Raw genomic sequence first — 114,461 nt, forward strand, 5'->3', positions numbered from 1 at the left:
GATGATGACGTCACGGACGAAGCGTCACGAACCGGTCCGGGTATCGGCCCCCGCGCCCACGCGCGCGGTCGCTGCCCGGGCCGGCTCGTTTCCGGCGGGCGGAGCGGCGGCCGGAACGACGGTCGGAGCGAGGGGCGGGGTGGCGGGCGCGGCGGTCTTGACGGCGCTCGTCCGCACCGGCATCGTCACCGCCACGAGCAGTCCGAGCAGCAGTCCGGCGAGGCTGATCACCGTGATGCCCAGCGTGGTCGTCGTGCGGGAGAGCAACAGCAGGGCGACGGTCGCGAGGACGACGGTGGCCGAACCGTAGGTGAGCTGCGCGGCGTTCGGACGCTGCATGACACGTACCGCCCTCTCAGGACAACGGTTCGACCCTACGACGGGTGGATGCCCGAGCGGAACCGAAGTAAGCGTCACCTCACCCGGAGCGCGGGTGCACGGGGGGCGCACGGAGTCACGGGCGACGTGATCTTCGTCTTAAGGCGCCCGTCAGCTGTCCGATAATCGGAATTCACCTCCCACATAGTGCAGTTGGTATGTGCAAGTCAAGATCTGTCTTTTCTTGTCTCACTCCGGTCGAATGTCGTCACTTGTGACGCGCGACCCCGCCGGACGGACACCCCACCTTCGGTCCCAGGGCGCGGGCGCCGGGGAGGACAACTTCAAGTGACCAACAGACGACGGGCGATCAGAGCGTCCGCAGTGGTTGTGGCGCTCGCGGCTACCGCCGCCACCGCCTCGACCTTCACCACCGCCTGGGCCGACAATCACGGCAGCGTGACGCCGGCCGGCATCCAGACCGTCGACAAGACTTCGGTCGACCACGACCTCGACGGGCCGTTCAGCAAGCAGCAGGAGCAGCAGCGCAAGGCTGCCCTGGAGCAGGTGCTGAACGGCGACGCCAAGGTCGAGAACCGTGGCGGCTCGAAGGTGGTCAAGCTCGACAGCAAGAAGTACGTCGAGCTCGGCCGCGAGAAGACCGACAAGATCTTCACGATCCTCGTCGAGTTCGGCGACCAGGTGGACAACACCACCCTGATCGACCGCAAGGACGACGACACCCCGGACCTGAAGCCCAAGTTCGGTGGTACCCCTGGTCCGCTGCACAACTCCATAGCCGAGCCCGACCGTGCGAACGACAACTCCACGGCCTGGCAGGCGGACTACAACCAGCAGCACTTCCAGGACCTGTACTTCGGCACCGGCAAGGACGCCAAGGGGCAGCCCAAGCAGTCGCTGAAGACCTACTACGAGAAGACCTCGTCCGGCCGCTACTCGGTCGACGGCGCCGTCTCCGACTGGGTCAAGGTCCCGTACAACGAGGCCCGGTACGGCTCGAACTACTGCGGCCAGACCAACTGCGCCAACGTCTGGGACACCGTCCGCGACGGCCTCGTCGCCTGGACCGCCGACCAGAAGGCCAAGGGCAAGACCGACGCCCAGATCAAGTCCGAGCTGGCCCAGTACGACCAGTGGGACCGCTACGACTTCGACGCCGACGGCAACTTCAACGAGCCCGACGGCTACATCGACCACTTCCAGATCGTCCACGCGGGCGAGGACGAGTCGGCCGGTGGCGGTGCCGAGGGCACCAACGCGCTGTGGGCCCACCGCTGGTACGCCTACGGCACCAACGCGGGCAAGACCGGCCCGGCCAACAACAAGGCCGGCGGCACCCCGATCGGTGACACCGGCATCTGGGTCGGCGACTACACGATGCAGCCGGAGAACGGCGGCCTCGGTGTCTTCGCGCACGAGTACGGCCACGACCTCGGTCTGCCGGACCACTACGACACCTCGGGCAACCGCGGCGCCGAGAACTCGACCGGGTTCTGGACCCTCATGTCCTCCGGCTCGTGGCTCGGCCAGGGCAAGGACGCCATCGGCGACCTGCCCGGCGACATGACCGCCTGGGACAAGCTCCAGCTCGGCTGGCTGAACTACGCCAAGGTCAGCGACTGGCAGCGCTCCACCAAGACCACCCACAAGCTGGGCGTCTCGGAGTACAACACCAAGAACCCGCAGGCGCTCCTCGTCGAGCTGCCGAAGAAGGTCGTCCCCACCGATGTCGTGGCCCCCGCCGAGGGTGCCAGCCAGTGGTGGAGCAACATGGGTGACGACCTCAAGAACACCCTCACCCGTCCGGTCGACCTGACCGGCAAGACGTCCGCCTCCCTGGAGCTCCAGGGCTGGTACGACATCGAGGCCGAGTACGACTACCTCTACACCGAGGTGTCGACCGACGGCGGCGCCAACTGGACGGCCGTCGACGGCACCGCCGACGGTGTCGCGCTCCCGCGTGACGCGGCCGGCGCCCCGGCGCTGACCGACGTCTCCGGCGCGCACAAGAAGCTCGTCTACAACCTCGGTGCCTACGCGGGCAAGAAGTTCGACCTCCGCTTCCGGTACCAGACGGACGGCGGCGCGGGCGGCAAGGGCTTCACGGCCGACGCCATCACCCTGACCGCCGACGGTGGCACCGTCTTCTCGGACAACGCCGAGAACGGTGACAACGGCTGGACCGCGAAGGGCTTCTCGCGGATCGGCAAGGGCTTCTCGAAGGACTACGAGCAGTACTACATCGCGGAGAACCGCCAGTACGTCTCGTACGACGCGACCCTCAAGGTCGGCCCGTACAACTTCGGTTTCACGGGTGACAAGTCCGGCTGGGTCGAGCACTACCCGTACCAGAACGGTCTGCTCATCTGGAAGTGGGACCTGTCCCAGAAGGACAACAACACCTCGACGCACCCGGGCGTGGGCCGGATCCTCCCGATCGACGCGCACCCGAGCCCGCTGAAGTGGTCCGACGGCACGCTGATGCGCAACCGCGTCCAGGCGTACGACTCGCCGTTCAGCCTCTCCCGCACGGACGGCTTCCAGCTGCACAACAAGGGCGTGGGCACCTGGGTTCCCTCCCAGGCCGGCAACCCGACCTTCGACGACCGCAAGGGCGTCTACTGGTTCGCCGAGACCGAGCGCGCCGGTGTCCAGGTAACTGACACCAACACCAAGATCCAGGTCGTCCAGGAGCCGAAGAACGGCCAGACGATCACGGTCCAGGTGGGTCCGTCCACCAAGTAATTCGGTAAAATCGCAGGTCAAAGCATGATCGGCCGTCGCCCCCTAGCGGGCGGCGGCCGATCGTGTTTAGGTGCGTCTGACAGTTCGCACAGTAATTCTTATTGACAGTCGATCCACGGGGGAGTGGTTCCGCATGCCCAACGGAGGGTTCTGCAAACTGCCGGGAGGCAGCGTCGTCGTCGCGATAGGGCTGCCCAGCCCGGCCCGCGACGGGGCCACCGTCCGCTTCCTCGTCCATGCCGCGAACCGCGCCCGCGCCCTGACCAGGCTGCGCAACCTCGGGCTGCGGGCGGTCTACCTCCGGGGCAACAGCGAGCCGCCCACGCCCGACGAGATCACGGCCGTCCTGCACCACCCGGACGGCCTGCTGTGGAGATCCACCCCGGGCGCCGCCCAGGAGCTCTGGCACCCCGTGCGGTCCCTCCCCAGGGAGCCGGTGGCGTAGGGAGGCCCTACGCCACGGCGGGCTTCCCGGTCAGCTCCACGCCCGCCGTCCGCAGCTCCTCCAGGGCCCGGTCCGTCGTCTCCTTCGCGACGCCCGCCGTCAGATCGAGCAGCACATGGGTCCGGAAACCCTCCCGGGCCGCGTCCAGGGCCGTGGCCCGGACACAGTGGTCGGTCGCGATGCCCACCACGTCGACCTCGGTGACGTCCCGCTCGCGCAGCCACTCCGCGAGGGTCCGCCCGTTCTCGTCGCGCCCCTCGAAACCGCTGTACGCGGCGTCGTAGGCGCCCTTGTCGAAGACGGCGTCGATCGCCCCGCTGGCGACCGCCGGCGCGAAGTTCGGGTGGAAGCCGACCCCCTCCGTCCCGGCCACGCAGTGCACCGGCCAGGAGGAGACGTAGTCCGGCTCCTGGCCGGCCGGGGCGAAGTGCGCCCCCGGATCGACGTGGTGGTCCCGGGTGGCGACCACGTGCCGGTACGAACTGCCCGCCGTCTGGCCGACCAGGTCGGTGATGGCGGCGGCGACGTCCGCGCCGCCGGTCACCGCGAGGCTGCCGCCCTCGCAGAAGTCGTTCTGAACGTCCACAACGATCAATGCGCGGTGCATGGCGGGTGTCCTTAGCGCGTGGGGAAGGGGAGGGGCGGGTTCGAGCCTAGAGACTTCCCCCTCCCACGGGGAGGGGGCGTCGGCCGGTGTCTCACACGTACTCCGTCGGCAGCACCGGCTCGCCGCGCGAGAGCTGGATCGCCGACATCGGCAGCCCGGCGCGGGCCGCGATGTGCCGGGCCCTGGCCGCGTCGAGGGGCTCCCTGGCCACCACGTCGCCGCCCTTCACCAGCTCGACCAGGAGCTGGTGGCCGGCGAGCTCCGGCGGCACCGGCCCGGTGCCGACCACCTCCGCCTCGGCGATGCCGGCCGCGTCGGGACGGCGCGCCGCCCACTTGCGCCCGCCGACCGAGGCCTTGCCGCCGAGCGACTTCTTGGCCACCGGGGTGAGCGGCGCCCTGGGATCGGCCGAGGTGGCCCGTGCGACCAGCTTGTAGACCATCGAGCAGGTCGGGTGGCCGCTGCCGGTGACCAGCTGGGTCCCCACCCCGTACGCGTCGACCGGGGCCGCCGCCAGCGAGGCGATGGCGTACTCGTCGAGGTCCGAGGTGACCACGATCCGGGTGTCCCGGGCGCCCAGCTCGTCGAGCTGCGCCCGCACCCGGTGCGCGACGAGCAGCAGGTCGCCGGAGTCGATCCGGACGGCCCCCAGCTCGGGACCGGCCACCTCGACGGCGGTGCGGACGGCCTCGGCCACGTCGTAGGTGTCGACGAGCAGGGTCGTCCCGCGTCCGAGGGTCTCGACCTGCGCCTGGAAGGCGTCCCGCTCGCTGTCGTGGAGGAGGGTGAAGGCGTGGGCGGAGGTGCCGACGGTCGGGATGCCGTACCGGAAGCCGGCCGCGAGGTCCGAGGTGGCCTCGAAACCGCCGACGTACGCGGCACGGGAGGCGGCCACGGCCGCCAGCTCGTGGGTGCGCCGGGCGCCCATCTCGATCAGCCGGCGCCCGCCGGCCGCCGCCGACATGCGGGAGGCCGCGGCGGCGATGGCCGAGTCGTGGTTGAGGATCGAGAGGATCACCGTCTCCAGGAGCACGCACTCCGCGAAGGAGCCCTCGACGCGCAGCACGGGCGAGCCGGGGAAGTACACCTCGCCCTCCGGGTAGCCCCAGATGTCGCCCGAGAAGCGGTAGCGCGCCAGCCACTCCAGGGTCGGCTCGTCGACGATGCCCCGCTCGCGCAGGAAGCCGAGGACGGCGGGGTCGAAACGGAAGTTCTCGACGGCGTCCAGGACCCGGCCGACACCTGCGAGGACGCCGTAGCGCCTGCCCTCGGGCAGCCGTCGGGTGAAGACCTCGAAGACGGAGTGCCGGTCGGCGGTGCCGGCCCTGAGGGCCGCCTGGAGCATGGTCAGCTCGTACTGGTCGGTGAAGAGCGCGGTCGACGGCACGTCCACCGGAAGCCCAAGGTCCGCAGCGTTCATGGCAGCGATGCTAGCGCAGAAATCGTCAGAGTGACGATTTCTCTTGCCGTCCGTGTTCCGCCGCGGGCGCGCCCCGTTTGTGCGACGGGCGCCCAGGGGTGACAACATGGGGTGAGTGAGCGTCGCGCCTATTGAGATCGAACGTACGGAATCGGCCGAGGAGGTCTCCGCGGTCGTCGAACCGGATGTGCCCTGGGTGACCCTCGTGCACAACGATCCGGTCAACCTGATGAGCTACGTGGAGTACGTCTTCCAGTCGTACTTCGGATACTCCAAGGACAAGGCGCACAAGCTGATGCTCGACGTGCACAACAAGGGCCGCGCGGTGGTCTCCAGCGGCACCCGCGAGGAGATGGAGCGCGACGTGCAGGCGATGCACGGCTACGGCCTGTGGGCCACCCTCTCCCAGGACCGCTTCTGATGGCCGGCCACTTCGAGACGCTGCCCGGCGGCGGTGCGGCCGTCGCCCTCGACGAGGTCGAGATCTCCATCCTGCGCTCCCTGTCCGTCCAGCTCATGGAGCTGATCGGGCCCGGCGACGAACCCGCGCCGGACGCCGACCCGCTGGCCGCGCTGTTCGCCGAGGGGCCGAGCGAGCCGCCGTCCGACCCGGCGCTCAAGCGGCTCTTCCCCGACGCGTACGGGAACGACAGCGAGGAGCTGCGGGCCGCCGCCTCCGACTTCCGCCGCTACACCGAGAACGACCTGCGGGCCCGCAAGCGCGAGGACGCCCTCGTCGTGGTGCGCGCCCTGGACTCCCTCTCCGCGGACGCGGCGGGCGAGGGCGGCGCGGTCCTGAAGCTGTCCGCCGACGAGTCCCGGGCCTGGCTCGGCGCGCTCAACGACCTCCGGCTGACCATCGGCACCCGTCTGGAGGTCACGGACGACGAGGAGAGCGAGCAGCTCTACCGGCTGCCCGACTCCGACCCCCGCAAGCCGATGGTGATGGCGTACCTCTGGCTGGGTGCGCTCCAGGAGTCCCTCGTCGCGACCCTGATGCCGTAGCGGCACCCCCGCGAACCTCTTTGTTCGCTCAGCGGACGCTCAAATCCGGATAACGAATGCGTTATCAGAGCGTCCGCTTTGTCGTCTTGCACCCCTTTTTCCGTTCACTTTTCGTGACGTGCGCCACACGCAACTCCGTCGATCACGCCCCACCCCGTGATAAATCTTCACGACCGCTCGGGGACGCCACCCCTGTTCCCGAGGGCGCTTTGGCCGGCTGACCGCCGGTAGCACTCCATCCACATCCGGGGGGATCAGGAACTGGTCCGCGGCAGACGCACTCGCAGTCGCGCGGATCGGCATGGAGAAAGGCGCACCACCATGACCTCTGTGCAGGTCGACAAGCAGCACGACGGCAACGAGGCCGCGGACTCCGCACCGGGCGAGGGTTACCACCGGGCACTCGGTGCCCGCCAGATCCAGATGATCGCGATCGGCGGCGCCATCGGCACCGGTCTCTTCCTCGGCGCCGGCAAGGGCATCTCCATCGCGGGACCGAGCCTGATTCTCGCGTACGCGGTCGCGGGCCTGGTCATCTTCTTCATCATGCGGGCGCTCGGCGAGCTCCTCATGTACCGCCCGGTCTCGGGCTCCTTCTCCGAGTACGCGCGTGAGTTCATCGGCCCCTTCGCGGGCTTCGTGACCGGCTGGACGTACTGGCTCTTCTGGGTCGTCACCGGCATCACCGAGGTCACCGCCGCGGCCACCTACATGACGTACTGGTGGGACATCCCCCAGTGGCTCTCCGCCCTGGTCTTCACCGTGATCCTCTACGGCGCCAACCTGATCTCCGTGAAGCTCTTCGGCGAGCTGGAGTTCTGGTTCTCCATGGTCAAGGTCACCGCGATCGTCGGCATGATCCTGATCTGCGCCGGCATCCTCACCCTCGGCTTCTCCGACGCCGGTGACACCGCGTCCGTGACCCACCTGTGGGACCTCGGCGGCTTCTTCGCCGGCAAGGACGGCATCGGCTCGACCCTGATGACCCTCCAGATGGTCATGTTCGCCTTCCTCGCCGTCGAACTGGTCGGCGTCACCGCGGGCGAGTCCAAGGACCCGAAGACGGTCCTGCCGAAGGCGATCAACACCGTGCCGTGGCGCATCGCCGTCTTCTACGTCGGCGCGCTGATCATGATCCTGTCGGTGGTGCCGTGGACCGAGTTCCAGCCGGGCGTCTCCCCGTTCGTCGCCGCCTTCGAGAAGATGGGCCTCGGCATCGGCGCCGCGATCGTCAACTTCGTCGTGCTGACCGCCGCGCTCTCCTCCTGCAACTCCGGCATGTACTCCACCGGCCGCATGCTGCGCGACCTCGCGCTCAACGGCCAGGGCCCCAAGGCCTTCACCCGGCTGACGAAGAGCGGCACCCCGCTGATCGGCACGACGGTCTCCGCCGCGCTCATGATGGCCGGCGTCTGGGTCAACTACCAGTGGCCCGGCGAGGCGTTCAACTACGTCGTCTCCTTCGCCACCATCTCCGGCATGTGGGCCTGGATCGTCATCCTGATCTGCCAGATCCGCTACCGCCTCAAGGCCGACCGCGGCGAGCTGCCCCACTCCTCCTTCAAGGCACCCGGCGGCATCTGGTTCAGCGTCTTCTCGCTCGCCTTCATCGGCATGGTCGTCGTGACGATGGGCATGGACAAGGACAACCGCGTGGCGCTCTACGGCGCACCGGTCTGGGGCCTGCTCCTCGCCGTCGCCTACCTGGTCCTCAAGGCCCGCAACCCCGAGGGCGCCGCCTTCGCCAAGCGCTCCTGACCGACCCCTGTCCAGCATCCGGGCCGCCCCGTACCACTTCTCGGTACGGAGCGGCCCGTCTGCTTATCCTGTCGGCATGCTGACCATCACCCGGGCCCTGTACGACCAGATCGTGGAACACTCCCGCGCGGACCACCCCGACGAGGCCTGCGGCGTGGTCGCGGGCCCGGTCGGCAGCGGCCGCCCCGAGCGGTTCATCCCGATGCTGAACGCCGCCCGTTCGCCCACCTTCTACGAGTTCGACTCCGCGGACCTGCTCAAGCTCTACCGCGACATGGACGACCGGGACGAGGAGCCCGTCATCGTCTACCACTCGCACACCGCGACCGAGGCCTACCCGTCCCGTACGGACATCTCCTACGCGAACGAGCCGGGCGCCCACTACGTCCTCGTCTCCACCGCCGACGCAGACGGCGCCGGCCCCTTCCAGTTCCGCTCCTTCGGCATCGTCGAGGGCGTCGTGACCGAGGAGGACGTGAAGGTCGTCGAGGAGTACGACGCCTGAGAGACTGACCGGGACCAACGGGCGGCAGGACCCAGGAAGCCGGTGCGAATCCGGCACGGTCCCGCCACTGTGACCGCCTCCTCGGGGAGGCGGAAGCCAGGAACTGGCCTGCCGCCTTCTCAGCACCGATCGGGGACGTGGAAATCCCCGGAGGAGGCACGTTCCGTCATGCCCAGGCCCCGTCGCGCCCGGCTCCGCACCCCCTGGTCCCGCCGCACCCTGCTGCCCGCCGCGGCCCTGCTCCCGCTCCTCGCCGCCTGCTCGGCCCCCGCGGCGCAGAGCCCCGCCGCGAAGCCCGCCCCGGGGTTCCCGTACACCGTCACCAACTGCGGTGTGAAGACGACCTACCAGGCCCCGCCCAGGCGCGCGGTCACCATGAACCAGCACGTCACCGAGATCATGCTCGCCCTCGGCCTGGAGAAGTCGCTCGTCGGCACCGCCTACCTCGACGACGCGATCCTCCCCGCGTACAAGAAGGCCTACGACACGGTCCCGGTCCTCGCGAAGGAGTACCCCTCCAAGGAGGCCCTGCTCGCTGCGAACCCCGACTTCGTGTACGGCGGTTACTCCTCCGCCTTCGCCGCCAAGGACGGCCGGAGCCGGGACGACCTGAAGCGCTCCGGCATCGACACCCGGCTCGACACCGAGTACTGCCCCTCCGGTTCGACCTCCGTCGACGACCTCTACCGCGAAGTCCGCGAGACCGGCCGGACCTTCGGCGTCCCCGACCGGGCCGAGGCCTGGATCCGCGGGGCCCGCGCGACCCTCGACGCCACCGCGAAGCGGCTCGCGGGCGTCGAGCCGGTCTCCGTCCTCGTCTACGACAGCGGCGACAAGACCGCGTTCACCGCGGGCGGCAAGGGCATCGGCAACGAACTCATCACCCGCGCCGGCGGCCGGAACGTCTTCGCCGACCTCGACAAGCCCTTCGGCGACGCCACCTGGGAACAGGTCGTGGCCCGCGCGCCCGAGGTCGTCGTCATCTACGACTACGGCTCCACCACCGTCGAACAGAAGAAGAAGCGGCTCCTGGACGACCCGGCCCTGAAGGACGTCCCCGCGATCAGGAACCGCCGCTTCGCCGTCATGCCGCTCTCGGACACGGTCCTCGGCGTCCGCGTCCCCGCGGCCGTCGGCAAGCTGGCCGCCCAGCTCCACCCCGCACGATGAGCACCGCCGTCCGCGCGCCCGTGACCCCGGCGCCCGTCCTGCCCCCCGCCCCCGCCCGCCCCCTCCGGTACGCCCTCGTCGTCACCGGCCTCCTCCTCGCCCTGGCCGCCGCCGCGCTCGCCTCGCTGGCCCTCGGCTCCGTCCGCGTCCCGCCCGGCCAGGTGCTCGACGCCCTCACCGGGCGCGCCGGGCCCTCCCCGTACCGGACGATCGTCCTCGACGTACGGCTGCCCCGGGTCCTGCTCGGCGCGGTCGTCGGCGCCGGGCTCGCCGTCGTCGGCGCCGTCCTCCAGGCCCTCGTCCGCAACCGGCTCGCCGACCCCTTCCTCCTCGGGATCTCCTCCGGCGCCTCCGCCGGCGCCGTCCTCGTCCTGGTCCTGGGCGGGGGAGCGGGCCTCGTCGGCGGGGTGACCACCACCGTCGCCCTGCCCGCCGGGGCCTTCGCCGGCGCCCTGCTCGCCCTCGTCCTGGTCTACGGGCTCGCCCGCCGCGGCGGCACCATGACCGGCGCCCGGCTCGTCCTCGCCGGGGTCGCCGTCTCCTACATCCTGTCCGCGCTCGCCACCCTGCTCCTGGTCGTCGCCGGACGCCCCGAACAGTTCCAGGAGGCCATGTTCTGGTCCCTCGGCGGCCTCGGCAGCGCCCGCTGGGACACCCTCGCCCTGCCCGCCGCCGTCCTCGCCCTCGGCGTCGGCGTCCTCCTCACCCTCGCCCGCCCGCTCGACCTGCTCCTCGTCGGCGAGGAGGGCGCCACCGTCCTCGGCCTGGACACCGCCCGCTTCCGCGCCGCCGTCTTCGTCCTCGCCTCCCTCGTCACCGCCGTCATGGTCGCCGCGAGCGGCGCCGTCGGCTTCGTCGGCCTGATGGCCCCGCACGCCGCCCGGCTCGCGGTCGGCGCCCCGCACCGCCGCCTCCTCCCGGTCGCCGCGCTCGGCGGCGCCCTCGCCCTGGTCCTCGCCGACCTCGCCGCCCGGACCGTCGCCGCACCCCAGGACATCCCCGTCGGCGTCCTCACCGCGCTCACCGGCGGCCCGTTCTTCCTCTGGCTGATGCGCCGCCGCCCGGACGGAGCCGCCCCGTGACCGAACTGCGCCTGCACGGGCTCTCGTACGAGGACCGGCTCCGCGGCGCCGACCTCACCGTCCGCCCCGGCGAGACCGTCGGCCTCATCGGCCCCAACGGCAGCGGCAAGACCACCCTCCTGCGCTGCGTCTACGGCACCCTCGTCCCCACCTCCGGACGCGCCCTCCTCGACGGCGACGACCTCCACGCCCTCGGGCCGAAGGCCCGCGCCCGCCGTGTCGCCACCGTCCCGCAGGACAGCGCCACCGAGTTCGAGCTCACCGTCCGCGAGCTGGTCGCCCTCGGCCGCTCCCCGCACAAACGGTTCTGGGAGGGGGACACCGGCGCCGACCGCGGGCGCGCCGGGGCCGCCCTCGCCCGGGTGGGCCTCGCGGAGCTGGCCGACCGCCCGTACCCCACCCTCTCCGGCGGCGAACGCCAGCGCGCCCTGGTCGCCCGCGCCCTCGTCCAGGACCCGGACCTGCTCGTCCTCGACGAGCCGACCAACCACCTGGACATCCGGCACCAGCTCGACGTCCTCGCCCTCGTCAGGGAGCTGGGCACCACCAACCTGCTCGCGCTGCACGACCTCAACCTCGCGGGGGCGTACTGCGACCGCCTCTACGTCCTGGAGCGCGGCCGGGTGGTCACCGGCGGCACCCCCGACGAGGTCCTCACCCCCGCCCTCCTGGAGGCCGTCTACGGGGTGGACGCCGAGGTCATCCCGCACCCCAGGACCGGCCGCCCGACCGTCCTCTACCAGCACCGTCCGGCAGGCGGGCAGGAATCATCCACCATGTGAGATCACATTCCGGAACCCGGACCGGGAATCGATACGATGAGCCCATGGTTTCCCACGACGTGAGCGAAGAGACCCCGGGCACGGTCATGCTCGTCGGCCGCCTGCACGTCGACCTGTGCCGTCTCGCCAGCGCGATCTGTCCCGCCCGCGCTGCGCTCTGAGCAACCGGCCGAGCGCACTTCCGCACGACCCCCCTCCGCGCGGGGGCCCCAGCCGCGCGCCCATCACGCCACTTCCGACAGGAGCCCACGCCATGGCCATCGAGGTCCGCATCCCGACCATCCTCCGCACCTACACCGACGGCGCCAAGGCCGTCGAGGGCAGCGGCGAGACCCTCGCCAAGCTCTTCACCGACCTGGAGACGCGCCACCCCGGGATCGAGGCCCGCATCGTCGACGACGGCAAGCTCCGCCGCTTCGTCAACGTCTACCTGAACGACGAGGACGTCCGCTTCCTCGACGGCATCGACACCCAGCTCACCGACGGCGACAACGTCACGATCCTGCCGGCCGTCGCCGGCGGCATGGTCTGATCCACATGCGCTACGACTCCTCGCTGGCCGCGGTCGGCAACACGCCGCTGGTCCGCCTCCCCCGGCTCTCGCCCTCGGACGACGTCCGCATCTGGGCGAAGCTGGAGGACCGCAACCCGACCGGCTCGGTCAAGGACCGCCCCGCGCTCCACATGATCGAGCAGGCGGAGAAGGACGGCCGCCTCACCCCCGGCTGCACCATCCTGGAGCCGACCAGCGGCAACACCGGCATCTCCCTCGCCATGGCCGCCAAGCTCAAGGGCTACCGCATCGTCTGCGTCATGCCCGAGAACACCAGCGAGGAGCGGCGGCAACTGCTCGCCATGTGGGGCGCGGAGATCATCTCGTCCCCCGCGGCGGGCGGCTCCAACACGGCGGTGCGCGTCGCCAAGGAGCTCGCCGCCGAGAACCCGTCGTGGGTGATGCTCTACCAGTACGGCAACCCGCACAACGCCGGCGCCCACTACGCCACCACGGGCCCGGAGATCCTCGCCGACCTGCCCTCCATCACCCACTTCGTGGCGGGCCTCGGCACCACCGGCACCCTGATGGGCGTCGGCCGCTACCTGCGCGAGCAGAAGCCCGACGTCAAGATCGTCGCCGCCGAGCCGCGCTACGACGACCTCGTCTACGGGCTGCGGAACCTCGACGAGGGCTTCGTACCGGAGCTGTACGACGCCTCCGTCCTCACCACCCGCTTCTCCGTCGGCTCCGCCGACGCCGTCACCCGCACCCGCGAACTCCTCCAGCAGGAGGGCATCTTCGCGGGCGTCTCCACGGGCGCGGCCCTGCACGCGGCCATCGGCATGGGCAACAAGGCCCTGAAGGCGGGCGAGAGCGCGGACATCGCGTTCGTCGTCGCCGACGGCGGCTGGAAGTACCTGTCGACCGGCCTCTACACGGCGGCGACGACGGAAGAGGCCATCGCCGCGGTCCAGGGCCAGCTCTGGGCGTAAGGCCACCTCACGGCTTCACGGCTCTAGCGCGCCAGATGGCGGACCTGGTCCCACACGACCGGGTCCGCCGTTCCCACTCTGCGGCGGAAGTCCGTCACCGGGACCTCCCGCAGCTCGTCCGTCTCCAGGAAGCTCGGCCGCCCCTGCGCGTCGCCCACCGCCCCCGGCGGCAGCGCGATCACCCCGGGCCGCTCGTCGTGGTACTTGCTGGTGATCTTGGCGACCAGCGCCCGGTCACCCCGCAGCGACAGCACCAGACACGGCCGGTCCTTCGAACCGGGCCCGTCCTCGAACGGCACCTCGGCCCACCAGATCTCCGTCGGCCTCGGCAGCCGCGCCGGAGCCTTCCGCGGCCCCGAAGGCGCGCGCGGGGGACGGCCCGGCGGCCGCGTCCGCCCCGAGGGGCGCCGCCCCTCCGGCCGGCGCGACGAACGCTTCCGTCCGTCGGCGAGCGCCACGACCAGCGCGATCACCACGACCGCGACCAGCGCGGGCCACCATGACGTGTCCATACCTCAAGACGGTACCGGCGAGCCGCCGACTCCGCCGACGCGCCCCGCCATCCATCCGAACCGGTGACAGAGCCCGTGAGTTCGCCCACAACGGGCCACCACGAAGGAGCGACAGACCCAGGTGCGCCTTACGCTCGACTGACCGCACAGCCCCCCTTCCCCAGCGCGCTTTCCGTATCCGTCCACGGAGGTTCACGCTCCATGAAGCTCACCGTCGTCGGCTGCTCCGGGTCGTTCCCGTCCGCGGATTCGGCCTGTTCGAGCTACCTCGTCGAGGCCGACGGCTTCCGGCTGCTCCTCGACATGGGCAACGGCGCCCTCGGCGAGCTGCAGCGACACATCGGTCTGTACGACCTCGACGCGATCTTCCTCAGCCATCTGCACGCCGACCACTGCATCGACATGTGCGGGTACTTCGTCGCCCGCTACTACCGGCACGAGGGCGGGCGCTGCGACGCGATCCCCGTCTACGCGCCGGAGGGTGCCGAGCAGCGGCTGACCACGGCGTACGCGGACACCCCGTCGCCCACGTCGATGAGCGAGGTCTTCGACTTCCACACCCTGAAGTCGGGCGTCTTCGAGATCGGCCCGTTCTCCGTGCGGACGGAGAAGGTGTGCCATCCGGTCGAGGCGTACGGCATCCGGGTCGAGCACGGGGGCCGCTCGCTCACGTATTCAGGGGACACCGGGACCTGCGAGGCGCTGCACGAGCTGGCCGAGGGCACCGACCTCTTCCTCTGCGAGGCCTCCTTCACCCACGGCAAGGAGGACGTTCCGGCCCTCCACCTCAACGGCCGCGAGGCGGGGGCGGAGGCGGCCCGCTCCTCGGTGGGCCGGCTCGTCCTCACCCACATTCCGCCGTGGACCGACGGCGAACGGAACCTGGCGGACGCGCGCGCGGTGTACTCGGGCCCTTCGGAGCTGGCGCGGCCGGGCGCGGTCTACGAGATCTGAGCTTCCGTACGCACATGGGGAAGGCCCCGGAACCTGGACGGTTCCGGGGCCTTTCCTTCGTGCGGGCGGGGCTCACGCCTTGGTGAGGTCCTCGAGCTCCTCGTCGGACTCGCGGCCCGGCGTCGGGAGGTTGAACTTGGTGATCGCGAAGCGGAAGACCACGTAGTAGATCGCCGCGAAGACGAGACCGATCGGGATGATCAGCCAGGGCTTGGTCGCGAGGTTCCAGTTCAGGCCGTAGTCGATCAGGCCGGCGGAGAACGTGAAGCCCGTGTGGACACCGAACGCCCAGGTGACGGCCATCGAGATGGCGGTCAGGACCGCGTGGATCGCGTACAGGACCGGCGCGATGAACATGAACGTGAACTCGATCGGCTCCGTGATGCCGGTGACGAAGGAGGTCAGCGCGAGGGAGACCATCATGCCCATCACGGCCTTGCGGCGCTCGGGGCGAGCGGCGTGGGCGATGGCGATGGCGGCGGCCGGGAGGCCGAACATCATGATCGGGAAGAAGCCCGACATGAACTGACCGGCGGTCGGGTCGTTCGCGAAGAAGCGGGACAGGTCGCCGTGGACGACGTCGCCGGCGGCGTTCGTGAAGTCGCCGATCTGGAACCAGGCGACCGAGTTCACGAACTGGTGCATGCCGACCGGGATCAGCGCGCGGTTGATGAGGCCGAAGAGGCCGGCGCCACCGGCGCCGAGGCCGGTCATCCACTCGCCGAAGCTGGAGATGCCCTCACCGATGGGCTCCCAGACCAGACCGAAGATCACACCGACGGCGGTGCCGACGAAGGCCATGATGATCGGGACGAGACGGCGGCCGTTGAAGAAGCCGAGCCACTCGACCAGCTGCTTGCGGTGGTAGCGCTGCCACAGGACGGCGGCGAGCAGGCCCATGATGATGCCGCCGAGGACGCCGGGGTTGTTGTACGTCGCGGCGACGTCGACGCCCTTGTTGGCGGTCGTGTTGACGACGGCGTCGGTGATCGGGAAGGCCTTCAGCACGTTGCTGTAGACCAGGAAGCCGACGAGCGCGGCCAGGGCGGTGGAGCCGTCCGCCTTCTTGGCGAAGCCGATGGCGACACCGATGCAGAAGAGCAGGGGCAGGTTGTCGAAGACCGCGCCGCCGGCCGTGGCGAACACGGAGGCGACCTTGTCCCATCCGAGCCCGTCGGCGCCGAAGACGTCGGGCTGGCCGAGACGGAGCAAGATACCCGCGGCCGGCAGAACGGCGATCGGCAGCTGCAGGCTGCGACCGACCTTCTGCAGGCCCTGGAACAGGCCGGATCCGCGCTTCTTCGCGGGAGCGGCGGCCTGGGCGGTGGCCGTACTCATCAACTTCCTCCAGAAAGGCAAGGCGCCGCCAGAGGACAGTGAAAGTGGGGACGGCGACGTCTCGTGGAACGCGGTGGTCTGGACCGCGTGGTCTACACCAATGAGTGGTGTAGACCAGTTGTAGCACGTGAGACTTAGATAAGGAACCTGCGAATTTTGTGTGCTCAGCCATAGGCGGAAATGCACGACAAAAGACCCCGGGACCGTCAGGTCCAGGGGCCTTGAGCGGGCCTTACGGGTGGGACGAAAGCCCCGTACCGGTCAGGCCTCGGAGGGTGCTCGCGGGGTCACTTGACGTTGTCCCGCTCCATCTCCTCCTCGATCTCCTCCGGCTCGCGGCCGGGGGTCGGGAGGTTGAACTTGATGATCGCGAACCTGAAGATCGCGTAGTAGACGACGGCGAAGGCGAGGCCGATCGGAATGATCAGCCAGGGCTTCGTCGCGAGGTTCCAGTTGATGACGTAGTCGATCAGGCCGGCCGAGAAGCTGAAGCCGTCCTTCACGCCGAGCGCCCAGGTCACCGCCATCGAGACACCCGTGAGCACGGCGTGGATCGCGTACAGCAGCGGGGCGATGAAGAGGAACGAGTACTCCAGCGGCTCCGTGATGCCCGTGACGAACGAGGTCAGCGCCACCGACAGCATCAGACCGCCGACCGCCTTGCGGCGGTGCGGCTTCGCGCAGTGGGTGATCGCGAGCGCCGCCGCCGGCAGCGCGAACATCATGATCGGGAAGAAGCCGGTCAGGAACTGGCCGGCGTTCGGGTCGCCCGCCAGGAACATGGGGATGTCGCCGTGGACGACCGAGCCGTCCGGCTTCTCGTAGGTGCCGAACTGGAACCAGATCGGCACGTTGAGGAACTGGTGCAGTCCGATGACGAGCAGCGCCCGGTTCGCCACGCCGAAGATGCCCGAGCCCCAGGCGTCGAGGCCGACCAGCCAGTCGCTGAAGTTCTCCAGGGCGTCGCCGATCGGCGGCCAGATCCACAGGCAGATCGCGGCGAACGCGATGGCCACGAAGGTCATGATGATCGGGACGAGACGGCGGCCGTTGAAGAAGCCCAGCCAGTCGACCAGCTTCGTCCGGTGGTAGCGCTGCCACAGGTACGCGGTGAGCAGGCCCATCACGATGCCGCCGAAGACACCGGGGTTCTGGTACGTGTAGCCCGCGAAGGAGTCGTCGACGCCGAGGCAGCCGCCGCCGATGTCCTTGGTGCCGGTCGGGCAGTCCTTCGGGAACTGACGCAGCACCGTGTAGTAGACGAGGAAGCCGACGACGGCCGCGAGCGCGGTCGAGCCGTCCGACTTCTTCGCCATGCCGATCGCGACGCCGATGCAGAAGAGGATCGGCAGGCCGAGGCTGCCGTCGAGGAGGGCGCCGCCCGCGCCCGCCATCACCTTGGCGACGTTGTCCCAGCCGAGACCCTCAGCGCCGAACACGTCCGGCTGGCCGAGCCGGTTGATGATGCCCGCGGCCGGCAGGACGGCGATGGGGAGCTGGAGACTGCGGCCCATCTTCTGCAGGCCCTGGAAGAGTCCGCCCCACATCGACTTCCTCGGCCGCGCCGCGGCGGCGCTGTCCGTACTCATCGGCGTCCTCCCTGCCCGGAACAAGCCGGGTCCGCGTCTCGTTGCAGACTGGTGTAGACCAGTTGCGATAGGCTCCGGGAGCCCGCTGAGGACAGGCCGCCGGTGATCGTCATCATTCGGCAGAACGGCGGCACTCGCTCGCGAAGTTGGGCCAACCGTGGGTTACCGTGACAAAGCGGACCGCAGGTGCGCCGAGATTCGCGTTCTCGCGAACGGAACGGACAGGGAGAAACACATGGCCACCAAGGCTGAGAAGATCGTCGCCGGGCTCGGCGGCATCAAGAACATCGAAGAGGTCGAGGGCTGCATCACCCGCCTGCGCACCGAGGTCGTGGACCCCGCCCTGGTCGACGAAGCCGCCCTGAAGGCCGCCGGCGCCCACGGCGTCGTCAAGATGGGCACCGCGATCCAGGTCGTCATCGGCACCGACGCCGACCCGATCGCCGCCGACATCGAAGACATGATGTGAGCGACTGACCCGCGTCGGTCGACTCGCGTCGGCCAAGGGCCCGTTCCGGCAGGGGAACGGGCCCTTCGTCATGCCCGGCACCCGGCCCCCTCGGGGACGGGAACGGCCCTTCGCCGGGTCCCGCACCAGGGCCACTTCGCCGGGTCCGGCGACGGGGACGGCCCCCTCCCCGTATCCCGCTAGGCTCGTCCCATGTCTCGTATCGACGGCCGTACCCCCGAACAGCTCCGCCCCGTGACCATCGAGCGCGGATGGAGCAAGCACGCCGAGGGCTCCGTCCTCGTCTCCTTCGGCGACACCAAGGTCTTCTGCACCGCCTCCGTCACCGAAGGCGTCCCGCGCTGGCGCAAGGGCAGCGGCGAGGGCTGGGTCACCGGCGAGTACTCCATGCTCCCGCGCGCCACCAACACCCGCGGCGACCGCGAGTCCGTCCGCGGCAAGATCGGCGGCCGCACCCACGAGATCTCCCGCCTCATCGGCCGCTCGCTGCGCGCGGTCATCGACTACAAGGCGCTCGGCGAGAACACCATCGTCCTCGACTGCGACGTCCTCCAGGCCGACGGCGGCACCCGCACCGCCGCCATCACCGGCGCGTACGTCGCCCTCGCCGACGCCGTCACCTGGGCCCAGGGCAAGAAGCTCGTCAAGGCCGGCCGCAAGCCGCTCACCGGCACCGTCGCCGCCGTCTCCGTCGGCATCGTCGACGGCGTCCCGCTCCTCGACCTCTGCTACGAGGAGGACGTGCGCGCCGACACCGACATGAACGTCGTCTGCACCGGCGACGGCCGTTTCGTCGAGGTCCAGGGCACCGCCGAGGCCGAGCCCTTCGACCGCAAGGAGCTCAACGCCCTCCTCGACCTCGCGTCCGGCGGCTGCGCCGAACTCGCCGAGATCCAGCGCAAGGCGCTCGAAGGAACCCTCTGACGGACGGCTGCGTCATGACGGGCGGGTACCCGGTACGATCCGGGCGCCCGCCCGTTCGCATGTCCGTACGTATTGGGGGAGGACCCGCCTTGAAGCGCCGTCTCGCACTCGCCATGGCCACGGCCGCCGCGCTCACCACCGTCCTGAGCGGCTGCGGAGCCCTCGACACCGCGATGGACTGCGTCAAGACCGCCGACGCGATAGCCACCTCGGTGAGCAACCTCCAGCAGGCGGTCTCCAACGCCTCGAACGACGTGACGCAGATCGAGGAGTCCCTGAACTCGATCTCCACGGAGCTGGGCAACCTCAAGAACACCACGGACAACGCCGACCTCTCCAAGGCGGTCGACGACCTCACCAAGGGCGTCGACTCGGTCCGCACGGCGGTCAAGAACGGCGACACCACCCCGGACATCACCCCGATCACCGACGCGGCCGGCGAGGTCGCCAAGGTCTGCACCCCGGGCTGATCCGGGGCGGGCTCGCCGGACCGGATAATCGAGGGCATGACCCGTCTGATCCTCGCCACCCGCAACGCGGGCAAGATCACCGAACTGCACGCGATCCTCGCCGACGCAGGTCTCGACCTGGAACTCGTCGGCGCGGACGCGTACCCCGAGATCCCCGACGTCAAGGAAACCGGCGTCACCTTCGCCGAGAACGCCCTCCTCAAGGCGCACGCGCTGGCCCGGGCCACCGGCCTGCCCGCCGTCGCCGACGACTCCGGCCTCTGCGTCGACGTCCTGGGCGGCGCCCCCGGCATCTTCTCCGCCCGCTGGGCCGGCACCCACGGCGACGACCGCGCCAACCTGGACCTGCTGCTCGCCCAGCTCTCCGACATCGCGGACGAACACCGGGCCGCCCACTTCGCCTGCGCGGCCGCCCTGGCCCTGCCGGACGGCACGGAGCGCGTGGTCGAGGGCCGCATGCCGGGCACCCTCCGCCACGCCCCGAAGGGCACGAACGGCTTCGGCTACGACCCGATCCTCCAGCCCGAAGGCCACGACGTGACCTGCGCGGAACTGACCCCGGCGGAGAAGAACGCGATCAGCCACCGCGGCAAGGCCTTCCGGGCCCTGGCGCCGGTGGTGCGGGAACTGCTGGGCTGAACACGCGAGAAGGGCCGCTCCGTCGGAGCGGCCCTTCCGCCGACGTGCGGCCGGTGGGACTCGAACCCACACGGGCTTTCGCCCACTGGGACCTAAACCCAGCTCGGCTGCCAGTTACGACACGGCCGCGTGCTCGCCCATCGTAGTGGCCGCCCGCCCGGCCGGGGCGAGCACGTCAGAACTTCGGTTCGGGCGCCTGGGCCGTCACCAGTTCCACCGCCTCCTCCGGGGTCTCCACCGACGGCGGCGAACCCTCCAGGGGCCGGCGGGCCGTCTCCTTCATGCACGCCACCGCGACCACGCCGACGAGGGCCGCGCCCATCGCGTAGTACGCCGGCATCAGGCTGTTGCCGGTCGCGCCGATCAGGGCCGTGATGACCAGCGGGGTCGTACCGCCGAAGAGCGAGGCGGAGAGGTTGTAGCCCACCGACAGCGAGCCGTACCGCACGTCGGTCGGGAAGAGGGCCGGGAGCGCCGCCGACATGGTGCCGAGCATGCAGACCAGCGACAGGCCGAGCATCAGCATGCCCGCCGTGATCGCCGGGATGCCGCCCTGGCCGATCAGCAGGAACGCCGGCAGGGACAGGAAGAGGAAGCCCAGCATCCCCGCCATCAGCACCGGCTTGCGCCCGAACCGGTCGTTCAGCCGGCCGACCCGGGTGATGAGCAGCATCAGCAGCACCATGACGAGCAGCAGGACCAGCAGCCCGTGGGTCTCGCTGTAGCCGAGCTCGTCGGAGAGGTACGTGGGCATGTACGAGAGCAGCATGTAGTCGGTGATGTTGTACGCGCCGACCAGGGCGACGCACAGGATCAGCGCCGGCCACTGCTGCCGGAAGATCTTCGCCAGGTCGCCCTTGGCGGAGGTCTCCACCGTGTCCGCCGCCTCCGAGGCGCGCGCGGTGTCGTTCTCCAGCTTCCGGAAGGCCGGCGTCTCGTCCAGCCGCAGGCGCAGATAGAGGCCGACCAGCCCCAGCGGGCCCGCCACCAGGAAGGGGACGCGCCAGCCCCAGGCCTCCATCGCGTCCGAGCCGAGCCACGTGGAGAGCGCCGTCACCAGGCCGGCCGCGCCGACGTAACCGGCGAGCGTGCCGAACTCCAGGAAGCTGCCGAAGTAGCCGCGGCGGCGGTCGGGCGCGTACTCGGCGATGAAGGTCGAGGCCCCGCCGTACTCCCCGCCGGTCGAGAAGCCCTGGAGCATCCGGAAGAGGATCAGGAGCACCGGTGCCCAGAAGCCGATGGAGGCGTACGAGGGGATCAGGCCGATCGCGAAGGTGCCGACGGCCATGAGGATCATCGTCAGCGCGAGGACCTTCTTGCGGCCGAGCCGGTCACCCATCGGGCCGAACACCATGCCGCCGAGCGGGCGGACCAGGAACGCGACGGCGAAGGTCGCGAACGAGGAGAGCAGCTGGACCGTGTCGTTGCCGGCGGGGAAGAAGACATGGCCGAGGGTCACGGCGAGGTAGGCGTAGATGCCGAAGTCGAACCACTCCATGGCATTGCCCAGCGACGCCGCCGTCACCGCCCGCTTGACGGCCGTCTCGTCGGTCACCGTGATGTCGGTCCGCCGCAGCCGGGGCTGCCGGCTCCGGGCGACGGCCCTGAAGAGGCGGGGATGGCGTCTCAGGGCATCGGGATCGGCGGGGGCGGACTCGCGGTCTGTGGCCGGCATGGCCGTACGTCCTCTCTCCGGGGAAACTCCAGAGGACCTTCTGCACGGTCATGCCGTTCACAAACGGAAGTCGTCCGGAATTGCGACCTCCGTCACGCCGGGACGGGCTCAGCCCTCGATGGCGAGATCCCGGATGATCTTGGCCACGTGGCCGGTCGCCTTCACGTTGTAGAAGGCGTGCTCGACCTTGCCGTCCTCGTCGACGACGACCGTCGAGCGGATCACGCCCGTCACCGTCTTGCCGTACAGCTTCTTCTCGCCGAAGGCGCCGTACGCCTCCAGGGTCTCCTTCGACGGGTCGCCGACCAGCGTGACCTTCAGGTTCTCCTTCTCGCGGAACTTCGCCAGCTTCTCCGGCTTGTCGGGCGAGACGCCGATGACGTCGTAGCCCGCCGCCGCGAGGACGTCGAGGTTGTCCGTGAAGTCGCAGGCCTGCTTCGTGCAGCCGGGGGTGAGCGCGGCCGGGTAGAAGTAGACGATGACCTTGCGGCCCTTGTGGTCCGCGAGGGAGACCTCGTTGCCGTCCGCGTCGGGCAGGGTGAAGGCGGGGGCGGTGTCGCCGGGCTGCAGTCGCTCGCTCATGGCTCTCCTCGGGATGGTTCGCGTACGCATTCAGAGCCTAATGGGGGTCGGGGACAGCCCCGCGGCGACGGAGCTGACAGACTGTCCACAACGACCGGATCACGACTACGGAGGCAGCGCGGTGTCGGAGGCCAGGACCCCTGCGCAGATCGAGGCGGACATCGTCCGCCGGCGCGAGCAGCTCGCCGTCACTCTCGACGAGATCGGCATTCGGATGCACCCGAAGACGATCATCGGGGACGCGAAGGCCAAGGTCGCCTCGACGGTCGACCAGACCGCCGGACGCGCCTTCGTCGCCGTCAACAGGGTGGTCTCGGATGTGAAGGCACGTTTCACCCATGAGGACGGCGCCCCCCGCCTGGAGCGCGTGGTGCCGGCGGCCGTCCTCGCCGTGGCGGTCGTCGGGCTCCTCGCCGCGTCCTCCCGCAGGAAGAAGGGATGACCCCTCCCCGCCCCGGGCCTCCCGCCCGGGCAGGTAGGTTCACCCCGTGAGCGAGAACACGCACGACAAGCTGCCCATCCGGATGCTCCACGACCGGGTCCTGGTCCGCACCGACTCCCCGGAGGGGGAGCGGCGTTCCGGCGGCGGCATCCTGATCCCGGCGACCGCGGCCGTCGGCCGCCGGCTCGCCTGGGCCGAGGTGGTCGCGGTCGGTCAGAACGTCCGCACGGTCGAGATCGGCGACCGGGTCCTGTACGACCCCGAGGACCGCGCCGAGGTCGAGGTGCGGGGCACCGCGTACGTCCTGATGCGCGAGCGCGACCTGCACGCGGTGGCCGCCGACCGGTTCCAGGGCACCTCGGACTCCACCGGGCTGTACCTCTGACCCCACGGGCACATACCGCGAGGGCCCTTGGTGACCATGGTCACCAAGGGCCCTCCGCCGTTCTTTGCTAGCCTGGAGACACCCGACGAGACGCGCCGTACCGGGATTCCGACAAGACGACGCACCCCTGTTGTTCCGTCTCGCGGAGGTTTCGTCGTCATGGCCTGGGTCCTTCTCATCATCGCCGGTCTGCTCGAGGTCGGCTGGTCGATCGGCATGAAGTACACCGAGGGCTTCACCCGTCTCTGGCCCAGCGTGTTCACCGGCATCGGGATCGTCGCGTCCATGGTGCTGCTGTCGCAGGCCGCCAAGACCCTGCCCATCGGCACGGCGTACGGCGTCTGGGTCGGCATCGGCGCGGCCGGTGCGGCGGTGTTCGGCATGGTGGTGCTCGGGGAGCCCGCGACCGCCGCCCGGATCTTCTTCGTCTGCCTGCTGCTGGTCGCGGTCGTGGGCCTGAAGGCGACCTCGGGGCACTGACCCCGGGCGGCCGCGGGCCGTATCGGGGCCGTCCGGGGCGGGTCGATGCCCCGGACGGGCGTACGCGGGCCGGTCAGCGGTCACTGACCCCGAACGGGCGTACGTGAGGGCCGGGGGCCGCGTGGCGCCGCGCCCGGGCCCGCCTCGCCCGTCAGGTTCGACTCCGCCGAACCGCCCGGGTTCTCCGGCCCGTCCGGCATCGGCGGCACCGCGGGCATCGCCTCCGCCCCCGGCATCAGCTGCAGCTCGAAGTCCCGCGGCGCCGTCCCCGCCAGCGCCTCCCGGGTGAACCGGCCCCAGATCTCGGCCGGCGCCCCGCCCCCGTTGATCCGGGGCAGCCCCAGCGCCCCGTACAGCGACTCCTGCCGCCCCGACTCCGGGTCCTGCCCCATCAGCGCGACCACCGTCGCCAGCTCCGGGGTGTAGCCCGCGAACCAGGCGGCCCTGTCGTCCTCCGCCGTGCCCGTCTTGCCCGCCGCGGGCCGCCCGGCGGCCTGCGCGGCCGTCCCGGTGCCCGCCTCGACGACGCTCCGCAGGATCGACGTGGTCGTGTCCGCGGCCTCCCGGCTGACCACCTGCCGCCCCGCGGCGGCCGGCACCGCCAGCTCCTGGCCGTCCCGGCTGATCCGTCCGACCAGGGTGTACGAGCCGTGCCGGCCGTGCGCGGCGAGCGTCGCGTACGCCGTCGCCATGTCGAGGACGCTGGCCGTGGCCGGCCCGAGCGCGATGGACGGGGAGGCGGTGAGGTCGGGGGTGGAGGCCGGCAGCCCGAGGGCGACGGCGGTGCGCCGCACGTGCCCGGGGCCGACGTCGACCGCCATCTGGGCGTACACCGCGTTCACCGACAGATCGGTGGCCGCGCCGACGGCGATCTCGCCGTAACTCGCGTCGTCCTCGTTGGCGGGGTCGTACGGGCTCCCGCTCCAGCCCTCCACGGGACGCCGGTTGCTGCCGTCGTACACCGTGTACGGGGTGATCGGCTCGCCGCGCTGGTTCTGCGCCCCGCTCTGCACGGCCGCCGTGAAGACGAAGGGCTTGAAGGTGGAGCCGACCTGGTAGTCGCGGCGGGTGGCGTTGTTGACGTACTGCCGGGTGTAGTCGATGCCCCCGTACATCGCGAGGACCTCGCCGTCCGCCGGGTCGACGGCGGCCGCGCCGACCCGCACGTTCCGGTCGGCGGGGGAGCGTCCCGGGTCGAGCCGGGACATGACCTGCTCCTCGACGGCCCGGACGAGCGCCTCCTGCTTCCCGGGTTCCAGGGTGGTGGTGATCCGGAACCCGCCGCCGGCGAGGGTCTTCTCGTCGACGATCCCGCGCCCGGTGAGGTACTCCTCGACGGCCTGGACGAGATAGCCGCGCTGCCCGGACAGGCCGGTCGCGGGGCGCGCGGTCTGCGGGGCGGGGAAGTGGACGGCGGCGCGGTCGGCGGGTGCGAGCCAGCCCTCGCCGACCATGCCGTCGAGCACGTAGTTCCAGCGGGCGACGGCCGTGGCGAGGTTCTCGGGGTGGGTGGTGACGTCGTAGGAGCTGGGGGCCTTGAGGAGGGTGGCGAGGTACGCGCCCTCGGCGGTGTCGAGCTGCTCGACGTCCTTGCCGTAGTAGGCGCGGGCGGCGGCCTGGACACCGTACGCGTTCCGCCCGAAGTAGCTGGTGTTCAGATAGCCCTGGAGGATCTCCTCCTTGCTCTTCTCGCGGCCCAGCTTGATCGCGATGAAGAACTCCTTCGCCTTCCGGCTGAGGGTCTGCTCCTGCCCCAGGTAGTAGTTCTTGACGTACTGCTGGGTGATGGTCGAACCCGACTGGCGGCCCTTGCCGGTGACGGTGTTCCAGGCGGCGCGGAGCATCGCCTTGGGGTCGACGGCGCGCGAGGTGTGGAAGTCGCGGTCCTCGGCGGCCAGGACGGCCTGCCGGAGGGAGAGCGGGACGCGGTCGAGCCGTACGTTCTCGCGGTTGACCTCGCCGTCCCGGGCGAGGGTGGAGCCGTCGCGGTAGAGGTAGACGTTGGACTGGGCGACGGCGGCGGTGTTGGCGGGCGGGATCTCCACGAGGAGGTACCCGGCGGCGAAGGCACCGACGAGCAGGAGCGAGCCGAACAGGAAGAGGCCGAGGAGGGCCCGGAGGAAGCGCCGGGGGCGGGAGCGCTTCGGGGGCTTCGGGGACTTCGGGGCACGCCTGGGGTCGGGGAGGGAAGGGTCCCTCGGCTCCCAGCCCGGCGTTCGGGATGGCCGGGGGGCGTCGGGTTCGCTCGTACCGGAGGAAGGGGGCATGGCACCTCATCTTGCCCGGAATGTGATGAAACTCCCGGACACGACCCGAAACCGACGCGAACGTGACGGGAAATCCCCTCGCGGGGCACAGGGACCCGCCGCTAGGGTCATGCGCTTCGGCGGACGGGGGAGCGGAATGCTGCGGCTGTACGCGACGGTCGCGGCGGGCGGCTTCCGGCGCCACGCCACCTATCGGGTGGCGACCGCGGCGGGCGTCTTCACCAACAGCGTCTTCGGACTGATCCTCTCCTCCACCTACATCGCCCTCTGGGACGAACGCCCCGCGCTCGGCGGCTACTCGGTCGACGACGCCATCGCCTACGTCTGGATCGGACAGGCGCTCATCACCGTCTGCGGACTGATGGGCGGCGGCTTCGAGGAGGAGCTGATCGAGCGCGTCAGGACCGGCGACATCGCCGTCGACCTCTACCGCCCGGCCGACCTCCAGGCCTGGTGGTACTCGGCCAACGCGGGCCGGTCCGCGTACCAGTTGATCGGCCGCGGCATCCTCCCGATGGTGATCGGGTGGCTCGTCTTCCGCTTCACCCTGCCCCCGGGCCCCGGCACCTGGGCCGCCTTCCTGGCGGCCGTGGCGCTGGGCTCCACCGTCAGCTTCGCGATCTGGTACCTGGTGGCGATGAGCGCGTTCTGGCTGCTCGACGGCCAGGGGGTGGTGCAGGTGGCCTGGCTCGGCGGCCTGTTCTTCTCCGGGATGCTGCTCCCGCTGAACGTCTTCCCCGGCGCGCTCGGCGAGCTCGCCCGGACCCTGCCGTGGGCGTCGCTGCTCCAGGTCCCGGCGGACGTCTACCTCGGGAAGTACCGGGGCTGGGAACTGGCGGGGGCGTACGGCTTCCAGGCCGCGTGGGCGGTCGTCCTGCTCGGCGCGGGCCGGGTGGCGCAGCGGGCGGCGACGCGGAAGGTGGTGGTGCAGGGTGGATGACCCGCGGGGCCCGGCCCCCGAGCCGCCGCCCGGCCCCTGGGGCACGTACCGGATGGTGGCGGGCATGTGGATCCGCTCCACGATGGCCTACCGTTCCTCCTTCGCGCTGACCCTGGTCGCCGGTTTCTGCGTCACCTTCTTCGACTTCGTCGCGATCCTCCTGATGTTCGGCCAGGTGAAGGGCCTCGGCGGCTTCACCTTCGCCGAGGTCGCGCTGCTCTACGGGACCGCCGGCACGTCCTTCGGGATCGCGGACCTGGTGATGGGCTCGGTGCAGCGGATGGGGAGGCGGGTCAGGGACGGCTCGCTCGACGTCTTCCTGATGCGCCCGGCGCCGCTGATCGCCCAGGTCGCGGCGGACAAGTTCGCGCTGCGCCGCTTCGGCCGGGTCCTCCAGGGGCTGGTCGTCCTGGTCTGGGGCCTGCTGCTGCTCGACGTGGCGTGGACGCCGGTGAAGGTGCTCCTCCTGCCGGTGACGGTGGTCTGCGGGGCGGTGATCTTCTCGGCGCTGATGGTGCTGGGCGCGTCGGCGCAGTTCTGGATGCAGGACGCCGCGGAGGTGACGAACTCGTTCACGTACGGCGGGAACACCCTGCTCGGGTACCCGCCGACGGTCTTCGCGCAGGACCTGGTGAGGGGCGTCGTGTACGTCGTACCGCTGGCGTTCGTGAACTGGCTGCCCGCGCTGTACGTGCTCGGCCGGCCCGCACCGGCGGGGGTGCCGGAGGGGGCGGCGTTCGCCGCGCCGCTCGTGGCGGCGGTCTGCTGCGGGATCGCGGGGATCGCCTGGCGGGCCGGAGTCCGTTCGTACCGATCGACAGGGAGCTGACGTCCGCGATGCCGTTCATCGAGCTGGAGTCACTGGAGAAGGTCTTCACGGTCCGCCGGCGGACCGGCCCGTTCCGCCGGGAGAAGCGCGAGGTCAGGGCGGTCGACGGGATCAGCTTCGGGGTCGGGCGCGGGGAGATGGTCGGCTACATCGGCCCGAACGGCGCGGGGAAGTCGACCACGATCAAGATGCTGACCGGCATCCTCACCCCCAGCGGCGGCCGGCTGCGGGTCGCGGGCATCGACCCGGCGCGGGAGCGCACCCGGCTGGCGCAGCGGATCGGGGTGGTCTTCGGCCAGCGGACGACCCTGTGGTGGGACCTGCCGCTGAAGGACTCGTACCGGCTGATGCACCGCATGTACCGGATCCCCGACGCCCGCTACGAGGAGAACCTGGACCGCTGTGTGGAGCTCCTGGAGCTGGGGGAACTCCTCGACGTGCCGGTCCGCCAGCTCTCCCTGGGACAGCGGATGCGCGGCGACATCGCGGCGGCGCTGCTGCACGACCCGGAGGTGCTGTACCTCGACGAGCCGACGATCGGCCTGGACGTGGTGTCGAAGGCGCGGGTGCGGGAGTTCCTGCGCGACCTGAACGCCACACGGGGCACGACGGTGCTCCTGACCACCCACGACCTCACGGACATCGAGCAGCTCTGCTCGCGGGTGATGGTGATCGACCACGGGCGGCTGATGTACGACGGGCAGCTGGACGGGCTGCACGCGATGGGGGAGAGCGAACGGCTCCTGGTGGTGGACCTGGAGCGCGAGACGCCCCCGATCGAGGTGCCGGGAGCCCGCTTCGTACGGGCGGAGGGAACCCGGCAGTGGCTCGCGTTCCCGGCCACGGCCTCGGCGGCGCCGCTGGTCGCGGCGGTGGCGGCGACGCATCCGCTGCTCGACCTCTCGGTGCGGGAACCCGACATCGAGGCCGTGATCGCGAAGATGTACGGGGGAACTCGGGAGGACCGCCGGGAGTCTCTGACGTAGGAGGTCGAGTCGATGGTGAGTTTCTCGTACACGGCGGCGGACGAGGAGAAGAGCAGGGGCGTCCGCCGGATGAAGACGCTGGCGACGGCGCTGCTGCTGGTCGTGGCAGTGATCTACGCCCTGGCGACGTGGGCGAGGAACGCCGGCTGGGGCGCCTGGACGGGCTATGTCGCGGCGGCGGCCGAGGCGGGCATGGTCGGCGCGCTCGCGGACTGGTTCGCGGTCACGGCGCTCTTCCGGCGGCCGCTCGGTCTGCCGATCCCGCACACCGCGATCATCCCGACGAAGAAGGACCAGCTGGGAGCGTCGCTGGGCCAGTTCGTCGGCGAGAACTTCCTCTCCGCGGACGTGGTGAGGGGCCGGCTGCACGCCTTCGGGATCGGCGCCCGGCTGGGCGCCTGGCTGGAGGACCCGGCGCACGCGGACCGGGTCACGGCGGAACTGTCGACGGCGCTACGGGGTGCGCTGACGGTCCTGCGGGACTCGGACGTCCAGGCGGTGGTCGGGGAGGCGATCACCCGGCGGGCGGAGGCGGCGGAGATCGCGCCGGGCCTCGGCAAGACCCTGGAGAAGATCGTCGGGGACGGGGCCCACCACCGGGCCGTGGACCTGGTCTGCACACGGGCCCACGACTGGCTGGTCACCCACGGCGAGTCGGTGATGGACGCGGTGCAGGGCGGGGCGCCGGGCTGGACCCCGCGGTTCGTGGACCGCCGGATCGGCGAGCGGGTCTACAAGGAGCTGCTCCGCTTCGTGACGGAGATGCGGGACATGCCGGCGCACCCGGCTCGCGGGGCGATCGACCGCTTCCTGACGGACTTCGCGGCCGACCTGCAGGCGGACACGGACACACGGGCGCGCGTGGAGCGCCTCAAGTCGGACCTGCTCGCCCGCCCGGAGGTCCAGGACATCATCGCCTCGGCGTGGTCCTCGGTCCGCAACCTGATCATCGCGGCGGCCGAGGACGACCGCAGCCAGCTCCGCCTCCGCGCCCGCGCCTCCCTGATCTCCCTGGGCAACCGCCTGTCGACGGACACCCGCCTCCAGTCGAAGGTCGAGGGCTGGGCGGAGGACGCGGCGACGTACGTCGTCACGACCTACCGCCACGAGATCACGTCCCTGATCACGGACACGGTGGCGGGCTGGGACGCCGACCAGACGTCGAAGAAGATCGAGGCGAACATCGGCAGGGACCTGCAGTTCATCAGGATCAACGGCACGGTGGTGGGGGCGCTGGCGGGGCTGGCGATCTATGCGGTGAGCAGGGGGGTGGGGGGCTGAGGAGTGGCGCGGGGGCGGCAGCGCGGAGTCGGCGCTCCGGGCGGGTGCCGACGCGGAGGGGTTATGCCTTCCCGCGGGTGACGGCCCAGGAGGCGGCGGCCATGCCACCGGCGACGGAGAACACGGCGGGCCAGGCGCCGATCTTCTTGGCGAGCGGGTGGGACCCGGCGAAGGCGGCGACGTAGGCGGTCGTCAGCCCCACGGAAGCCCTGGCCCCACCGACCTGCTGCCACTCCCGCGCGGCCACCCCACCGGCGACGGCGAGCACGACCCCACCGAGCGGCCGCTTCTTGGTCCACCGGGCAACGGCATAACCACCGACGAGCCCGACGGCGGCTATGGCGGGGGAGGGGATGCGGGGCATGACGGGGCCTTTCGGTTGGCGGGGCGTGCTTCGAGCGTACGAGGTTGGGGGCGCGGTGCCGATGCGAGGGCTGCCTCGGAGGGGAATCAGCTACGAGAGAGAGGCGCACTCGGGGCAATGCGTCTCGCCGCCGAGCGGGCGGAACAGCATGGGCTGGGTGTGGTCACCGGCACACTCCCGAGCGCCTTCGAGTCGCGGCGAGAGGCGGTTGCCGGACGAGGGTGAGGACTGCGGCGGCAGGGACCGGGGCGGTACGTCACGCAGGAGGTACCGGACGAGCCCACCGGGCCGGTGTACAGGAGTCGCGGTCCCGGGCAGGCCGCGCAGGATGTGTTCGTGGACATCGGTGGAGGAGTGGCCGGTGTCGAGCCAGCGAGCGGCGAGCCGGGCGAGTTCGTCGCGCATGCCGGGCGGGATGCTGCGGAGGGTGGCGGAGAGGAGCGGCAGGGCGCCGATGAGGGCGCGGGCTTCTTCCAGCCGGGGCGACTCGTCGTCGGGGTCCGCGACTTCGGGTGCCTCGGCGGGGTCCGGGGGAAGGTGGGAGGTGTTTTCTCCCCGGTCTTTCTTTGGATGACCGCCGGTCGACGGGGGCGTCGGCTCACCGACGGTCAGGGCACCGACGGCCGGATTACGGGGACTCGGTGTGACCTGGGAAGACGCGACGGGACCCCGCGCGAGGAGCTTGACGGCCTGGTCGGTCGTCAACGGGGTGCTGGACACGAGCTGTTGGGTCACCCAGAGGCCCCCGGCACCCTGCACCCGTCGCTCGTGCACGAAGCCCTCCTCCTTGAGCTGCCGCTTGGCGCGCGCGAAGGCGCATGCCCCGATCCGGGCACGTTCGGCGGTACGGGAGAGCGACTCGCGGGCGTCCCGGGGAAGGGAGAGCTGCCAGGTCAGAAGGCGAACGGCGTCGGAGGACAGCCGCGGATGCCGAATGAGCTCGTGCGAGAACTGACTGAAGGCACGTGCGGGCGCGTTAAAGTGCCGGTAGATCACTGTGGGTCTCTTCCACTGGTGGTTCAGGCCCTCGCCGATGGGTGCGAACCGTTGGCGGGGGCCGTTTTGTGTGACCGTACTGCACTTAGTGCGACTGATTAACCACGATGAGTGAAGAGCGCTCATGTGGGTGAAGGGAAGGCTCGGCGGGCCGAGGAGCTGGTCTACCTCGGGTGCGGTGGGCGGAGCGGGTGAAGTCGCTCTGTCGCCTCAGCGCTCGGACGCGTCTCTCCAGTAGTCCGCGAGCATTTCGCCCGGCCACGTCGGCTGAGTGACGGCGCCACGGGGCAGCATCTCCTCGAACACCGCCACGAGATCGACGACTTGCGTGCCGTCGTCGGCGTCGAGGTCCACGACGTGGAGGTCGCGTCCGTCGACCTTGAGCAGCCTCGGGAAGGACGTGGCCAGCCGGGCGGGACGCCGGTGGTTGTGGTGAACGAAGGTGCCGGTCGCCGGCCACGCGGGGTTGTCGCGGGGACTGCGCGCGTGAAGCGCGACATCGCCCGGGGAGCCGAGGTTGAAGAACCAGGTGACCTGGAGGTGGGAGAACTGCTCGATGCCCCGCAGCGTCTCCACGGGGAATTCGGGCCGCAGACGGATGACCGACTCCACGCCCCCCTTGAAGTCGTCGAGCCGTTCGGCATGGCCTCCGACCACGTCAGCGATGACGGGCACCTCGATGAACTCAGCAGGCACGAATTGCCCTTCTTCCTTCTCTGCGGCATCACTTGTGGGGTACGACGGCTTCGGCGGCGTCAGATTACTCGCTGGAGTACGACCCGGGCTCGATCGTTCACTTCCGTAGCGGACGGGATTCCACGGTTGCGAAAAGGGGACAGGACCGTGCGCATGGTCGCGGCTGCTTCTCGCGCCCTGCCGGACTGAACGCCGTCCATGGCGTCTAGCGCTTGAGCCCAAGTCCGGCAGGCTGCATCGATGTTGCCTTGTTCGGCCTGGACGGTGCCCATGTATCCGAGCGTGACGGCGTGGGTTCTGCTGAAGGAATCGGCCCTGCGGTGTCGCACGCTGGCACGGAAGTGGCGCAGGGCGCCGTTGAGATCGCCCAGGGCCCACAGCGTGCGGGCGGTCTCATGGGCGAGGGACGCTTCTTGGAAGAACCAGACGCGCTGAGGTTCGTCGTCTCCCGCTGTGGCCTGGCCGAGGTCGGATTCGGCCTGGTGGATCGCGGCGATGGCCTTGTCCTTCTGGCCGTCCACGGCCAGCGCCCGCGCACGCACGATGCCGATCAGGGCCTGTTCGCGTGGGGTGGCGTGGTCGTATCGCTTGCGCTCGATGGAGGCGGTGGCGAGGTCCAAGGCGGCCCGGGTGTGTCCGAGGTCTATGGCCTGATGGGCCATCGCTCGAAGGATGTGTCCGGCGAGAGGATCGTCGTCTGCTTCGGCGGCGAGCTTGAGCGCGAGGGTGAAGTAACGTCGCGCGGGCTCATGTCGGGAGGCGTCGAAACTCATCCAGCCGGCCACGTACACGGCCTCGGCTGCCGCCGAGTACAGCGCGCGACGGGAGTCCTCGCTGCTGAAGACTCCGCTGACGTACCGGGCGACGTCGTCGACGATGTACTGGTAGAGGGCCGTTCGGCCGTCGACGCCGCCGTGCCGTTGATCGCGGCGGGCGAAGAACTCGGTCATCTCACGAACGGCCCGTACCTCGCTCTCGCCGACTCGGCGGTTCGGTCCACCGGCTCGGGAGCGCGCCCGCTGTGGAGCTTCGTCCCACCATGGACCCCGGGGTAGGGCCAGTCCGCCGACGGAGTAGACGGCGGCGCCGGTGAGGAGTCGACGGCGTTCGCGGTCCATGCTGTTTCTCCCCAGGTCGACCAGAGTCGTCAGCGTGTCGGTGTCCCACTCGGACCCGGTGACCGTATCCGAGGCGTTCCCCGCGAGGCCGATCTCCGCGAGCGAGAGGGGACGACCCAACCGCCGCGACAGAGTCTCCCGCAGAACATCGGCCGCCCGGCCCCGAGGCCGGGTTCCGGCGACCCACATGGCGATGTGCGAGCGCGTGACGGTGAGGAGTTCGTCGACCCCTGCCTCCGCCGCGACCCGAACCACTGCGGCTGCCACCACGGGCTGCGACCAGCCCGTTTCCGCGATCACCGCAGCCAGTTCGTCGTTTCTGCGCGCCATGCTGCGCCCCTGTTCACCAGAGAACAATCTTTGACGGGTTTGACGGCATCGCGGCCTCAGCGGGGATATCCGTCCGTCGCGAATCACGTTTCGCTGAGGGAACACGAAACCACCAACTGGCGACGACAGGGGGACAACTGGTGACTTTCAGCCACGTGGGTGACGAGGAAGGCCGAGCGGCCTCGACCCACGAGCGGCTCGCGCCCTCGGCTGAGGCTCCGGCGACTTTGGCCGTGACGTCTCGGTCCACGGGGCGTCCCGCCTACTCCCAGACGCTTCCACGCGAGCCGGAGAGCGCGGCTGTCGCTCGGAGGCTGGTCCGGACGGCGCTGACCCTCTGGGGTCTGGAATCGCTGATCGAAGACGCGACGCTGGTCGTCACGGAGTTGGTTTCCAACTCGGTCGATCACGGCCGGCTCCCTTCGATCCGGGTGCTGGTGTCCAGGCCCGTGGCGAACGGGGTCCGCCTGGGGGTCGTCGACCGCTCCAGGACAGTCCCGATGCTGAGGCTGGATTCCGACGCTGACCAACTGCGGGGGCGGGGGCTGCTTCTCGTCGACGCACTCGCGGAGCAATGGGGCACTGAGCTGTACCGATGGGGCAAGCAGGTCTGGGTCGAGTTGCGGGAGGGAGTGGCGGCGTGAGGTTTCGCCGGCGGGTGAGGCCCTCCGAAGCCCCGGCCCGGAGGGGCGGCCCGGCTGCACCGCTGCCGGGCCGCCCACCGACTACCGGCGACGTCCTTTCCGAAGGCGAGCATCAGGTCTGCGTGGGCGAGAAGAACCCGAGTCCGGGGTCCTCCGGCGTGCCGATCAGCAGGGCGCGGTCGAGCAGGATGTTGTTGTACTCGCAGCTGGTCTCGGGCAGCATCGCGCAGGCATGGCATGCCGCGAGGTTGGCGCCGCCTGCGCCGGAGGAACGGGACTCGATGCACAACGGGTCCGCAGAACACCAGTGGGACCGCCGCAACGCCGAGTGGAGGGCCACGGCGAGCCGCGAGGGCTCCCCCTGGGCCACCACACCTCCCAGACTGCCTGCGGAGTCGCTCGTGGCCGTGTAGACGAGGATGCCGGCCATGTGGGGGTCGGCGTAGAGGCGCTCACGCAGCGCCCCGGCCGGGTAGCCGGCTTCCAGACTCCACTCGTTGATCAGCACGTGGGCCAGGGTGTGCAGCAGGACCAACCTGGGCGTGGCGGGCGAGGTGGGAACCTCGGCGGGATCGGTGGCCCGCTCTCTCAGCAGCCGGTCGTGGTTGTCACGCATGCGCTTCACCCGGCGAGCCACCGTGTGCAGCTCGGCCCACTCGTCCAGGCGGTGCTCTTCGAGGCGTACGAAGACACCTTCGCCATGCACCTCCATCGCGGGGAGCCAGTCGGTCGGTGTCAGCGACAGGGCGGCTTCATGGCCGTCGGCACCCGTCTCCGGGTCCGCGATGCGAGTGAAGGCCTTGAGCGCCCGGACCTCGCGCAGACGCTTCACCAACATCGTCCGTTCGACACCGAAAGGGGAGAGGACCGACGTGTCGGAGACGGGCGGCTCGCAGATGAACTGCTCCTCACGTCCCTTGTCCCGCAGGGCATTGCCGGCCGACAGCTGTTCGTACTCCTGCCGCCGCAACGCCTGATGGCTGTCGGTGGCGACGTTCTCCGGAGTCGGGTCCCCCTCCTGCTCGGCAGCCAGCAGGTCCATGACGACATCGACCGAGACCGAATCGTCCCCGGGGAACGCCCCCTTGAGGTAGATCTCGATCTCCCCGCGCGAGGAGTAGCCACGCAGGTTCTCCCAGTGCTTCGTGAGCCTGTCGGCGAGGCCGTCGCTCCACGGAGGGATGGACAGGGCGGACTTCAACACGGGCTGCCAGACCGCCGACGAACCGCGCTGGAGCGTACGAGGCGCCTGCGAACAGAATTCGGCGGGAGCTCCTTCGAGCCAGGGACGTCTGCCCTCGCAACGGACCTTGAGGTCCTGCAGGGCGGAGCGACGGAAGGCACCTTCCATGGAGACTTCGGGCACACCACAGGTGCACGATACGACGATGGAGCGCAGCGAGGCGCTTCGACCGGCGAAACGCAGACTCATCTGCCCACCGCAGTGCCCGGTCGTGCCTTCCTCGCGATTGCCGCGATGCAACCACTTCCAGTAGGGGAAGTCGTCGAGGTGCCCGTCCTCGCACGCCACGACGAATCGGGACGGCACGAGCGGTTCCTCGTCGCAGTCCTTCCCCGTGCAGATGTTCTTGCCCGGAGGGGGATTGAAGCCCCGGATGTGCTGCAGGGACTTGCACTGGGGACACGAGTGCCACAGGGGGAAGCGACGGACGCGCACCCCGTCCCTGCTCCCCTCCCCGGAGGCCGGTGGCAGCCGGAAGTGGCGCACCCCGAGGACCCGGGCGAGCCGGTGCTCGTGGATGATCGGCGCCTCGTCCAGCTGCCAGCTGTGGTGGGCCTTGTCGATGCCGGAGACGACGAAGGACTCGTTGTCGACGGCGATCAGCGATCCGACGCCGTACGTGGTGATCATCTGGGCGCGGCGGACCGACCCGCGGCGCGGCAGGTCGAGACGGGGGGCGGCCGGGCCGCCGTCGGTGCCGCGGCGGCGGCGCTCGCGGGGCGGGGTCATCGGGATGCCTCCATGAAGAGAGCGGACTCGGCGTCGACGTCGCGCAGGCTCCACAGGGTGGACCAGGCGTCGGCACCCTCTGATTCGTCGTCGAACGGTCGGAGCAGGGCGGGGGTGGGATTGCCACGACGAGGCTCGTACAGCAGTCCGCCGTGAGCCTCGGCCTTCGACTGCCACCAATCGATGAACTCGTCGAACGCCTCCGAGGTGTCCTGCAGTTCCTCGGGAGCGACCTTGTGGACCCGGCTCGTCAGCAACGGCTTGATCTCGTGACGCAGACGGTCCACGTACGTACCGATACGGCCGGCGTCGGTGTTCTCGCGGGCCTCGGGGATGAGGATGCGGGCCAGGGCCACGACCACGGCATGCAGGCCGCGATCGCGTGCCCGTGCGGAGAACGGTGTGACCGATGTCGACTCGACCTCGCGGTAGAGCGCCGAGTGGAAGTGGAGGAAGTTCTCGTAGTGGGAGCGATCACGGGAACGGACCGCATTCAGCATCACGGCCACCAGGCCGGGGTGGGCTCGGCCCACGCGGCTGGTCGCCTGGATGTACTCGGCCGTGGTCTGGGGCTGGCCCATCACCGCCATCAGACCGAGGCGGTTGACGTCGACACCGACGGCGATCATGTTGGTCGCGAGGAGGACGTCACGAACGTCGGGATCGGGGTGGCGCTTCTCGATCTCCTTGAGGCGGGCGGGAATCAGACTCGCGTCGACACGGCTCGTCAGCTCCGAGTACCTGTTGGAGACCCGTACGTCGGTTCCGTCGCGGTCGGCGAGGAGCCGCAGGTAGTCCTCGACGTCGTCGTTCACCTGAAGTTCGGCGGCGGACAGCAGCCGAAGGCTGTTGAAGTAGCCGACCAGGGTCCAGTAGGCGTCCCGGACCTCGTCGCTCGTCTCCGCGCGCGCAGCCTGGTGGAGGAGCGCCGCATAGGTGCGGATGAGGAGGGTCGACTGGCTGGTGCCGGGGGCGAGCAGACCGACGTAGCGGCGGCTGGCCTTGCTCCTGCGGTCGGTCTCGACGGCGAACCAGGAGTCCCGGGCGTCCAGACCGGCAGGGGGGAACTGGTGCACGTCCCGATCGAAGAGGTTACGTCCCTGGTCCGCCGCGCGACGGATGGTCGCCGTGGAGGCGATCACCTTCGGCTCGTCGGCGAGTGCGTCGACGGCCGTCTCGTACAAGCCGGTGAGGGTCCCGAGAGGGCCCGAGATGAGGTGGAGCTCGTCCTGGACGATCAGCTCGGGGGGCGGTGTCGCCTCGTCGGGGCGGTCCCGGTTGAACAACGCCGCCGTCTTTTCACGCCACGGCATGGAGGCGAACTTGTCGACCGTGGCGATGACGAGGGTGGGACGGGCCCCGTAGACCGTCTCGTCCACCAGGTGGACCGGCAGCCCGGAGGCGAAGTCGCAGCCGGCGCCGGGGCAGCGTACGTCCATGCGTACGTCCTCCACGTCCACCGAGTAGTGGTGGGCATCCAGCGCGGTCCCGCACCACGGGCAGGCGTGAAGCTGCACCGGGTTCTCCTTCTGGAGACTCTGTCCTCCCCGGAGCTTGTCCAGCTGCTTGTCGGCCGTGGCGAGGTCGTTCGGCGTGGCCGACTTCCCGACCCACATGCCGATCGAGATGGTCTCGTGGCCCAGCCGGTCCGGGGCCGCCCCGCGCATCCGCTCCATCGCGCAGATGAGGATCGTGGCGCGCTCGAACTGCTGGAGGGTGAGCAGGCGCAGGGTGTACCGCATCAGTACGGTGACGCCTCCGCCGTTCTCCTTGAGGCGCAGCCGGCGCAGGAAGGTGGTGAACGCGATCAGACCGAGATAGGCCTCGGTCTTGCCGCCACCTGTGGGGAACCACAGCAGATCGGAGACCCGGCGGTCGGGGTGGTTGGGATCGTCGATGCCTCGCAGGCACAGCAGCATGAACGCGATCTGGAACGGGTACCAGCGCTGCGTCGACAGATCGGGCTCGCCCTGCCGGCCGTCCTTCACCCAGGCGCTCCGGGCGCGCTGCTCGGCCATGGCCCGATTGGCGAGCCGGAACGCCTCCATGACGTCCGACTTGGCACCCAGGAGCCCGATCCCCTCACGGATCCGCCGCAGGGCCTCGCGACAGGCTTCCAGTCTTTCCTGGGCGGCGTCCTCGTGCGAGGTTGCGGCAAGGGCGGCGGCCTCCGAAGCCTTGGCCTCGATCCACTGCTCGTAACCGTCGGCCAGTTCCTGCAGTGCTTCGATCACCTTGTCGTCGGGGCGTTCGGCGAGGCCGAGCATGTCGAGTGCCGAGCTGTCGATCTCCGGGTTGGAGTCGGTCAGCAGGACTTCGTGCGTGGGCACGAACTCGGATCGGATCTCGTCGATCGCAGCAGGCAGTACCTCGGTCAGACCGATCGCCGGCGGCGTCCAGTCCCAATCGGCGGAGCATCCGTGCCCCATGGCGAAGGTCGGGGCATGACGGTGCAGCAGGCGGCTGGTGGCCGTCTCCGAATCGACGGCGGACAGTGCGGCTGGGCGCTCGACGAAGGCGGACGTCCCGCCGGCGGCCCGCACCCGCAGGCTCGGCTGGAAGAGGGCAAAGGCGTCCTGAAGTTCCTTCTCGCCCACGACATGGGCGTTGATCAGGGTGACGGTGACAGTGACGCTGCCCGAACTGCTCGGCCGGACGAGGGCGTGCAGCTGCACCTCGTCGGGGACGAGATCCTCCTTCACGGTCCCCGGGCGCGTGATGTCGATCGTCTTCTCCGGCAACTCCAGCTCTCGGCGACGCCAGTGCTCACGCTGGTCGCTCGTGGTCCTGGCCTCCGCCCGCCGAGCCGACAGCGGCCGCCCCTCCGCGTCGACGGGGTCGTAGACGGCGGCTCGTGCGTGGATCACGATCTCGGAGGCGATCCCGGGCGCGACGGCGAAGGTGAGGCCCATCGTCGAGGGGCGACGGTCGCCCGAGGTGGGAGGGTCGGCGGAGGTGTCTGTGTCGTCGGGGCGGTTGAGGCCGAGCAGAGGGGCCTCGTCCAGCCCTTCCTCCTCGGCGATGTCCTCCAGCTGTTCCTCCCGGGCCTCGCGGTCGGCGGCCCGGGGGAACAGCACCCCGATCGGGTAGCGGGTGATCGGGGCGTCCTGCGTGAGGGTCTCGTCCGGGTCGTCCCCGGCGTCGGCGTCCGGCCCGAGGAGCTCTCGGCGCAGTCCGGCCACCAGTTCCTCGCGGACCCGGTAGTGCTCGGTGTGCCGACTGGTCCCGTGCGTCATCCCTGCTCCTCCCCGGCGCGTTCATTGCGCCGATGCCTTCCGATCCCGGTGATCCGAGGGGCGATCCACACCCCGTTCCCGCCGAGCCCTGCATTGGTGCCGGCGGCCGTGCTGCCCGCGACCGTCTCCAGAACGTCCACCCGCAGGCCGACGATCTCGCTCGGCCAGTTGATTTCCCAGGACCGCGAGACCTTCTCGACGGCGTACAGGTCTCGGCGGAAGCGCTCCGAGGCCTCGCCGACGACCCGGTCCTGGTGGAACAGGTCGTACGGCGGGCTCTGCTCGGGCCCCGCAGGTACGGGGTGACGCATCCGAAGAGTCACCGCGGCCCCGGCGCGGACGTGTTCCAGCAGGTAGGTCTGTGTCGTGGCCGCGTCCATGCCGGCCGAGCAGGGGGGCGTGTCCCGATGAATGTCCCCCGCCACCACCTGGATGCCGAGCCGCTTGTACTTCTCCCAGGAGCCCAGGTACCAGCGCCCGGTGGGACGGTGACGCCTTGTACGGAAGGTGTCGGGGCCGGTGACGTGGTAGAGGTCCTCGCGGGCCCGGGTCATGGCGACGTAGAGGGCCCTCGCCTCCGCGGGCACGTCGAGGTCCTCGTGGGCCTTGCGCAGCTCGTCGAGGGGCGGGGGTGTCAGCAGTAGTACCCGGTCGTACTCAAGGCCTTTGGCCCGGTGCACCGTCGAGACGAACAGCCGGGACGTCTCCGGATCCGACAGATCGTCGGGGAACCGACCCTCGGCCACCAGGCGTCCCAGGGCGGCGACATCGACCTGGCCACGACCGGTGCGACGGGTCGCCGCCCGCGAGAGCCGCCAGCAGCGTTCGGGATCAACCCCGATGGGGAGCGGTATCCCCGTGAGCAGGTCCAGGAAGCGCGACTCGGCGAGTGTCAGGGACTCCGCGCGGCGCAGCAGCTCGGCCACCCAGTACGGCACGGGACGGTCCTGCAACGACCGCTTCAGCGCGTGCTCCACTCCGTGTCCGTGCAGCAGCTCCGACACGGCGAGTGCCTGCCGGTTGTCGCGGGTCAGGATCGCGCACCGGCCGGGGAACGTCTTCAACGTCCCTTGTGCGAAGTCGCCGGCCAGGTCCCCGAGACTCGGCAGGCCGAGAAGGCGCTCGCGGAGTTCTGCGTGAAGTGTGGAGGCGGTGGTCTCCGCGCCGTCCGGTGAAGCGGCCAGGTTCTGCAGGCGGGGCCCGAGGGCCAGCGCCGTGCGGGCCTCGGGAGTCGTCGCCCGGAAGTTCTCGGTCAGGTGGAGCTCGACGAGGTCGTCGTACGAGGATCGCAGCCAGGTGAAGAAGAGGTCGGTCTCCTTGGCGCGTTCCACCGGGTCCTCGATCTGGAAGCCGTAGATGCCCTGTGCGGAGTCGCCGACCACGGTGAATCCGCACGAACGCTGGAAGCGGTCGAGCAAGGCCTCCACAAGGTCGCGACGGTCGCCCACCAGGTCCTGTGCCTCGTCGATCACCACATGTGAGGGCGCTCCGAGTTGGCCGGCCTCCACCGCGCCCTTCTCGATCGCCGCGGTGGCCGCGCGGATGCGCTCGTCGAAGCTGCGGGCCCTCCAGTCGTCGTCCGGGTACGCACCGGCGAGCAGCTGGTACGCCCACGAGTCGAAGGTCTGGACACGGACCCGTTCGGCCCGGTCGCCGTGCCGGGCGTTCCGGTCCCGCAGTTCTCGGACGGCGGCTCGGGAGAAGCTCAGGACGAGGATCTCCCCGGCCTCAAGGGCTTCGTCCGGATCGACGTGTCCGACGAGGGAATCGAGACGCCGCACGACGGTGTGGGTCTTGCCCGAGCCGGCACCCGCGGTGACCAGGAGACGCGTGTCCCAGGGGAGATCGACGACGGCCTGCTGCTCGGCGGTGAGCGGAGGACCGGCATCGTACGGATCGGTCACTTGCTGCTCCACAGGTGCTCGAACTGGGTGAACGCGAGAGCGGTGTCGAAGTTGTCGACGGTGTCGCGGACGTTGAGGATCAGGCAGGTCTCCTCGCCGCCGTTGAGCGGTCCGCGCAGGCCGCGCCCGATCATCTGCTGGTACACGTTGGGGCTGTACACCGGCCGGGCGACGATGACGGCCCGGGTCGCGGGGGCGTCGAACCCCTGGGTGAGAACGCCGTAGTTGGTGAGGACCTGTGTGCGCCGCTCACGGAAGTCGTCGATGCGCCGGCGACGGTCGCCGGGCGAGGTGGACGAGTCGACGGAGGATGCGGTGATGCCCCGGTCCCGGAGTCTGGCCGCCAGGTACTTGGCATGGTCGACCGAGGTGGCGAACACGAGTACCGGCCAGTCGTCCGGCATGTCCGAGATCTCGTCCAGGATGCGGGCGTTCCGGTCGTGGTCGTCGGCGAGCCTCTGCTCGGCCGTCCGGGACAGGACGCTCATCTGCTCGGCATGCTGCTTCTCGTCACGGTCCAGGGTGATCGTGCCGCCCCGGAGAAGACGATGCTCGACCTGGGCCAGCACACCGAGCTCCTGAAGCTCGCCGTAGGCGTCGTCGTTCGCGAAGACGTCTTCGTCCAGTCGGCGGCCACCGAATCGGTTGATCAGGCGACGGGTCTCCTCCTGGTTGGTGTTGCGGAACGGCGTCGCCGTGAGCCCCAGGAGGTGACGGTCGGTGCGGGAGGCCGTCAGACCCAGCTGCGTGAAGATCTTGGTGTATCGGGGGGTGATGGCGGTGTGCGCCTCGTCGACGATGACGAGGGCGGCGTTCCGCAGCCATGCGTAGGAGTCGGCTTCGAGGCAGCTCGGCTGCTGGAGCTTGGCGTCCATGGCGACCACCAGCTGCGGCCGATCCGTGACCGGTCCTGCCTCGTGCGACGACCACAGCCTGTTGATGACGAGCGGCCTGTCCGCGCCGACCTTTCCCCAGACGAACTTCCAGCTCTGCACGGCCTGCTCGCACAGCTCCTCGGTCTGGGCGATCCACAGGATCGGCCCGTCGAGTTCGCCCGCCTGCTTCACCCAGCGGATCACCGCCTCCGCCGTCACCCGGGTCTTGCCCGCTCCGGTCGGCAGAGACAGCATGCCGCGCTGCGGGACGATCCGGTCCAGCATGGTGAAGACGTGCGCGGCGAGCCGCTCCTGGTAGTCGTGCAGGCGCGGGAAGTGGCGTGGGCCGTCCACTTCGATCCGGGGGTCCAGAGTGGGCGTCCGGAATCCGGCGAACGAACCGGGGAAGCCGAGCTCCGCCACGAAGGACACCGCGGTGGAGGCACCGGTGAAGGATGACGGGGCGTGGCTCGGGTAGACGTTCTGCAGGTCGCGGGCGTGGACATGGAGGACGCGGTCCTCGTGGGCGTTGAACGCCATCCGCGCGACGCGGTGGCCGTCGGGCTCCGTTCCGCCGTTCTCCGCCCGTTCGCTGTCCATGAGACCGGGGGGAAGCCGATCCCTCAGGGCTGCGGCGCCCAGGAGGAGCAGCAACTTCGTCTCCACGTCGGCGGCCTCGCGCACGGCCTTCAAGGTGTCCTTGACCTTCTGGTCCTCCTCCTGACGCCGCTGTTCGTCCAGGACCTGACGGCAGCCGGATTCGCCCATGTTCCAGCGCAGTTCGCGGTCCACGGCCATCAGGGTCGTAATCGCGTCGGAGGGTTCCAGTACGAGGATCGTGGACCCCCGCAGGCTGCTGTTCAGGGTCCGAGGGCGCATGCCGTTGGGCGTGCGGGTCACTTCCTCCAGGACCTTGCAACGCTGCAGCACATAGGGGTCCACCTGCGAGCCCCGCATCTGGCGCAGGGTGGGGTACACCTCCTTGAGCGGGACCGGATCACCGATGTCCTCGCTCCGCGTCTCGAGGCTGATCACATCGGCGTACGGCAGCATTCCCCACTGCTTGACGAGCAGCGCGGCGTCCTCGACCGAGGCGGTCAGCAGTGCGGGCAGTCGTTCGGCCCGCAGAGCCTGGTACTCGCCTTGCGAGGAGGCCACGGCGATCTCGCCGTCGGGGCGCGTTCCCCAGTCGTCGCCGATGCGGCAGCGGGTGAGGGTGTCCTCGGAGAAGGCCACCTCCAGACGGGTCAGCAGTACGTACGTGTTGCCGACGAAGGCGTCGTCCTCGCTCTGCTGGAGCTTCTCCTGGAGCTGGTCCCAGAAGGAGCCGGGCACGTCCTGGACACTGGTGGGAAGCCGCAGTTTGCGAGCCTTCTCGGAGCTGATGTCCGCCACCGGCAGGACATCGCCGTACGCGGCGAGCTGGGGGCCGACAGCTTCGGTGACACGGCGGAGGCCGTGGGAGGTCGGGACGAGACCGTACCGCAGGAGCATCCATCGGATCGGTGAGGCCACGGCCCTTCGGGTGCTGACCTGGGCCCCGACCTGAAGGGTCCAGTTGTCGACGAGGGCGTCCTCGGGCAATGCCTTCAGGAATCGGGCGCGGGCTTCTTCGGAGAGTGTGGGCAGCAGGTGCAGGGGGCCGCCGACCGTCGCGCCCTCCAGCCTGATCCTGGCGAGAGTCGGGCGGGCGGCCTGGTTGGGCAGGGACGCGCAGTACGCCTTGTGCAAGGCCTCCCGGTACTGCTCGAACCAAGCCTCCTCCTCGGGGCGGTGTCCCCCCGTGGGCCGGTCACGCAGTCCTACCTCGCGGAAGAACGCCATGTCGTCGGAGTGGAAGCGGGCGTCCACGGCGACGACGGGGTCCGAATCCGGGGTCACGACCGGACCGGGAAGCAGACAGTTCCGCATCGGTCGGTAGTGCCCGTCCGACGCGCGTACGTGCAGCATGGAGCGCGGATCGGACACCCGCTGGATCACCTCGTGCGACAGATGCCCGCTGCCGGCCTGGTGGAACAGCTCCCAGAACCGGGTCCACTCCTGTGGCCCGTACGTGCTGAAACCCTGCTCCAGGACGCTGACGAAGCGCCCGCGGACGTCGGCCTCGCGGATACCGAGAGCGGTGAGGGCGTTCGTGAGCGACAGGTCCTCGGACAGAGCACTGTCGACGTAGACGAGGGACTCGCGCAGCCCGTCCTGGTCGGTGCGGCGGAACACCTTGCCGACGACCGGAGCGACCATGCCGTGCTCCTCGGTCAGTACGATCCGCGCCTCCCGGGCCTCGTCCGCGTACGGCGAGGACGCCTGGATCATGCTCGCGACGATGCGGACGGCGGTGGCGGACGCCGCGGCGGTGCCGTCGGAGACCAGAGCCTCCAGCCATTCCCGCACCGAGGCACGCTCACGCCTGGAGGCCTTGAGGATGTGGTCCGTCTTGCCGGCGCGGAGGGTGTCGACCTCCGCCGACGGGTGCAGCCAGTTCGTGGGCCGGCCGGGGTAGGAGTTCCACAGGGTCAACCAGCCGGCCACCGTCTTGTTGTCCTTGCCCAGGGACGGGTGGACATTCAGGTCGCGCGGAACCTGCAGTCGGCCGTCCTGGTCCGGCAGGGAGGGGCGGTGGGCGGTGGCCTCCCAGATCTGCTCGGTGAGGTGGCGGTCCGCCCAGCTGACCGTTTCGGACTCCCTGGGCCGACCCGGGAGGAGCGGAAGGTACGCGGCGGGATCCTCGGCGGGAGCCAGCTCCGGCAGCGAATCGACCACCAGCCCGGCCGCCACACGGATCATCTCCTTGTTGAACGGCGAGGAGTCCAGCAGGTTCTGTCGGTCCTCGTTGGTCTTCCAGGCACCGTTGAGGATGCCGCTCAGCGTCATCTCGTACTTGGTGGGGAAGAAGGACCAGAAGCGCCCCCGGCCCTTGGGAGAGGAAAGGAGTCCGGAGGACTCCTTCTCGTACTCGCGCACGGCCCAGGAGATGTCGAGGGTGACCCGATCGTGCAGCTCGCCCGCGCTGGAACGGGCGGCCGCGGTGGGCTCGTGGGTGAGCGTGAACACCCGCCATCTGTTGTCCGAGGGGCGTTGGCCGGGGCGCTCCTCCCGGACGGCGTGCAGTTCTCGGTCATGTTCGACGATGAGGGTCCGGCGCACGACGGGTCGCGGACGGCGGTCCTCGAGAACGACCTTGGCGACGTGCGGGGAGAAGAGCTGGAAGCCGATGGGGAACTCTTCCCGGCCTCCGACCGAGGAGCCTCCATGCATGTCCTGGCCGAGCCGCTCGGCGGCTCCGTCGAGCAGCGGCAGGCGCACGACGGTGGTGGCCCAGCCGAGGAGTTCGTCGAGCACGGGATCGGCGGCGCGCTCGGCGGCATCGTCCAACGGGCGGGCCATCCGGAGCACAGGAGCTTCGAAGTCCTCGCCCAGGCGGGCCGTGACTCCGGCGACGGCACGGATCTGTGCGGAGGCCCACTCGCGGTCGAAACCGAAGGACCCCGTGCTGCTGAAGAACTGAGGGGCGTCGGTCACCACGAGTACGGATTTCACTCCCACGCCGAAGCGGCCGATCTGACCTCCGCGCTTGCGCGACATGCTCATCCGGAGAATGGTCTCGGCACCTTCGGGGGTGACGGGGGTTCCCTCGTTCGCGCAATACAGATGGGTGTCAGTCAGTACGACATGGACGGATCCACCGGGATCGGCGGCGATTTCGTCCGCCGCGTTCTGCACCAGCTCGAAGAGTTGCCGGTCGCCGTACCCGCCCTGAGTGATGCGTCTTTCCCCGTTGGCGTGCTCCGGAATGAGACCGGGGTCGACGGCGTACGTCTGGAGGACGCGAGAGGACTGCGCAATCACGGTTTCGAGTACAGGGGTCGGTTCGGGGGACACGGGACTCCGATCCTGGAGTGGCGGCCTGACAGGAGGAAGAACCTACTGTGATCAAGCGTCAGAAGTGCTGCGTTGTGCGGATGGTGGCGTAGACGGTGAGCCGACGAGGGCGGTTCCGGCCGCTGGCCGAGTGTCTTCGGGGGCATCGGCGATCACGAAGAGGGGCGAAAATCCGGTGCCGCACGGAACGTTCCTGGGCGGGCGTCATCACATGTGTTGCCGCCGAAGGAGATGCAGGAAGACGGCACACTTCTACCAGGGCTTCGGAAATACGTTTCTTCCGAGGCGGGTGGGGCCGCTGAGGGGAATGTACTCGCCTGTGTCGAGAGTGCGCAAGGAGGTCGACGGGGCCCTTTGGTCGCTTCGATATGGCGCGAAACATGGCGAATTGCGTGAAACGAGGCAGATGGCTCCCTCGACCTCAGGTCTCGACCTCCAGGCGCTGTCAAAGGTTGTTTGACATCGGGTGGCCTGTCAAAGGACCGGGTAGGGTGAGGGGTGCTGTAGGAGACAGGTGGAGTCGGATCCGAAGGAGGTGACCGTGGAAGCCGGCGAGGACTTCGGACCATGGTTGGCGCGGCAGTTGAAGCTCGCCGACATGACCCAGACCGAGTTGGCCCTGGCCGTCGATGTGACGCGCGCGGCGGTCTCGGCCTGGATCACGGGCAGGGCGACCCCGCGTCCCGAGGCGATCGAGCGCATCGCCCGAGCCTTGAACACCGATCTGGCCACGGTTCACACCCGCACGGCGGACACCCAGGCCGGCCTTCCCGTGGGGTGGTACCACCGTCCCGGACATGCCGACGGCGGGCGGGAGTTGGGCAATGCGGCGGCGTTCGCCTTCGATGCCGACGTCTCCGTCCTGGCTCGTGAGACCTGTCAGAACAGCCTCGACGAACGGATCGCCGTCAACGGTCAGCCGGTGAGGGTGCGTTACACGCTGCACGAGTTGACCGGAGAGGGCCTCGCCCGTTTTCGCGAGGTCATCCAGTGGGACGACCTCTACCCGCACTACGAGGTGGTGCGGGAGCAGAAGCAGAAGGTCGGCAGGGTCGTCGACGCAGGACTGCGCGACATGTACGAGCGAGACCGCCTCGTGCTGTTGAGAGTGGATGACTACAACGCGGCGGGCCTCACGGGCGACGACTACGACGACGGTCGGTTCGCGGCGGTCGTGAGGCGCCAACTCGACAGCCACAAGTCCGGCAGCACGGCCGGTGGTTCGTACGGTCTGGGGAAGGCGACCCTCTGGGCGACCAGCCGACTCGGACTCGTCCTCATCAACTCCACGCTCTCCGAACCGCACGAGGGGCGGAGTGAACGCCGCCTCGTCGGGCGCCTCGATCTGCCCTGGCGCCGGGTGAACGGTCAGGCATGCGCGGGACCGGCATGGTTGGGACGCCCCGACCCCGACTCGCCCGGTGCGAGTGTGGCGCGCTCGTGGTGGGCGGACGAGGAGACGGTCGAATCCCTGCACCTGACGCGCGAGAGCGGTGAGCCGGGAACGTCGTTCCTGATCGTGGGTGCCCATGACGTCGCGAGTCTCGCGGACGACACCGCCGTAACGGACGGTGAGGAAGGGGAGGACGACGACAGCATCCAGCGGATGCACCACAGACTCGTACGCGCCCTCGGCAAGAACTTCTGGGCGGCGATGACGGGGGGCGGAGATCGACTTCCGCTTCTGGAGGCATCCGTGCGCACCCTGCGCAATGGTGCCGTGGTCGTCCCGGAGGAGCGTGTGGATCCGACCCTCGCCCAGCCTTCCCGCACGCGCGCGCTGAAGGCGTTCCTCGACGGAACGACCGTGGAGCGGCTCACCGAGACCGGACAGGTCGCCGCCGTCACTGTGCCCCTCAGCCTGCCCGGCCAGGACGGTGGGCGCGCGTCTTCCGGAGAGCACCGTGCCGTGCTCCTGGTGACGGACGCCGAGGATGCGGACGGAAGGCCCAATCGGGTCGTGACGATGCGCGGCAACCGCATGACGGTGCGCGACACGGCGGTTCCCGGCCTGCCGTTGTCCGTGAATCCTTTCCAGGCCGTGCTGCTCGCGGGTACGGCCGCCGGCCCGCAGGCTCCGTTCGCCGCAGAGGCCGAGGAGTTCCTGCGTGCCGCCGAACCTCCTGAGCACAACAAGTGGGGGCAGACCGAGGAGCTGACGCTCACCTACTCGACCTCGGCGTACAGGAGGATCAACGGGCTCACCCGGGAGACCAACGCGGCGATCAGGACCTTGGTGGTCCGTCCCAAGCAGGGGACCAAGCAGGGCGGCGGGCGACTGGCGCCGAAGCTGACCATCGGCTCGGGGAAGAGGCGCCGACTGTCGGCGGTGAGCATGCCGGTTCTCGAGGAACTCGACGCCCAGGTGCTCGAAGGCGGGGCCTGGCAGGTGATCGGCGAGATCAGGATTCCTCCCGGAGGCCAGGAGTGGCGGCTTGTTCCGGTCGCCAAGTTCGATGTGCGATCCGGCCCTCGCCCCACCATCGAATGGGCCGAGGTCGCGGGCGTGAACAATTGCCAGGTGGTGGACGGCACACTGCGCTTCGCCGACGGCGCGCGTTCGGCGACGTTCCGCGGGGTGACTGATCCCACCACACATGCCGTCAGAACGAGCCTGAGTGGTCTCGTCGTCGAACTGCGCACCGGAGAAGGGGAGTCGTCGTGAAGGTGTTCCCCTACCCGCGCCTTCGGGGCGCGGTCTCCCTGCGTGTCGACTCGGCACGTGTGAAGGCGCCCGGTCAGCCTCGTGAGCAGCTCGACTCGCGCTCGCGATCCGTGGTCGAGCGGGTTGTGGCGCTCGGCGTCGCGGAGACCGAGGACTGGGAGGCCGCTGCACTGACAGTCTCGGCGACGATCCCCTCGAAGGCCACCGCCCCGGAAGGGCCGTGGTCCGAGGTCGTGGTGGTGGCGGTGCTGACGGACCGGACGACCAATACCCGTGTCACGTCCGTGCTGGCCCGGGAGACGGAGGACGGCCGGGACTGGCACGGCGAGCTCCAGGTGCTGCGCTCCGATGTCTTCGACCGTGCCGTGTTGACGGTGCAGGTGATCGCGACGGTCGACGGGGTTCCCGGTCGTATCGTGGGGGAAGCCGCCGAGGACTGGGTCGTCGACGTGCGTGGCGATGTCCCGACCCGGGAGCAGAGCTTCGACATCAAGGAAGTCGGGTTTGCCAAGGGGCCGCGCTGGCTGCAGAGCTTCAGCGAGGCTCCGTGGATCGTGAACGCCTCAGGGGCGGTGCCCACGGTGCACATCAACACCGACTTCGAAGGCATGGCCGATGTCCTCGGAGCCGAGGGCAGGGGCCCCGAAGGCCTGGTCAACGCCATGTTGATCTCCCAGATGGCGGCCGAGGTGTGGACCGCCGTGTTCCATTCGGCCATCGGCGACCTGGAGATCGAGGACGACGGAACCCCACTCTTCCCGCACGGCTGGCAGGGCGAGGTGCTCCGCGAGATGCTGCCGGACGTGGTGCCCGAACGGACGCTCGAGGACGCGCTGCGAGAGGTGCACCGTCGGCGGGTGGGAGCCACGGGGTGGACCGAGTTGCAACCGCGGATCCAGTACGCGGCGATGCGGAGGGCCGAGGTGCCGAGGGTGTTCTCGGAGACCGTGCGCGGCCTGGAAAAGCTCAAGCGTGAGGATGAGGCATGACGGAGAAGCCTGATCACCTGCCGGAGTATCTCGGTCGGCTCGCCGACGAGGAGGCGGTCCGGTTCATCACGGACGGTCTGCTCTCCGGGAAGGACGACGTCCCTTCCATCGCTCTCAACCAGGCGACCGAGCCACTGCCCGAGAGCCCGCGCCGCCGTCTCCGTGCGATCCGGGACCTGATCGACGACGCGATGTACATCCACCGGGACGAGCGTCCGACGCAGGCGGACGCCTGGCTCGCCCCGCGTCTGCACGCGATCCTTCGTCTGACGCGTGCCGAGGCTGCGGACCCCGCGCTGTGGAACTACCTGGCTCTGGGCGTCGCCCCCGACTTCGTGGTCTGGCGCCACCTGTCCGAGGCGACCAAGGCCGTCAACGCCCAGTACTTCAAGGGCCCTCACTACAAGCAGGCGTTCGCCCGGCTCTGGTGGTCCGCCGAACTCTTCCGGAACGGGCCTGACTACGAACCGGTCGTCATCGCATGCGGAAACCAGGACATGCTCAACACAGGGTTGAGGTTGGATGTCATCGATCACCGCCCCACGGCTCAGGCCATGGTCCGCCTGCTGCAGAGGGGGGTCATACGGACGGGGCGGGACACGAACGCCCTGGCCAAGGTCGTCAACACGGCGGCCGCGACCCTGATGTACGACGTGATCGCGCAGGACGTGGCACGAGACGGCAGCGCTGTGCGGATGTGGATCGACGAGGGGGAGGGGGGATTCACCGTCCACCATCGCCCTCTTCCCGCCGGTCCCGCCGAAGAGCCTGCTCCCGAGAGCTCGGTGGAGCTCCTGGCGAACAGCTTCGCGGAGCTGTTCGCCGATGCTCCGGTTCGAGGCAGGAGAGCGGACGAGGAGGAGGCCGGCTGATCGCCCTCCCTACGGGAGGCGAGGGGGAACCCAGGCTTTCAGTGCTTCGATGGCCCGCTGCTTCCGGGACTCGTCCAGCTCCAGTGCCGTGCACAGGATGTGGACGGCCAGGCGGGGAGGGATCGCATTGCCGATCTGCTGCGCGATGTCGGTGCCTTGCCAGGGATATGCAGCAGGGAACGTCTGCAGCAGGCCGGCTTCCTGCGGGGTGAAGCGTTCCTGCTCCGGGCCCAGTTCGACATCACCGTTCTCGTGGGTCCGCTTGAGCTCGAACACCTTGTTCCGGCGCACCTTGCCGGTGACGGTGGCGGACGGCATGTCGGAGGTGCGGATTCCCCGCTTCGCGGGGTCGCCGCCCGATCCGTAGTTGGAGCGGACGACGAAGGCGGTGGGACGGGTTTCCTCGAGCACGTCGTGCATGGAGACCCACCCCCACGGCTGCGTCGATCGCTTCCGTCCGTCGACCTCGAAGAGAGACTTCTGCGAGCCCTCGTGGTTCGACCCCTCGGAACTCTGCACGGGGAGGCGTTCTGCTCCCTTGCGGTAGCGCTGGTGGGTCGGGCCCGGGAGGTCGAGGCCCTGTCCAGTGCCGCCTCGGTGGCGGGCGATCAGTACCGCTCTGCGACGTGTCTGCGGGACGCCGTACTCCTCGGTGTGCAGGATGCGGCACTCCGCGTCGTATCCGAGCTCGCGAAGGATGTCGCGGTACTTCTGCCAGACGGGCAGGACCGTCGGCACCTGTTCCAGCACCACCACGTCGTAAGGGTCGCTCTTGAGTCGCTTCTCGACGATCCACCGGAGCGGCTGCAGCACGAGTCCTGTGCGTTCGTCGGTCCACTCCAGGACCTGTGCCCGCTCCTCGACCATCGCCCAGGCCTTCTCCAGCTCTCCGACGGTCTTGCTCAGCCCGACGAGCTCGGCGAGGTCCTGCACCTCGTCGAGGGCCTTGTGCCCCTCGCGGCTGCCGGCCACGGAGTAGGTCTGGCACGGAGGCCCTCCCGTGAGGACACGGGCCGAGGCCACCTCGGGGTCGAGCGGATTCACCTTGGCCACGTCACGGATCGTCGTGGTGCGGAGGCCGGCGGCCCGCCGGGTCTCGCGGGTCGACTTCTCCCACTCCACCCCGATCGTGGGCAGATCAAGCATTTCGGCTGCGATGTCCAGGCCGCCCGGACCTGCGAAAAGATCGACAATAAGTGGCGGTTTGTCGTGATTTTCGCTCGAATGAGGTGCTGAGGTCATGATAAGGGGCAGTGTAGCCGGCGCCGGAGATGGTCACCGTCCCGGCGATGCGGAAGGCGGCCCGTCGCGGTCTTCAGGAACGGAGCGCCTGGGCGACAGCTCGGCCGATGGCCTCTCCCACCGGTGGCGGCGAAGCGTGGCCGACCTGTCGATAGCGGGCCGTCTTTCTGCCGGTGATGTCCCAATCCTCTGGGAAACCCTGGAGCAGGGCCGCCTGTGCCACGGTGATCTTCACCAGGCCTTCTTTGCCGAGTTCAGGCGCCCAGGAGAAGTCCGCCCCCGGGGTCTCGTCGCCCAGTGAGTGGGCGTTCACCCCCAGCTTCTCCCATTTCCGCTTGGACCCGGTGGGCCCGAGGTCCGCTCCGCCGCGGTTCTTCGAACCACCCACCAAAGTGGGGGCCACCGTGATTGCTTGTGCTGCCCAACGGTCGGCGTCCTTCCATCCTCGTGCACGCATGGACGGTGCGAGCGCCTCGCCGACGGGCACGTGATCCGTCACGGTCGGGGGAGGTGGGCGGAACGCCTGGAACCACTGCTTCTTGATCGCCACGAGGACCCCTTGCTTACGGTCCTGTGGCACCCCGAAGTCGGCGGCATTGAGGAGGAACCAGCTGAGCTCGTAACCGAGATGCTCAAGCTCCGCGCGGGCGAACTCGTGGAAGTCGCGGAATCCGGCCGGGTCGACCAGTGTCGGCACGTTCTCGATGACCAAGGCCCGAGGTCGTACCGCGTGGGCGAGATAGACGGCCGCCCTCAGAAGTTCCTCTTCTTTGCCCGACCCGGCTCGGGTGGTCGTGGCGCTGGATTTCACCCGCGGCAGCCCTGCGGACAGCAGGTCCACGTCGTAGCTCTCCGGGTGCTCGCTGGGGTCGAGGTCCAGAAGGTCCTGCTGAAGCACGTTCCAGTGAGGTCGGTTGGTCCGCAGGGTCCGACAGGCGTCCGTGTCCTCGTCGAGCAGCAGGGTCGGCTCGAAGCCGGCCCGCTCCAGCCCCAGGGCGAGCCCGCCCGCTCCGGCGCAGACATCGACGAAGGTCAGGCTCTTCATCGGTCCCCTCCCCTTCGTGCCGATGCTCTCCGACGTTCCACCGCCGCAGTGATGCGTAGGGCCACATCCTCCGGCAGCTCATGCTCCCAGAAGCGGAGTACTTCCCATCCGGCAGCCGTAAGGTGTTCGGTCGTCTCCTTGTCGCGGGCCATGTTGCGATCGAGCTTCTGTCGCCACCACTCGGCGTTCGCCTTCGGCTGCGTGGCGTGCACGGGGCAGCCGTGCCAGAAGCAGCCGTCGATCAGAACGGCCACCTTGACGGAGGTGAAGGCGACGTCGATCCGTCGTCGGGCCATGCCCGGCACCGGGAACTCGACGCGGTAGCGCAGCCCGGCCGCGTGGAGCAGACGGCGGACCGCGAGCTCGGCGGCGGTGTCTTTGCTCGCCTGCCTGCTCATGCGGGCCGAGACGGCGGGGGAGGACGGAACGGCTTCGGACACACCTGCATTCTGCCGGAGATCCGGTGTGTCACTCCCCTCCGTGGCACTCCCCATAACTCCGCCCCGCCCCGCACCAGCACTCCGCCCCCCACCCCGGCGGCCACGCCGTCGCTCGGCCCCTGGCCGCCAGTGTTGTCGCGTACTGGGGGAGGAGGTCCGGGTGGGACGGGTGGGTGGATTCTGAGGCTGCGAAGGCTTCGTAGGAGGGGACCGTGGCTCGGACGATGCCCAGGTTCGGGGTGCCCGCCTGGGCGAGTTCCCGGAGGGAGGCCTCCAGGTCCGTGAGGTGGGCCGTGTACGTGGGGTATTCGGCTTCCAGTTCCGGGTACGCCGCCAGCAGCTCGTCCAGTTCCCGTTCCGGCCAGTGGAGGACCGCCACCGGGAACGGGCGGGAGAGTGCCGTGCGGTACGTGCCCAGTTCCGAGCGGAGGCGGGCGATCTCCGCCCGGAGTTCCGCCGGGTCCGAGGAGCCCAGGGACCACAGGCGCTTCGGGTCGTGGAGTTCGTCCAGGGGCACCGCCGCCGTGTGCAGCCGGTCCGCCAGCTCGTCCCAGTCGTCGTGCGGGAGCGCCAGCATCCTGCGCACCCGGTGCCGGGTCATCAGGAGCGACTGCGTCGCGTGCGGGAGCTCCGCCGAGCCGGCCAGCAGCGTCGCCGCCTCCGTCAGCGTCGACTCCGCCGCCTCCAGCTCGTCGTGGGCCTCCAGCGTCTCCGCCGTGATCTCCCACGGCGCTGCGTCCGTCGGCCTGGCCCGCCGTACCCCGTCGATGATCGCCCGGGCCTCGGCCTCGTGGCCGTACTCCCACAGGTTCGCCGCCTTCAGCGCCCTGATCAGGAGCGGGTTCGCCGGCGTGCCGGACAGCAGGGCGTCGTAGAGGGCCGTCGCCGCGGGGCGGTCGCCCGCCAGTTCCAGGTGGGCCGCGGCCCGCAGGGACAGGGCTTCCCTGTCCCCGGGGTACTGCCCGGCGGTGCGCAGCAGGCGCTCGGCTTCGGTGGTGTGGGCGGCAGGCGTGTCGGGGCGCATGCTCTCCACCGTACTGCTGTACGGGCCTGGAGAGTTGGCGCCCCAGCGCTTATCGTGCCCCGCGTGCGGGCCAGGGTGGGGCAGCGGGTACCGGTCGTCGTCCAGTCGCGAGGGCGGCGCCGCAGGGGTGCCCGCGTGCTGTTCGTGTGCGCCGAGACCGTCGTCACCTGTGGGGTTCTCGTCCTCCTCCTCGTCGTCCACCAGCTCTGGTGGACCAATCTGGAGGCCCGCGCCGAGGCCCTCGACCAGGTCCGCGCCCTGGAGCAGGAGTGGGGCGTGGCGCAGGAAGGGGCCGTTCCGCTGCCCGGGCGGACCCTGGGAGACCAGAGGCCCGAAGAGGAGACCCCTGGTGGGGAGGCACCGGCGGACGGGGACTCCGTCGTCGGCGATCCACCGGCCGGCAGTCCCGTCGGCTCCTCCGGCGCGCCCGCGCCTCCCGGCTCCGGCACCTCCCGCCCCTCCGGCTCCGACGCCTTCGCCGTCCTCCGTATCCCCCGGCTCGGCCTCACCGCCCCCGTCGCCCACGGCGTCTCCAAGCGGTCCGTCCTCGACAAGGGGTACGTCGGGCACTACCCCGGCACCGCCGACCCCGGGCGTGTCGGGAACTTCGCGCTCGCCGGGCACCGGAACACCCACGGCGAGCCCTTCCGGTACATCAACCGGCTCCAGCCCGGCGACGAGATCTCCGTACGCACGCGTGCGCGTACGTACGTCTACCGCGTCGATCAGATCCTGCGGCAGACCGCCCCCCGCGACGTGGGCGTCATCCGGCCCGTGCCCCGTTCCCTCGTCAAGCCCTCGTACGGGTACGACGCCCCCGGCACCTTCCTCACCCTCACCACCTGCACGCCCGAGTTCAGCAGCACCTACCGGCTCGTCGTCTGGGCGAAGCTCGTCCGGTAGCCGGGCCCGTGGCCGGAGCCCCGGCAGGCCCTAGTCTCGACCGGGTGATCAGACGCCGGCCCCACCTGTGGTGGCTCCTCGTTCCGTACCTCCTGTTCGTCATCGCGCTGCCGTTCGTGAACCGGGTGCCGCTGTTCGTCCTCTGGCTGTTCGGGGCGACCCTCCTCACCCCCGTCGCCGTCGGCCTCGCGCGGCGGGGGGACCGGTCGTGAGCTCCGCCGCCGTCGCCGTCTCCGTCTTCGCGGTCTTCATGGTGCTGACCGTCGCCCTCGGGCTCCTGGCCGTCCGCCGGCACCAGACTGGCGGGCTCGACGCCTGGTCGGTCGGCGGGCGTTCGCTCGGACCCGTCTTCATCTGGGTGCTGATGGCGGGGGAGGGGTACACGAGTTTCAGCTACCTCGGCGCCGCCGGGTGGGGCTACAACTACGGCGCCCCGGTGCTCTACGTCGTCGCCTACATGTCCTGCGGCTACGCCGTGGGGTACGTCGTCGGGCCCATGCTCTGGGGGTACGCCCGCAAGCACGGCCTCGTCGCCCTCAGTGACATGGCCGCCCACCGCTACCGCCGGCCCTGGCTCGGCGCCGCCGTCGCCGTCCTCGCGACCGTCTTCCTCCTGCCGTACATCCAGCTCCAGATCACCGGCATGGGCGTGGTCGTGTCCACGATCTCGTACGGGACGATCGGCCTGAACCCCGCCTACTTCCTCGCCTTCGCCGTCACCACCGGCTTCGTCGTGGTGAGCGGGCTGCGCGGCAGCGCCTGGGTGTCCGTGCTCAAGGACGCGCTGGTCATCCTCACCCTGGGCTTCCTCTTCGTGTATGTGCCGCTGCACTACTTCGGCGGGTTCGGGGAGTTCTTCGGGCGGCTCGTCGACGAGAAGAGCGAGTGGCTGAAACTGCCCGGACACGGGGGCGAGGAGAGCGGGTACGGCGTCGGCTGGTTCGCCTCCACCACCGTCCTCAACTCCCTCACCGTCGTCATCTTCCCCACCACCGTCGCCGGCTACCTCGGCGCCCGCGACGCCGACACCCTGCGCCGCAACGCCGTCTGGCTGCCCGCGTACAACGTCCTGCTCTTCGTCCCCATGCTGCTCGGCACGGCCGCCCTCTTCGTCGTCCCCGGGCTCGTCGGCGCCGAGTCGAACCTCGCGCTGTTCGAGCTGGTCACGGACTCGCTGCCCGCCTGGGCCGTCGGGCTCGTCGGGGTCGCGGCGGCGCTCTCCTCGATCGTGCCGATGGCGGTGTTCATGCTGGTCATCGGCACCATGTGGGGGCGGAGCGTGCTCAGCCTCGTGCCACGGCTGCGCGCCCGCGAGAAGGGGCTCTCGCAGCTGGTGGTGGTGGTCGCGGGGGCGCTCGCGCTCCTCATGACGTACACCGCCCCCAACACCCTCGTACGCCTCTCCCTCATCTCCTACGAGGGGATGGCGCAACTGCTTCCGCTGGTGCTGCTGGGGCTGGTGTGGCGGCGGATGACCCTGGTGGGCGGGGTGTCCGGGCTCGCGGTGGGCGTCGCGCTCGTCTGCGCGCTGGTCTTCTCCGGGAACGATCCGCTCTGGGGCGTCAACGCGGGGCTGCTCGCCCTCGTCGCCAACCTCGCCGTCGCCGTTCCCGTCAGCCTGTACGGGCCTCCGGACCGGGGCGACGAACGCCCGGACGAGGAGGTGCTGGCGCGGGAGGAGTTCACGGAGGCGGCGGTGGGGGGTGTGCGGGGGTGATCCCGGGCGGCCGGGCGGCCGGACGGACGGACGGTCGGACGGTCGGACGGACGGTCGGACGGACGGACGGGGCGGTTGCGGGTTGCGGATGTCTCTCCCCGGATGCCCCCGACCCCCGCGCCGCTCACCGCTCGCGTCGCCGTCCGCCCAGTACCAGGGTGAGCGCCGCGCCGGTGACCGCAAGCCCCGCCGACACCAGGAGCGCCGTGTCCGGGCCCGCCGGTACCAGGGCCAGCGTCAGGGCCACTCCCGCCGACGAGCCGATGTAGCGGGCGGTGTTGTTCGCGCCCGAGCCCATCGCCGCGCGCTCCGGCGGTACGGAGTCGACCGCGAGCCGGGGGAGGGCGGCGTTCAGGAGGCCGCTGCCCACGCCCGCCACCACGAGGCCCGGGAGCAGGCGCGGCCAGGGGCCTTCGAGCCCGCCGAGGAGGGCGAGGACGCCCACCGCCGACAGGGCGAAGCCCAGGGCCAGCTGGTACGGGGCGGAGAGCCGGCCCGCGAGCCGGCGGGCCTGCAGCGCCGCCACGAACGCGGTGCCCGACCAGAGCAGGAACAGCCCCGCCGCGCCGAGCGGTGACATCCCCGCCCCGCCCTGGAGCAGCGCGGGCACCACGCTGAACAGGCCGATCACCGCCAGGCCCGTGAACAGCGCCCCCAGCGTCGACGCCAGGAACGCGGGCCTCCGCAGCAGGGCGAGGTCGACCATCGGCGCCCGGCTCCGGCGCTCGACCAGGACGAAGAGCGCCGTCAGAGCGGCCGATCCCAGGAGCAGGAGCCCGACCGGGGCCCGCAACCAGCCGTCCCTGCCGAGGGTGAGCGCGGTGAGCAGGGCGGCCAGGGCGAGGCCGAGGGCGACCGCTCCGGCGATGTCGGGGCGGGAGCGCTCGGGTGCCGGTCCGGGGGCCCTCGGCGTCCGTGCTTCCACCGCCTCCGCGTCGGTCGGCGGCGTCCGGGCCCCCGCTTCGTCGGTCGTCGGCGTCCGGGCCCCCGTCGCCTCCGCGTCGGCCGTCAGCGTTCGCGCCCCCACCGCCGCCGTCGCCAGTGCCGCCGCGCCCAGTACCCCGTACGCCAGGCGCCAGTCCGCCAGGCTCAGCGCGCCCGCGAGCAGGGGGCCGAGGGCGATGCCGCCGCTGACCGACGCCCCCCAGATCCCCGTCGCCCTGATCCTGTCCCGGCCCGCCGGGTACGCGTGGGCGAGCAGGCCCAGGCTGCCCGCGAGGACCGCCGCGCTCGCCGCGCCCTGGGCGATCCGGGCCGCGGTGAAGGTGAGCGTGGAGCCCGCGAACGCGCCGAGGGCGGTGGTGAGGCCGAGGGTGAGGGTGCCGAGGAGGAAGACCCGGCGGCGCCCGTGCGCGTCGGCGAGGCTGCCGGCCACGAGGAGGAGTACGGCGAGGCCGAGCGGGGTGCCGTTGAGCAGCCAGGCCTGCGCCGAGGCCGGGGTCGCGAAGGCGGCGGCCATGTCGGGGAGCGTGAGCATCGGGGCCGTGTAGTTCATCAGCGCGACGGCGGTGGCGACGGCCGTGACGGCGAGGGCGGCCCCGGGCCGGCCGGCGCGGCCGGTCGACCGGGAGGCGGCCCCGAGGGCGGCGAGCTGGGGCATGACAGGGACCTCCACCCCCTCGGTCAGTTCGGTGAACGAACTCACTGTACCAGCTGGGTTCGTTCAATGAACCTTGATTGGGTACGATGGATCCCATGGCTCTCGGCAAGGACTACGCCCACCAGCAGTGCTCCATCGCCCGTGCCCTCGAGGTCGTCGGGGAGCGCTGGACCCTGCTCGTCGTGCGCGACGCCTTCTACGGCGTCCGGCGCTACAGCGACTTCCTCGTCCACCTCGGCGCCCCCCGCGCCGTCCTCGCCGCCCGCCTCCAGGCCCTCGTCGAGGCCGGCGTCCTCGACCGGCGGCGCTACCAGGACTCGCCCCCGCGCGACGAGTACCTGCTCACCGAACGCGGCCTGGCCCTCTGGCCGGTCCTCCGCTCCCTCGGCGCCTGGGGCAGGGCCGAGGTGCCCGGGGCCCTACCCGTACGCCACTTCCACCACGCCGACTGCGGCACCGAACTCGGCCCGTACGGCGAATGCCCCGTCTGCCGCGTCGCCGTGCCGCCCGCCGACGTCGAGATGCGGCCGGGCTCCGGGCTCGACCGGGACCCCGCCGACCCCGTCAGCCGCGCCCTGCTCCACCCCCGCCGCCTCCTGGTTCCGCTGGAGCATGCCTGACATCCGCTGGAGCGGGCCTGACGTCAGTGGGTGCGGGGACTCCTGAGGGGGGGTGAGCGAACTCCTGCGGGTCGCGGGAACTCCCGGGCCGCCCCGCGCGTCTTCACCGTGAGACCGAAGTCGACCAAGGCCGCACGGCCGAAGACGGAAAGACGCGAGGGGGTGACGGGATGACCATCAGGACCCTGATCCTGCGCGTCGTCGCGCCGCTGTTCTTCCTCCTCGCCCTCGCCGACCTCCTCCTCTCCGACGGCGCCAGTGTCTCCGCCGCCGTCGCCCTCGCCGCGACCGGCGTCGTGTGCGCCCTCTTCGGAGCGCGTACGGCCCCGGCGGTGCGGCCCACCGCCGTCCGCACCGCCATACGCGACCGCGAGCGCCGCACCGCCTTCCTGCCCCAGCGCGATCCCGACGCCGCCGGGCGGCGCAGACCCCGTGCTCCCGGCCGTCCCCTCCCGACGGCCGCGTAGGGAGCTCCCGCACCACCCCCTCACCCCGGACACCCCTCACGCGGATCCGTCATGCCGAGACCCGAATCTCCCCGGCACGACGAGACCCCACGGAGGGCTCCCCCTTGTCCGTCTTCGCTTCCCTGGTCGAGCGGCTCGCCGACCTGCTCCAGCCGCTCTTCGCCGACACCGCCACGGCCGCCGCGATCGTCCTCTTCACCCTGCTCGTACGGCTCGCGATCCACCCGCTCTCCCGGGCCGCCGCCCGGGGCCAGAAGGCACGCACCCGGCTCGCCCCGCAGCTCGCCGCGCTCCGCAAGAAGCACGCCAAGAACCCCGACCGCCTGCAGAAGGCGATCATGGAACTGCACGCGAAGGAGAAGGTCTCACCGCTCGCCGGCTGTCTGCCGAGCCTGCTCCAGGCGCCCGCGTTCTTCCTGATGTTCCACCTGTTCTCCAGCGGGCGGATGGCCGGGCACAGCCTCTTCGCCGCCCCGCTCGGCGACCACTACGCCGACGCCCTCTCCCACGGCGGGGTCTTCGGTCCGGCCGGCCTGGTCTACGTCGTGCTCTTCGCGATCGTCGCCACCGTCGCCACGTACAACTACCTCCGGGCCAAGCGGCAGCCGGTGGCGGTCGCGGTGGAGCCCGGCCAGCCGGGCGCCGGGGTGGCCGCGGGCATGGCCAAGTTCCTGCCGCTGCTCTCCTTCGCGACCCTGCTCTCGGTCGCGGCCGTCCCGCTGGCCGCCGCGCTCTACATCGTCACCAGCACCACCTGGACCGCCGTCGAGCGGGCCTTCCTCTACCGGGACATGCCGCAGGCGGCCCTGGTTACTCCCGCGTAAGGGTCCAGTGCGTGAACGGGGTCTTGCAGAGTGACCCGTTCTCTTGGAGGATCGACCAATCCTTCCGATGGCCGCACTCCATCGGCCGGGGTACCTCAGGGCCTTTCCCGGGCCCGCCTCGACCACAGGGAGAAGTCCATGAAGCTGCTGCGTGTCGGCCCGCCCGGCGCCGAGCGTCCCGCCCTGCTCGACCAGGACGGAACACTCCGCGACCTGTCCGCGCTGGTCGACGACATCGACGGCAGTCTGCTCGCCGACGCCTCCGCGCTGGACCGCGTCCGGGCCGCCGCCGGCGCCGGAGTGCTGCCCGCGCTCGACGCCACGGGGCTGCGCGTCGGCCCGCCGGTGGGCCGGATCGGCAAGGTCGTGTGCATCGGGCTGAACTACCACGGGCACGCCGCCGAGACCGGTCAGGCCACCCCCGCCGAGCCCGTCGTCTTCCTCAAGGCCGCCGACACGGTCGTCGGCCCCGACGACACCGTGCTCGTACCGCGCGGCTCGGTGAAGACGGACTGGGAGGTGGAGCTCGCGATCGTCATCGGCCGCACCGCCCGGTACCTGGAGACCGACGAGGAGGCCCTCGCGCACGTCGCCGGATACGCCGTCGCGCACGACGTGTCCGAGCGCGAGTTCCAGATCGAGCGCGGCGGCACCTGGGACAAGGGCAAGAACTGCGAGACCTTCAACCCGCTCGGCCCCTGGCTGGTCACCGCCGACGAGGTGCCGGACCCGCAGGCGCTCGGCCTGCGGCTCTGGGTCAACGGCGAGCTCAAGCAGGACGGGCACACCTCGGACCAGATCTTCCCGGTCGCCGAGGTCGTGCGGTACGTCAGCCGGTTCATGACCCTCCACCCCGGCGACATCATCAACACCGGCACGCCCGCCGGTGTCGCGATGGGGCAGCCGGAGCCCAAGCCGTACCTGCGCCCCGGCGACGTGGTCGAGCTGGAGGTCGACGGCCTCGGCCGCCAGCGCCAGGAACTCAAGGGCGCCTGATCCGCGGGCGTCCCGTCCCGGGCGCCCGATCCCCGGCTCTGATCCCCGGCTCCGATCCCCGATCGCAGGCCCGATCGCAGGCCCGATCGCGGTGATCTGACGGCGAATACGGCGGCGTCCCGCGTGGGGCGTCGCCTTTTTCGTACCGGTTTTTGCATATTGCCGGATATGGAACGAAACACGCATGATCGCCGCCGTGACCGACGCCGTCTCGCCGTCATCGCCGCTTCCACGGTCGGAGCCACCGCTCTGGTCGGCGCTCTGGCCGTGAGCGGCTGGGCCGAGCCGCTGCCGGGCGGCCTCGGCCCCTGCAAGCCCGGCAACTGCCCCACCGGTCCCTACCCCGACATCGGCAGCGGCGACGTCGTGTACCGCGACAACAACATCAACGTCTTCGTCGGCGGCGACTTCCTCGTCCGCGAGTCGGCGGCCGAGGCCGAGGGCAAGATCGTCGTCCTCGGCGGCTTCGACCAGAACAAGAAGGCCGGGGTGTCGGCCGTCTACAACGTCGGCGTCGCGGGCGTCGGCTCCCGCGTCCCCCCGGACAACGGCACCGACTTCCTCACCGTCGGCAAGGACCTGACCGTCGCCCCCGAGCAGCGGCTGCTCGCCGAGGAGGGCTCGGTCAGCGGCGTCGTACGGTACGGGGGCGCGCTCTCCGGCACGGTGGCGCCCACCCCGGTGCACCAGGCCGACGCGGCCGCCCCGTACGCGGCGCTCCGCGACCAGCTCACCGACGCGAGCCAGTGCTACGCGTACGTGAACGGGGTCTCCCGTACGACCACCGGAACCGCCGTCAACAACGGCTACGAGACCCTCTTCACGGGCGACGGGACCTCCTCGCTCCAGGTCTTCACCGTCGACTTCGACATGGAGTCGGCGAGCGGCGGCCAGCAGGGCATCACCTTCGCGGGCATCCCGGCCGACGCGACCGTCCTCGTCAACGTCCTCGGCGGCGAACGCGTCGTCGACTCGTACAACGCCGGGCTGCCGGACGGGCTGCGCGACCGCGTGCTGTGGAACTTCCCGGACGCGAGCCGGGTGAAGTTCGAGGGCACGGCCCAGTTCGCGGGCAGCGTCCTGGTCGGCAACCAGGCCAGCACGACGACGGTCACCATGCCGGGCATGAACGGCCGCTTCTTCACCACCGGAAACCTGACGCACTCCTCGGAGACCACCGGCGGCGGTGGCCAGGAGATCCACGCGTACCCGTTCAACGGCGACCTGCCCGACTGCACGGACCCCACGCCGACCCCGACCCCGACGGATCCGACTCCGACGCCGACGGATCCCACTCCGACTCCCACGGATCCGACTCCGACGCCGACGGATCCCACTCCGACTCCCACGGATCCGACTCCGACGCCGACGGATCCCACTCCGACCCCGACGGACCCGACCCCGACTCCCACGGATCCGACCCCGACGCCGACGGATCCGACCCCGACTCCCACAGACCCGACTCCGACTCCCACGGAGCCCACCCCGACCCCCACCGAGCCGACCCCCACCCCCACCGACGACACGACCGGCGGCTGGACGACCGGCGGGAGTGACGGCGGCAGCGACGGTGGTTACGGAGACAACGGCGGATACGGCAACTCCGGCGGCGGCAACCACGGCCCGCACGGCCAGCTCCCCGAGACCGGCGCGGGCACCGGGAAGATCGTCATGGGTGCCACGGCACTCGGTCTCGCCCTCGGCGGCGGCGCGCTCGTGGCCTTCACCCGGCGCCGGAGGCGCATGAGCTGACCGAGCGCTCCACCCCGGCCGGGACCGCGCCGCCCCGCGAGGTCCCGGCCGGGCTGGCGGTCGGCCAGGCCCCACGCGGTCCTTCGGGTCCCCACGCGGTCCTTCGGGTCCCCACGCGGTCCTTCGGATCCGCACGCGGGTCCGTCAGAGCTTCACCGTCACGCCCTCGCGGGCGGACCTCCTGGCCGCTTCCAGGACGTCGAGCGCGGCGGCGGCCTCGTGGGCCGTGACCGGGTTCTCGCCCGTACCGCGCAGGGCGGCGGCGACGGCCGCGTAGTACGCCGGGTAGTCGCCCGGCAGCGACTCGACCGGGGCTCCGCCGCCGGTCAGCGGGGACTCACCGGCGCCGAGCCGGCCCCACAGGGCCTCCGCCTCCACGCCCCACGCGGCCCCCGGGACCGGCCGCAGCCCCTCGCGGAGGTCGGCCTCCTGCGGGTCGAGCCCGTACTTCACGAAGCCCGCTCGCTGCCCGAGGACCCGGAAGCGGGGGCCGAGCTGGGCGGTGGTGGCGCTCACGTACAGATGGGAACGGACGCCGCCGGCGTGGGTGAGCGCCAGGAAGGTGTCGTCGTCGGCCTCGGCGCCCGGCCTGCGGACGTCCGACTCCGCGTACACCGAGACCACAGGACCGAAGAGGACGAGCGCCTGGTCGACGACATGGCTGCCCAGGTCGTACAGGAGGCCGCCGATCTCCTCGGGCGCCCCGGACTCGCGCCAGCCGCCCTTGGGGCGCGGGCGCCACCGCTCGAAGCGGGACTCGAAGCGCTGGACCTCGCCGAGCGCGTCCTCGTCGAGGAGCCGGCGGAGCGTGAGGAAGTCGTTGTCCCAGCGGCGGTTCTGGAAGACGGAGAGCAGCAGGCCCCGTTCCTCGGCGAGGGCGGCGAGACCGCGCGCCTCGGCGGCGCTCCCGGCGAGGGGCTTGTCGACGACGACGGGGAGACCGGCCTCCAGGGCGGCCGTGGCGACGGCCACGTGCGTCTTGTTGGGGGAGGCGACGACGATCAGGTCGAGCGCGGGCGCGCCCTCCGCCCAGAGCTCCCCGGGGTCGGCGACGACGCGGACGCCCGGGTGGGCGGCGCGGGCCTCGGCGGCCCGCTCGGGGTTGCCGGTGGTGACGGCCGCGAGGGTCAGGTCCCCGGACGCGGCGATCAGTGGGGCGTGGAAGACGGAACCCGCGAGGCCGTAGCCGACGAGCCCGACGCGCAGGGGGGTGCGGGGGGTGGTGCCGTCCGTGCCGGTCGTATCCGTGCCAGTCATGCGTCTCACTTAAGCAACGGTGTTGCCGAAGTGCAAGCGGCAGCGACAATGGGCGGGTGAAGACGGACCTGGGTGGAGTCAACGTGCCGGCACTGCGCAGCCACAATGCGGCGCTCGTCCTCGACCTGCTGCGGACGGCGGGCGCGGCGGGCATCAGTCGTCTGGAGCTGGCCGAGCGCACCGGCCTCACCCCGCAGGCCGTCAGCAAGATCACGGCGCGGCTGCGCGCCGAGGGCCTCGCCGAGGAGGCCGGCCACCGGGCCTCGACCGGCGGCAAACCCCGTACCGTCCTGCGGCTCGTCCCCTCCGCCGGGTACGCCGTCGGCGTCCACCTCGACCGCGACGAGCTGACCACCCTCCTCGCCGACCTCGCGGGCGCCGTCGTCACCCTCCGCCGGCGCCCCCTGGGCCTGGGGGAGGGCACGGGGTCCGTCCTCGACGCGGTGACGGAGGACGTCCGGCGGGTCCTGGCCGAGGCCCCCGGGCCCGTTCTCGGGGCGGGCGTGGCCATGCCCGGCCCCCTGGACCACCGCGCGGGCGTGCCCGGCCGGGTGACGGGCTTCCCGCAGTGGGCCGGGCACCCCGTCCGCGAGGAACTGGCCCGCCGCCTCGCCCTGCCGGTCGTCCTCGACAAGGACACCAACGCCGCCGCGCTCGGCCTCGCCGTCCGTCCGGGCGCCCCCGGCTCGTTCGCGTACGTCCACCTCGGTACGGGTCTGGGCGCGGGCCTCGTCCTCGGCGGGGCGCCGCTGCGCGGGGACAGGACGGGGGCCGGCGAGCTCGGCCATCAGACCGTGCTGCTCGACGGGCCCCCGTGCGACTGCGGCGGGCGCGGCTGCCTGGAGGTCCTCTGCCTGGCGGCGGTCGGGCGCGGGGAACCGGCCGAGGCCGCGCGGATCCTCGGCGCGGGCGCGGCGAACCTCGTACGGCTCCTCGACATCGACCAGGTGCTCCTGGGCGGGCGGGTGGTGCTCGCCGCGCCGGAGGTGTTCGCGGCCGGGGTGCGGGAGGTGCTGGCGGGCCTCGGCCTGACGACCCCGGTGACGGTCGCGGCGGAGCGGGACGCGGTGGCCCGGGGGGCGGCCTGGCTGACGCTCGCCCCGGTCTTCGGGAAGTAGGAAGCCCTGGAGATCTGGGGTCCTGGAGTCCTGGGTCCCGGAGGTGCCCGGAGTCCCGGAGTCCTGGAGCCCCGGAGACCCCAAGACCCGCACCCCCGACGCCCCGCACCCCCAAACGTCGGAACATCAGACCGTCCGAACATACGCCGATCGGGCGGATCCACCCCGCCGTCCGAGCGCGCCCCCGGGTGTCGCTGCCCCTCCCGCCCCCTCCCGCGTGGCAGCGTCGCGGCCGACCCGTTCGTCCGCGAGCAGCAAAGGTCCGGCCCATGGCATCCGCCCCCCTGCGACCGCGCGGCGCCCGCGCACTGACCGCGGCGGCCGCGCTGGCGGCCACCGCGACGGCCCACCTGGCCGTGGCGTCCCCCGCCTCGGCGACCCCGGTCGCGGCCACTCCCGCCCCCACCCCGGCCCCGGCCGTCCCCGCCCCCGCCATCCCCGCCCCCGATCCCCCCGCCCCCACCTGCGGCACCCCGGCCACCTCCGGTTTCCCGCTCGACACCAAGATCCACGGCGGGCCCGTCGACTACCCCGCGGGCGGGGCCCCTCAGGAGTGGCGGCTCGACCTCACCAACACCACCGACGCGTCCTGCTCCGGCATCCACCCGGTGCTCGTCCTCACCGACCGCGACCGGGTGCTGAAGCCCGAGCAGATCCGGTTCGAGTTCTACGACGAAGGGTCCGCGCGCTGGCACCCGGTGGCCTTCGAGGCGACCGAAGAGGCGGAGAACGTGGGCGCGTTCGCCGGTTTCGGCGGCTTCGCCGTGCCCGCCGGACGTACCCTCACGGTCCCCGTACGGCTCGCCTTCCGCGCGGAGACCGCCCCCGACGAGGTCGTCGTGAACGCGGCGATCGTGCAGCGCCGGGGCGCCGACGGCGACTGGGTCGGCGAGTCCGGCGACTACCGGCTGACCGTGGGGCCCGCCGATCCGGCCGACTCCGGCGATCCCACCGCCCCCCGGGAGCCCGTACCTGACACATCCGCCGCCCCCCGGCCCCCCGGAGCCACCCCGCGCCCGCCCGCCGCGACCGCCCCCGGTGACCGGGGCCGGGCAGAGGCGGACGGCCGGACCGATCCCGAGGCGGACGCCGACCGCCCCGAACTCGCCCGTACCGGCGGCGAGTCGGAGGAGCGGACCCGGCTCCTCGTCCGCCGCCTCGCACCGCTCGCCGCCGCGCTCGTCCTGCTCGGCGCCGTCCTCGTCCGGACCGGGCGCCGCGCCCGGCACCGCTGAGTCACGTCGCGTACACCTTCCCGTTCATCCCCGTCTGCGACCATCCCCCGGTGAACTACCAGAACGCTCCCGGCGCCCCCGTGAACTCCGGCATCCCGGAGCACGGCCGCGTGCCCAAGTACTACGCCGTCAAGGCGAAACTCGCCCTGATGGTCGACGAGTTGGGAGAGGGCGGGCTGCTGCCCACCGAGCGGGACCTCGCCGTGCGGTACGAGGTGTCGCGGGAGACCGTCCGGCAGGCGCTGCGCGAACTCCTCCTGGAGGGAAGGCTGCGCCGCCAGGGCCGGGGCACCGTCGTCGCGGGCCCGAAGCTCGAACAGCCCCTCTCGCTCGCCAGCTACACGGAGGGCGTCCGCCGCGCGGGCCGCCGCCCCGGCCGCAGTCTCATCTCGCTCGACCGCTTCCCCTGCCCGGAGGCGCTCGCCCCCGAGGTCGGCGCCGAACGCGGCGAGCCCGTCTGGCACATGGAGCGGGTGCTGCTCGCGGACGACGAGCGGGTCGGCCTGGAGAGCACGTACGTCTCCGAGGCCCGCGCCCCGCACCTGGACACCGAGTTCGACCCGGACTCCTCCTTCTACTCCTACCTCCACGACCGCCTCGGCATCTCCTTCGGCGACGCCGACGAGCGGATCGAGACGGTCCTCGCCACCCCCCGCGAGGCCCTGCTGATCGGCACTCCGCCCGCGCTGCCGATGCTGCTGCTCCACCGCGTCTCCCGGGACACCGCCGGGCGGCCCCTGGAGCGGGTCCGCACCCTCTACCGGGGTGACCGCTTCAGCTTCACCGCCCACCTGGGGCAGCAGGGCTGACCGTCCGGGCGCCGGCCCCCACCTCCGTAAAATCACGGAACGGTAACGGGTCTGGTCCAAGCTTGTCGGGCCGTTCACCGTCCCGTCGCCCACCGGCCCCGTCCGGGTCACCCACCCCCGCGACCGTCGACGGCATGAAGGTGATCGTCGTAGGAGCCGGCGTGGTGGGAACCATGCACGCCTGGCACGCAGTGGAACGCGGCCATGAGGTCGTACACATCGAGCGCGAGGCCGAGGCGCGCGGGGCGTCCCTCCGCAACTTCGGCCAGATCTGGGTGAGCGGACGGGCGGGCGGAGAGGAGCTGGACACCGCCCTGCGCGCCCGCGAACTCTGGGAGGGCATCGGGGCCCGCGTCCCCGGACTCGGCTTCCGGGCCATCGGCTCCCTCACCCCCGTGCGGAACGAGCTCGAACTCGCCGTCGCCGAGGCCGCCGTGGCCCGCCCCGACGCCGCCGCACGCGGCTACGAGCTGCTCACGGCCGACGAGGCCCGCGCGGTCAACCCGGCCCTGCGCGGCACGTTCGAGGCCGCGCTCCGGTGCGAGCGGGACGCCGCCGTCGAGCCGCGCCTCGCGCAGCTCGCCCTCCGCGAGGCCCTCCTCGCCACCGGGAAGTACACCTTCCTGCCGAACCGAGAGGTCCGGGACGTCGTCGGTGCCAACGGGAATGGAACCAGCTCCGTCCGCGACGACCACGGGGACGTCCACACCGGCGACGCCGTCGTCCTGTGCACCGGCGCCGCGCTCTCCGGCCTCGTCCGCGAGATCGCCGGCGAGATACCCGTCCGCCGCGTCCGGCTCCAGATGATGCAGACCGAACCCCTGGGCGAGCGGCTCACCACCTCCGTCGCGGACGCCGACTCCTTCCGCTACTACCCGGCGTACGCGTCCCCCGCCCTGGACGCCCTCAACGAGGGCCAGGCGCAGGACCCCACCGCCGCCGCCCACAAGATGCAGCTGCTCATGGTGCAGCGCCTCGACGGCGGACTGACCATCGGCGACACCCACGAGTACGAGCACCCCTTCGCCTTCGACACCCTCGAAGACCCCTACGAGCACCTCACCCGCGTCGTCGAGTCCTTCCTCGGCCGCCCGCTGCCGAAGATCCGGCGCCGCTGGGCCGGGGTGTACGCGCAGTGCGTCGACACCAGCCGGGTCGTGCACCGCCAGCAGGTCCGCGACGGCGTGTGGCTGGTGACCGGGCCCGGCGGGCGCGGCATGACCTGCTCGCCCGCCATCGCCGAGACGACCGCGAACGAACTGGGCTGGTGAACACCGTGACCGAGAACCCCACGCACGACCTCGTGGTCCTGGACATGGCCGGGACCACCGTCGCCGACGGCGGGCTCGTCGAGCGGGCCTTCACGGCCGCCGCCGAGCGCCTCGGCGAAGACCCCGCCACGATGATCGACTACGTCCGCGCCACCATGGGCGAGTCCAAGATCTCCGTCTTCCGGCACCTCTTCGGCGGGGACGAGACCCGTGCGAAGGAGGCCAACGCCGCCTTCGAGACGGCCTACGGAGAGCTGGTCGACGGTGGCCTGATCGCCCCGCTCCCCGGCGCCGCCGAGGCCATCGCCCAGCTGAAGGAGCAGGGCCGGACCGTCGTCCTCACCACCGGCTTCGCCCGGGTCACCCAGGACGCCATCCTCGACGCCCTCGGCTGGCGGGACCTGGTCGAACTGACCCTCTGCCCGGCCGACGCCGGCGGCCGGGGCCGCCCGTACCCGGACATGGTCCTCGCGGCCTTCCTCCGTACGGCGGCCGTGGACGACGTCCGGCGGATCGTCGTCGCCGGCGACACCTCGTACGACATGCTCAGCGGCGTCCGCTCGGGCGCCGGGATCGTGGCGGGCGTCCTGACGGGCGCGCACGACCGGGCGGCGCTCCGGCAGCACGGCGCCACGCACGTCCTCGCCTCCGTCGCGGAACTCCCCACGCTCATCCAGGAGTCCGAGGCATGACCAGCGGCATCCGCTTCGACGCCGTGTCCGTCGCGTACGGCGGCACCACCGTCCTCGACCGCCTCGACCTGACCGTCGAACCCGGCGAGGTCATGGCCCTCCTCGGGCCCTCCGGCTCCGGCAAGACCACCGCGCTGCGGGCCGTCGCCGGATTCGTGCGGCCGGCCTCCGGGCGGGTGCTCATCGGCGACCGCGACGTGACCGGCCTCCCGCCGTACAAGCGGGGGATCGGCATGGTCGTCCAGCAGTACGCGCTCTTCCCGCACCTGCGGGTCGACGCCAACGTCGCCTTCGGTCTGAAGGCGCAGAAGGCGCCGAAGGGCGAGATCCCCGGCCGGGTCGCCGAGGCCCTGGAGATGACCGGCATGGCGGCCTACGCCCACCGGTACCCCCGGGAGCTCTCCGGCGGCCAGCAGCAGCGCGTGGCCATCGCCCGCGCGCTCGCCATCCGGCCCAAGGTCCTCCTCCTCGACGAGCCGCTGTCCGCGCTCGACGCCCAGCTGCGCTCCGGGATGCTGGCCGAACTGGCCCGGCTGCACCGCGAGCTCCCCGACGTGTCGATCCTGTACGTGACCCACGACCAGGTCGAGGCGCTGACCCTCGCGGACCGGATCGCCGTCATGGACAAGGCCCGGCTCCAGGACTGCGGCACCCCGCAGGACCTGTACCGCCGTCCGCGTACGGAGTTCACGGCCTCGTTCGTCGGCAACGCCAACCTGCTGCCGGTGACGGTGGACGGGGACGGGGGCGGGGTCGTGTTCGAGGGCGTCACCCTCGACGTCCCCGTCACCGACGCCCTGCCGGGAGCGGGAGCCACCCTCTGCGTCCGGCCGCACCTGGTCGGTCTCGGCGACGGGCCGAACGCGCTGCGCGGCCGCATCCGCGAGGTCCAGTGGCGCGGCTCCACCCACCGGCTCCACGTCGAGGTGGGCGGCCACCGGGTGAAGGCGGACGTGCGGGAGCTGCGGGAGACGCCGCTGCTCGGGACCGAGGTGACGCTGCACTTCGCCCCCGAGGACGCGGTGCTGCTGGGGGCGGGGGTGTCCGATGGCTAGCGCCGTGGCCGCCCCGCCGGCCGAGCGCACCGGCCGGCCGCCGGCGGCGACGCCCCCCGGCCCGGCCCGCCGTTCCCTCCCCGCCTGGGTCTGGGCCCTGCCCCCGGTCGCCGCCCTCGCCGTCGTCTTCCTCTACCCCCTCGCGCTCGTCGTCCAGGAGTCCCTGGCCCCCGGCGCGTACGCCGACGTCTTCGCCTCCGCGTCCTTCCGCGAGGCCCTCGTCACCACGGTCTGGCTCGCCGTCGCCGCCACCGCCGGCTGTCTCGTCCTCGGCTTCGTGCTCGCCGTCGTGATCGCCTTCGTCCCGTTCCCCGGCGGGAAGGCGGTGTCGAAGTTCATCGACGTCTTCCTCTCCTTCCCGTCCTTCCTGATCACGCTCGCCCTGCTGTTCCTCTACGGCACGGTCGGCATGGCCAACGGCGTCTGGACGGACGTCACCGGCGACCCGACGGGCCCCTTCCAGTTCCTGACCACCCCGTGGGGCGTCCTCCTCGCCGAGATCACGTACTTCACCCCGTTCGTGATGCGGCCACTGCTCGCCGCCTTCTCGCAGATGGAGACCGCCCAGCTGGAGGTGGCGTCCTCGCTCGGCGCCCGGCCGCTGCGGATCGTCCGGCGGGTGATCCTGCCCGAGGCGCTGCCCGCGCTCGCCGCCGGCGGCAGCCTCGTCCTCGTCATGTGCCTCAACGAGTTCGGGATCGTCCTCTTCACCGGCGCCAAGGGCGTCACGACCCTCCCGATGCTCGTCTACAGCAAGGCGATCCTCGAATCCGACTACGCCGCCGCCTGTGTCGTCGCCGTCGTCAACGTCGCCCTCTCCGTGGGCCTCTACGTCCTCTACCGGGGGGTGAGCCGACGTGCTGGTGCATAGCCGTACGGGCAGATGGACGGCCTGGATCACCTTCGCCGTCCTGTTCGTCCCGCTCTTCGCGCTCCCCCTCCTGGTCGTCGTCGCCGCCTCGTTCTCCACGCACTGGTCCGGCGCCTTCCCCTCCGGGCCGACCACCGGGCACTACGCGGCGGCCGTCCGCGGGGAGTCCCTCCAGGCACTCACCACCAGCCTGGTCACCGCCGTCACCGCGAGCCTGATCGCGCTGACCGTCGGCACCTGGGCCGCGCTCGCCGGCGCCGCGCTCGGCAAGAAGGGCAAGAAGGTCCTCGACGCCCTGTTCATGCTGCCGGTCGCGGTGCCCTCCGTGGTCGTCGGGCTCGCCGTCCTCGTCGCGTTCTCGCAGCCCCCGGTGCTCCTCAACGGCACGCGCTGGATCGTGATCCTCGCGCACACCGTGCTCGTCACGGCGTTCGCCCACCAGTCGGTGTCGGCCGCGATCCGGCGGCTCGACCCGATGTACGAGCAGGCGGCGGCCAGTCTCGGCGCCCGCCCCTCGTACGTCCTCCTGCGGGTGAGACTCCCGCTCCTGCTGCCGTCCCTGAACGCGGCCGCCGGACTCTGCTTCGCCCTGTCCATGGGCGAACTGAGCGCCACGATGATGCTCTACCCGCCGGACTGGATGCCCCTCCCGGTCCTCATCTTCACCGCCACCGACCGCGGCTCCCTCTTCACCGGCTCGGCGCTCGCCGTGGTCCTCATGGGGGCGACCCTGCTGGCCCTGCTCGCCGTCTCCCGTATCCGCACCAAGGCCTCCTTCCGCTAAAGATCCTCAGGAGAGAACGACGTCATGCGTACGTACACCAAGCCGATCGCCGCCCTCACCGGCTCCCTCGTCCTCGCCGCCGGCCTCACCGCCTGCGGTGGCTCCTCCGCCGCCTCCGACGAGAAGACCGTCACCGTCTACAGCGCCGACGGCCTCAAGGGCGAGGCGGGCGACGGCTGGTACGACAAGGTCTTCGCCGACTTCGAGAAGAAGACCGGCATCAAGGTCAAGTACGTCGAGGGGGGCTCCGGGGAGATGGTGCAGCGCGCCCTCCGCGAGAAGACCAACACCCAGGCCGACGTCCTCGTGACCCTGCCGCCCTTCATCCAGCAGGCCGGCTCCAAGGGCCTCCTCCAGGCCTACACCCCGCAGGGCGCCGACCAGGTCGACGGCGGCGACAAGGCGGGCGACGGCACCTGGACCTCCGTCGTCAACAACTACTTCGGCTTCGTCCACAACAAGAAGGAGCTGCCCGCCGCCCCGAAGAGCTGGGAGGAGCTGCTCGACGCGAAGTACAAGAACAAGCTCCAGTACTCCACCCCCGGCGTCGCGGGCGACGGCACCGCCGTCCTCATCAAGGCGATGCACGACTTCGGCGGCAAGGAGGCGGCCCTGGAGTACCTGAAGAAGCTCCAGGCCAACAACGTCGGCCCGTCCTCCTCCACCTCCAAGCTCGCCCCCAAGGTGGACAAGGGCGAACTCCTCGTCGCCAACGGCGACGTCCAGATGAACTTCGCGCAGTCCAAGTCCATGCCGAACCTCGGCATCTGGTTCCCGGCCAAGGGCACGGGAAAGCCCACCACCTTCGCCCTGCCCTACGCGGCCGGCCTGGTGAACAAGGCCCCGCACACCGAGAACGGCAAGAAGCTCCTCGACTTCATGCTGAGCGAGGACGCCCAGCGCGAGGTCAGCGCCATCGGCGGCGGCTTCCCGGCCCGCAAGGACGTCAAGGCCACCGACGCCAACGCCATCGAGCTGGCGAAGCTGATGGACGGCGTCGAGGTCTTCGAACCGGACTGGACCGACATCGACAAGAACCTCAAGACGTACGTGGACGCCTGGAAGTCCGCCACCGGCAGCTGACGGAGCCGATGGGCACCAAGAGTTCACCGTACGACGCTGGAAAGCCTCCGGACATCGCGGAAAGATAACGGGTACGGACCAACGCCCCTGAGGAATCAGGGGCGTTGGCGTGCCCCCACCCCTTCCACGGAATTCCACGGAGGACTCCGACATGCCGATCACCGGCATCTCCCGCCGCACCGTGCTCGCCGCCGCCGGTGCCACCGCCGCCGTCGCCGCGACCGGCCTGGCCACCGCGCCCGCCGCCCACGCGGCCGCCTCGCCCACGCTCCCGAACGGCACCAGCCAGGACAAGGTGCTCGTCGTCGGCATGGACGGCCTGCGGTACGACCGGATCGACGCCGCCAAGGCCCCGAACCTCAAGTCCCTGATGGCGAACGGCACCTACGGCCGCTCCCTGCTCTACGCGAGCCCGATGGCCGCGACCTCCTCCGGCCCCGGCTGGTCCACCATCTCCACCGGCGTCTGGCCCGACAAGCACGGCGTCAAGGACAACACCTTCACCGGCCGCGACTACGGCCGGTACCCCGGCTTCCTCGCCCGCCTGAACCAGGTCCGCCCGGCGCTCTCCCTCTTCGCCGCCGTCGACTGGCCCGAGCTCGACACCTTCGGCACGGTCACCCCCGGCGCCGACGCCAAGCTCGTCTACGACAACGACTACGCCGTCAACGACCTCACGATCACCGAGATCACCGAGGACGTCCTCCGCAACCAGAACCCCGACGTCCTCTTCGTCTACTTCGGCGAGACCGACGAGATCGGCCACGGTTACGGCGCCGCCAGCCCCAAGTACACCGACGCCATCGACGTCCAGGACGGCTACCTCGGCCGGCTGCTCGCCGCGATCCAGGCCCGCCCCACCTACGCCTCCGAGCGCTGGACCGTCCTCGTCGCCACCGACCACGGCCACACCGACGCCGGCGGCCACGGCGGCTCCTCCATCGAGGAGCGCCGCACCTTCGTCCTCGCCCAGGGCCCCGGCATCGCCGCCGGCGCCCGCCCCATCGACACCCGGCTCGTCGACGTCGCCGCCACCGTCTTCCACCAGCTCGGCATCACCCCCGACCCGGCGTGGGGCCTCGACGGCAAGCCGATCCAGGAGCGCTCCACCGACGCCTTCGACAGCCTCCACGGCTCGCTCGGCGGCCGCGTCGACGAGACCGGCATCCCCGCCGGGATCCTCGGCTTCACCCACACCGCGCCCAGCGGCTGGTCCGTCATCAACAACGCCATGGGCACCGGCGGCATGACCGAGTGGCGCGGCTGGTCCTTCGCCACCGACGAGTTCTGGTCCCGCGCCCAGCGCGACCAGTCCCGCGAGCTGAACGTCCGCGCCCGGGGCGTGTTCGCCGTCGCCGACTCCGACGAATGGGCCGACAAGAGCTTCTCCGGTACGTACGACTCGACCCTGGTCACCCCCGCGTACGGCGTCTCCGGGGCGAGCCGGGTCACCCTGGACTTCATCACCTTCTACCGCCAGGAGGGCGGCCAGACCGGCCAGGTCCAGGCGGTCTTCAACGGCGGCACCCCGACCGTGGTGAAGAACTACACCGCCGACGTCGTCTCGCAGCCCCAGTCGCTCTCCGTCCCGGTCCCCGCCGGGGCCACCAGCGTGAGCTTCCGCTTCCGCTACACCGGTGCCAACAACTGGTACTGGACGATCGACGGGGTCAAGATCACCGCATCCTGATTAGGCTGGGGGCGTCGCCACAGCGCTGTCGCGGCGCCCCCAGCACACCGCACGCCCGTACGGCAGGAGTCCCGCACCCATGGCAGAGCGCAAGCCGATCGAATCCTGGCTCACCGACATGGACGGCGTCCTCATCCACGAGGGCGTGCCGATCCCCGGCGCCGACGCGTTCATCAAGAAGCTGCGGGAGACCGGGAAGCCCTTCCTGGTCCTCACCAACAACTCGATCTACACGGCCCGCGACCTGCACGCCCGGCTCGCCCGGATGGGCCTCGAAGTCCCCGTCGAGAACATCTGGACCTCGGCCCTCGCCACCGCCAAGTTCCTCGACGACCAGCGCCCCGGCGGCACCGCGTACGTCATCGGCGAGGCCGGCCTCACCACCGCGCTGCACGACATCGGCTACGTCCTCACCGACCACGACCCGGACTACGTGGTGCTCGGCGAGACCCGTACGTACTCCTTCGAGGCGATGACCAAGGCCGTCCGGCTCATCAACGCCGGCGCCCGCTTCATCTGCACCAACCCCGACGAGACCGGCCCCTCCCTCGAAGGCCCGCTCCCGGCCACCGGCTCCGTCGCCGCGCTCATCACCAAGGCCACCGGCAAGGACCCGTACTTCGCGGGCAAGCCGAACCCGCTGATGATGCGCACCGGCCTCAACGCCATCGGCGCCCACTCCGAGTCCAGCGCCATGATCGGCGACCGGATGGACACCGACATCCTGGCCGGTCTGGAGGCCGGGATGCAGACCTTCCTGGTGCTGACCGGCCTGACGACCCAGGCGGAGATCGACCGCTTCCCGTTCCGCCCGTCGAAGATCGTCCCGTCGATCGCGGACCTCGTCGACCGCGTCTAGGGCACTTTCGCCGGCCCCTGCGGATGCGAAATGTGCCGATCCGGGTGAACCTGCCAGTACCAGGAGGTCACGATGCGTTCAGGTTCCATTGCTCTCCGTGCCGCAGGGGCGGCCTTGGTACTCGTACTGGCACCCACGGCCGGTAGCGCGTACGCCCACGACGGGGTGAAGGTCACCGTCACCCCGTCCACCGCCTCGCCCGGAGCCGACATCGACGTCCGCGTCCAGGGCTGCAAGGGCACGACCGGTGCCGCGAGGTCCCAGGCGTTCGTCGCCGACGCGGAGCTCACCGGCCGGGACGGCGGCGGCGCCCCGCTGTTCGGCGACACCACGATCAAGTCCGGTCTCGAGAACGGCACGTACAAGGTCGGCGTGACCTGCGACGGCCACGACCACCCGGACGTCGGCACCGTGGAGGTCCGGCACCAGCGGCCGACCCACAAGCCGACCCATGAGCCGACCCACCACCCGAGCCCGGTCGCCCCGGTCCGCGCGGGCGGCGGCGGCACCGCCGCGTTCGCCGCCCCGGCGGCTCCCGGCGTCGCCCAGACCGCCACCGAGAGCGGCCTCGGCACCCCGTACACCCTGCTCGGCCTCGGCATGGCCGCCGTCGCCGCCGTCGCGGTCGCCTTCCGCAGCTCCCGCCGCCGCGCCACCGGGTCCGGTACGGGCTCGGGCACCGGCGCGGAGTGACGGTGTCGTCCGGAACCCGCCCGGCGGGCACCGGGCGATTCGTCACCGGCGTCGCCTGGGCGGTCCTGCTGCTCGGGCTCTGGCTCTGGGGCCGCGAGGCCACCGAGGGCCTCGGGGGCAGCTCCGCGCCGACCACCGGCGACATCGCCGCGGTCGGCCGCCCGCTGGGCGTGGAGCTGCCACCCGCCCACGACCCGATCGCGGGCGCCGAGCCCCGGCGGGTGGAGGTCCCCTCCCTCGGGATCAGCGCGCCCGTCGTGGCGCGCGGCCTGGACGACACGGGCGCGATCGACCCGCCGCCCTTCGAGATGCCGCACACGGTGGGCTGGTTCGGTTCCGGGACCCGTCCGGGCGCGGCCGGGGCGGCCCTGCTCGTCGGCCATGTCGACACGGACACCCGCCCGGCGGTCTTCTACGGCCTGAGCGCGGCCCGCCCCGGCGCGAAGGTCCGGGTCACCCGGACGGACGGTTCGGTCGCCGAGTTCACGGTGGACGACGTCCAGGTCCACCCCAGGGACCACTTCGACCCGAGCAAGGTCTACGGCGCCCGGGACCCGCGCCGCTCGGAACTCCGCCTGATCACCTGCGGCGGCACCTTCGACCGCGCCTCGAACACGTACACGGCGAACGTGGTGGTCTCGGCGTACCTGACGAGCACGGAAGCCCCCTGAGGCCCACCGCGCTGTGGACCTTCGTCCCGCGGGGCGGGGCGGGTAGGCCCAACGGGACACCGCCCCCGCGTTGTGGGCATTCGTCCCGCTGGGGCGGGACGGGTGGGCACAACGGGACACCGCCCCTGCCGGGCCGAGGCTCCTACCGCCTGAACGCCCACCCGAAGCGCACCGCACGGACCGGACCGCACCCGGCGGAGCCCACCGCACGGACCGGGCCACGGTCGGCGGAGCCACACCCCGCCGACCGGGCCGGTCCTCGACCGCGTGGCTCACGGGCGCGGGAGGGTCCCGGTGCCGCCGCGGGAGGTCGGGTTGCGGCCACTGTAGAGGCCCCGCCTCGCCCGGCCCAGAGGTCTGCCGTGCCACGATGACCCCGACCGCTCCGTACGTGTCCGAGGGGCCCTGAACTGTCCGCACGTCCGTCCGCGTGCCGAGCCGGGTTCACCCTCCCGGCCGCCGCGTTCCTGCTTCTCCTCGCCGCTCTCCGCGGCTGTACGTCCCCGGCCCCGCGCCCCGCCGCCCCGGGCCCCGGAGGCCCGGACGCCACCCCTGATCCCACCCCTGCCGTCCCCTACTGGGTGAACCCCGACGGCAAGGCCGCCCGCGCCGTCGCCGAGCACCTCGCCGCCGGCCGCACCGCCGAGGCCGAGTTGCTGCGGCGGATCTCCTCCCGGCCGCAGGCCCAGTGGATCGGCCCCGACCGGCCCGAGGAGGAGACCCGGGCGTTGACGGAGGCCGCCGCAGCCGGCCGCCACCGTCTACCTGGACGCCGGCAACGTCGGCTGGGGCCGGCCGGCCGAGCTGGGAGGCCCGCTCCGGGAGGCGGGGATCGCGGACGCGGACGGCTTCGCGGTCAACGTGTCGAACTTCCGGACCACCGAGGAGAGCGCCGCCTACGGCCGACAGCTCTCGGCGCTGGTCGGGGGCAAACCGTTCGTGATCGACACGAGCCGCAACGGAAACGGCCCCTGGGTCGAGGGCGCCCCGGGCGACAGCTGGTGCAACCCGCCGGGCCGGGCGCTCGGCGAGCCGCCGACCGGCGGACCGGGGACCCGCTGGTCGCGGCGTACATCTGGATCAAGCGGCCCGGCGAGTCGGACGACCTGTGCAGGGGCGGCCCGAAGGCGGGGGAGTGGTTCGACGTGTACGCACAGGAACTCGCCCGCAACGCACGGTAGTTCCATCGGGGAAAGGCCGGAACTCGACGGAGAACGAACAAGACCCCCTCACCATCGGTGAGGGGGTCTTGACTCTGCGTGCGCCGCCAGGGACTCGAACCCCGGACCCGCTGATTAAGAGTCAGCTGCTCTAACCAACTGAGCTAGCGGCGCCTGCTGACAGAGATAACTCTACCTGACGTGCGGGTGTGCTCCTGACCAATACCGGTCACCACCGGCCTGTCGGATGGTCGTATCAGGCCTTCGATCCGTCAAAATGCGATTTGTCCAGACAGTTGAGACACTGACGCCCGAAACCAAGGGTCAAAAGATCTTGACGAGTGTGGAGGGGAATCGCATGAGCGTGCCGGTCTTCGAGGAGTTCGAACCCGCGGCCGACTGCGGCTGCCCGGGGTGCGCCCGGCAGCGGCGTGACCTCGCGCTTGGCCTGCCGGTCCGGGCGGGCGGCCACCCCGCGGCGCACGGCGCCCGCCGGGCCCTGGTCCTGGTGACGGCGGCGGGCGTGGTGCTCGGCGGGGGAGGGGCCGGGGCGGTGGCGGCCATGCCCCCGCCGGCGGGTCCGTTCACCCCGGCGGACCTGACCGAGGGGACGCCCCGGGCCGCCGAGCCGGCGGCCGACACCCCGCAGGGCGGCCGGGAGCCGCTGCACGGAGCGCCCGGCTCGGGGCCCTCCCCGATCGCGGCCCCGACGACCAGTCAGATCTCGACCGGGACCCTGCGGCAGACGACCCGGGCCGACATCATCAACCGCGCCAAGCTGTGGGTGGCCGCCCAGGTCCCGTACTCCATGAACGCGTACTGGTCCGACGGCTACCGCCAGGACTGCTCCGGCTACATCTCGATGGCCTGGAACCTCCGCAGCAACGAGTGGACCGGCAGCCTCGACCGCTTCGCCGAGCGGATCGACCGCACCGAGCTCCAGCCCGGCGACATCCTGCTCTTCCACAATCCGGCCAACCCGACGCGCGGCTCGCACGTGACGATCTTCGGCGGCTGGACCGACTACACCCACACCTCGTACGTCGCGTACGAGCAGACCAAGCCGCGCACCCGCAAGCAGGCGACGCCGATGGCGTACTGGGAGAACTCCAGCCGGTACGTGGCCTACCGCTACAAGGGCGTGGTCAGCGGCGGCAGCACCGGCGGCGGCGCGACGCCCACGGCGACCCCGTACCCCGGGACGGCCATGTTCGGTCCGGGCGCCGACAACGCCTACGTCACCCAGCTCGGCAAGCTCCTCGTCGACCGCGGCGCCAAGAAGTACTACAGCGCGGGGCCCGGCCCGAAGTGGGGCGAGGCGGACCGGCGCGCGACCCAGGCGTTCCAGCTGGCGCAGGGCTGGAAGGGCAAGGAGGCGGACGGTCTGCCCGGCCCCCAGACATGGCGGCTCCTCGTGACCGGCGGGGGCAAGTCAATCGGCGGTTCGGGTGGTTCGAGCGGCCCGAGCACGCATGCGACGGACTTTCCCGGGCGTGGCTCCTTCCGTCCGGGCCAATCCAACGCATATGTGGAGAAGCTGGGCAAACAACTGGTGAAGCGGGGCTTCGGCAAGCACTACCTGTCGGGACCCGGTCCGCGCTGGACGGAGGCGGACCGCCGCAACGTCGAGGCGTTCCAGCGGGCACAGGGCTGGCGCGGCGCAGCGGCCGACGGCTACCCGGGCCCGGAGACCTGGCGGCGCTTGTTCCGATGACCCCGAGAGCATGAGGTGGACCCGAATGACGGCATCGACCCCGAACCCCGCGGACTCCGGCGCGGCGGCCTCACGTGACGCGGCGCGCACGGCGAGACGCCTGACGGACGGCACCCTCCCGAGAACGTCCCCCGCACAGGGGTCACCCCCGGACACCCCGCCGAACCCCTCGCGGGCGGCGTCGGCGGGGGAGGCCGCGGGCACGCCGGAGGGGGAGACCGCGGCGGCCGTACAGGACGGCGCGTCGCCGGTACGCGACGGCGCGGCGGGAGCGCGGGCCGACGCTCCGGCGGCACGGGAGGGCGGCGCGTCGGCGGCGGGGAAGGGAGCCTCGGCGGTACGGGAGGGCGGTGCGGTCGTACGTGACGACGCCTCGGTCGTAAGGGAGGGGGCGGCGTCGCCGGTACGGGACGGCGGCGCGGTCGTACGGGACGGCGGCGCGGTCGTACGCGACGGCGCCCCGGCTGTACGTGACGGCATGGCGGCGTCCGCGTCGGCGGCGGCGGTCCCCGTGCCGGCCCGGGACTCGGCTGGGGCCCGGCCCTCGGCGTCGATCCCGGCCTCGGCTTCGATGTCGGCTTCGGTCTCGGCTGCGGCACCGGCTTCTGCGCCGGTGTCCGCTCCGGGGCGTGAGCCGGCACCGGCGCCCGTGGCGGCGACGACGGCGGCGCCCGCTCCGGCGTCGACGCGCGGCGACGTCCCGCCGCCGGGGCCGGCCGCGGGGACGGCCACCACTCCGGCACCCGCATCCGCACTGTCACCCGCACCCGCCGCCGCATCACGGCCCCCCGTCGCCCCTGCGGCGTCGGCCGCGTCCGTACCCGCCTCCGGGGGAGCCCCCGCGTTGCCGGTGCGTCCGGTCGGGGCCCTGCCCCGTACCGTGCCGCACTCGTCCGCCGCCCCGGGCGGGGAGCCCTCGGCCGCCCCCGCCCCGGAGCCGCCCGAGGCCACCGGTCCCGCCGGGCGCGGCGCCCCCGCGGCGCCCGACTTCGCGCGGATCGCGGGCGCCGGGGTCGGCGCGGTCGCCGTACCCGTCGCCGCCGTCGTGCGCGTGGCGCGGCGCAAGAACGTGATCGGGGCCGAGACCACCGGCTCCATCCCGGTGCACCTGCTCTTCCGGGACGAGCCGGAGGGTGCCGCGCCCTTCGCGGTGGGCGAGGACGACGGGGGGCCCGACACCGTCTCCATGGCCCCGCCCGTCGCTCCGGCCACGGCGCGCAAGGCCGGCGGCCCCGCCATCCCCGCCCCGTCGAAGGTCCAGGGCCAGGCCGAGCCCGCGGCCGGCACGAAGGCCGAACCGGCCAAGGGCCTCGCGCCCGATGCCGCCCGCAGGGCCACCGCCGCGCCGCACCCCAAGGCCCAGGCGGCCGACACGCAGTCCAAGCCGCACCCCAAGGTCCGGCCCCAGTCACAGCCCCACCCCCAGACCGAGCCGCAGCACAAGCAGCAGCCCAAGCCCCAGCCCAAGCCCCAGCCCCAGCCTCATCCCGAACAGCAGCCCCAGCCCCCGGCCCGGCCCCGCGGCGGCCCGGCCCGGTCCAAGACCCCCGCCCCCCTCTCCCGCCCCGCCCCCACCGCCGACCCCGGGCTCGTCGAGCGGCCGGGGCCGGTGCTGCCGGGGTGGGTCGGTGTGGCCGGCGGCGCCCTCGCGCTCGCCTGGTGCGCGGGCGTCGTGTGGTGGACCGGCGCCGTCCCGGAGGAGGCGGCGCGGATGCTGCGGCTTCCGGTGCGCCCGTACCACGGCATCCACCTCGGCCAGTGGGCCCTGCTCGCGCTCGGCGTCGTGCTCGCCACGTTCGCGCTCGGCGGCCTCGGCCGGGGCCGGGTCGGCTACGCGTGGGTGCTGACCCTGTTCGGCGACTACCGGGGCACGGTCCGCCGGACCGGTCTGGTCTGGGTCAGCCCGCTGCTGCTGCGCCGCCGGGTCGACGTACGGCTCCGGCACTGGCGCAGCGAGCCGCTGCCGGCGGTCGACGCGAAGGGGACCGCGCTGGACGTCGTCGTGCTCGTGGTGTGGCGGGTGCGGGACACCGTCCGGGCGGCGCTCGGGGTCGACGGCCACGAGGAGTACCTGCGGGAGCAGGTGGAGGCGGCGATGGCCCGGGTGCTCTCGCAGCTCCCGGCGGACGCGTTCCACGAGGACGCGCCGACGCTCCGGGACGCGGAGGCGGTCGGCGAGGCACTGACGCGGATGCTGTCGGCGGAGTGCGTCCCGGTCGGGGTGGACGTGTTCTCGGCGCAGCCGACGCGGATCGAGTACGCGCCGGAGGTGGCGGCGGCGATGCGGCGGCGACGGATCGCGGCGATCGACGCGAAGCACCGGGACAGCGTGCTGACCTCGGTGGTGGACGCGGTGGACGACGTGGTCCACCGGCTGACCAGTCGTGGTCTGGTGGAGCTCGACGACTACGAGCGCAAGGCGCTGGTCAAGGACCTGACGGTGGCGTTCTACACGGGCAGGACGGGTCCCGTGGAGGGTGCGTGAGGGGATGGACAGCTTCAACTTCCGTCCATACCTTGGTACTTGGTCCAGACCAAAAAGAAGCATCCGTACGCGTGCGGCACGACCCGACAGAACTCCCCCACGTTCTCCTGGAGCGACAGCATGCGCAAGAAATCAGTCGGGGCGGCGGTGGTGGCGCTCGGCGTCGCCGGCGCCACCCTCCTCGCCACCGGCAGCGCCGGCAGCCACGGCTACACCGACGCGCCGATCAGCCGCCAGAAGCTCTGCGCCAACGGCACCGTGACCAACTGCGGCCCCATCCAGTGGGAGCCGCAGTCGGTCGAGGGCCCCAAGGGCTTCCCCGCCTCCGGTCCCGCCGACGGAAAGATCTGCTCGGCGGGCCTCACCCAGTTCGCCCAGCTCGACGACCCCCGGGGTGGCGCCTGGCCCGCGACGCAGCTCACGGCGGGGCAGAGCTACAGCTTCCGCTGGCAGTTCACGGCCCGGCACGCCACCACCAACTTCAGGTACTACATCACCAGGAACGGCTGGGACCCCAGCCAGAAGCTGACCCGGGCCGCACTCGACCCCCAGCCCTTCCTGACCGTCCCCTACAACAACCAGCAGCCGCCGGCGACCCTCTCGCACTCCGGGACGATCCCGGCGGGCAAGACCGGCCGTCATGTGATCCTGGCGGTGTGGACGATCGCGGACACCGCGAACGCCTTCTACGCCTGCTCGGACGTGAAGTTCTGACGGAAGGCCCGGAGGGCGGGCGCCGGGCGGCCGTCCGAAGGGCCTGATCCGACCGTTCAGTTCTGACGTACTGTCAGTTACAGTCCGGCCCATGAGGGGTGCGGACACCGTCGCGGAACTCGTACGACGCCAGTGGGGCGACCACCGGACCGGGCTGAGGGACGAGCACCACACCCTCACCCACCACCAGGTCGCCGCGGGCGCCGCCGCGCGGGCCGCACTGCTCGTGGACCTGATGCCACCCCTGCCGGGGGGCGAGCCGCACCTCGGCATCCTGCTCGACAACACGCCGGAGTACCCGCTCTGGCTCAGCGCGGCGGCCCTCGCGGGGGCCGCCGTCGCCGGGATCAACCCCACCCGGCGCGGCGCCGAACTCGTCCGGGACATCCGGCACACCGAGTGCCGGGTCCTGGTCACCCAGCGCGCCCACCTGCCGCTCCTCGACGGCCTGCCGCTGCCGGGCCTGCGCATCCTGGTCACCGACACCGACGCGTACCGGGAGCTGCTCGCCCCCTACGGGAACGCCCGGCCGGGCGACGCCACCCTCGGCCCCGTACGCCCCGACAGCCGCTTCCTGCTCTCCTTCACCTCCGGCTCCACGGGGGCGCCCAAGGCGGCCCTGTGCAGCCAGGGGCGCCTGGCGGCCGCCGGTGCCTCGCTCGTCTCCCACTTCGGGATCGGCCGGGACGACGTCCACTACATCTGCATGCCGATGTTCCACGGCAACGCGGTGATCGCGGACTGGGCGCCCGCGCTCGCCGCCGGGGCGGGGGTGGCGCTGCGGTCCCGCTTCTCCGCCTCCCGTTTCCTCCCGGACGTACGCCGCTACGGCGCCACCTACTTCACCTACGTGGGCCGGGCCGTGCAGTACCTGCTGGCCACCCCGCCGGCGCCGGACGACCGCACGCACCCGCTCCGCCTGGGCTTCGGCACGGAGGCGGGGGCGGTGGACGCGGCCCGGTTCCGCGAGCGCTTCGGGGTGCCGCTCGTCGAGGGGTACGGCTCCTCCGAGGGCGGCGCGGCGATCCAGCGGACCCCCGACACCCCCACGGGGGCGATCGGGCGGGCCGCGCCGCGGGACGACCTGGCCGTGATCGACGCCGAGTCGGGCGAGGAATGCCCGCCGGCCCGCTTCTCGCCCACCGGCCGGCTCCTCAACGCGGCCGAGGCGGTCGGCGAACTCGTCAACCGGAGCCGGTCGCCCTTCGAGGGCTACTGGCGCAACCCGGAGGCGGAGGCGGCCCGGCTGCGGGACGGCTGGTACTGGACGGGCGACCTCTTCTACCGGGACGCCGACGGATACCTCTACTTCGCGGGCCGGACGGACGACCGGCTGCGGGTCGACAGCGAGAACCTGGCGGCGGCGATGATCGAGCACATCCTCGCCCGCTGGGACCGGGCGGCGGGCGTCGCGGTCTACGCGATACCCGACCCGGTGGCGGGGGACCAGGTGATGGCGGCGCTCGCCCTGCGGGAGGGCGAGGCCTTCGACCCGCCGGCCTTCGCGGCCTTCCTCGCGGCCCAGGCGGACCTGGGTACGAAGATGCCGCCGCGCTTCGTCCGCGTGATGCGGGAACTGCCCCTCACGGCCACGAACAAGATCCACCGGGTGGCCCTCCGCCGGGCGGCCTTCCTCTGCGAGGACCCCGTCTGGTGGCGCCCCGAGCCGGACGCCCCCTACGAGCCCCTGACCCCGGAGGCGACGGCCGCCCTGAGGGCGGAGTACACCCGGCACGACCGCTCCCCGACGGGCGAACACCACGCGTAGCCCCGTCCCCGCGAGACGGCGGCCCACGGCTGCGGCTGACGGCCGTCCGATGCTCCGTGGTTCACCGCGCCCGGCGGCGCGCTCGACGAGGACCCCTCGCGCCCGCCCCGGGGCGGCCCCGCGCCCGCCGTCGGGGGTAGCCCCAGCCCCACCCCCGTACCCCCTCCAGCCCCATCGCCCCGCACCGTCCGACCGCCTACCGTGGGCCCCCATGGACCCCCGTAACGCCTGGCAGGCCCTCACCCGGCGCCGCTTCCTCCGTAGTTCCTGGCCCTGGCGGGCCGCCGGTTACCTGGTCACCGGCGGGGTCCTCGGCGCCTTCGCCTGCCTCGTCCTCCTGGTGCTCGGGGTGTTCTCCCTGTTCCTCGTCGGGCTGCCGCTCCTCCTGCTCTCCGGCCTCGCCCTCGCCGGGACCGAGCGCCGTCGCCTCCGGCTCGTCGACCTCGACCCGGCCCCCGACCCGCACCGCGTCCCCGCCGCCCCCGGCCTCGCCGCCTGGCTGCGGCTCCGGGCGGGGGAGCAGGCGACCTGGCGCGAACTCGGCTACGCCCTGCTCCTCGCCACCGTCCTGTGGCCGCTCGACCTCCTCGCCCTCGCCGTCGGGACCGGCCTGCCGCTCGCCCTCCTCAGCGCCCCCGTCCAGCTGGCGGTGGACGGCCAGGAGGCCAAGGTCGTCAAGGCGTATCTGGTGACCTCCTACCCGGAGGCCTTCGCGGCGGCCCTCCTCGGCGCCCTCCTCCTGGTCGCCCTCTCCTATCCGCTCGCCGCCGTCGCCGGTGCCCGCGCCGCCCTCGCGCGGGCCCTCCTCTCGCCGCGCGAGAGCGGCCCCCAGCCCGGCATCGGCGAGGTCATCGCCTCCCGCGCCCGGCTCGTCGACGCCTTCGAGGCCGAGCGCCGCCGCATCGAGCGCGATCTGCACGACGGCGCCCAGCAACGCCTGGTCGCCCTCACCATGACCCTCGGGCTCGCCCGGCTCGACGCGCCGCCCGGCCCGCTCGCCGACCAGCTGGCGAAGGCGCACACGGAGGCCGGGCGGGCCCTGACCGAGCTGCGGGAACTCATCCACGGCATCCACCCCCAGGTCCTCGCCGACTACGGCCTCGGCGCGGCCCTCGCCGACGCCGCCGACCGGTCCGCCGTCCCCGTCGACACGGACGTCGACCTGCCCCGGCTGCCCGCCGCCGTCGAGAGTGCGGGCTACTTCGCCGGCTGCGAGGCCCTCGCCAACGTCGCCCGGCACAGCGGGGCCCGGCGGGCCCGGCTCACCGCGCGGGTCGCGGACGGGGTGCTGCGCCTGGACGTGGAGGACGACGGGCAGGGCGGCGCCGACCCGGCGGGGGGCTCCGGGCTCACGGGACTGGCCGACCGGCTCGCGGTCCTCGATGGCAGACTGACGATCATGAGCCCGCCGGGCGGGCCGACCCTCCTCCGAGCGGAGATCCCGTGCCGATCGCTGTCCGAAAGCTCCGTGTCGTCCTCGCCGAGGACAGCGTCCTCCTCAGGGAGGGGCTGATCGGGCTGCTGGCCCGTTTCGGCCACGAGGTCGTCGCCGCCGTCGGGGACGCCGACGCCCTGCGCGAGGCGGTCGCCGCCCACGACCCGGACGTGGTCGTGACCGACGTCCGGATGCCGCCCGGGTTCCAGGACGAGGGGCTGCGCGCCGCCGTCGCGCTCCGGTCCGAGCGGCCCGGCCTGCCGGTCCTGGTGCTCAGCCAGTACGTGCAGCGCAGCTACGCCGCCGACCTCCTCGACACGGGCGACGGCACCGGCGTCGGCTATCTCCTCAAGGACCGGGTGGGGCAGGTGGAGGAGTTCGAGGACGCCCTGCTGCGGGTCGCCGCCGGAGGCACGGTCGTCGACCCCGAGGTCGTACGGCAGCTGCTGCGGCGGCACCGCGACCCGCTGGAGGCCCTCACCCCGCGCGAGCGCGAGGTCCTCGGCCTGGTCGCGGAGGGGCACTCCAACGCGGAGGTCGCCCGGCGTCTGGTGGTGAGCGAGGCCGCCGTCGGCAAGCACATCGGCAACATCCTCGCGAAGCTGGACCTGCCGCCGGCCGAGGACACCCACCGCCGGGTCCTGGCCGTCCTGACGTATCTCAGGGCGTAGCGGGACCGTCCGTACGGGCTCAGCGGCGCGGCACGTACGGGCTCAGCGGCGCAGGAGGTACGGGCACGAAAAAGCCCCCCGCTTCCGCGAGGGGCTTTCTCCGTCTGTGCGCCGCCAGGGACTCGAACCCCGGACCCGCTGATTAAGAGTCAGCTGCTCTAACCAACTGAGCTAGCGGCGCCTGCTGACAGAGAAAATACTACCCGGTCCCGCGGGGTGCTCGTGACCACCCCGCGGGAGGGTGGTCAGATCGCCAGCGCCATGACCACCGGAGCGGCCTTGCGGTTCAGCGTGTCGGCCGCCGCGCGCAGCCGGTGGGCGTGCTCGATCGGCAGGGAGAGCGCCAGGCAGCCCACGGCGGAGCCCGCCGTCAGCGGGACGGCGGCGCAGACGGTGCCCACCGCGTACTCCTGGAGGTCGAGCACCGGGACGGTCGCGGGCTGGCTGTCCAGCTTGGAGAAGAGGATCCGCTCGCTGGTGATCGTCCGGGAGGTCAGCCGGGCGATCTTGTGCCGCGAGAGGTGGTCGCGGCGGCCGTTCTGGTCGAGCTGGGTGAGCAGGCACTTGCCGACCGCGCTGGCGTGCGCCGCCGAGCGGAAGTCCACCCACTCGTTGACCTTGGGCGTGCGCGGGCCGTCGGCGAACTGGGTGATCTTCACCTCGCCGTCGATGTACCGGCTGATGTAGACGGCCGCGCCGACGGAGTCGCGCAGTTCGGTCAGGGTCTCCTGGAGCTTCGCCTCCAGGGCCTCGCGGCGGGTCATGCCGGATCCGAGAAGGACGAGGGAGTCCCCGATCACGTAGGCGCCGTCGGCGACCTGCTCGACGTAGCCCTCGCGGCGGAGCATGAGGAGCAGCGACGAGAGGTGGGCGACGGGCAGGCCGGATTCGCGCGCGATCTGGACGTCCGTCACACCGCCACCGTGCCGTGAGATCGTCTCGAGGACGCGCAAGGCGTATTGCACCGAGTGGAACGGCGCGGTGGGCTCGGGCTTCAGCGCCACGGTTTCCCCCTACCAGGTTGTGACCGCAAGCTTTCGTACCACGATAGCCGCCAAGCACCGTTTACGGGGCGGCTGTTGGCGAGAATGATGCGGAGCATCCGGGCCCTGTGCTGGGGCTCGCTACTCTGGCATATGCCAAGGTCAAGAGTCTCGCGCAGAGTCTCAGGTCAGAGCCGTGCGCGGAGGCGCTCGCGCACACGTTCGCCCCGTGTGGGGCGGGAGATTTTTTACGGGGAAGCGGACGCGGCCGCACCCTCACCGGTGGCCGAGAACCGCCGGAATAAACGGAGCCACCCTCCTGTTGTCGCCTTGTCGAAGCCGATCCACAGGTCCGGGCGCCGTTCCGGGAGCCGGTCGGAGAGTCCGTACGTGTGCCGAGGAGGGTCCCGAAGGTGACCGACGCTATTCGAGGAGAGGTGCGGGGCTCCGCGCCCGTACCGCTGTCCGTGCTGGACCTGGTGACCGTCGGCAGCGGCAGGACCGCGACCCAGGCGCTCGCCACCAGCGTCGAGCTGAGCCGGCTCGCCGAACGGCGCGGCTTCCACCGGCACTGGGTGGCCGAGCACCACTCCATGCCCGGGGTCGCCTCCTCCTCCCCGGCGGTGATCCTCGCCCACCTCGCCGCCCACACCCGGCGCATCCGCCTCGGCTCGGGCGGCGTCATGCTGCCCAACCACGCCCCGCTCGTCATCGCCGAGCAGTTCGGCACCCTGGAGGCCTTCGCGCCGGGCCGGATCGACCTCGGCCTCGGCCGTGCCCCCGGCACGGACGGCGCCACGGCGGCCGCCCTGCGGCGGTCCGACACCCTCAACGAAGGGGCCGACGACTTCCCCGAGCAGCTCGCCGAGCTGACCCGGTTCCTGGACGACGACTTCCCCGACGGCCACCGGTACGCCCGCATCCACGCGGTCCCCGGCCCGGTGCAGGGCCCGAAGGGGCGCCCGCCGGTCTGGCTGCTCGGCTCCTCCGGCTTCAGCGCGCGGCTCGCCGGCCTGCTCGGCCTGCCCTTCGCCTTCGCCCATCACTTCTCGGCCAGGAACACGATTCCGGCGCTCGACCTCTACCGGGACTCCTTCCGGCCCTCGGGCGTCCTCGACGCCCCCTACGCGATGATCGGCGTCTCGGCGCTCGCCGCCGACGAGGCGGCCTCGGCCCGCCGGGAGGTCCTCGCCGGCGCACTCGCGATGCTGCGGCTGCGCACCGGCCGCCCGGGTCTCGTGCCGACGCCCGAGGAGGCGGAGGCGTACGGATTCAGCCCGGCCGAGCGGGAGTTCGTGGACGGCTGGCTGGCGAACGTCGTGTACGGCACGCCGGACGAGGTCCGCACCGGCCTGGACGACCTGCGCAAGCGCACGGGCGCCGACGAGCTGATGATCACGGCGAACGGCCACGGCGGCGAGGCCCGGCTGCGCAGCTACGAACTGATCGCGGACGCGTACGAACTCCCGGAGCTGCCGGAGGAGTAGAGCCGCCGGGACCGCCGGGTCCCACGGGGCGGATGGGGTCCGCGAGGCCCGGGCGCACGCGTCGGTCCGAACCGGCGGGACGCGTTCCGCGCCGGGGGCGGCCAGGTAAAAACCCCGATTCCCAGGGGCGGTTGGTTCATCCTCGAACCACCCCCGCCCCACCCATAAGCAAACCTTAAACCGCTCGTCACCGATGGTGGCGGGCGGTTCCGTTTTGTGCTGCACGCCTCTGACAAGGCCTTTCTTCCTCCAATTGGTCTAGTCCTCAATCTGGTTCAGACCATTGACGCACTGTTCACGCGCCGGTTATCACTGCTCCAGCTCCTGTACGGCACCACCCCCGCACTCCCCCCATGGAGGCCGCACGTGCACCCCCGTAAGCCATTGATCGCCGCGCTGCTCAGCACGGCCCTCGCCGCCGGCGCGCTTGCCGCGACCGTCGGCCTCGGCTCCGCCCAGGCGGCCGACACGACGACCACTGCCTCTGCGGGCAACGTGCGCATCGCGTACTACGACCAGTGGAGCGTCTACGGCAACGCGTTCTACCCCAAGCACCTCGACACCCGGGGCATCGCGGGCCAGCTGGACGTCATCAACTACTCGTTCGGCAACATTCACCCCACCAACCTCACCTGTTTCGAGGCCAACAAGGCCGCCGGTGACGACAACAACCCCAACGCGGGTGACGGTGCGGGCGACTCGTACGCCGACTACCAGAAGTCCTTCAGCGCGGCGGACAGCGTCGACGGCGTCGCCGACAAGTGGGACCAGCCGATCGTGGGCGTCTTCAACCAGTTCAAGGAACTGAAGGCGAAGTACCCGAACCTGAAGATCAACATCTCGCTCGGCGGCTGGACGTACTCCAAGTACTTCAGCGACGCGGCGAAGACGGACGCGAGCCGCAAGAAGCTCGTCTCCTCCTGCGTCGACCAGTACATCAAGGGCAACCTGCCCGTCGAGGGCGGCTACGGCGGCCCCGGCACCGCGGCCGGCATCTTCGACGGCATCGACATCGACTGGGAGTACCCCGGCTCCTCCGGCGGCCACCTGGGCAACCACTACGCCCCCGAGGACAAGCAGAACTTCACGCTGCTCCTCGCCGAGTTCCGCAAGCAGCTCGACGAGTACGGCACCGCCAACGGCGGCAAGAAGTACCTGCTCACCGCGGCCCTCCCGGCCGGCCAGGACAAGATCAAGTACATCGAGACGGACAAGATCGGCGCGTACCTCGACTACGCGAACATCATGACGTACGACATGCACGGCGCCTGGGACGGCGACGGGCCGACGTACCACCAGTCCCCGCTGTACTCGGGTACGAACGACCCGACCGACGTCATCGCGCCGGGCACCGAGAAGTACTCGATCGACAACGCGATCGACTCCTGGATCGACGGCAAGCCCGCCTACGGCATCGCCGGCGGCTTCCCCGCCAACAAGCTGACCCTGGGCTACGAGTTCTACTACCGCGGCTGGAAGGGCGTCCCCGCCGGGACCGCCAACGGCCTCGCGCAGCCCGCGACCGGCGGCTCCAACGTCCGCCCGCTCAGCCAGCAGGCCGGCATCGCGCACTACAAGGAGCTCGGCGGCATCGTCGACAACGCCGCGACCACCTTCTGGGACGAGCAGGCGAAGTCCTCGTACTTCTACAAGGACGGCGAGTTCTTCACCGGCCTGAACCAGAAGTCCATCCAGGCCCGGGTGGACTACGGCAAGCAGCGCGGTCTGGCCGGCGCGATGATGTACTCGCTCCTCGGCCTGGACGACAACGCCACCCTGCTGACCCAGATCAACACCGCGCTCGGCGGCACCACCACCCCGCCGACCACGACGCCGCCGACCACCACCCCGCCGACGACGCCCCCGACCACCCCGCCCACCACGCCGCCCACCACCCCGCCGACGACGCCGCCCACGGGCAGCTGCACCGCCCCGGCGTACGTGGCCGGCACGGTCTACAACAGCGGCAACCTCGTCTCCCACAAGGGCCACACCTGGAAGGCCCAGTGGTGGACCCAGAACGAGGAGCCGGGCACGACCGGCGAGTGGGGCGTCTGGAAGGACCAGGGCGCCTGCTGAGGCCCTGACCCGCTGACCCCCTCATGAACCACTGCCCCCGCCCGGAATGTCCCTCCGGCCGGGGGCAGTCCCATGCCCGGACACCCGCACGGGGGACCACGCCGCGCCCGCCCCGGGCTCGGCCTCACGCGCGCCGCGCCCCGCCGCGGGCCCGGCCTCACACCGGCAGCGGCTCCGTGCCGATCAGTTCCGCGATGCGGTCCGGGGTCACCGCCCGTGAGTACAGCCAGCCCTGCCCCGTGTCGCAGCCGATCCTGCGCAGCCGGCTCGCCTGCCCGGAGGTCTCCACGCACTCGGCGGTGACGGTGAGCCCCAGCCGGTGCGCGAGCTGCACCAGCGCCTCGACGATCAGCTCGTCCGCCGGGTTGGCGTGCTCCTCGTCCTGGAAGCCGCGGACGAAGGAACCGTCCAGCTTGAGCACCGAGACCGGCAGCCGGCTCAGATAGGCCAGGTTCGAGTAGCCGGTGCCGAAGTCGTCGATCGCGATCCGCACCCCCATGTCGCTCAGCGCCTGGAGCGCCTGGAGCGGCCGTCCCGCCGAACCCATCACGGCGGATTCGGTCAGCTCCAGCTGGAGGAGGTGCGGGGCGAGACCGGTCTCGGCGAGGATCCCGGCCACGTCCGCGACCAGGTCGGAGTCCCAGACCTGACGGACCGCCACGTTGACGCTCACGAAGATCGGGCGCTCGCGCGGATGGTCCTTCTGCCACTGCCGGGCCTGACGGCAGGCGGTGTTCAGGACCCACCGGCCGAGCTCCACGATGGAGCCGTCCTCCTCGGCGATGGCGACGAACCGATTCGGCGGGAGCGTGCCGAACTGCGGGTGGTTCCAGCGCACCAGCGCCTCCACCCCGCGCACCGCCCCGTCCGCCATGTCCACGAGCGGCTGGTACTCCAGGGCGAACTCCCCGCGCTCCACGGCCGGCCGGAGGGTGGAGGAGAGCGCCTGCCGGGTCATCCGGTGCGCGTTGCGCTCCGGGTCGAAGAGGGTCCAGCGGGCCTTGCCGTCGGCCTTCGCCCAGTACAGCGTGGTGTCGGCGGCCTGCATCAGGGCGGTCGCCGTCGTGCCGTACCCGGAGCGCTCGACCACACCGATCGAGGCGGAGACCGAGAGCCGCTGACCGCCCAGGTCGAAGGGCTGCTGGAGCGCGGTGAGCACCGAGCGCGCCAGATCGGCGAGTTGTTCCGTGCCGGTGGAGTCCTCGACCAGGATCGCGAACTCGTCGCCGCCGAGCCGCGCCACGAGATGGCCGCCGCTGCGGGTGTAGCCGTCGCTGTCCGCGCACTCCGTCAGCCGGGCGGCGACGGCGGCGAGGAGCCGGTCCCCGACCCGGTGGCCGAGGGTGTCGTTGACCGCCTTGAAGCCGTCCAGATCGAGGTAGCAGAGACCGATCCGCCCTGTTCTGCCATACCTGTACGACTCGTAGGACGAACGGAGCGGCCCCCGGGGATCCCCCGCGCGTCCGGCCGTTCCGGAGCCCTGGACGCCCTCGGTGTACGGGGCTTCCTCGGCGTACGGAGTGTCCCCGGCGTCCTGGGCCGAGGCCTCCAGGGCGGCCGAGAGGCGCTCGAAGAACAGCGCGCGGTTGGGCAGCCGGGTCACCGGGTCGTGCATCTGGAGATGGCGCAGCCGTGCCTGGAGTTCGCGCCGGTCGCTGATGTCCGCGATCGACAGCAGCACGCGCCGGCTGTCGGGCACGGGCGCGACGGTGACCTCGGCCCAGAGCGAGCGCCCGTCGGCGTGCTTGAGGCGGCGGGTGCAGCGGAAGCGGGAGCGTCGGCCGCGCAGCACCTCGCGGTACGCGTGCCAGGTGCGCCCGTCGGAGGCGAGGTCGACGAGGTCGGCGGCGGCCTGGCGGCGCAGCGCCCCGGGGTCGGCGCCGAGGAGGGAGCCGAAGGAGTCGTTGGCCGAGACGACCACGCCGTCCTGGTCGACGACGGCCATGGCGAGCTGGGCGACCCGGAAGGCGGCGCCGTAGTCGCGGAGTTCGGCGGCGCGCCGCTCGGCGGGGGCCTCGGGGTGACGGTCGGCGGCGGGTCCGGCGCGACGGTCCTCAAGGGGTCCGGGGTGACGCTCCGTGAGTACGGGATGCGTCGTGTGCGTCTCCGGCGGCTCTGGGTGCACCGGTCCTTCGGGGGTTCCGCTCACCGCTCGCTCCCGTAGTGCAGTCGGGCCGGTCACATGTGGTCGGGACGGTCGGCCAAGGAAGAGTGAGCCGATCATAGAGCCAGCGCGGGGGAGCCTTCCAGCTCCGGGGGGCTCTCGGGGGGCGTGCGGAGCTGTGGGGCCGATCACCGTGAGACTCCGTGCGATCGTTTCTGCGCGGGTCTGACGCGGGTCGTTGAGGTAGTGACCGAATGTGACATTCCGTGAGGCGAAGCGCGCTCGTGTCGCGTCGACCCCGTGGCGCCCTCTCACCCGACCGGGGCAGTGGAAACGTGCGAAACACCGCAAACCATCACAAGGTGGGTGAGGTGTCCCGCATTCCCGAACCGGAGGTCCACGTGAGGGGTCAGCAGCCACCCGGGGGAGTGGAACGCTCGCGGCTGCGTGCCGGGGCCGCGGCCTTCACCTCGCTCGCCGCCCTGGCCGCCACCGGCCTCGTCGCAGGACCGGCCGTCGGCGCCCCGGCGCCGAACCCCTGCGCCCTGCCCCGCACGGCGGCCCATCACTCACTCGGCCTCGACACCTGGAACAGGTCGTACCCGCGACCCGACCGCACCCTCGACGCCGTCATGATCTTCCTGTCCTTCCCGGACGCCGAGCCCCTCACCCGGCCGGCCGAACTGGCCGCCGACCACTTCCCGGCCACCAGCGAGTACTTCAGCCGTGCCTCCTACGGGCGGTTCACCCTGCGCGCGCACCCGCAGCCGACCTGGACCCCGATGCCGAAGGAGTCCGGCGCGTACGACATACGGCGTGACTGGGACGCCGGGCAGCGCGCCGCCTATCTGCGCGACGCCATCGCCGCAGCCGACGCGGACGTCGACTTCTCCCGGTACGACATCGTCTACCTGGTCGCCGACCCGGACGCGCCCGGTGTGGACTCCGACGCGACCAAGGTCGTCAACCTCGAACGCCCGCTGGAGGCCGACGGCACCGAGATCAAGCGGGTCGTCACCGTCTTCGAGCGGCACCCGCCCGACCGCAACGTCCTCGCCCACGAGACCGGCCACGTCTTCGACCTGCCCGACCTCTACCACCGCCCGGAGGACGGCAAGGGCGACTGGGACACCCATGTGGGTGACTGGGACGTCATGGGCAGCCAGTTCGGGCTGTCGCCGGACCTCTTCGGCTGGCACAAGTGGAAGCTCGGCTGGCTCTCCCGCGCCCAGGTGACCTGCGTGCAGGGGACCGCCCCCCGGATGGTCACCCTGGAGCCGACCGACGCCCCGGCGACGGCCGGCGGCAGCCTCGGCACCCGGCTCGCGGTGGTCCGCACCGGCCCCGACAGCGCCCTCGCCGTCGAGGCCCGGAGCGATGCCGGGAGTGACGCCGACACCTGTACCCAGGGCGTCCTCGTCTACCGGATCCGGAGCCGCGCGGCCTCCGGCGACGGCCCGGTCGAGGTGGTCGACGCGCACCCGCGCACCGAGGCGTGCTGGGAGCGCTCGGTCTATCCGCCGCTCGCGGACGCCCCGCTCGAAGAGGGCGAGACGCTGACCGTGCCCGGTACGGGGGTACGGGTCGAGGTCACGGACCGCACGGAGTCGGGCGCCTGGACGGTGCGGATCACGCCGCCCGCCGTGGACTGAGCCCCGGCGGCCCGTCCCGCCCGGCCCGGGACACGAAGAAGCCCCCCGCTTCCGCGAGGGGCTTCTTCTGTCTGTGCGCCGCCAGGGACTCGAACCCCGGACCCGCTGATTAAGAGTCAGCTGCTCTAACCAACTGAGCTAGCGGCGCCTGCTGACGTCGTAGACATTAGCATCCGGATCGGCGGGAGGAAAAATCGATACCCGCACGTCGGCGGCGGAGTACGTCCGGACGGCCCGCACGCAGGCCCAGAGCACGACCTCGGGCCCCGGCAGCCACGGGCTCCGGGTGTCGGGGGCCACCACCCAGCGGGGGCCGGACGTGCCCGACGGCACGAGCGGCGGCACGGTGACCGCGTCCCCGACGCCGTGACAGAGCGGCCGGGGGACCCGCTCGCCCCACTCCTCCCAGTCGAGGAGCGCGGGCAGCCGCTGGGCCGTCCCCGGCGCGGTGAAGAGCATCATCCGGCCCCGGTGGACGGCGACCGGCCCCGATCCCGGGCCCTCCTCCCACAACCGGTCCAGCATCCGGCGGCCGAAGACCGGGTCGACGTTGACGACGTCGAAGACCCGGCCGCAGGGCAGCGCCGCCGGCGAGTCCGGCCGGGCCTCCCAGCGGGTGAGCGCGGCCTCGCGGTCCCCCGTGGCGGAGGTCAGCCAGGCGGCCCCGTCGGCGGTCACCCGGGCCGTCTGGTGCCGCCCCTCGTCGCCCTCCCGGAGGAACCGGAAGATGTCGTGCGGGGTCTCGTCGCGCAGCCACGTCGTCATGACTCCAGATGTACCGGGAGTGACAACGCGGTAGCCGAGTGTTCGCGGAATCCCGGACAGGAGGGGAGGCCGAGGAGTATCGTGCCCCCTCGGCATATGCCAGGCGGCGATTCCAGGCCACGCGGAGGCACTTCAAGCCGCCCCGAGGCCCACCCGAGCCCCCGGCCGCCCCGGATCAGTCCTCCGCCGGGCGCCCGTTCGCTCTGATCAGGTCGCGGCCGAACTCGATCATCTTCAGCGCGTAGTCCTCGGTCCACTGCGCCCGCTCGGCCACGTCCGCCGTCGTCAGCCGGTCGAACCGGCGCGGGTCCGCCAGCTGCGCCGCCGCGATGGCCTGGAACTCGGTCGCCCGGTCCGTCGCCGCGCGGAACGCCAGCGTCAGTTCCGTCGCGCGGGACAGCAGCTCCCTCGGGTCCTCCAGCGACTCCAGGTCGAAGAAGTGCTCCGGGTCGGCGGTCGCCTCGGCAGGCTCGAAGATCAGCGGTGCCGGCCTGAGCCGCCGCTGTCCGCTCCGTTCCGCGGGTTCCGCCATCGTTCTTCTCCTCCTCGCACAGGCACGGCCCGGAATCCCGGGCCGTCTTCCATTGTCCCGCGCCCCGCAAGAGCGCGAACCCTTCCGCGTACGCCCCCGGTGTCCCCCGAGCCCCGGTTTGAGCCCAGCCGACGACGACGGCGGGGCGCGGGCCGGGCCCGGGCGGGCGACGGGTCACGGCGTCCAGCTCACCCGGTGCTTCTCCAGGTGGGACAGGACCGCGTGGTTCGCCTCCCAGCCGTCGGGGAACGACACCGCGACCCCGAGCTGCACCGGCTCCGTCGACGGGTGCGCGTCGAGCAGGTCCGCCACGCCCGCCCGGCAGACCACCACGCAGGCGTGCCGGTGCCGGGACGCGAGGACGCACAGCCGCCCCGTCTCCAGGTGGAAGGCGGTCGCGTCCGGCCGCCCGGACAGCGGGTGCAGGACGACCGTCACGTCGTACTCGCGCCCCTGGAGCCGGTTCGCGGTGTCCACCGTCACACCCGTCACGCCCAGCCCCGCGAGCGCCGCCCGGACCGCCGCCGCCTGGTCGCGGTGGGCGGTGCCGACCGCGATCCGGTCCGGCGTCAGCGGGACGGCGGCCTCCGAGCGCTCCGAGACCGCCGCGCCCTCCCGGTCCAGGAGCCGGCGCACCACCAGCGCGACCGCGCCGACCGCCTCCGGGTCGGTGCGCGGGGTGTGCGCGGCGGGCAGTTCGAGCAGGCCCCAGCCGGACTCCGCCGCCTCGTCGAGGACCCGGTCCGGGCCCGAACCGTCCGACGCCACCCCGAACGACAGCGTCCGGTCCCCGTGCCCGGTGCCGCTGCGGAACGGCGTGAACGGGTAGAAGGCGTCCGAGACCAGCGGCGCCGCAGAGGCGGGCAGCCGCCAGGACACCGGCAGCCGGTGCTGCGGCAGCTCCGGGTTGTGCGCGAGCAGGGTCGCGACCGCGCTCGCCGAAGGGTCGTACGACAGCCCCGCCCACTGCTCCGCGCCCACCACCGAGAACGGGTCCAGCTGCCCGGGGTCGCCCACGAACAGCGCCCGCTCGAAGAGGCCCGCCACCGCGAGCAGCGCGTCCGAACGCATCTGGTACGCCTCGTCGACGATCGCGTGCGCCCAGGGCTCGACGTTCTTCACGTGCCCCCACTTGGCGGACGTGGACAGCACGACCGGCAGCCCGGCCAGCTCACCGGCCTTCGCCGACTTCCGTACGTTCTCCAGATCGTCGAGCGCCTTGTCGTACGGGTCGGAGTCGTTCGAGTGCAGCCGGCCCACCTCCAGGTCAGGCTCCTTCTCGGCGAGCCGCAGCACCAGGTCGTCCACCTGCGCGTTCGTCTGCGCGACCACCATCAGGGGGCGTCCGGCGGCGGCCAGTTCGAGGGCGGCCCGGACGACCAGGGTCGACTTCCCCGCCCCGGGCGGGGAGTCCACCACGACACCGCGCGCGGTGCCGTGCAGGGTGTCCGCCAGGATGCCGGCCGTCGCCCGGCCGGCCTCCGCCGAGGGGTCGAAGGGTTCGGGACTCACAGCACGTCCTCCGGGGTCACGGCGTCGGGCAGTTCCACGGCGTCGGTCCGGGGCGGACCGCCGTGCGTCCAGGGGGTCTCCTCCGCGTCCGGGAGCTGCGGTCCGACCCGCTGGTCGTGCTCGAACAGCGTCCAGGAGATCCGCTCGCCCTTCTCCGGCACCGAGCCCGGCGCCGGCTCCTTCGCACGGCCCATCCGGTCGAGGAGACGCAGCAGCAGCGCCCCGTCCTCCTCGTACCGCACGAACTCCGCCGCCTGCGGCTTCCCGTCGAGCGAGCGGTACACCTTCACCGACTCGCCCAGGTGCGGCCGGTCCTCCGTGCGGACCGTGAGCAGCGGGCGCGGCGCGGGCCGCTTCGACTCCGTCCACGCCATCGTCACCTCGACCACCTCGGCCGCGAACGCCTCGCCCGCGAGCCGCCGCCCGGCGAGCACCAGCGGATCGTCGAGGGCCTCCTGCGCCTCCAGCTGGCCCTGCGCCTGCTCGCGGGCGGCGAGCTTCCGGGCCGCCGTCACGGCGTCGTCCCGGCGCGGCTGCGGCGGCTCACCGGCCGTGACCCGGTCCCGGTGGGCGGTGAAGGACCAGCGGTCGCGGGTCCAGCGGTCCTCGACCCTGGCGCCCTCCGGCAGCTCGCGCAGCAGGCCGACCGCCCGCCAGACCGCGTCCCAGGTGGGCTTCAGCTGGGAGACGACGAGCCGGCGCAGCTCCCGCTCGGCCGCGTGCAGCTCGCCGAGGCCGGTGTCGGCCGTCTCGCCGTCCTCGGCCGCGCCGAGCGCCTGCCGGGCCCGGTCGTACCGCTCGATCGCGGGCGCGAGCAGCCGGTTGTCGAAGGCGGGGTCGGTGGCGGGCCCGGCGGGCGGGCAGAGCAGCTGCCCCCGGGAGTCCCGGCCCGCCTCCGCCCGCAGCGCCGCCTCCGCGCCCGGTTCTCCGTCGTACGGATCGATCCAGGCGAGCAGCGCACCGAGGTGCTGATCCTCCAGGGAGGACTGCCCGGTCGCCCAGTGCCGGTTGAGCAGGTCGGTCGCCGACAGCAGCAGCGAGGAGCCGGGCACCCGGGCCCGGTCGCCGAAGTGCGTCAGCCAGCGCCCGAGCAGCGGGACGCGCGGCGGCGCGGGGAACGGCGTCTCCGGGTCCTGCTCGGCCGTCCGCCGGAACCGCGTCGACCGCCCCAGCAGCCGTACGTACTCGATGCCCGCCCGGCTCGGCACGATCAGCTGCGGCGCGTCGGCGCACAGCTCGACCTCGACCTTCACCTTCTTGCCGGTCTCGGGGTCGACCTCGCTCTTCTCCGCCGCCTCGACGACGTCCGCGAAGGAGTCGACGTACGGCAGGACCTCCTCGGCCAGATCGGCGAGGAACGCGAACCGCAGGTCACGGTCCCGGGGCTGCGACACCACCAGCAGCCTCGGCTCCTCGGGGTCGGTGCCGACGAGCGCGCCCAGCGGGGCGCCCGCCTCACCGGCCGTCGTCAGGGGGACGAGGACCAGCGGCCGCTCCGACAGCCGCCGGTGCCGGACGGTCGCGAGCGGCTGCGCCCGGCCCGACTCGACGGCCTCCATCCGGGCGAGCGTGGAGATCAGCGACATGCGAGGCCCTCCCGGGGCGCGGCACAGGAACAAGCGGCACAGGAACGAGCGGCACAGGAACGAGGGGTCAGCACGGGCACTCGGAGACCTCCCGGGGCGCCCGGGCGGGCGCCGACGCCAGCGCCTCCTGCCGCAGCGCCCGCGCCCTGCGCAGCGCCGCCACCGCCGGGTCCTCCGGGTCGCCCTCCTCGCCGCGCGCCGCCGCGAGGACCGCGCCGACCGTCGTCAGACCGCCCAGCTCACCCCGTACCGAACGGCCCAGGGTCTCCACCGCGCCCGCCTCCCGCGACCGCGACCGGCAGTGGAAGGCCAGCTCGCAGGCGGCCAGGCACTCCGGCGCGTACTGGTGGGGCACCGACTCCACGGCCGCCGTCAGTTCCTCCGCCGAGCGTTCCGCCACGTCGAAGCTGGTGCCCTCGGGAAGCGCGTCCGCGATCTCGTCGATCCGGGTCAGCCGGGCCAGCTGGCGCCGGGTGACCGAGCGCTGCTTGCGCACGTCGACGACCGAGGCCGTCGGCACGTTCGAGAAGTCCTTCGGGCAGACCAGGAGCACCGACTGCGCCACCCGCGCGCCCTCGGTCCTGGCCGCCACCCCCTCCAGGGCCAGCACGTACACGGCGGCCTGCCGGGCCGCCGCGCCCACCTTCGACGCGTCCGCCGCGCCGTCGACCATGGGGAACGACTTGATCTCCACGACCGTCCACCCGCCGTCGGGGCGGACCACCACCGCGTCCGGCTCCAGGTACACCGGCGAGCCGGCGACCTCCAGGGCGAGCAGCGGGTGGTCGAGCAGCGTCCACGTCCCCGCGTCGGTCGCCTCCCGCAGCGCGAGCGCCGTCCTGGCGACCCGCCCCTCGGGTCCGGCCGCCGCGAGATCGGGCACGGACACCGCGCCCGGCTCCTCCACGCCGATCAGGCGCAGCAGCTCACGGCCGCCGTCCGCCTTGACCTTCGCCTCGAAGGAGTTGCCCCGGACGATCGCGAACTGCGACTGCCCGAACGGGGCGGGCGAGCCGAGCTTCGCGGCGAGCGCGGACTTGTCGACCCCGGCGCCGTCGAGCAGGGCCCGCCGCCGGCAGCCGGGGTTGGCGGCCAGCGCCGCGAGGGCCCGCGCGTCCAGCGGACGCGGTGGGGTGGCGGGACCGCGCAGCTCAGCGAGTTGTCGACGGGTGGTCCGCGAGGGTCGGGGCAGACCGCTGTCCAGGGATGCGCTCACCCGGGGAAGTCTCGCATCCGCCACTGACAACCGGGGGTGCTTCCGCTTCCCCGCGCAGCCGCCCGGCGAGCCGCAGCACGTACGGGGTCCCCAGCAGCCCGATGCCCATCACGGCGGCCCCGCCCACCGCGTCCAGCAGGTAGTGGTTGGCGGTCCCCATCACAACCAGGGCCGTGACCAGCGGATACGCCACTCCGAGGGCCTTCGCGAGCGGTGTGCGGCCGTACCGCCAGAGCATCACCCCGCACCACAGCGCCCAGCCGAAGTGGAGGCTCGGCATCGCCGCGTACTGGTTGGTCATCCCGCCGAGCCCGCGCGGCGCGCTGGCCTCGCCGCCCCACCAGCCGTACGCGCTGAACCGCGCCATGGTGTCCGTGAAGCCGTGCGCCGCGTCGAGCAGCCGGGGCGGGCAGGTGGGCAGCAGGGTGAAGCCGACGAGCCCGAGCAGGGTCGAGAGCATCAGCCAGGTGCGGGCGGCCCGGTAGTGCGCGGGGCGGCGGCGGTACAGCCACACCAGGATCGCCGGGGTCACCAGGTAGTGGAGGGAGGCGTACGCGAAGTCCGCCGGGACCCCGAGCGCGGGCACGTCCGTGAACAGCCGGTTCAGCGGGTGCTCGGCGTCGATCCCGAGCCGCTCCTCCAGGTGCAGGATCGCGAGCCCGTGGCCGACGGCCGCGTCCTCGTCGCCCCGGGCCAGCAGCCGTCCGGCGGAGTAGCCCGCGTACACGACGCCGACCGACGCCAACTCCACCCACCAGCGCGGCTTGCGCATACGAAAGATCCCCCCGACGTGTCCGGCCCGGGGAGGGGGACGCCGTGGGGCGCACCCGGGTTGCCCGGACGTCACCCCGAATCCATCTGGGCGATGATGGGAGGGGTGCGCACGCACCGTGAAACCGCACCGTGAAACCCCTGGAGAGTCCTTCCCATGGCACCGCGCATCCTGCTCGCCCGGCACGGCCAGACCGAGTGGTCACTTCTCGGCCGGCACACCGGCAGGACCGACATCCCGCTGCTCGACGAGGGCCGGCGCGGCGCGAAGCTGCTCGGCGAGCGCCTGCACCGCGGCCCCTGGCAGGGCCTGCCCGGCGTCGAGGTGCGCACCAGCCCGCTGGTCCGCGCGAGCGAGACCTGCGAACTGGCCGGCTTCGGCGACCGGGCCGAACCCTGGGACGCGCTGATGGAGTGGGACTACGGCGCGTACGAGGGGCTGACCCCGCCGCAGATCCAGGACCTCCGCCCCGGCTGGTTCATCTGGCGCGACGGCGTCGAGGGCGGCGAGACCCTGGCGCAGCTCTCGGACCGCGCCGACGAGGTCGTGAACCGGGTCCGCTCGGCCGACCGTGACGTCCTGGTCTTCGCGCACGGGCACATCCTGCGCTCGATCGCCGCGCGCTGGCTGGGCGAGGACGTGTCCTTCGCCTCCCGCATCCGCCTCGACCCGACGAGCCTGTCGGTCCTCGGCTGGGCGTACGGCGCCCCGGCGATCGAGCGCTGGAACGACACGGGGCACCTGGAGTCACCGGCGTAACGCCGTCACGGCGGGCGGGTGGCCGGTGGCCGTCGGCCCTGCCCCCCACGGGTCAGTACGCCGCGAGCACCCGGCGCGTCTCCGCGAGCATCTCGCGGATGCGGGCCGAGGCGATCCCCTCCAGGGAGTCCACCACCCGCTTCGCCTCCGCCGCCGCCTCGTCCGGGCGCCCGGCGTGCGCCAGGTCCTTCGCGAGATGGGCGCGGTAGAGCGCCAGGTTCCTGGCGAAGTGCGGGTTCTGCAGGACGGTCGCCCGGTGGGCGTGCCGGGCGGCCCGGCCCCAGTCGCCCAGGGCCGACCAGCACTGGGCCTCCAGGGCCTCCCGCTCCGGCTCCCCGAAGAACGACATCCACTCCGGGTCGCCCTCCGAAGGGCCCCGGTCGAAGTGGCCGTGGGCGCGGCCGAGGGCCTGCTCGCAGGCGGACCGGTCGCCGAGCCCCGCCCAGGCACCGGCCTCCCGCAGCGACAGCAGGGACAGCAGCCGGGCCGAGTCCAGCGGCTGCGCGGCCCGCTGCCCGGCCTGCGCCGCGCGGACCGCCTCGCGGAACCGGCCGGTGTCCCTGGCCAGGAAGGACGTGTTGCAGAAGGCGTGCGCCTCCAGGGCCGCGTTCCCGGCCACGCGCGCGGTGGCCAGGGCTTCGGCGTAGTGCGAGCGGGCTTCCTCGTGGCGGCCGGAGTCGTGGGCCAGCCAGCCGACGGAGAGGGAGAGTTCGCCCGCCCCCGCGTGCAGCCGGTCCTCGGTGGAGCGGCGGGTCATGGTGCCCGTGTCGAGCAGCGCGTAGGCGGCCCGGAGCGGCTGGGCGGCGACCTTGTAGAGCCCGTCGGCGCCGTGCCGGTCGTCGAGCAGCCGGATCTGCCGTACGGCGTCCTCGACGGCCCGCACCTCGGCGTCGCCGATGCGGTGGGTGCCGCGGGGGGAGGGGATCGCGACGGCGGGGCCGCCGAGTCCCAGCGAGGCGGCGGCCAGGGTGGCGGAGCCGCTCGTCATGAATGCGCGACGCAGCACGTCGCTCTCCTCATCGTTCCGGGTCGTGACGGGCACGGGAGACGGAGCCCCGGCCGGGACGGCCTGCCGCCGTCCACGCACCGTCTCCCGCGCGGAGAAGCCCAGGTCGGAGAGGCCCAGACCGGGGAACATGTGCAGGAAGACCCGCTCGTACGCGTAGTTGGGGCAGCGGATCTCGCCCGCCTCCACGCGCCCGATGTAGCGGGCGTCGCACGCGACCTGTTCGCCGATCTCCCGCGCCGCCCTGCGGACCGCCGCGGCGAACTCCGCCGGCGAGTGCTGTCCGCGGAGCCGCCGGAAGGCGAGATTGGGAACTGCCCGTGACGTCGCCATGGCCGAGCCCTCTCCTGGTGCTGCCGGGTGTCCGGCGGCAAGAACGTACCTGCTGTGACCGGATGCGTACGCTGAGTTTGGCTACAAATCGGATATCTCACCTGCGATCTGCCATGAACTGCCATCCTTTGCGGCGGCATCCCGCCGTAGCCGTTGACGCGCACGGGCGTTGAACCGTAAGGGAGAGACGGAACGTGTCTCCTCAGGAGCGAGGAGGGGTCCCCATGTCGGAGATCGGTTCGCAGTCGGCCACGTGGCACGCGCCCGCCCCGGAGGCCACGTGCCACGTACCCGCCCCGGAGGCCGAAGGGGACCGGTCCGCCGCCGGCGCCTGGGACCTGGTGACCGTGCCGGTCCGGCAGGGCCTGGAGGCCGTGGACATCCTGCGGCGCGGCGCCACCCCCGCCGTCGGCCCCGTCGTGCACGACGGCACCTGCGACACCCTGGGCTTCCTGGTCCCGCCCGGCACCGCCGCCGCCTGGGACGTCCCCGGCAGCGCCTGTACGCGGACCTCGGGACGCGGCCTCCGCCTCCCCGAACTGCCCGAGCTGCCGGAACCGGCCGGCGACGCGCCCCGCCCGGCCGGCTGGCTGCTGCCGCCCGGGGACGCCGACCCGGTCACCGACCCCGCCGTGCTCCGCGAGGCCCTCGGCGAGGCGGCCCGGCTGATCGAGGCGGCCGACGGCTGCCACTGAGCGGTTCGGAGCGGCCTACGGCTGCGGCTGAGCCCTCGGAGCCGGTCGACGGCTGCCACTGAGCCCCTCGTCCGCCGTGCCCGGATAATGGGCACGTGGCCAGGAACAAGCAGCGTGACCGGGCGGCGGTGGCCGCCGCCCCCGTCGTCGAGGACGTCGACGGCGGACTCGCCGAACTCATACCCGACCGGGAGCGCCCCCGCGCCTGGACGCTCCTCATCGACGGCGCCCCGCAGTCCCATGTGGACCTCGACGACCCGGCGCACCTCACCTTCGAGTACCAGCGGCGGCTCGGCCACGTCGTCGACCTCGCCGCCCCGCCGAACCGCCCGCTCCAGGTGGTCCACCTCGGCGGCGGCGCCTTCACCCTCGCCCGGTACGTCGCCGCGACCCGGCCCCGCTCCACCCAGCAGATCGTGGAACTCGACGGGCGCCTCGTCCAGCTCGTACGCCGGGAACTCCCGCTCGACGCCAACGCCCGCGTCCGGGTCCGCTCCGCCGACGCCCGCGCCGGGCTCGGCAAGGTCCAGGACGGCTGGGCCGACCTCGTCATCGCCGACGTGTTCAGCGGGGCCCGCACCCCGGCGCACCTGACCAGCACCGAGTTCCTCGCGGAGGTGCGGCGGGTGCTGCGGCCCGGCGGCTGCTACGCGGCGAACCTGGCCGACGGCCCGCCGCTGACCCATCTGCGCGGCCAGATCGCCACGGCCGCCGCCGTCTTCCCCGAGCTGGCGCTGACCGCCGACCCGACCGTGCTGCGCGGGCGCCGCTTCGGCAACGCGGTGCTGCTCGCCTCGGACCGGGAGCTGCCGGTGGCCGAGCTGACCCGCCGGGTCGCCACCGACCCGCACCCGGGCCGGGTCGAACACGGGCGGGCGCTGGCCGACTTCGCCGGGGGAGCGGTGCCGGTCACCGACGCGAACGCCAAGCCCTCGCCCGTACCGCCGGCGTCCGTCTTCCGCTGACCGCCCCGGCCGGGCCCTTCCGGCCTCAGACCGCGCGGTCCTCGATCTCCACCCGGGGCGCGGTGTCGTGCCAGACGCAGAAGACGGACAGTTCGCGGCCGTCCGCGGTGAACGTGACCCGGATCCAGGTGGCCTGCTTCCACACCTGCATCTGCCAGCCGGAGGCCGGGATGGCGGAGACGAGTTCGGCCGAGGTCTTCCCGAGGTCGAAGGTGACCCGGCCGCCGTCGACCGTGTACGTCTTCACGTCCGAACCGGAGTCCGCCGGGGCGGTGGTGGGCGCCTCGGTCGTGGGCCGCGCCGTCCGCGAGGGGGTCGACGAGGGGGTGGCGGGAGCGGTCGTGGGACCGGCGCTCGGCGTGGCCTTCGGGGTGGCGGGCGCGGAGGGCGTCCCGGACCCGGGGCGCCGCGTCGACGAGGACAGCGGGTCGCCGCCGGCCGTCGCCGGTTCGTCGGTGGCACCGGCGGGGAGGGGCAGCGCGCGCGGGGGGTCGTAGACCGTCCCGGACAGCACCGTGTGCACTCCCCACCAGGACAGGGTGACCGCCGCGCCGGTGGCGAGCGACCAGGCCAGGGCGTGAACGAGTCCTCTTCGCACCGGGACATAGTGCACCACGCTCCGACGGGCCGGGCCGGAGGGTGGACATTGTCAGATGATTCCCCTGAATGGCGTACGGTGCCGCCCATGGCAAGTGTGCTCGTGGTCGAGGACGACCAGTTCGTGCGCTCCGCCCTCATCCGCCAGCTGTCCGAGGCCTCCCACACGGTACGGAGCGTCGGCACGGCTCTGGAGGCGTTGCGCGAGGTCGCCCATTTCCGTTTCGACGTCGTGATCCTGGACCTCGGTCTGCCCGATCTCGACGGGTCCGAGGCGCTCAAGATGCTGCGCGGGATCACCGACGTCCCGGTGATCATCGCGACCGCCCGGGACGACGAGGCGGAGATCGTACGGCTCCTCCACGCCGGGGCCGACGACTACCTCGTGAAGCCCTTCTCCGTGGACCACCTCTCGGCCCGGATGGCCGCCGTCCTGCGCCGGGCGCGGTCCGCCGCGGGGGAGGCGCCGCCCTCCCGGGTGATCCGGGTCGGCGGGCTCACCGTCGACCCGCTGCGCCGTCAGGCGGAGCTCGACGGGGCACCCCTGGACCTCACCCGGCGCGAGTTCGACCTGCTCGCCTTCCTCGCCGGCCGGCCCGGCGTCGTCGTCCCGCGCAAGGAACTGCTCGCCGAGGTGTGGCAGCAGTCCTACGGGGACGACCAGACCATCGACGTACATCTGTCATGGCTACGGCGGAAACTGGGCGAAACGGCCGCCCGGCCCCGCTATCTCCACACCCTGCGCGGGGTCGGCGTGAAGCTGGAACCGCCCCGGGAGCCGCAGCCGTGAGATGGGCGCTCGTCAAGGTGTCGCTCGCCGTCACCGCCATGGTCGTCTTCGCCTTCGCCGTACCCCTCGGGCTCGTCGTCAAGGAGATGGCCCGCGACCGGGCGTTCTCCAACGCCGAACGGCGGGCCGCCGGGCTCGCCCCCGTCCTCGCCATCACCACCGACCGCGACGAACTCGACAAGGCCGTCGCCACCACCGAGGACGGCGCCGCCGGACGGCTCGCCGTCCACGTGCCCGCCGCCGAACCCGGCGGTACGGCCCTGGAGATCGGCACCCGGCGGGCCGGCGAGGAGGACATCGCCGCCACCCGCAGGCTCGGCCGGGCCTCCATCGCCGAGGTCCCCGGCGGTTACGCGCTGCTCCAGCCCACCGCCCTCAGCAGCGGCCAGGTCGCCGTCGTCGAACTCTTCGTCCCCGAGGGCGAGGTGTCCAACGGCGTCGCCACCGCCTGGCTGGTCCTCGCCGGGGTCGGCGCCGCCCTGATCGTCGGCTCCGTCGCCGTTGCCGACCGGCTCGGCGTCCGGATGGTCCAGCCCGCCCAGCGGCTCGCGGGCGCCGCCCACGACCTCGGCGAGGGCAAGCTCGGCGCCCGGGTCCCCGAGGAGGGCCCGCCCGAACTCAAGTCGGCCGCCGTCGCGTTCAACTCCATGGCCGACCAGGTCGTCCAGCTCCTCGCCAACGAACGCGAACTGGCCGCCGACCTCTCCCACCGGCTGCGCACCCCGCTCACCGTGCTCCGGCTCAACGCCGCCTCGCTGGGCTCGGGGCCGGCCGCCGACCAGACCCGCGCCGCCGTCGAACAGCTGGAGCGCGAGGTCGACACCATCATCCGCACGGCCAGGGACGCGAAGCCGCAGACCCAGGCGACCGGGCCCGGTGCGGGCTGCGACGCCGCCGAAGTGGTGCGCGAGCGCATGGAGTTCTGGTCGGCGCTCGCCGAGGACGAGGGCCGCCGGGTCCGGGTCGCGGGCGTCGAGCGCCCGGTCCGCATCCCGGTCGCCCGCCCCGAACTCGTCGCCGCGCTCGACGCGTTGCTCGGCAACGTCTTCCGGCACACCTCCGAGGGCACGGCCTTCTCCATCGACGTCCACAACGGCGACGACGCCGTCATCGTCCTCGTCTCCGACGCGGGCCCCGGCATCGCCGACCCCGCCGCCGCGCTGGCCCGCGGCAACAGCGGCGCCCGGGACGGCTCGACGGGCCTCGGCCTCGACATCGTGCGGCGGATGGCGGAGAACACCGGCGGCGACGTCCGCATCGGCCACTCGGTCCTGGGCGGCACGGAGGTCCGGATCTGGATCGGCCTCGACGGACGCCGCACGGGCGGCACGACCGGCCGCCGGGGCCACCGCCCGCCCCGCCGCCGCGGCGGCACCGGCACCCGAAGGGCCAACGGCGGCTGAAGGACCGGCCGTTCCCGCGCCAACCTTTCCTGGCTCCGATGCCTTCCTTAAGCGGAGCCTAAGGATCCCCGCCCGTGTCCCCGGACGCCGATTTGTCCGCTTCCCGCTCGCTAGCGTGCTGCCCGCACCCCCACACCCCCAGCACAGAGGCAGGCACGCGATGGGCACCAGTTCGCACCGGCGCAGGGCGAGCACCAGGACGAAGATCGCCGGGGCGGTCGTCGCCGCCGCGGTCGTCGGCGGCGCCGTGTTCGCGCTCACGGGTACGGCCCAGGCCTCGGCGGTCGGCGCCGCGTACACCAGGACCAGTTCCTGGACCGGCGGCTACACCGGCCAGTACGTCGTCACCAACGAGACCACCACCGCCCAGTCCGACTGGACCCTGGAGTTCGACCTCCCGGCCGGCACCACCATCGGCTCCCTCTGGAACGGCGAGCACACCGTCTCCGGCCGCCACGTCACCGTCCGGCCCGCGAGCTGGAACAGGCAGCTGGCGCCCGGCGGCTCCGTCACCGTCGGCTTCGTCACCTCGGCGGCCGGAGCGCCCGGCGACCCCACCGGCTGCCTGATCAACAAGGCCGCCTGCTCCGCCGGAGGCCCCGCCCCCACCCCCAGCGGCCGCCCCACCGAGCAGCCCACCCCCACCACCGCCCCGACCACGACGGCACCGACCACCCCCGCGCCCACCACGGCCGCCCCCACGACCACCCCGCCCACCACACCGCCGCCGACCACGGCCGCGCCCACCCCCACCCCCACGGCGACCGCGACCGGCACCCCCGTCGGGACCGCGAAGTTCGCCCCGTACGTCGACACCTCGCTCTACCCGGCGTACGACCTGCTCGCGACCGCCGACGCCACCGGTGTGAAGGAGTTCAACCTCGCCTTCATCACCTCCGGCGGCGCCTGCGCCCCGCTGTGGGGCGGGGTCACCGACCTGGCGAACGACAAGGTCGCCGCCCAGATCGGCGCCCTGCGCGCCAAGGGCGGTGACGTCCGGGTCTCCTTCGGCGGCGCCGCCGGGCACGAGCTGGCCCTGAACTGCTCGACCCCCTCGGCGCTGGCCGCCGCGTACGGCAAGGCCGTCGACCAGTACAAGCTCACCAAGGTCGACTTCGACATCGAGGGCGCGGCCCTGCCGGACACCGCCGCCAACTCCCGCCGCGCGCAGGCCATCGCCCAGCTCCAGAAGTCCCACCCCGGCCTGAACGTCTCCTTCACCCTGCCGGTGATGCCCGAGGGCCTGACCCAGCCGGGCGTGGACCTGCTCGCCGACGCGAAGCGGAACGGCGTCCGCGTCGACGCCGTCAACATCATGGCGATGGACTACGGGCCCGCCTACAGCGCCGACATGGGCACGTACGCGATCCAGGCGGCGACCGCGACCCAGGCGCAGATCAAGGGCGTCCTCGGACTCTCCGACGCGGCCGCCTGGAAGGCCGTCGCCGTCACCCCGATGATCGGCGTCAACGACGTCGCGAGCGAGGTCTTCGAGGTCGACGACGCCACCCAGCTCGTCGACTTCGCGAAGTCCAAGGGCATCGGCTGGCTCTCCATGTGGTCCTCGACCCGCGACAAGCAGTGCGCGGCCGGCGCGGTCAGCTACGCGGACGCCACCTGCTCCTCGGTCCTCCAGCAGCCGCTGGCCTTCACGAAGGCCTTCGCCGCCTACAAGTGACCCCGACCGTCCGACCCGGCCGACCGCCCCCGTCCCCCCACACCGCGCGCCCCGGCCGGACCCCTACCGCCGACCGGGGCGCGCACCCCTTTCCCGTGACGCCGGGGCCGCGAGGTCCGTCACGGCCCCCTGGCCCCGCATCCCTCGCCGGCCCTCAGGCCCGTGAGGACTTCCACTCCTCCGCGTAGTCGTTGAAGATCGCCCGCAGGTGGTGGCCGATCTTCAGGTAGTCCAGGTCGTCCAGGTTGGCCAGGGACACCCGGACCGACCACTCGGGGCCGTCGAAGCCGCCGCCGTTGAGCAGGACGACGCTGGTCTGCTCGGCCAGCCGGAACAGCGGGTCGACCGGCTCGTAGTTCTTCTCCAGGAAGTCCGCGAAGTCCTTCCCGTGCACCCGCTCGGCCTCCGCGAGCAGGTCCAGCTCGATGTAGTAGCCGGCCCGCTTCGGGTCCTCGGCGATCTTCATCTGGGCGCCTTCGAGGAGCAGGTCGAGGCGCCGGCGCACGATGCCCCGGATCTTCTCCTTGTACGCCTGCCCCTCGGGGAGCATGTCGAAGAGCGAGAACAGCGTCATCATGACCTGCTGGGGGAGCGACAGACCGGCGGTGTGGTTGAGCGCCACCTGACGGGAGTCGGCGACCAGCCGGTCGATGAACCGGATCTTCTCCGGGTCCAGGCTCAGCGTCCCGTACCGCTTGTTCAGGCGGTCCTTCTCGGCCTGCGGCAGGTTCGCGATCATGTCGTCGATCGCGTTGTCGTCGTTGAGCCCGATGACCCCGAGCCGGTGGCCGGTGCAGCCGTAGTGCTTGGAGTACGAGTACACGAGGAGCGTGTTGCGCGGCAGGTCGGCGGCTAGCGAGCGGAAGCCCTCGACGAAGGTGCCGTACACGTCGTCCGTGACGATCAGCAGGTTCGGGTTCGGGCCGGCGACGATCTCCTTGATCTGGCCGGCGACCCGCTCGCTCAGCGCCAGCGACGGCGGGTTCGAGGGGTTGACGACACAGACCAGCTTGACCGAGGGGTCCGCGAGCTTGGCGACCTCCTCGGCCGGAAGTCGGGCGGGGGAGGGGTGAGGACCTTGCTGCCCCGCTTGACCGCCTCGACGGTGACCCGGCCGCCGAGCGAGCGCTCCAGGTCGCCGACCCTGGCGCCGTCCGCCTGCGTGACCAGGAACGTCCGGCCGACCATGCCCGGGAGGGCCTCGCGCTCGTCGGACTCCAGGCCGCCGCCCGCGCCGCGCATCTTCTCCCACAGCTCGCGGGAGGCGTCGCGGAGGTTGATCCGCAGCATCATCGGCATGATCTGGCTGGTGTAGATGACGATGGTGACGAGGCCGAAGAGGTAGCAGACCGTGTACGCGGTGGCGACGTGGCCCTGGTACTGGGTGATCTGCTCCTGGGTCAGGTCGGAGAGCTTGCCGATCGCCTCGGTCGCCGTACCGACGACCGCCGACTCGGTGGCGGCGCCGGCGAGGATGCCGGCGGCGGTGCCGACGTCCAGGTCGAAGGCCTCGGCGAGGCCGAGGGCGATGCCGACGACACTGATGACCTCGATCACACAGAGGGCGAAGAAGCGCAGGCTCTTCTTGTTGAGGTTGGCGAAGAACTGCGGACCCGCCAGATAGCCGAGCGAGAAGATGAAGAGCGCGAAGAAGATGGTCTTCACGTCGTTCGAGACGGTGACCTCGGTCCAGGCGCCGAGGAGCAGCGAGACGATCAGGGTGCCGCAGATGCCGCCGAGTGTGATGGGGCCCACGCGCAGCTTGCCGACGAGGTAGCCGGCCGCGAGGCAGAGGAAGAGGGCGAGTTCAGGATGGTCACGCAGGACTCCCATCCGCCCTCACCTCGCCCAAATGAAGCTGAATGTGAGGATTGTGGACATAAGGGGACGCTGACAGGGGGGTGGAGGGGGTCGACGCCTCGCCCGAACGAGTGAGCGGATGAACGGTTGAGCGAGCGGGGGGCTCCGGCGCGTCGCGGAGGCGGGGGTGCTCGCCCCGGGCGCACAACGACGCAGGCCCCGGTTCTTTCGAACCGGGGCCTGCGCTCTGAGGGTGAGTAACGGGACTTGAACCCGCGACATCCTGGACCACAACCAGGTGCTCTGCCAGCTGAGCTATACCCACCATGCCCGGCGGTTTTCCCGAAGGTTTCCCTGACCGGCCGAGAAGAAGTCTACAGGGTCTTGGAGGGTGCTCGCGCCCGCATTGATTCGGGGGCGCGAGCAGGCCCTATGCGGAGGGGGTCACGCGGCCGGAAGGGGGATCATTCGGCCGGTACGACATGACGGGCCGCGATCTTCTTCGCGGTGTCGGAGTCGGGGCCGGGCTGCGGGACGAAGACCGCCTCCCGGTAGTAGCGCAGCTCCGCGATGGATTCGCGGATGTCGGCGAGCGCCCGGTGGTTGCCGTTCTTCTCCGGACTGTTGAAGTACGCCCTCGGGTACCAGCGGCGGGCCAGCTCCTTGACCGAGGAGACATCGACGATCCGGTAGTGCAGGTGGCTCTCCAGGGCGGGCATGTCCCGGGCGAGGAAGCCGCGGTCCGTGGAGACCGAGTTCCCGCACAGGGGTGCCTTGCCGGGTTCCTTGACGTGCTCGCGGATGTACGCGAGGACCTGGGCCTCCGCGTCGGCGAGCGTGGTGCCGCCGGCGAGCGCGTCGAGCAGCCCCGAGGACGTGTGCATCCGGCGCACGATCTCGGGCATGGTCTCCAGGGCGGCGTCCGGCGGACGGATCACGATGTCCACCCCGTCGCCGAGCACGTTCAGTTCCGAGTCGGTGACCAGTGCGGCCACCTCGATGAGTGCGTCGTCCGTCAGCGAGAGCCCGGTCATCTCGCAGTCGATCCACACCATGCGATCGTTCATGCGTCCTACCTTAGGGCCTGCCCGGCAGGTCTTCCGGTCGTCCGGACGGTTGTCCGGACAGGCCGACGGGCGCCCGGGGGAGGTGTCCCCGGGCGCCCGTCGGTCCTGCGGTGCGCGGCTTGTGGCCACGCCGGTCTGTACGTGGGGGCCGGCCGGTCCCCCTACGGCGCGCTGCGCTGGCCCGGGAACGACGCGCGCCCCGGAGCGTAGGCGTCGGTCTGAGGCTTCCCCGGCTCCAGCGGCGGGCCGGGACGGCGGGCGCCCGCCGCGACCTGTGCGGGCACCACCGGGTCGAGCACCGCCGTCGTGGTCTCACCCTGCGGCCGCCGGGCCCGGTACGCGGCCCGGTAGGCAGCCGGCGAGGAGCCGAGCTGGCGCCGGAAGTGGCCGCGCAGTGCCACCGGGGAGCGGAAGCCGCACCGGCCCGCGACCTCGTCGACGGAGTAGTCGGAGGTCTCCAGGAGCCGCTGCGCCTGCAGCACCCGCTGGGTGATCAGCCACTGGAGCGGGGCCGATCCGGTCAGCGAGCGGAACCGGCGGTCGAAGGTCCGCCGGGACATGTAGGCGCGGGCGGCGAGCGTCTCCACGTCGAACTGTTCGTGGAGGTGCTCCAGCGCCCAGGCGACGACCTCGGCCAGCGGGTCGGCGCCGATCTCCTCTGGTAAAGACCTGTCGAGGTAGCGCTCCTGGCCGCCGCTGCGCCGCGGCGGGACGACGAGCCTGCGCGCCAGCGCGCCCGCCGCCTCGGTGCCGTGGTCGGTCCGCACGATGTGCAGACACAGATCGATTCCGGCCGCGGTGCCGGCGGAGGTCAGCACGTCGCCGTCGTCGACGAAGAGCTCCCGGGGGTCCACATGGACCGACGGGTAGCGCTTGGCGAGCGTCGGCGCGTACATCCAGTGGGTGGTCGCCGGCCGGCCGTCGAGGAGGCCGGCCGCGGCGAGGACGAAGGCCCCCGTGCACAGACCGACGATCCTGGCGCCCTCCTCGTGGGCGCGGCGCAGCGCTTCGAGCGCCTCCGGCGGCGGCGGCGAGGTGATCGACCGCCAGGCCGGGACGACGACGGTGCCCGCGCGGCTGATGGCCTCCAGGCCGTAGGGCGCGGTCAGTTCGAGTCCACCGGTGGTCCGCAGCGGGCCGTCCTCGCCCGCACAGACGAGCAGCCGGTAGCGTGGCACCCCGGCGTCCTGCCGGTCGATGCCGAACACGGAGAGCGGGATGGAGCTCTCGAAGATGGGGCCGCCGCTGAACAGCAGCACCGCGACGACTTCGCGACGGCGGCGTCCGGTCAGCTTCCGTGCGGCCTCCGGTACGGCGGAGTCCTGGCTCATGACGCTAAGCCCCCCTCGGTGTTCGCGTCTCCCTGG

99 protein-coding genes, 5 tRNA genes, 3 pseudogenes and 2 riboswitches are annotated in these 114,461 nt (G+C 71.8%); of the genes and pseudogenes, 65 read left to right on the top strand and 42 right to left on the bottom strand.

The features are described 5' to 3' along the window. Positions 1-24 precede the first annotated feature (24 nt). A complete protein-coding gene (locus ASD33_RS13455) occupies positions 25-339 on the bottom strand; it encodes a hypothetical protein (RefSeq protein ID WP_056558280.1) in 315 nt (104 codons plus the stop codon). A 327-nt stretch (positions 340-666) separates the two neighbouring features. On the opposite strand from ASD33_RS13455, the gene ASD33_RS13460 reads away from it, so the two are divergent. Further along, positions 667-3,084: an immune inhibitor A domain-containing protein gene (locus ASD33_RS13460; RefSeq protein WP_056558283.1), complete on the top strand. Its 2,418-nt coding sequence runs from the start codon at positions 667-669 to the stop codon at positions 3,082-3,084. A 133-nt stretch (positions 3,085-3,217) separates the two neighbouring features. Continuing rightward, positions 3,218-3,529: a hypothetical protein gene (locus tag ASD33_RS13465; protein ID WP_056558286.1), complete on the top strand. Its 312-nt coding sequence runs from the start codon at positions 3,218-3,220 to the stop codon at positions 3,527-3,529. 7 nt (positions 3,530-3,536) lie between these two features. Here ASD33_RS13465 and ASD33_RS13470 read toward each other — a convergent pair whose 3' ends face one another. Beyond that, the gene (locus tag ASD33_RS13470; RefSeq protein WP_056558289.1) at positions 3,537-4,136 is read right to left on the bottom strand and encodes a nicotinamidase; all 600 of its coding nucleotides are present in this window, start codon (positions 4,134-4,136) and stop codon (positions 3,537-3,539) included. A 91-nt stretch (positions 4,137-4,227) separates the two neighbouring features. Beyond that, a complete protein-coding gene (locus tag ASD33_RS13475; RefSeq protein WP_079044751.1) occupies positions 4,228-5,556 on the bottom strand; it encodes a nicotinate phosphoribosyltransferase in 1,329 nt (442 codons plus the stop codon). Between the two features lie 115 nt (positions 5,557-5,671). Here ASD33_RS13475 and clpS point away from each other — a divergent pair, with 115 nt between their 5' ends. The 10 genes from clpS to ASD33_RS13520 all read left to right on the top strand — a co-directional run bounded on the left by clpS (position 5,672) and on the right by ASD33_RS13520 (position 13,346). Continuing rightward, positions 5,672-5,977 carry an ATP-dependent Clp protease adapter ClpS gene (gene clpS / locus ASD33_RS13480; protein ID WP_041129438.1) on the top strand — a complete coding sequence of 102 codons (306 nt, stop codon included), beginning with the start codon at positions 5,672-5,674 and terminating at the stop codon, positions 5,975-5,977. After that, the gene (locus ASD33_RS13485; protein WP_056558295.1) at positions 5,977-6,561 is read left to right on the top strand and encodes a DUF2017 domain-containing protein; all 585 of its coding nucleotides are present in this window, start codon (positions 5,977-5,979) and stop codon (positions 6,559-6,561) included. The genes clpS and ASD33_RS13485 overlap by 1 nt, the downstream gene beginning before the upstream one ends. Positions 6,562-6,882: 321 nt before the next feature. Further along, positions 6,883-8,319 (top strand): amino acid permease, encoded by a 1,437-nt coding sequence (locus tag ASD33_RS13490; RefSeq protein ID WP_056558298.1) that lies wholly within the window; start codon positions 6,883-6,885, stop codon positions 8,317-8,319. A 76-nt stretch (positions 8,320-8,395) separates the two neighbouring features. After that, a complete protein-coding gene (locus tag ASD33_RS13495; protein WP_056558300.1) occupies positions 8,396-8,824 on the top strand; it encodes a M67 family metallopeptidase in 429 nt (142 codons plus the stop codon). 2 nt (positions 8,825-8,826) lie between these two features. Continuing rightward, positions 8,827-8,951: riboswitch (cobalamin riboswitch) on the top strand. Between the two features lie 41 nt (positions 8,952-8,992). Beyond that, positions 8,993-9,994 carry an ABC transporter substrate-binding protein gene (locus ASD33_RS13500; RefSeq protein ID WP_056558304.1) on the top strand — a complete coding sequence of 334 codons (1,002 nt, stop codon included), beginning with the start codon at positions 8,993-8,995 and terminating at the stop codon, positions 9,992-9,994. Beyond that, positions 9,991-11,076 carry an iron ABC transporter permease gene (locus ASD33_RS13505; RefSeq protein ID WP_056558307.1) on the top strand — a complete coding sequence of 362 codons (1,086 nt, stop codon included), beginning with the start codon at positions 9,991-9,993 and terminating at the stop codon, positions 11,074-11,076. Before ASD33_RS13500 ends, ASD33_RS13505 begins: the two co-directional genes overlap by 4 nt. Continuing rightward, complete coding sequence (locus tag ASD33_RS13510) at positions 11,073-11,858, top strand: ABC transporter ATP-binding protein (RefSeq protein WP_056558310.1); 786 nt, start codon at positions 11,073-11,075, stop codon at positions 11,856-11,858. The genes ASD33_RS13505 and ASD33_RS13510 overlap by 4 nt, the downstream gene beginning before the upstream one ends. A gap of 44 nt (positions 11,859-11,902) precedes the next feature. After that, positions 11,903-12,019, top strand: a complete 117-nt coding sequence (locus ASD33_RS36930) for a putative leader peptide (protein WP_317873752.1) — start codon at positions 11,903-11,905, stop codon at positions 12,017-12,019. Positions 12,020-12,111: 92 nt separating this feature from the next. Continuing rightward, positions 12,112-12,390 carry a MoaD/ThiS family protein gene (locus tag ASD33_RS13515; protein ID WP_056558313.1) on the top strand — a complete coding sequence of 93 codons (279 nt, stop codon included), beginning with the start codon at positions 12,112-12,114 and terminating at the stop codon, positions 12,388-12,390. A gap of 5 nt (positions 12,391-12,395) precedes the next feature. After that, positions 12,396-13,346 carry a cysteine synthase gene (locus tag ASD33_RS13520; protein ID WP_056558316.1) on the top strand — a complete coding sequence of 317 codons (951 nt, stop codon included), beginning with the start codon at positions 12,396-12,398 and terminating at the stop codon, positions 13,344-13,346. A 23-nt stretch (positions 13,347-13,369) separates the two neighbouring features. On the opposite strand, the gene ASD33_RS13525 is transcribed toward ASD33_RS13520, so the two are convergent. Continuing rightward, complete coding sequence (locus ASD33_RS13525) at positions 13,370-13,858, bottom strand: type II toxin-antitoxin system PemK/MazF family toxin (RefSeq protein ID WP_056558319.1); 489 nt, start codon at positions 13,856-13,858, stop codon at positions 13,370-13,372. Positions 13,859-14,059: 201 nt separating this feature from the next. Here ASD33_RS13525 and ASD33_RS13530 point away from each other — a divergent pair, with 201 nt between their 5' ends. Further along, on the top strand, positions 14,060-14,812 hold the full coding sequence (locus ASD33_RS13530; protein ID WP_056558322.1) for an MBL fold metallo-hydrolase: 753 nt from the start codon (positions 14,060-14,062) through the stop codon (positions 14,810-14,812). Between the two features lie 72 nt (positions 14,813-14,884). Here ASD33_RS13530 and ASD33_RS13535 read toward each other — a convergent pair whose 3' ends face one another. Next, positions 14,885-16,150: a PTS transporter subunit EIIC gene (locus ASD33_RS13535; protein ID WP_056558324.1), complete on the bottom strand. Its 1,266-nt coding sequence runs from the start codon at positions 16,148-16,150 to the stop codon at positions 14,885-14,887. A gap of 287 nt (positions 16,151-16,437) precedes the next feature. After that, positions 16,438-17,739: a PTS transporter subunit EIIC gene (locus ASD33_RS13540; protein ID WP_056558327.1), complete on the bottom strand. Its 1,302-nt coding sequence runs from the start codon at positions 17,737-17,739 to the stop codon at positions 16,438-16,440. Between the two features lie 235 nt (positions 17,740-17,974). Here ASD33_RS13540 and ASD33_RS13545 point away from each other — a divergent pair, with 235 nt between their 5' ends. The 4 genes from ASD33_RS13545 to rdgB all read left to right on the top strand — a co-directional run bounded on the left by ASD33_RS13545 (position 17,975) and on the right by rdgB (position 20,241). Next, positions 17,975-18,208, top strand: a complete 234-nt coding sequence (locus ASD33_RS13545; RefSeq protein WP_056558331.1) for a PTS glucose/sucrose transporter subunit IIB — start codon at positions 17,975-17,977, stop codon at positions 18,206-18,208. Positions 18,209-18,400: 192 nt separating this feature from the next. After that, positions 18,401-19,132 (top strand): ribonuclease PH, encoded by a 732-nt coding sequence (gene rph, locus ASD33_RS13550; protein ID WP_056558334.1) that lies wholly within the window; start codon positions 18,401-18,403, stop codon positions 19,130-19,132. Positions 19,133-19,245: 113 nt separating this feature from the next. Beyond that, positions 19,246-19,602, top strand: a complete 357-nt coding sequence (locus tag ASD33_RS13555) for a hypothetical protein (protein WP_242427029.1) — start codon at positions 19,246-19,248, stop codon at positions 19,600-19,602. A gap of 36 nt (positions 19,603-19,638) precedes the next feature. Continuing rightward, the gene (rdgB, locus tag ASD33_RS13560) at positions 19,639-20,241 is read left to right on the top strand and encodes an RdgB/HAM1 family non-canonical purine NTP pyrophosphatase (RefSeq protein ID WP_056558340.1); all 603 of its coding nucleotides are present in this window, start codon (positions 19,639-19,641) and stop codon (positions 20,239-20,241) included. Positions 20,242-20,286: 45 nt separating this feature from the next. Here rdgB and ASD33_RS13565 read toward each other — a convergent pair. The 3 genes from ASD33_RS13565 to bcp form a co-directional block, all read right to left on the bottom strand. Continuing rightward, positions 20,287-20,370: transfer RNA gene (locus ASD33_RS13565), tRNA-Leu, on the bottom strand. A 46-nt stretch (positions 20,371-20,416) separates the two neighbouring features. Next, complete coding sequence (gene proP, locus ASD33_RS13570) at positions 20,417-21,916, bottom strand: glycine betaine/L-proline transporter ProP (protein ID WP_056558343.1); 1,500 nt, start codon at positions 21,914-21,916, stop codon at positions 20,417-20,419. Between the two features lie 108 nt (positions 21,917-22,024). Continuing rightward, positions 22,025-22,498: a thioredoxin-dependent thiol peroxidase gene (bcp, locus tag ASD33_RS13575; RefSeq protein WP_056558346.1), complete on the bottom strand. Its 474-nt coding sequence runs from the start codon at positions 22,496-22,498 to the stop codon at positions 22,025-22,027. A gap of 121 nt (positions 22,499-22,619) precedes the next feature. On the opposite strand from bcp, the gene ASD33_RS13580 reads away from it, so the two are divergent. From ASD33_RS13580 to ASD33_RS13590, 3 genes are all read left to right on the top strand, one after another. Then, a complete protein-coding gene (locus ASD33_RS13580) occupies positions 22,620-22,940 on the top strand; it encodes a DUF3618 domain-containing protein (protein WP_056558348.1) in 321 nt (106 codons plus the stop codon). A gap of 46 nt (positions 22,941-22,986) precedes the next feature. Next, entirely contained in the window at positions 22,987-23,325 is a 339-nt protein-coding gene (locus ASD33_RS13585) for a co-chaperone GroES (RefSeq protein ID WP_056558350.1), read from the top strand. A 56-nt stretch (positions 23,326-23,381) separates the two neighbouring features. Beyond that, positions 23,382-23,451, top strand: a riboswitch (guanidine-III (ykkC-III) riboswitch). Between the two features lie 33 nt (positions 23,452-23,484). Then, positions 23,485-23,805, top strand: a complete 321-nt coding sequence (locus tag ASD33_RS13590) for a multidrug efflux SMR transporter (RefSeq protein WP_056558352.1) — start codon at positions 23,485-23,487, stop codon at positions 23,803-23,805. An 80-nt stretch (positions 23,806-23,885) separates the two neighbouring features. On the opposite strand, the gene ASD33_RS13595 is transcribed toward ASD33_RS13590, so the two are convergent. Further along, positions 23,886-26,072: a transglycosylase domain-containing protein gene (locus ASD33_RS13595; RefSeq protein ID WP_056558355.1), complete on the bottom strand. Its 2,187-nt coding sequence runs from the start codon at positions 26,070-26,072 to the stop codon at positions 23,886-23,888. A gap of 139 nt (positions 26,073-26,211) precedes the next feature. Between ASD33_RS13595 and ASD33_RS13600 the strand changes: the two genes are divergently transcribed. The 4 genes from ASD33_RS13600 to ASD33_RS13615 are packed head-to-tail and all read left to right on the top strand — an operon-like array spanning position 26,212 to position 30,108. Further along, positions 26,212-27,012 carry an ABC-2 family transporter protein gene (locus tag ASD33_RS13600; protein WP_199863539.1) on the top strand — a complete coding sequence of 267 codons (801 nt, stop codon included), beginning with the start codon at positions 26,212-26,214 and terminating at the stop codon, positions 27,010-27,012. Between the two features lie 52 nt (positions 27,013-27,064). Further along, positions 27,065-27,841, top strand: a complete 777-nt coding sequence (locus ASD33_RS13605; RefSeq protein ID WP_056561329.1) for an ABC transporter permease — start codon at positions 27,065-27,067, stop codon at positions 27,839-27,841. Between the two features lie 8 nt (positions 27,842-27,849). Further along, positions 27,850-28,827: an ATP-binding cassette domain-containing protein gene (locus tag ASD33_RS13610; RefSeq protein WP_056558361.1), complete on the top strand. Its 978-nt coding sequence runs from the start codon at positions 27,850-27,852 to the stop codon at positions 28,825-28,827. A gap of 12 nt (positions 28,828-28,839) precedes the next feature. Next, on the top strand, positions 28,840-30,108 hold the full coding sequence (locus tag ASD33_RS13615) for a DUF445 domain-containing protein (RefSeq protein WP_056558364.1): 1,269 nt from the start codon (positions 28,840-28,842) through the stop codon (positions 30,106-30,108). A gap of 61 nt (positions 30,109-30,169) precedes the next feature. Here the strand turns inward: ASD33_RS13615 and ASD33_RS13620 are convergent, their stop codons facing one another. The 4 genes from ASD33_RS13620 to ASD33_RS13635 all read right to left on the bottom strand — a co-directional run bounded on the left by ASD33_RS13620 (position 30,170) and on the right by ASD33_RS13635 (position 33,612). Further along, positions 30,170-30,472: a hypothetical protein gene (locus tag ASD33_RS13620; protein ID WP_056558366.1), complete on the bottom strand. Its 303-nt coding sequence runs from the start codon at positions 30,470-30,472 to the stop codon at positions 30,170-30,172. A 90-nt stretch (positions 30,473-30,562) separates the two neighbouring features. Continuing rightward, positions 30,563-31,468 carry a hypothetical protein gene (locus ASD33_RS13625; RefSeq protein ID WP_056558369.1) on the bottom strand — a complete coding sequence of 302 codons (906 nt, stop codon included), beginning with the start codon at positions 31,466-31,468 and terminating at the stop codon, positions 30,563-30,565. A gap of 210 nt (positions 31,469-31,678) precedes the next feature. Further along, positions 31,679-32,164 carry a TrmO family methyltransferase gene (locus tag ASD33_RS13630; RefSeq protein WP_056558372.1) on the bottom strand — a complete coding sequence of 162 codons (486 nt, stop codon included), beginning with the start codon at positions 32,162-32,164 and terminating at the stop codon, positions 31,679-31,681. Between the two features lie 59 nt (positions 32,165-32,223). Beyond that, the gene (locus ASD33_RS13635) at positions 32,224-33,612 is read right to left on the bottom strand and encodes a hypothetical protein (RefSeq protein WP_056558375.1); all 1,389 of its coding nucleotides are present in this window, start codon (positions 33,610-33,612) and stop codon (positions 32,224-32,226) included. Between the two features lie 140 nt (positions 33,613-33,752). Here ASD33_RS13635 and ASD33_RS13640 point away from each other — a divergent pair, with 140 nt between their 5' ends. Continuing rightward, entirely contained in the window at positions 33,753-34,256 is a 504-nt protein-coding gene (locus ASD33_RS13640) for an ATP-binding protein (protein WP_347232282.1), read from the top strand. A 112-nt stretch (positions 34,257-34,368) separates the two neighbouring features. On the opposite strand, the gene ASD33_RS13645 is transcribed toward ASD33_RS13640, so the two are convergent. From ASD33_RS13645 to ASD33_RS13660, 4 genes are read right to left on the bottom strand one after another with little or no spacing between them, the layout of a single operon-like run. Then, complete coding sequence (locus ASD33_RS13645) at positions 34,369-36,228, bottom strand: DUF1998 domain-containing protein (RefSeq protein ID WP_056558378.1); 1,860 nt, start codon at positions 36,226-36,228, stop codon at positions 34,369-34,371. Then, entirely contained in the window at positions 36,225-39,464 is a 3,240-nt protein-coding gene (locus tag ASD33_RS13650; RefSeq protein WP_056558381.1) for a helicase-related protein, read from the bottom strand. Before ASD33_RS13650 ends, ASD33_RS13645 begins: the two co-directional genes overlap by 4 nt. Then, positions 39,461-41,368 (bottom strand): UvrD-helicase domain-containing protein, encoded by a 1,908-nt coding sequence (locus tag ASD33_RS13655; protein ID WP_056558384.1) that lies wholly within the window; start codon positions 41,366-41,368, stop codon positions 39,461-39,463. Before ASD33_RS13655 ends, ASD33_RS13650 begins: the two co-directional genes overlap by 4 nt. Next, the gene (locus ASD33_RS13660) at positions 41,365-46,122 is read right to left on the bottom strand and encodes a DEAD/DEAH box helicase family protein (protein WP_056558387.1); all 4,758 of its coding nucleotides are present in this window, start codon (positions 46,120-46,122) and stop codon (positions 41,365-41,367) included. The genes ASD33_RS13655 and ASD33_RS13660 overlap by 4 nt, the downstream gene beginning before the upstream one ends. 541 nt (positions 46,123-46,663) lie before the next feature. Here ASD33_RS13660 and ASD33_RS13665 point away from each other — a divergent pair. The 3 genes from ASD33_RS13665 to ASD33_RS36280 are packed head-to-tail and all read left to right on the top strand — an operon-like array spanning position 46,664 to position 50,648. After that, positions 46,664-48,787, top strand: coding sequence for a helix-turn-helix transcriptional regulator (locus tag ASD33_RS13665; protein WP_056561332.1), 2,124 nt, complete (start codon positions 46,664-46,666; stop codon positions 48,785-48,787). Beyond that, on the top strand, positions 48,784-49,776 hold the full coding sequence (locus ASD33_RS13670) for a hypothetical protein (protein WP_079044754.1): 993 nt from the start codon (positions 48,784-48,786) through the stop codon (positions 49,774-49,776). The genes ASD33_RS13665 and ASD33_RS13670 overlap by 4 nt, the downstream gene beginning before the upstream one ends. Continuing rightward, positions 49,773-50,648, top strand: coding sequence for a DUF6339 family protein (locus tag ASD33_RS36280; RefSeq protein ID WP_056558390.1), 876 nt, complete (start codon positions 49,773-49,775; stop codon positions 50,646-50,648). Before ASD33_RS13670 ends, ASD33_RS36280 begins: the two co-directional genes overlap by 4 nt. A gap of 9 nt (positions 50,649-50,657) precedes the next feature. Here the strand turns inward: ASD33_RS36280 and ASD33_RS13680 are convergent, their stop codons facing one another. From ASD33_RS13680 to ASD33_RS13695, 4 genes are all read right to left on the bottom strand, one after another. Next, a complete protein-coding gene (locus ASD33_RS13680; protein WP_056558394.1) occupies positions 50,658-51,794 on the bottom strand; it encodes a DNA cytosine methyltransferase in 1,137 nt (378 codons plus the stop codon). A gap of 169 nt (positions 51,795-51,963) precedes the next feature. Beyond that, positions 51,964-52,935, bottom strand: coding sequence for a DNA cytosine methyltransferase (locus tag ASD33_RS13685; protein ID WP_056558397.1), 972 nt, complete (start codon positions 52,933-52,935; stop codon positions 51,964-51,966). After that, positions 52,932-53,333, bottom strand: coding sequence for a very short patch repair endonuclease (locus ASD33_RS13690; protein WP_056561336.1), 402 nt, complete (start codon positions 53,331-53,333; stop codon positions 52,932-52,934). Before ASD33_RS13690 ends, ASD33_RS13685 begins: the two co-directional genes overlap by 4 nt. Before the next feature lie 70 nt (positions 53,334-53,403). Next, entirely contained in the window at positions 53,404-54,399 is a 996-nt protein-coding gene (locus ASD33_RS13695; protein ID WP_056558400.1) for an SEC-C domain-containing protein, read from the bottom strand. 63 nt (positions 54,400-54,462) lie between these two features. Between ASD33_RS13695 and ASD33_RS13700 the strand changes: the two genes are divergently transcribed. Genes ASD33_RS13700 through ASD33_RS13705 form a run of 3 tightly spaced genes read left to right on the top strand, consistent with a single transcriptional unit; the run spans position 54,463 to position 57,019 of the window. Beyond that, the gene (locus ASD33_RS13700; protein WP_079044755.1) at positions 54,463-55,302 is read left to right on the top strand and encodes a class E sortase; all 840 of its coding nucleotides are present in this window, start codon (positions 54,463-54,465) and stop codon (positions 55,300-55,302) included. A gap of 44 nt (positions 55,303-55,346) precedes the next feature. Then, a complete protein-coding gene (locus ASD33_RS35465; RefSeq protein ID WP_157870040.1) occupies positions 55,347-55,514 on the top strand; it encodes a hypothetical protein in 168 nt (55 codons plus the stop codon). A gap of 38 nt (positions 55,515-55,552) precedes the next feature. Next, complete coding sequence (locus tag ASD33_RS13705) at positions 55,553-57,019, top strand: sodium:solute symporter family protein (protein ID WP_056561340.1); 1,467 nt, start codon at positions 55,553-55,555, stop codon at positions 57,017-57,019. 124 nt (positions 57,020-57,143) lie between these two features. Here ASD33_RS13705 and ASD33_RS13710 read toward each other — a convergent pair whose 3' ends face one another. Continuing rightward, on the bottom strand, positions 57,144-58,619 hold the full coding sequence (locus tag ASD33_RS13710) for an MFS transporter (RefSeq protein WP_056561345.1): 1,476 nt from the start codon (positions 58,617-58,619) through the stop codon (positions 57,144-57,146). Positions 58,620-58,714: 95 nt separating this feature from the next. On the opposite strand from ASD33_RS13710, the gene ASD33_RS13715 reads away from it, so the two are divergent. The 5 genes from ASD33_RS13715 (at position 58,715) to ASD33_RS13735 (ending at position 63,278) form a co-directional block, all read left to right on the top strand. Then, positions 58,715-59,239, top strand: coding sequence for a helix-turn-helix domain-containing protein (locus tag ASD33_RS13715; protein WP_079044756.1), 525 nt, complete (start codon positions 58,715-58,717; stop codon positions 59,237-59,239). Between the two features lie 170 nt (positions 59,240-59,409). After that, positions 59,410-59,706 (top strand): DUF6412 domain-containing protein, encoded by a 297-nt coding sequence (locus ASD33_RS13720; protein WP_056558405.1) that lies wholly within the window; start codon positions 59,410-59,412, stop codon positions 59,704-59,706. Positions 59,707-59,810: 104 nt separating this feature from the next. Continuing rightward, a complete protein-coding gene (locus tag ASD33_RS13725) occupies positions 59,811-60,530 on the top strand; it encodes a YidC/Oxa1 family membrane protein insertase (RefSeq protein WP_079044757.1) in 720 nt (239 codons plus the stop codon). Positions 60,531-60,668: 138 nt separating this feature from the next. Beyond that, positions 60,669-61,526, top strand: coding sequence for a fumarylacetoacetate hydrolase family protein (locus ASD33_RS13730; RefSeq protein WP_056558408.1), 858 nt, complete (start codon positions 60,669-60,671; stop codon positions 61,524-61,526). Between the two features lie 168 nt (positions 61,527-61,694). Beyond that, positions 61,695-63,278, top strand: a complete 1,584-nt coding sequence (locus ASD33_RS13735) for a choice-of-anchor A family protein (protein ID WP_079044758.1) — start codon at positions 61,695-61,697, stop codon at positions 63,276-63,278. Between the two features lie 144 nt (positions 63,279-63,422). Here ASD33_RS13735 and ASD33_RS13740 read toward each other — a convergent pair whose 3' ends face one another. Then, a complete protein-coding gene (locus ASD33_RS13740; RefSeq protein WP_056558410.1) occupies positions 63,423-64,535 on the bottom strand; it encodes a Gfo/Idh/MocA family oxidoreductase in 1,113 nt (370 codons plus the stop codon). A 56-nt stretch (positions 64,536-64,591) separates the two neighbouring features. Between ASD33_RS13740 and ASD33_RS13745 the strand changes: the two genes are divergently transcribed. The 14 genes and pseudogenes from ASD33_RS13745 to ASD33_RS34130 all read left to right on the top strand — a co-directional run bounded on the left by ASD33_RS13745 (position 64,592) and on the right by ASD33_RS34130 (position 78,547). Further along, a complete protein-coding gene (locus tag ASD33_RS13745; protein ID WP_056558412.1) occupies positions 64,592-65,653 on the top strand; it encodes an ROK family transcriptional regulator in 1,062 nt (353 codons plus the stop codon). Between the two features lie 269 nt (positions 65,654-65,922). Beyond that, positions 65,923-66,888: a hypothetical protein gene (locus ASD33_RS13750; protein WP_056558415.1), complete on the top strand. Its 966-nt coding sequence runs from the start codon at positions 65,923-65,925 to the stop codon at positions 66,886-66,888. Between the two features lie 50 nt (positions 66,889-66,938). Then, a complete protein-coding gene (locus ASD33_RS13755; RefSeq protein ID WP_056558418.1) occupies positions 66,939-67,697 on the top strand; it encodes a GntR family transcriptional regulator in 759 nt (252 codons plus the stop codon). A 134-nt stretch (positions 67,698-67,831) separates the two neighbouring features. Next, on the top strand, positions 67,832-68,968 hold the full coding sequence (locus ASD33_RS13760) for a TIGR03364 family FAD-dependent oxidoreductase (RefSeq protein WP_056558420.1): 1,137 nt from the start codon (positions 67,832-67,834) through the stop codon (positions 68,966-68,968). 44 nt (positions 68,969-69,012) lie between these two features. After that, positions 69,013-69,660, top strand: a complete 648-nt coding sequence (locus tag ASD33_RS13765; RefSeq protein WP_056561351.1) for a phosphonatase-like hydrolase — start codon at positions 69,013-69,015, stop codon at positions 69,658-69,660. Beyond that, positions 69,657-70,715: an ABC transporter ATP-binding protein gene (locus tag ASD33_RS13770; protein WP_056558424.1), complete on the top strand. Its 1,059-nt coding sequence runs from the start codon at positions 69,657-69,659 to the stop codon at positions 70,713-70,715. The genes ASD33_RS13765 and ASD33_RS13770 overlap by 4 nt, the downstream gene beginning before the upstream one ends. After that, a complete protein-coding gene (locus ASD33_RS13775) occupies positions 70,708-71,586 on the top strand; it encodes a 2-aminoethylphosphonate ABC transporter permease subunit (RefSeq protein ID WP_056558427.1) in 879 nt (292 codons plus the stop codon). Before ASD33_RS13770 ends, ASD33_RS13775 begins: the two co-directional genes overlap by 8 nt. Beyond that, positions 71,573-72,370, top strand: coding sequence for an ABC transporter permease subunit (locus ASD33_RS13780; RefSeq protein WP_056558429.1), 798 nt, complete (start codon positions 71,573-71,575; stop codon positions 72,368-72,370). Before ASD33_RS13775 ends, ASD33_RS13780 begins: the two co-directional genes overlap by 14 nt. A 24-nt stretch (positions 72,371-72,394) precedes the next feature. After that, the gene (locus ASD33_RS13785; RefSeq protein WP_056558432.1) at positions 72,395-73,453 is read left to right on the top strand and encodes a 2-aminoethylphosphonate ABC transporter substrate-binding protein; all 1,059 of its coding nucleotides are present in this window, start codon (positions 72,395-72,397) and stop codon (positions 73,451-73,453) included. 151 nt (positions 73,454-73,604) lie between these two features. Next, a complete protein-coding gene (locus ASD33_RS13790) occupies positions 73,605-75,143 on the top strand; it encodes an alkaline phosphatase family protein (RefSeq protein WP_056558435.1) in 1,539 nt (512 codons plus the stop codon). Positions 75,144-75,222: 79 nt separating this feature from the next. Next, the gene (locus ASD33_RS13795; RefSeq protein WP_056558438.1) at positions 75,223-76,002 is read left to right on the top strand and encodes an HAD-IIA family hydrolase; all 780 of its coding nucleotides are present in this window, start codon (positions 75,223-75,225) and stop codon (positions 76,000-76,002) included. Positions 76,003-76,116: 114 nt separating this feature from the next. Further along, a complete protein-coding gene (locus ASD33_RS13800; RefSeq protein WP_242426977.1) occupies positions 76,117-76,695 on the top strand; it encodes a hypothetical protein in 579 nt (192 codons plus the stop codon). A 2-nt stretch (positions 76,696-76,697) separates the two neighbouring features. Beyond that, positions 76,698-77,366, top strand: coding sequence for a class F sortase (locus ASD33_RS13805; RefSeq protein ID WP_056558443.1), 669 nt, complete (start codon positions 76,698-76,700; stop codon positions 77,364-77,366). A 410-nt stretch (positions 77,367-77,776) separates the two neighbouring features. Next, positions 77,777-78,547, top strand: a pseudogene (locus tag ASD33_RS34130) (glycoside hydrolase family 6 protein). Positions 78,548-78,626: 79 nt separating this feature from the next. Here ASD33_RS34130 and ASD33_RS13815 read toward each other — a convergent pair. Next, a tRNA-Lys gene (locus tag ASD33_RS13815) sits at positions 78,627-78,700 on the bottom strand. Positions 78,701-78,884: 184 nt separating this feature from the next. Between ASD33_RS13815 and ASD33_RS13820 the strand changes: the two genes are divergently transcribed. The 6 genes from ASD33_RS13820 to ASD33_RS13845 all read left to right on the top strand — a co-directional run bounded on the left by ASD33_RS13820 (position 78,885) and on the right by ASD33_RS13845 (position 87,313). Continuing rightward, complete coding sequence (locus tag ASD33_RS13820) at positions 78,885-80,240, top strand: peptidoglycan-binding protein (RefSeq protein WP_056558449.1); 1,356 nt, start codon at positions 78,885-78,887, stop codon at positions 80,238-80,240. A gap of 850 nt (positions 80,241-81,090) precedes the next feature. Next, a complete protein-coding gene (locus tag ASD33_RS35770) occupies positions 81,091-82,725 on the top strand; it encodes an SPFH domain-containing protein (RefSeq protein ID WP_242427033.1) in 1,635 nt (544 codons plus the stop codon). 120 nt (positions 82,726-82,845) lie between these two features. Beyond that, positions 82,846-83,439, top strand: a complete 594-nt coding sequence (locus ASD33_RS13830) for a lytic polysaccharide monooxygenase (protein ID WP_056558452.1) — start codon at positions 82,846-82,848, stop codon at positions 83,437-83,439. Positions 83,440-83,530: 91 nt separating this feature from the next. Continuing rightward, positions 83,531-85,207 carry an AMP-binding protein gene (locus ASD33_RS13835; protein WP_056558454.1) on the top strand — a complete coding sequence of 559 codons (1,677 nt, stop codon included), beginning with the start codon at positions 83,531-83,533 and terminating at the stop codon, positions 85,205-85,207. A gap of 211 nt (positions 85,208-85,418) precedes the next feature. Next, complete coding sequence (locus ASD33_RS13840) at positions 85,419-86,720, top strand: sensor domain-containing protein (RefSeq protein ID WP_056558456.1); 1,302 nt, start codon at positions 85,419-85,421, stop codon at positions 86,718-86,720. Then, positions 86,657-87,313 (top strand): response regulator transcription factor, encoded by a 657-nt coding sequence (locus ASD33_RS13845; protein ID WP_056561355.1) that lies wholly within the window; start codon positions 86,657-86,659, stop codon positions 87,311-87,313. The genes ASD33_RS13840 and ASD33_RS13845 overlap by 64 nt, the downstream gene beginning before the upstream one ends. A gap of 107 nt (positions 87,314-87,420) precedes the next feature. Here ASD33_RS13845 and ASD33_RS13850 read toward each other — a convergent pair. Continuing rightward, a tRNA-Lys gene (locus ASD33_RS13850) sits at positions 87,421-87,494 on the bottom strand. Positions 87,495-87,558: 64 nt separating this feature from the next. Continuing rightward, the gene (locus ASD33_RS13855) at positions 87,559-88,317 is read right to left on the bottom strand and encodes an IclR family transcriptional regulator C-terminal domain-containing protein (protein WP_056558458.1); all 759 of its coding nucleotides are present in this window, start codon (positions 88,315-88,317) and stop codon (positions 87,559-87,561) included. A 392-nt stretch (positions 88,318-88,709) separates the two neighbouring features. Here ASD33_RS13855 and ASD33_RS13860 point away from each other — a divergent pair, with 392 nt between their 5' ends. Further along, the gene (locus tag ASD33_RS13860; protein WP_056558461.1) at positions 88,710-89,783 is read left to right on the top strand and encodes an LLM class flavin-dependent oxidoreductase; all 1,074 of its coding nucleotides are present in this window, start codon (positions 88,710-88,712) and stop codon (positions 89,781-89,783) included. A gap of 366 nt (positions 89,784-90,149) precedes the next feature. Next, complete coding sequence (locus ASD33_RS13865) at positions 90,150-91,862, top strand: glycosyl hydrolase family 18 protein (protein ID WP_056558463.1); 1,713 nt, start codon at positions 90,150-90,152, stop codon at positions 91,860-91,862. A 157-nt stretch (positions 91,863-92,019) separates the two neighbouring features. Here ASD33_RS13865 and ASD33_RS13870 read toward each other — a convergent pair whose 3' ends face one another. Further along, a complete protein-coding gene (locus ASD33_RS13870; protein ID WP_056558466.1) occupies positions 92,020-94,011 on the bottom strand; it encodes an EAL domain-containing protein in 1,992 nt (663 codons plus the stop codon). A gap of 356 nt (positions 94,012-94,367) precedes the next feature. On the opposite strand from ASD33_RS13870, the gene ASD33_RS13875 reads away from it, so the two are divergent. Continuing rightward, positions 94,368-95,618 carry a M6 family metalloprotease domain-containing protein gene (locus tag ASD33_RS13875; protein ID WP_056561357.1) on the top strand — a complete coding sequence of 417 codons (1,251 nt, stop codon included), beginning with the start codon at positions 94,368-94,370 and terminating at the stop codon, positions 95,616-95,618. Positions 95,619-95,692: 74 nt separating this feature from the next. Here ASD33_RS13875 and ASD33_RS13880 read toward each other — a convergent pair. From ASD33_RS13880 to ASD33_RS13910, 7 genes are all read right to left on the bottom strand, one after another. Then, positions 95,693-95,766: transfer RNA gene (locus tag ASD33_RS13880), tRNA-Lys, on the bottom strand. Continuing rightward, on the bottom strand, positions 95,757-96,383 hold the full coding sequence (locus tag ASD33_RS33665; protein WP_063991952.1) for a bifunctional DNA primase/polymerase: 627 nt from the start codon (positions 96,381-96,383) through the stop codon (positions 95,757-95,759). Before ASD33_RS33665 ends, ASD33_RS13880 begins: the two co-directional genes overlap by 10 nt. Positions 96,384-96,558: 175 nt before the next feature. Beyond that, entirely contained in the window at positions 96,559-96,915 is a 357-nt protein-coding gene (locus tag ASD33_RS13890; RefSeq protein WP_056558472.1) for a hypothetical protein, read from the bottom strand. A gap of 174 nt (positions 96,916-97,089) precedes the next feature. Beyond that, complete coding sequence (locus ASD33_RS13895; protein ID WP_056558475.1) at positions 97,090-98,427, bottom strand: AAA family ATPase; 1,338 nt, start codon at positions 98,425-98,427, stop codon at positions 97,090-97,092. Next, on the bottom strand, positions 98,424-100,013 hold the full coding sequence (locus tag ASD33_RS13900; RefSeq protein WP_056558479.1) for a hypothetical protein: 1,590 nt from the start codon (positions 100,011-100,013) through the stop codon (positions 98,424-98,426). The genes ASD33_RS13895 and ASD33_RS13900 overlap by 4 nt, the downstream gene beginning before the upstream one ends. 67 nt (positions 100,014-100,080) lie before the next feature. Next, positions 100,081-101,229, bottom strand: a complete 1,149-nt coding sequence (locus tag ASD33_RS13905; RefSeq protein WP_107103716.1) for a hypothetical protein — start codon at positions 101,227-101,229, stop codon at positions 100,081-100,083. After that, entirely contained in the window at positions 101,165-102,001 is an 837-nt protein-coding gene (locus tag ASD33_RS13910; protein ID WP_056558486.1) for a phosphatase PAP2 family protein, read from the bottom strand. Before ASD33_RS13910 ends, ASD33_RS13905 begins: the two co-directional genes overlap by 65 nt. A 156-nt stretch (positions 102,002-102,157) precedes the next feature. Between ASD33_RS13910 and ASD33_RS13915 the strand changes: the two genes are divergently transcribed. Then, complete coding sequence (locus tag ASD33_RS13915; RefSeq protein ID WP_056558489.1) at positions 102,158-102,760, top strand: histidine phosphatase family protein; 603 nt, start codon at positions 102,158-102,160, stop codon at positions 102,758-102,760. A 52-nt stretch (positions 102,761-102,812) separates the two neighbouring features. Here ASD33_RS13915 and ASD33_RS13920 read toward each other — a convergent pair whose 3' ends face one another. After that, positions 102,813-104,099, bottom strand: coding sequence for a hypothetical protein (locus ASD33_RS13920; protein WP_056558492.1), 1,287 nt, complete (start codon positions 104,097-104,099; stop codon positions 102,813-102,815). A gap of 224 nt (positions 104,100-104,323) precedes the next feature. On the opposite strand from ASD33_RS13920, the gene ASD33_RS13925 reads away from it, so the two are divergent. Together ASD33_RS13925 and ASD33_RS13930 are read left to right on the top strand one after the other, a co-directional pair. Then, a complete protein-coding gene (locus tag ASD33_RS13925) occupies positions 104,324-104,794 on the top strand; it encodes a hypothetical protein (protein ID WP_056558494.1) in 471 nt (156 codons plus the stop codon). Positions 104,795-104,889: 95 nt separating this feature from the next. Continuing rightward, positions 104,890-105,759, top strand: a complete 870-nt coding sequence (locus tag ASD33_RS13930) for a fused MFS/spermidine synthase (RefSeq protein WP_056558497.1) — start codon at positions 104,890-104,892, stop codon at positions 105,757-105,759. 25 nt (positions 105,760-105,784) lie between these two features. Here the strand turns inward: ASD33_RS13930 and ASD33_RS13935 are convergent, their stop codons facing one another. Continuing rightward, complete coding sequence (locus ASD33_RS13935) at positions 105,785-106,357, bottom strand: hypothetical protein (protein ID WP_056558501.1); 573 nt, start codon at positions 106,355-106,357, stop codon at positions 105,785-105,787. Positions 106,358-106,444: 87 nt separating this feature from the next. Between ASD33_RS13935 and ASD33_RS13940 the strand changes: the two genes are divergently transcribed. The 3 genes from ASD33_RS13940 (at position 106,445) to ASD33_RS13950 (ending at position 110,227) form a co-directional block, all read left to right on the top strand. Continuing rightward, positions 106,445-107,146: a response regulator transcription factor gene (locus ASD33_RS13940; protein ID WP_056558504.1), complete on the top strand. Its 702-nt coding sequence runs from the start codon at positions 106,445-106,447 to the stop codon at positions 107,144-107,146. Beyond that, a complete protein-coding gene (locus ASD33_RS13945; protein ID WP_056558506.1) occupies positions 107,143-108,549 on the top strand; it encodes a HAMP domain-containing sensor histidine kinase in 1,407 nt (468 codons plus the stop codon). Before ASD33_RS13940 ends, ASD33_RS13945 begins: the two co-directional genes overlap by 4 nt. A 160-nt stretch (positions 108,550-108,709) precedes the next feature. Beyond that, complete coding sequence (locus tag ASD33_RS13950) at positions 108,710-110,227, top strand: cellulose binding domain-containing protein (RefSeq protein ID WP_056558510.1); 1,518 nt, start codon at positions 108,710-108,712, stop codon at positions 110,225-110,227. Positions 110,228-110,381: 154 nt separating this feature from the next. On the opposite strand, the pseudogene ASD33_RS13955 reads toward ASD33_RS13950, so the two are convergent. The 5 genes and pseudogenes from ASD33_RS13955 to ASD33_RS13975 all read right to left on the bottom strand — a co-directional run. Next, positions 110,382-111,284, bottom strand: a pseudogene (locus ASD33_RS13955) (bifunctional aspartate transaminase/aspartate 4-decarboxylase); the annotation flags it as partial. 2 nt (positions 111,285-111,286) lie between these two features. Beyond that, positions 111,287-112,060, bottom strand: a pseudogene (locus tag ASD33_RS13960) (aspartate-alanine antiporter); the annotation flags it as partial. A gap of 219 nt (positions 112,061-112,279) precedes the next feature. Then, positions 112,280-112,352: transfer RNA gene (locus ASD33_RS13965), tRNA-His, on the bottom strand. Positions 112,353-112,491: 139 nt separating this feature from the next. After that, a complete protein-coding gene (gene orn / locus ASD33_RS13970) occupies positions 112,492-113,094 on the bottom strand; it encodes an oligoribonuclease (protein WP_056558513.1) in 603 nt (200 codons plus the stop codon). 161 nt (positions 113,095-113,255) lie between these two features. Further along, positions 113,256-114,425: a helix-turn-helix domain-containing protein gene (locus ASD33_RS13975; RefSeq protein ID WP_056558516.1), complete on the bottom strand. Its 1,170-nt coding sequence runs from the start codon at positions 114,423-114,425 to the stop codon at positions 113,256-113,258. Between the last annotated feature and the right edge of the window lie 36 nt (positions 114,426-114,461).

It is taken from the genome of Streptomyces sp. Root1304 (assembly GCF_001426405.1).
Lineage (GTDB): Bacteria > Actinomycetota > Actinomycetes > Streptomycetales > Streptomycetaceae > Streptomyces.

Coding starts and splice junctions, on each gene's coding strand:
- ASD33_RS13455 (WP_056558280.1), bottom strand. CDS start 339: ATGCAGCGTCCGAACGCCGCGCAGCTCACCTACGGTTCGGCCACCGTC.
- ASD33_RS13465 (WP_056558286.1), top strand. CDS start 3,218: ATGCCCAACGGAGGGTTCTGCAAACTGCCGGGAGGCAGCGTCGTCGTC.
- ASD33_RS13470 (WP_056558289.1), bottom strand. CDS start 4,136: ATGCACCGCGCATTGATCGTTGTGGACGTTCAGAACGACTTCTGCGAG.
- ASD33_RS13475 (WP_079044751.1), bottom strand. CDS start 5,556: ATGAACGCTGCGGACCTTGGGCTTCCGGTGGACGTGCCGTCGACCGCG.
- ASD33_RS13485 (WP_056558295.1), top strand. CDS start 5,977: ATGGCCGGCCACTTCGAGACGCTGCCCGGCGGCGGTGCGGCCGTCGCC.
- ASD33_RS13490 (WP_056558298.1), top strand. CDS start 6,883: ATGACCTCTGTGCAGGTCGACAAGCAGCACGACGGCAACGAGGCCGCG.
- ASD33_RS13495 (WP_056558300.1), top strand. CDS start 8,396: ATGCTGACCATCACCCGGGCCCTGTACGACCAGATCGTGGAACACTCC.
- ASD33_RS13500 (WP_056558304.1), top strand. CDS start 8,993: ATGCCCAGGCCCCGTCGCGCCCGGCTCCGCACCCCCTGGTCCCGCCGC.
- ASD33_RS13505 (WP_056558307.1), top strand. CDS start 9,991: ATGAGCACCGCCGTCCGCGCGCCCGTGACCCCGGCGCCCGTCCTGCCC.
- ASD33_RS36930 (WP_317873752.1), top strand. CDS start 11,903: ATGGTTTCCCACGACGTGAGCGAAGAGACCCCGGGCACGGTCATGCTC.
- ASD33_RS13515 (WP_056558313.1), top strand. CDS start 12,112: ATGGCCATCGAGGTCCGCATCCCGACCATCCTCCGCACCTACACCGAC.
- ASD33_RS13520 (WP_056558316.1), top strand. CDS start 12,396: ATGCGCTACGACTCCTCGCTGGCCGCGGTCGGCAACACGCCGCTGGTC.
- ASD33_RS13525 (WP_056558319.1), bottom strand. CDS start 13,858: ATGGACACGTCATGGTGGCCCGCGCTGGTCGCGGTCGTGGTGATCGCG.
- ASD33_RS13530 (WP_056558322.1), top strand. CDS start 14,060: ATGAAGCTCACCGTCGTCGGCTGCTCCGGGTCGTTCCCGTCCGCGGAT.
- ASD33_RS13535 (WP_056558324.1), bottom strand. CDS start 16,150: ATGAGTACGGCCACCGCCCAGGCCGCCGCTCCCGCGAAGAAGCGCGGA.
- ASD33_RS13540 (WP_056558327.1), bottom strand. CDS start 17,739: ATGAGTACGGACAGCGCCGCCGCGGCGCGGCCGAGGAAGTCGATGTGG.
- ASD33_RS13545 (WP_056558331.1), top strand. CDS start 17,975: ATGGCCACCAAGGCTGAGAAGATCGTCGCCGGGCTCGGCGGCATCAAG.
- rph (WP_056558334.1), top strand. CDS start 18,401: ATGTCTCGTATCGACGGCCGTACCCCCGAACAGCTCCGCCCCGTGACC.
- ASD33_RS13555 (WP_242427029.1), top strand. CDS start 19,246: ATGGCCACGGCCGCCGCGCTCACCACCGTCCTGAGCGGCTGCGGAGCC.
- rdgB (WP_056558340.1), top strand. CDS start 19,639: ATGACCCGTCTGATCCTCGCCACCCGCAACGCGGGCAAGATCACCGAA.
- proP (WP_056558343.1), bottom strand. CDS start 21,916: ATGCCGGCCACAGACCGCGAGTCCGCCCCCGCCGATCCCGATGCCCTG.
- bcp (WP_056558346.1), bottom strand. CDS start 22,498: ATGAGCGAGCGACTGCAGCCCGGCGACACCGCCCCCGCCTTCACCCTG.
- ASD33_RS13590 (WP_056558352.1), top strand. CDS start 23,485: ATGGCCTGGGTCCTTCTCATCATCGCCGGTCTGCTCGAGGTCGGCTGG.
- ASD33_RS13595 (WP_056558355.1), bottom strand. CDS start 26,072: ATGCCCCCTTCCTCCGGTACGAGCGAACCCGACGCCCCCCGGCCATCC.
- ASD33_RS13605 (WP_056561329.1), top strand. CDS start 27,065: ATGGTGGCGGGCATGTGGATCCGCTCCACGATGGCCTACCGTTCCTCC.
- ASD33_RS13610 (WP_056558361.1), top strand. CDS start 27,850: ATGCCGTTCATCGAGCTGGAGTCACTGGAGAAGGTCTTCACGGTCCGC.
- ASD33_RS13615 (WP_056558364.1), top strand. CDS start 28,840: ATGGTGAGTTTCTCGTACACGGCGGCGGACGAGGAGAAGAGCAGGGGC.
- ASD33_RS13620 (WP_056558366.1), bottom strand. CDS start 30,472: ATGCCCCGCATCCCCTCCCCCGCCATAGCCGCCGTCGGGCTCGTCGGT.
- ASD33_RS13635 (WP_056558375.1), bottom strand. CDS start 33,612: ATGGCGCGCAGAAACGACGAACTGGCTGCGGTGATCGCGGAAACGGGC.
- ASD33_RS13645 (WP_056558378.1), bottom strand. CDS start 36,228: ATGACCCCGCCCCGCGAGCGCCGCCGCCGCGGCACCGACGGCGGCCCG.
- ASD33_RS13650 (WP_056558381.1), bottom strand. CDS start 39,464: ATGACGCACGGGACCAGTCGGCACACCGAGCACTACCGGGTCCGCGAG.
- ASD33_RS36280 (WP_056558390.1), top strand. CDS start 49,773: ATGACGGAGAAGCCTGATCACCTGCCGGAGTATCTCGGTCGGCTCGCC.
- ASD33_RS13680 (WP_056558394.1), bottom strand. CDS start 51,794: ATGCTTGATCTGCCCACGATCGGGGTGGAGTGGGAGAAGTCGACCCGC.
- ASD33_RS13685 (WP_056558397.1), bottom strand. CDS start 52,935: ATGAAGAGCCTGACCTTCGTCGATGTCTGCGCCGGAGCGGGCGGGCTC.
- ASD33_RS13690 (WP_056561336.1), bottom strand. CDS start 53,333: ATGAGCAGGCAGGCGAGCAAAGACACCGCCGCCGAGCTCGCGGTCCGC.
- ASD33_RS13695 (WP_056558400.1), bottom strand. CDS start 54,399: ATGCGCCCCGACACGCCTGCCGCCCACACCACCGAAGCCGAGCGCCTG.
- ASD33_RS13705 (WP_056561340.1), top strand. CDS start 55,553: ATGGTGCTGACCGTCGCCCTCGGGCTCCTGGCCGTCCGCCGGCACCAG.
- ASD33_RS13710 (WP_056561345.1), bottom strand. CDS start 58,619: ATGCCCCAGCTCGCCGCCCTCGGGGCCGCCTCCCGGTCGACCGGCCGC.
- ASD33_RS13715 (WP_079044756.1), top strand. CDS start 58,715: ATGGCTCTCGGCAAGGACTACGCCCACCAGCAGTGCTCCATCGCCCGT.
- ASD33_RS13720 (WP_056558405.1), top strand. CDS start 59,410: ATGACCATCAGGACCCTGATCCTGCGCGTCGTCGCGCCGCTGTTCTTC.
- ASD33_RS13730 (WP_056558408.1), top strand. CDS start 60,669: ATGAAGCTGCTGCGTGTCGGCCCGCCCGGCGCCGAGCGTCCCGCCCTG.
- ASD33_RS13735 (WP_079044758.1), top strand. CDS start 61,695: ATGGAACGAAACACGCATGATCGCCGCCGTGACCGACGCCGTCTCGCC.
- ASD33_RS13740 (WP_056558410.1), bottom strand. CDS start 64,535: ATGACTGGCACGGATACGACCGGCACGGACGGCACCACCCCCCGCACC.
- ASD33_RS13750 (WP_056558415.1), top strand. CDS start 65,923: ATGGCATCCGCCCCCCTGCGACCGCGCGGCGCCCGCGCACTGACCGCG.
- ASD33_RS13760 (WP_056558420.1), top strand. CDS start 67,832: ATGAAGGTGATCGTCGTAGGAGCCGGCGTGGTGGGAACCATGCACGCC.
- ASD33_RS13765 (WP_056561351.1), top strand. CDS start 69,013: ATGGCCGGGACCACCGTCGCCGACGGCGGGCTCGTCGAGCGGGCCTTC.
- ASD33_RS13770 (WP_056558424.1), top strand. CDS start 69,657: ATGACCAGCGGCATCCGCTTCGACGCCGTGTCCGTCGCGTACGGCGGC.
- ASD33_RS13775 (WP_056558427.1), top strand. CDS start 70,708: ATGGCTAGCGCCGTGGCCGCCCCGCCGGCCGAGCGCACCGGCCGGCCG.
- ASD33_RS13785 (WP_056558432.1), top strand. CDS start 72,395: ATGCGTACGTACACCAAGCCGATCGCCGCCCTCACCGGCTCCCTCGTC.
- ASD33_RS13790 (WP_056558435.1), top strand. CDS start 73,605: ATGCCGATCACCGGCATCTCCCGCCGCACCGTGCTCGCCGCCGCCGGT.
- ASD33_RS13795 (WP_056558438.1), top strand. CDS start 75,223: ATGGCAGAGCGCAAGCCGATCGAATCCTGGCTCACCGACATGGACGGC.
- ASD33_RS13820 (WP_056558449.1), top strand. CDS start 78,885: ATGAGCGTGCCGGTCTTCGAGGAGTTCGAACCCGCGGCCGACTGCGGC.
- ASD33_RS13830 (WP_056558452.1), top strand. CDS start 82,846: ATGCGCAAGAAATCAGTCGGGGCGGCGGTGGTGGCGCTCGGCGTCGCC.
- ASD33_RS13835 (WP_056558454.1), top strand. CDS start 83,531: ATGAGGGGTGCGGACACCGTCGCGGAACTCGTACGACGCCAGTGGGGC.
- ASD33_RS13840 (WP_056558456.1), top strand. CDS start 85,419: ATGGACCCCCGTAACGCCTGGCAGGCCCTCACCCGGCGCCGCTTCCTC.
- ASD33_RS33665 (WP_063991952.1), bottom strand. CDS start 96,383: ATGACGACGTGGCTGCGCGACGAGACCCCGCACGACATCTTCCGGTTC.
- ASD33_RS13890 (WP_056558472.1), bottom strand. CDS start 96,915: ATGGCGGAACCCGCGGAACGGAGCGGACAGCGGCGGCTCAGGCCGGCA.
- ASD33_RS13900 (WP_056558479.1), bottom strand. CDS start 100,013: ATGTCGCTGATCTCCACGCTCGCCCGGATGGAGGCCGTCGAGTCGGGC.
- ASD33_RS13910 (WP_056558486.1), bottom strand. CDS start 102,001: ATGCGCAAGCCGCGCTGGTGGGTGGAGTTGGCGTCGGTCGGCGTCGTG.
- ASD33_RS13915 (WP_056558489.1), top strand. CDS start 102,158: ATGGCACCGCGCATCCTGCTCGCCCGGCACGGCCAGACCGAGTGGTCA.
- ASD33_RS13920 (WP_056558492.1), bottom strand. CDS start 104,099: ATGGCGACGTCACGGGCAGTTCCCAATCTCGCCTTCCGGCGGCTCCGC.
- ASD33_RS13925 (WP_056558494.1), top strand. CDS start 104,324: ATGTCGGAGATCGGTTCGCAGTCGGCCACGTGGCACGCGCCCGCCCCG.
- ASD33_RS13940 (WP_056558504.1), top strand. CDS start 106,445: ATGGCAAGTGTGCTCGTGGTCGAGGACGACCAGTTCGTGCGCTCCGCC.
- ASD33_RS13950 (WP_056558510.1), top strand. CDS start 108,710: ATGGGCACCAGTTCGCACCGGCGCAGGGCGAGCACCAGGACGAAGATC.
- orn (WP_056558513.1), bottom strand. CDS start 113,094: ATGAACGATCGCATGGTGTGGATCGACTGCGAGATGACCGGGCTCTCG.
- ASD33_RS13975 (WP_056558516.1), bottom strand. CDS start 114,425: ATGAGCCAGGACTCCGCCGTACCGGAGGCCGCACGGAAGCTGACCGGA.